Annotated in this window: 102 protein-coding genes and 2 riboswitches (2 of these 104 cut by a window edge); of the genes, 55 read left to right on the forward strand and 47 right to left on the reverse strand. The window is 69.5% G+C overall.

Translation table 11 applies throughout. The features are described from left to right. The 7 genes from BKA10_RS07920 to BKA10_RS07950 all read right to left on the reverse strand — a co-directional run. Window positions 1-574 carry the 5' portion of a glycosyltransferase gene (locus tag BKA10_RS07920; protein WP_183499393.1) on the reverse strand. Its footprint begins 512 nt before the window's first position, so the window shows 574 of its 1,086 coding nt (coding positions 1-574); the start codon lies at window positions 572-574; its stop codon lies off the left edge, out of view. A 128-nt stretch (window positions 575-702) separates the two neighbouring features. Further along, window positions 703-1,689, reverse strand: a complete 987-nt coding sequence (locus BKA10_RS07925; RefSeq protein WP_183499394.1) for a Gfo/Idh/MocA family protein — start codon at window positions 1,687-1,689, stop codon at window positions 703-705. After that, window positions 1,689-2,786 carry a DegT/DnrJ/EryC1/StrS family aminotransferase gene (locus tag BKA10_RS07930; protein WP_248198876.1) on the reverse strand — a complete coding sequence of 366 codons (1,098 nt, stop codon included), beginning with the start codon at window positions 2,784-2,786 and terminating at the stop codon, window positions 1,689-1,691. Before BKA10_RS07930 ends, BKA10_RS07925 begins: the two co-directional genes overlap by 1 nt. Window positions 2,787-2,858: 72 nt before the next feature. Continuing rightward, a complete protein-coding gene (locus tag BKA10_RS07935; RefSeq protein ID WP_183499396.1) occupies window positions 2,859-4,052 on the reverse strand; it encodes a glycosyltransferase in 1,194 nt (397 codons plus the stop codon). Further along, window positions 4,049-4,450: a DUF2304 family protein gene (locus BKA10_RS07940; protein ID WP_183499397.1), complete on the reverse strand. Its 402-nt coding sequence runs from the start codon at window positions 4,448-4,450 to the stop codon at window positions 4,049-4,051. The genes BKA10_RS07935 and BKA10_RS07940 overlap by 4 nt, the downstream gene beginning before the upstream one ends. Next, on the reverse strand, window positions 4,447-5,181 hold the full coding sequence (locus BKA10_RS07945; protein ID WP_248198874.1) for a glycosyltransferase: 735 nt from the start codon (window positions 5,179-5,181) through the stop codon (window positions 4,447-4,449). The genes BKA10_RS07940 and BKA10_RS07945 overlap by 4 nt, the downstream gene beginning before the upstream one ends. 23 nt (window positions 5,182-5,204) lie before the next feature. Beyond that, window positions 5,205-7,151, reverse strand: coding sequence for a DUF6541 family protein (locus tag BKA10_RS07950; protein ID WP_183499399.1), 1,947 nt, complete (start codon window positions 7,149-7,151; stop codon window positions 5,205-5,207). A gap of 114 nt (window positions 7,152-7,265) precedes the next feature. Between BKA10_RS07950 and BKA10_RS07955 the strand changes: the two genes are divergently transcribed. After that, window positions 7,266-8,096 carry an NAD-dependent epimerase/dehydratase family protein gene (locus BKA10_RS07955; protein WP_183499400.1) on the forward strand — a complete coding sequence of 277 codons (831 nt, stop codon included), beginning with the start codon at window positions 7,266-7,268 and terminating at the stop codon, window positions 8,094-8,096. A gap of 1 nt (window position 8,097) precedes the next feature. Continuing rightward, complete coding sequence (locus BKA10_RS07960; protein ID WP_183499401.1) at window positions 8,098-8,796, forward strand: IspD/TarI family cytidylyltransferase; 699 nt, start codon at window positions 8,098-8,100, stop codon at window positions 8,794-8,796. A 6-nt stretch (window positions 8,797-8,802) separates the two neighbouring features. Here the strand turns inward: BKA10_RS07960 and BKA10_RS07965 are convergent, their stop codons facing one another. The 9 genes from BKA10_RS07965 to BKA10_RS08005 form a co-directional block, all read right to left on the reverse strand. Further along, window positions 8,803-9,540 (reverse strand): ABC transporter ATP-binding protein, encoded by a 738-nt coding sequence (locus BKA10_RS07965; RefSeq protein ID WP_183499402.1) that lies wholly within the window; start codon window positions 9,538-9,540, stop codon window positions 8,803-8,805. Further along, entirely contained in the window at window positions 9,540-10,415 is an 876-nt protein-coding gene (locus tag BKA10_RS07970; protein WP_248198872.1) for an ABC transporter permease, read from the reverse strand. Before BKA10_RS07970 ends, BKA10_RS07965 begins: the two co-directional genes overlap by 1 nt. A 94-nt stretch (window positions 10,416-10,509) precedes the next feature. After that, window positions 10,510-13,017, reverse strand: a complete 2,508-nt coding sequence (locus BKA10_RS07975; RefSeq protein WP_183499404.1) for a cell wall-binding repeat-containing protein — start codon at window positions 13,015-13,017, stop codon at window positions 10,510-10,512. Between the two features lie 101 nt (window positions 13,018-13,118). Further along, window positions 13,119-14,243 carry a glycosyltransferase gene (locus tag BKA10_RS07980; protein WP_183499405.1) on the reverse strand — a complete coding sequence of 375 codons (1,125 nt, stop codon included), beginning with the start codon at window positions 14,241-14,243 and terminating at the stop codon, window positions 13,119-13,121. Between the two features lie 19 nt (window positions 14,244-14,262). Beyond that, window positions 14,263-15,717, reverse strand: a complete 1,455-nt coding sequence (locus tag BKA10_RS07985; RefSeq protein WP_183499406.1) for an LCP family protein — start codon at window positions 15,715-15,717, stop codon at window positions 14,263-14,265. Further along, the gene (purE, locus tag BKA10_RS07990; RefSeq protein ID WP_183501111.1) at window positions 15,714-16,181 is read right to left on the reverse strand and encodes a 5-(carboxyamino)imidazole ribonucleotide mutase; all 468 of its coding nucleotides are present in this window, start codon (window positions 16,179-16,181) and stop codon (window positions 15,714-15,716) included. The genes BKA10_RS07985 and purE overlap by 4 nt, the downstream gene beginning before the upstream one ends. A 121-nt stretch (window positions 16,182-16,302) precedes the next feature. Beyond that, window positions 16,303-17,427 (reverse strand): 5-(carboxyamino)imidazole ribonucleotide synthase, encoded by a 1,125-nt coding sequence (locus tag BKA10_RS07995; RefSeq protein WP_183499407.1) that lies wholly within the window; start codon window positions 17,425-17,427, stop codon window positions 16,303-16,305. Between the two features lie 85 nt (window positions 17,428-17,512). Continuing rightward, window positions 17,513-18,067, reverse strand: a complete 555-nt coding sequence (locus BKA10_RS08000) for a PH domain-containing protein (RefSeq protein WP_183499408.1) — start codon at window positions 18,065-18,067, stop codon at window positions 17,513-17,515. 57 nt (window positions 18,068-18,124) lie between these two features. Then, complete coding sequence (locus BKA10_RS08005; RefSeq protein ID WP_183499409.1) at window positions 18,125-18,907, reverse strand: biotin--[acetyl-CoA-carboxylase] ligase; 783 nt, start codon at window positions 18,905-18,907, stop codon at window positions 18,125-18,127. Window positions 18,908-19,077: 170 nt separating this feature from the next. Here BKA10_RS08005 and BKA10_RS08010 point away from each other — a divergent pair, with 170 nt between their 5' ends. Together BKA10_RS08010 and BKA10_RS08015 are read left to right on the forward strand one after the other, a co-directional pair. After that, the gene (locus BKA10_RS08010; RefSeq protein WP_183501112.1) at window positions 19,078-20,649 is read left to right on the forward strand and encodes an acyl-CoA carboxylase subunit beta; all 1,572 of its coding nucleotides are present in this window, start codon (window positions 19,078-19,080) and stop codon (window positions 20,647-20,649) included. Continuing rightward, entirely contained in the window at window positions 20,646-20,879 is a 234-nt protein-coding gene (locus BKA10_RS08015) for an acyl-CoA carboxylase subunit epsilon (protein ID WP_183499410.1), read from the forward strand. Before BKA10_RS08010 ends, BKA10_RS08015 begins: the two co-directional genes overlap by 4 nt. Before the next feature lie 261 nt (window positions 20,880-21,140). Here BKA10_RS08015 and BKA10_RS08020 read toward each other — a convergent pair whose 3' ends face one another. The 4 genes from BKA10_RS08020 to BKA10_RS08035 are packed head-to-tail and all read right to left on the reverse strand — an operon-like array spanning window position 21,141 to window position 25,558. After that, window positions 21,141-22,217 (reverse strand): hypothetical protein, encoded by a 1,077-nt coding sequence (locus BKA10_RS08020; RefSeq protein WP_183499411.1) that lies wholly within the window; start codon window positions 22,215-22,217, stop codon window positions 21,141-21,143. Then, window positions 22,214-23,455, reverse strand: coding sequence for an ATP-binding protein (locus BKA10_RS08025; RefSeq protein ID WP_183499412.1), 1,242 nt, complete (start codon window positions 23,453-23,455; stop codon window positions 22,214-22,216). The genes BKA10_RS08020 and BKA10_RS08025 overlap by 4 nt, the downstream gene beginning before the upstream one ends. A gap of 11 nt (window positions 23,456-23,466) precedes the next feature. Then, complete coding sequence (locus BKA10_RS08030; RefSeq protein WP_183499413.1) at window positions 23,467-24,135, reverse strand: response regulator transcription factor; 669 nt, start codon at window positions 24,133-24,135, stop codon at window positions 23,467-23,469. A gap of 25 nt (window positions 24,136-24,160) precedes the next feature. Next, on the reverse strand, window positions 24,161-25,558 hold the full coding sequence (locus tag BKA10_RS08035) for a class I SAM-dependent RNA methyltransferase (RefSeq protein WP_183499414.1): 1,398 nt from the start codon (window positions 25,556-25,558) through the stop codon (window positions 24,161-24,163). 264 nt (window positions 25,559-25,822) lie between these two features. Between BKA10_RS08035 and BKA10_RS08040 the strand changes: the two genes are divergently transcribed. The 3 genes from BKA10_RS08040 (at window position 25,823) to BKA10_RS08050 (ending at window position 28,858) form a co-directional block, all read left to right on the forward strand. After that, window positions 25,823-26,479, forward strand: coding sequence for a Maf family protein (locus tag BKA10_RS08040; protein ID WP_183499415.1), 657 nt, complete (start codon window positions 25,823-25,825; stop codon window positions 26,477-26,479). A 78-nt stretch (window positions 26,480-26,557) separates the two neighbouring features. Next, entirely contained in the window at window positions 26,558-28,324 is a 1,767-nt protein-coding gene (locus tag BKA10_RS08045; protein WP_183499416.1) for an acetyl/propionyl/methylcrotonyl-CoA carboxylase subunit alpha, read from the forward strand. A 69-nt stretch (window positions 28,325-28,393) separates the two neighbouring features. Next, window positions 28,394-28,858, forward strand: a complete 465-nt coding sequence (locus tag BKA10_RS08050) for a hypothetical protein (RefSeq protein ID WP_183499417.1) — start codon at window positions 28,394-28,396, stop codon at window positions 28,856-28,858. 11 nt (window positions 28,859-28,869) lie between these two features. Here the strand turns inward: BKA10_RS08050 and BKA10_RS08055 are convergent, their stop codons facing one another. Then, entirely contained in the window at window positions 28,870-30,810 is a 1,941-nt protein-coding gene (locus BKA10_RS08055; protein WP_183499418.1) for an FG-GAP-like repeat-containing protein, read from the reverse strand. Between BKA10_RS08055 and BKA10_RS08060 the strand changes: the two genes are divergently transcribed. Continuing rightward, window positions 30,782-31,123 (forward strand): hypothetical protein, encoded by a 342-nt coding sequence (locus BKA10_RS08060; protein ID WP_183499419.1) that lies wholly within the window; start codon window positions 30,782-30,784, stop codon window positions 31,121-31,123. The two genes, BKA10_RS08055 and BKA10_RS08060, sit on opposite strands and share 29 nt — an antisense overlap. A gap of 104 nt (window positions 31,124-31,227) precedes the next feature. Here BKA10_RS08060 and BKA10_RS08065 read toward each other — a convergent pair whose 3' ends face one another. Further along, window positions 31,228-32,679, reverse strand: a complete 1,452-nt coding sequence (locus BKA10_RS08065; RefSeq protein WP_372491410.1) for an NAD(P)H-quinone dehydrogenase — start codon at window positions 32,677-32,679, stop codon at window positions 31,228-31,230. Window positions 32,680-32,742: 63 nt separating this feature from the next. On the opposite strand from BKA10_RS08065, the gene BKA10_RS08070 reads away from it, so the two are divergent. The 4 genes from BKA10_RS08070 (at window position 32,743) to BKA10_RS08085 (ending at window position 37,524) form a co-directional block, all read left to right on the forward strand. Continuing rightward, window positions 32,743-33,573, forward strand: a complete 831-nt coding sequence (locus BKA10_RS08070) for a purine-nucleoside phosphorylase (RefSeq protein ID WP_183499421.1) — start codon at window positions 32,743-32,745, stop codon at window positions 33,571-33,573. Continuing rightward, the gene (locus tag BKA10_RS08075; protein ID WP_183499422.1) at window positions 33,570-35,357 is read left to right on the forward strand and encodes a phospho-sugar mutase; all 1,788 of its coding nucleotides are present in this window, start codon (window positions 33,570-33,572) and stop codon (window positions 35,355-35,357) included. Before BKA10_RS08070 ends, BKA10_RS08075 begins: the two co-directional genes overlap by 4 nt. A 131-nt stretch (window positions 35,358-35,488) precedes the next feature. Next, window positions 35,489-36,061: a GNAT family N-acetyltransferase gene (locus BKA10_RS08080; RefSeq protein ID WP_183499423.1), complete on the forward strand. Its 573-nt coding sequence runs from the start codon at window positions 35,489-35,491 to the stop codon at window positions 36,059-36,061. 92 nt (window positions 36,062-36,153) lie between these two features. Next, the gene (locus BKA10_RS08085) at window positions 36,154-37,524 is read left to right on the forward strand and encodes an MFS transporter (RefSeq protein ID WP_183499424.1); all 1,371 of its coding nucleotides are present in this window, start codon (window positions 36,154-36,156) and stop codon (window positions 37,522-37,524) included. Window positions 37,525-37,644: 120 nt separating this feature from the next. Here the strand turns inward: BKA10_RS08085 and BKA10_RS08090 are convergent, their stop codons facing one another. After that, window positions 37,645-39,534 (reverse strand): BglG family transcription antiterminator, encoded by a 1,890-nt coding sequence (locus BKA10_RS08090; RefSeq protein WP_183501113.1) that lies wholly within the window; start codon window positions 39,532-39,534, stop codon window positions 37,645-37,647. Window positions 39,535-39,681: 147 nt separating this feature from the next. Here BKA10_RS08090 and BKA10_RS08095 point away from each other — a divergent pair, with 147 nt between their 5' ends. The 11 genes from BKA10_RS08095 (at window position 39,682) to BKA10_RS08145 (ending at window position 50,953) form a co-directional block, all read left to right on the forward strand. Next, the gene (locus BKA10_RS08095; RefSeq protein ID WP_183499425.1) at window positions 39,682-39,999 is read left to right on the forward strand and encodes a PTS sugar transporter subunit IIB; all 318 of its coding nucleotides are present in this window, start codon (window positions 39,682-39,684) and stop codon (window positions 39,997-39,999) included. Between the two features lie 34 nt (window positions 40,000-40,033). Then, a complete protein-coding gene (locus tag BKA10_RS08100) occupies window positions 40,034-40,306 on the forward strand; it encodes an HPr family phosphocarrier protein (protein ID WP_183499426.1) in 273 nt (90 codons plus the stop codon). A 25-nt stretch (window positions 40,307-40,331) separates the two neighbouring features. After that, window positions 40,332-41,996, forward strand: coding sequence for a phosphoenolpyruvate--protein phosphotransferase (ptsP, locus tag BKA10_RS08105; protein WP_183499427.1), 1,665 nt, complete (start codon window positions 40,332-40,334; stop codon window positions 41,994-41,996). 29 nt (window positions 41,997-42,025) lie between these two features. Further along, window positions 42,026-43,585 carry a PTS mannitol transporter subunit IIBC gene (locus BKA10_RS08110; RefSeq protein WP_183499428.1) on the forward strand — a complete coding sequence of 520 codons (1,560 nt, stop codon included), beginning with the start codon at window positions 42,026-42,028 and terminating at the stop codon, window positions 43,583-43,585. A gap of 103 nt (window positions 43,586-43,688) precedes the next feature. Beyond that, complete coding sequence (locus BKA10_RS08115; RefSeq protein WP_183499429.1) at window positions 43,689-44,129, forward strand: PTS mannitol transporter subunit IIA; 441 nt, start codon at window positions 43,689-43,691, stop codon at window positions 44,127-44,129. Next, entirely contained in the window at window positions 44,126-45,277 is a 1,152-nt protein-coding gene (locus tag BKA10_RS08120) for a mannitol-1-phosphate 5-dehydrogenase (RefSeq protein WP_183499430.1), read from the forward strand. Before BKA10_RS08115 ends, BKA10_RS08120 begins: the two co-directional genes overlap by 4 nt. A gap of 98 nt (window positions 45,278-45,375) precedes the next feature. Then, window positions 45,376-46,140 (forward strand): alpha/beta hydrolase, encoded by a 765-nt coding sequence (locus BKA10_RS08125; RefSeq protein ID WP_248198867.1) that lies wholly within the window; start codon window positions 45,376-45,378, stop codon window positions 46,138-46,140. A gap of 155 nt (window positions 46,141-46,295) precedes the next feature. Then, window positions 46,296-47,636: a flavin-containing monooxygenase gene (locus tag BKA10_RS08130; RefSeq protein WP_183499432.1), complete on the forward strand. Its 1,341-nt coding sequence runs from the start codon at window positions 46,296-46,298 to the stop codon at window positions 47,634-47,636. Between the two features lie 75 nt (window positions 47,637-47,711). After that, the gene (locus BKA10_RS08135; protein ID WP_183499433.1) at window positions 47,712-48,860 is read left to right on the forward strand and encodes a bile acid:sodium symporter family protein; all 1,149 of its coding nucleotides are present in this window, start codon (window positions 47,712-47,714) and stop codon (window positions 48,858-48,860) included. Continuing rightward, window positions 48,860-49,816: an SDR family oxidoreductase gene (locus tag BKA10_RS08140; protein ID WP_183499434.1), complete on the forward strand. Its 957-nt coding sequence runs from the start codon at window positions 48,860-48,862 to the stop codon at window positions 49,814-49,816. Before BKA10_RS08135 ends, BKA10_RS08140 begins: the two co-directional genes overlap by 1 nt. Before the next feature lie 234 nt (window positions 49,817-50,050). Further along, the gene (locus BKA10_RS08145) at window positions 50,051-50,953 is read left to right on the forward strand and encodes an endonuclease domain-containing protein (protein WP_241739896.1); all 903 of its coding nucleotides are present in this window, start codon (window positions 50,051-50,053) and stop codon (window positions 50,951-50,953) included. Window positions 50,954-51,007: 54 nt separating this feature from the next. On the opposite strand, the gene BKA10_RS08150 is transcribed toward BKA10_RS08145, so the two are convergent. The 8 genes from BKA10_RS08150 to BKA10_RS08185 all read right to left on the reverse strand — a co-directional run bounded on the left by BKA10_RS08150 (window position 51,008) and on the right by BKA10_RS08185 (window position 60,534). Further along, complete coding sequence (locus BKA10_RS08150; RefSeq protein WP_183499435.1) at window positions 51,008-52,123, reverse strand: adenosine deaminase; 1,116 nt, start codon at window positions 52,121-52,123, stop codon at window positions 51,008-51,010. A 27-nt stretch (window positions 52,124-52,150) separates the two neighbouring features. Beyond that, window positions 52,151-53,446: a thymidine phosphorylase gene (locus BKA10_RS08155; protein ID WP_183499436.1), complete on the reverse strand. Its 1,296-nt coding sequence runs from the start codon at window positions 53,444-53,446 to the stop codon at window positions 52,151-52,153. Then, window positions 53,443-53,841: a cytidine deaminase gene (locus BKA10_RS08160; RefSeq protein WP_183499437.1), complete on the reverse strand. Its 399-nt coding sequence runs from the start codon at window positions 53,839-53,841 to the stop codon at window positions 53,443-53,445. The genes BKA10_RS08155 and BKA10_RS08160 overlap by 4 nt, the downstream gene beginning before the upstream one ends. Before the next feature lie 2 nt (window positions 53,842-53,843). Continuing rightward, window positions 53,844-55,127, reverse strand: coding sequence for an ABC transporter permease (locus tag BKA10_RS08165; RefSeq protein WP_183499438.1), 1,284 nt, complete (start codon window positions 55,125-55,127; stop codon window positions 53,844-53,846). Beyond that, window positions 55,124-56,467: an ABC transporter permease gene (locus BKA10_RS08170; RefSeq protein WP_183499439.1), complete on the reverse strand. Its 1,344-nt coding sequence runs from the start codon at window positions 56,465-56,467 to the stop codon at window positions 55,124-55,126. The genes BKA10_RS08165 and BKA10_RS08170 overlap by 4 nt, the downstream gene beginning before the upstream one ends. Then, the gene (locus tag BKA10_RS08175) at window positions 56,464-57,978 is read right to left on the reverse strand and encodes an ABC transporter ATP-binding protein (protein WP_183499440.1); all 1,515 of its coding nucleotides are present in this window, start codon (window positions 57,976-57,978) and stop codon (window positions 56,464-56,466) included. The genes BKA10_RS08170 and BKA10_RS08175 overlap by 4 nt, the downstream gene beginning before the upstream one ends. 90 nt (window positions 57,979-58,068) lie before the next feature. Then, window positions 58,069-59,208, reverse strand: a complete 1,140-nt coding sequence (locus tag BKA10_RS08180; RefSeq protein ID WP_183499441.1) for a BMP family lipoprotein — start codon at window positions 59,206-59,208, stop codon at window positions 58,069-58,071. Between the two features lie 210 nt (window positions 59,209-59,418). After that, window positions 59,419-60,534, reverse strand: coding sequence for a mannose-1-phosphate guanylyltransferase (locus tag BKA10_RS08185; protein ID WP_183499442.1), 1,116 nt, complete (start codon window positions 60,532-60,534; stop codon window positions 59,419-59,421). A 196-nt stretch (window positions 60,535-60,730) separates the two neighbouring features. Here BKA10_RS08185 and sdhC point away from each other — a divergent pair, with 196 nt between their 5' ends. From sdhC to BKA10_RS08230, 9 genes are read left to right on the forward strand one after another with little or no spacing between them, the layout of a single operon-like run. Beyond that, the gene (gene sdhC, locus BKA10_RS08190) at window positions 60,731-61,165 is read left to right on the forward strand and encodes a succinate dehydrogenase, cytochrome b556 subunit (protein ID WP_248198865.1); all 435 of its coding nucleotides are present in this window, start codon (window positions 60,731-60,733) and stop codon (window positions 61,163-61,165) included. Next, window positions 61,165-61,611, forward strand: coding sequence for a succinate dehydrogenase hydrophobic membrane anchor subunit (locus BKA10_RS08195; protein ID WP_183499444.1), 447 nt, complete (start codon window positions 61,165-61,167; stop codon window positions 61,609-61,611). Before sdhC ends, BKA10_RS08195 begins: the two co-directional genes overlap by 1 nt. A 46-nt stretch (window positions 61,612-61,657) precedes the next feature. Further along, the gene (gene sdhA, locus BKA10_RS08200; RefSeq protein WP_183499445.1) at window positions 61,658-63,484 is read left to right on the forward strand and encodes a succinate dehydrogenase flavoprotein subunit; all 1,827 of its coding nucleotides are present in this window, start codon (window positions 61,658-61,660) and stop codon (window positions 63,482-63,484) included. Further along, a complete protein-coding gene (locus tag BKA10_RS08205) occupies window positions 63,484-64,239 on the forward strand; it encodes a succinate dehydrogenase iron-sulfur subunit (protein WP_183499446.1) in 756 nt (251 codons plus the stop codon). The genes sdhA and BKA10_RS08205 overlap by 1 nt, the downstream gene beginning before the upstream one ends. Window positions 64,240-64,289: 50 nt before the next feature. Continuing rightward, window positions 64,290-65,537 carry a YhjD/YihY/BrkB family envelope integrity protein gene (locus BKA10_RS08210; protein WP_183499447.1) on the forward strand — a complete coding sequence of 416 codons (1,248 nt, stop codon included), beginning with the start codon at window positions 64,290-64,292 and terminating at the stop codon, window positions 65,535-65,537. 33 nt (window positions 65,538-65,570) lie between these two features. Then, window positions 65,571-66,413: an exodeoxyribonuclease III gene (locus tag BKA10_RS08215; protein WP_183499448.1), complete on the forward strand. Its 843-nt coding sequence runs from the start codon at window positions 65,571-65,573 to the stop codon at window positions 66,411-66,413. A gap of 51 nt (window positions 66,414-66,464) precedes the next feature. Further along, the gene (gene trpS, locus BKA10_RS08220) at window positions 66,465-67,469 is read left to right on the forward strand and encodes a tryptophan--tRNA ligase (RefSeq protein ID WP_183499449.1); all 1,005 of its coding nucleotides are present in this window, start codon (window positions 66,465-66,467) and stop codon (window positions 67,467-67,469) included. Between the two features lie 31 nt (window positions 67,470-67,500). Continuing rightward, on the forward strand, window positions 67,501-68,064 hold the full coding sequence (locus BKA10_RS08225; protein WP_183499450.1) for a GNAT family N-acetyltransferase: 564 nt from the start codon (window positions 67,501-67,503) through the stop codon (window positions 68,062-68,064). 33 nt (window positions 68,065-68,097) lie between these two features. Continuing rightward, entirely contained in the window at window positions 68,098-68,976 is an 879-nt protein-coding gene (locus tag BKA10_RS08230) for an Fpg/Nei family DNA glycosylase (RefSeq protein WP_183499451.1), read from the forward strand. A gap of 9 nt (window positions 68,977-68,985) precedes the next feature. On the opposite strand, the gene glpK is transcribed toward BKA10_RS08230, so the two are convergent. Both glpK and BKA10_RS08240 read right to left on the reverse strand, forming a co-directional pair. Further along, complete coding sequence (gene glpK / locus BKA10_RS08235; protein WP_183499452.1) at window positions 68,986-70,521, reverse strand: glycerol kinase GlpK; 1,536 nt, start codon at window positions 70,519-70,521, stop codon at window positions 68,986-68,988. 46 nt (window positions 70,522-70,567) lie between these two features. Then, the gene (locus BKA10_RS08240) at window positions 70,568-72,316 is read right to left on the reverse strand and encodes a glycerol-3-phosphate dehydrogenase/oxidase (RefSeq protein WP_183499453.1); all 1,749 of its coding nucleotides are present in this window, start codon (window positions 72,314-72,316) and stop codon (window positions 70,568-70,570) included. A gap of 123 nt (window positions 72,317-72,439) precedes the next feature. Then, window positions 72,440-72,582: riboswitch (FMN riboswitch) on the forward strand. 71 nt (window positions 72,583-72,653) lie between these two features. On the opposite strand from BKA10_RS08240, the gene ribD reads away from it, so the two are divergent. From ribD to BKA10_RS08265, 5 genes are all read left to right on the forward strand, one after another. Beyond that, on the forward strand, window positions 72,654-73,733 hold the full coding sequence (gene ribD / locus BKA10_RS08245) for a bifunctional diaminohydroxyphosphoribosylaminopyrimidine deaminase/5-amino-6-(5-phosphoribosylamino)uracil reductase RibD (protein ID WP_183499454.1): 1,080 nt from the start codon (window positions 72,654-72,656) through the stop codon (window positions 73,731-73,733). Next, window positions 73,733-74,374 carry a riboflavin synthase gene (locus BKA10_RS08250; protein ID WP_183499455.1) on the forward strand — a complete coding sequence of 214 codons (642 nt, stop codon included), beginning with the start codon at window positions 73,733-73,735 and terminating at the stop codon, window positions 74,372-74,374. The genes ribD and BKA10_RS08250 overlap by 1 nt, the downstream gene beginning before the upstream one ends. After that, the gene (ribA, locus tag BKA10_RS08255; RefSeq protein ID WP_183499456.1) at window positions 74,371-75,651 is read left to right on the forward strand and encodes a GTP cyclohydrolase II; all 1,281 of its coding nucleotides are present in this window, start codon (window positions 74,371-74,373) and stop codon (window positions 75,649-75,651) included. The genes BKA10_RS08250 and ribA overlap by 4 nt, the downstream gene beginning before the upstream one ends. Next, window positions 75,648-76,136: a 6,7-dimethyl-8-ribityllumazine synthase gene (gene ribH / locus BKA10_RS08260; RefSeq protein ID WP_183499457.1), complete on the forward strand. Its 489-nt coding sequence runs from the start codon at window positions 75,648-75,650 to the stop codon at window positions 76,134-76,136. The genes ribA and ribH overlap by 4 nt, the downstream gene beginning before the upstream one ends. 145 nt (window positions 76,137-76,281) lie before the next feature. Beyond that, on the forward strand, window positions 76,282-76,632 hold the full coding sequence (locus tag BKA10_RS08265) for a Fe-S protein (protein ID WP_183499458.1): 351 nt from the start codon (window positions 76,282-76,284) through the stop codon (window positions 76,630-76,632). A gap of 41 nt (window positions 76,633-76,673) precedes the next feature. Here the strand turns inward: BKA10_RS08265 and BKA10_RS08270 are convergent, their stop codons facing one another. The 3 genes from BKA10_RS08270 to BKA10_RS08280 are packed head-to-tail and all read right to left on the reverse strand — an operon-like array spanning window position 76,674 to window position 79,299. Continuing rightward, window positions 76,674-77,504: an ABC transporter permease gene (locus BKA10_RS08270; protein ID WP_248198862.1), complete on the reverse strand. Its 831-nt coding sequence runs from the start codon at window positions 77,502-77,504 to the stop codon at window positions 76,674-76,676. Then, on the reverse strand, window positions 77,501-78,361 hold the full coding sequence (locus BKA10_RS08275) for an ABC transporter permease (protein WP_183499459.1): 861 nt from the start codon (window positions 78,359-78,361) through the stop codon (window positions 77,501-77,503). The genes BKA10_RS08270 and BKA10_RS08275 overlap by 4 nt, the downstream gene beginning before the upstream one ends. Continuing rightward, window positions 78,358-79,299, reverse strand: a complete 942-nt coding sequence (locus BKA10_RS08280; protein ID WP_183499460.1) for an ATP-binding cassette domain-containing protein — start codon at window positions 79,297-79,299, stop codon at window positions 78,358-78,360. Before BKA10_RS08280 ends, BKA10_RS08275 begins: the two co-directional genes overlap by 4 nt. A gap of 95 nt (window positions 79,300-79,394) precedes the next feature. Between BKA10_RS08280 and BKA10_RS08285 the strand changes: the two genes are divergently transcribed. Further along, the gene (locus BKA10_RS08285; protein ID WP_241739928.1) at window positions 79,395-79,586 is read left to right on the forward strand and encodes an AsnC family protein; all 192 of its coding nucleotides are present in this window, start codon (window positions 79,395-79,397) and stop codon (window positions 79,584-79,586) included. Between the two features lie 74 nt (window positions 79,587-79,660). After that, entirely contained in the window at window positions 79,661-81,562 is a 1,902-nt protein-coding gene (locus tag BKA10_RS08290) for an ABC transporter ATP-binding protein (protein ID WP_183499462.1), read from the forward strand. Between the two features lie 326 nt (window positions 81,563-81,888). Here BKA10_RS08290 and BKA10_RS08295 read toward each other — a convergent pair whose 3' ends face one another. Beyond that, window positions 81,889-83,784 carry a phosphoenolpyruvate carboxykinase (GTP) gene (locus BKA10_RS08295; protein ID WP_183501116.1) on the reverse strand — a complete coding sequence of 632 codons (1,896 nt, stop codon included), beginning with the start codon at window positions 83,782-83,784 and terminating at the stop codon, window positions 81,889-81,891. Window positions 83,785-83,909: 125 nt separating this feature from the next. Between BKA10_RS08295 and BKA10_RS08300 the strand changes: the two genes are divergently transcribed. Continuing rightward, window positions 83,910-85,352, forward strand: a complete 1,443-nt coding sequence (locus BKA10_RS08300; RefSeq protein WP_183499463.1) for an XRE family transcriptional regulator — start codon at window positions 83,910-83,912, stop codon at window positions 85,350-85,352. Window positions 85,353-85,590: 238 nt separating this feature from the next. Here BKA10_RS08300 and BKA10_RS08305 read toward each other — a convergent pair whose 3' ends face one another. Further along, window positions 85,591-86,658, reverse strand: a complete 1,068-nt coding sequence (locus BKA10_RS08305) for a winged helix DNA-binding domain-containing protein (RefSeq protein ID WP_183499464.1) — start codon at window positions 86,656-86,658, stop codon at window positions 85,591-85,593. 347 nt (window positions 86,659-87,005) lie between these two features. Beyond that, window positions 87,006-88,478, reverse strand: a complete 1,473-nt coding sequence (locus BKA10_RS08310; protein ID WP_183499465.1) for an NAD-dependent succinate-semialdehyde dehydrogenase — start codon at window positions 88,476-88,478, stop codon at window positions 87,006-87,008. A gap of 275 nt (window positions 88,479-88,753) precedes the next feature. Here BKA10_RS08310 and BKA10_RS08315 point away from each other — a divergent pair, with 275 nt between their 5' ends. Further along, entirely contained in the window at window positions 88,754-90,421 is a 1,668-nt protein-coding gene (locus tag BKA10_RS08315) for a thiamine pyrophosphate-binding protein (RefSeq protein ID WP_183499466.1), read from the forward strand. A gap of 59 nt (window positions 90,422-90,480) precedes the next feature. Here the strand turns inward: BKA10_RS08315 and BKA10_RS08320 are convergent, their stop codons facing one another. The 5 genes from BKA10_RS08320 to BKA10_RS08340 all read right to left on the reverse strand — a co-directional run bounded on the left by BKA10_RS08320 (window position 90,481) and on the right by BKA10_RS08340 (window position 95,542). Next, the gene (locus BKA10_RS08320) at window positions 90,481-91,104 is read right to left on the reverse strand and encodes a response regulator transcription factor (RefSeq protein ID WP_308221551.1); all 624 of its coding nucleotides are present in this window, start codon (window positions 91,102-91,104) and stop codon (window positions 90,481-90,483) included. Then, window positions 91,101-92,282, reverse strand: coding sequence for a sensor histidine kinase (locus BKA10_RS08325; RefSeq protein ID WP_241739895.1), 1,182 nt, complete (start codon window positions 92,280-92,282; stop codon window positions 91,101-91,103). The genes BKA10_RS08320 and BKA10_RS08325 overlap by 4 nt, the downstream gene beginning before the upstream one ends. Window positions 92,283-92,292: 10 nt before the next feature. Then, on the reverse strand, window positions 92,293-93,060 hold the full coding sequence (locus tag BKA10_RS08330) for an ABC transporter permease (RefSeq protein ID WP_241739894.1): 768 nt from the start codon (window positions 93,058-93,060) through the stop codon (window positions 92,293-92,295). Window position 93,061: 1 nt separating this feature from the next. Beyond that, a complete protein-coding gene (locus tag BKA10_RS08335; RefSeq protein ID WP_183499467.1) occupies window positions 93,062-94,012 on the reverse strand; it encodes an ABC transporter ATP-binding protein in 951 nt (316 codons plus the stop codon). Window positions 94,013-94,156: 144 nt separating this feature from the next. Then, window positions 94,157-95,542: an MFS transporter gene (locus BKA10_RS08340; protein ID WP_183499468.1), complete on the reverse strand. Its 1,386-nt coding sequence runs from the start codon at window positions 95,540-95,542 to the stop codon at window positions 94,157-94,159. Between the two features lie 139 nt (window positions 95,543-95,681). On the opposite strand from BKA10_RS08340, the gene BKA10_RS08345 reads away from it, so the two are divergent. The 6 genes from BKA10_RS08345 to BKA10_RS08370 all read left to right on the forward strand — a co-directional run bounded on the left by BKA10_RS08345 (window position 95,682) and on the right by BKA10_RS08370 (window position 102,289). Continuing rightward, entirely contained in the window at window positions 95,682-97,196 is a 1,515-nt protein-coding gene (locus BKA10_RS08345) for a fumarylacetoacetate hydrolase family protein (RefSeq protein ID WP_183499469.1), read from the forward strand. After that, entirely contained in the window at window positions 97,193-97,867 is a 675-nt protein-coding gene (locus BKA10_RS08350) for a GntR family transcriptional regulator (protein WP_183499470.1), read from the forward strand. Before BKA10_RS08345 ends, BKA10_RS08350 begins: the two co-directional genes overlap by 4 nt. Window positions 97,868-97,879: 12 nt before the next feature. Beyond that, window positions 97,880-99,403, forward strand: coding sequence for a 5-carboxymethyl-2-hydroxymuconate semialdehyde dehydrogenase (hpaE, locus tag BKA10_RS08355; RefSeq protein ID WP_183499471.1), 1,524 nt, complete (start codon window positions 97,880-97,882; stop codon window positions 99,401-99,403). Window position 99,404: 1 nt separating this feature from the next. Beyond that, window positions 99,405-100,571, forward strand: coding sequence for a 3,4-dihydroxyphenylacetate 2,3-dioxygenase (gene hpaD, locus BKA10_RS08360; RefSeq protein ID WP_183499472.1), 1,167 nt, complete (start codon window positions 99,405-99,407; stop codon window positions 100,569-100,571). 150 nt (window positions 100,572-100,721) lie between these two features. Continuing rightward, entirely contained in the window at window positions 100,722-101,507 is a 786-nt protein-coding gene (locus BKA10_RS08365) for a 2-keto-4-pentenoate hydratase (RefSeq protein ID WP_183499473.1), read from the forward strand. Further along, complete coding sequence (locus tag BKA10_RS08370; protein WP_183499474.1) at window positions 101,492-102,289, forward strand: HpcH/HpaI aldolase family protein; 798 nt, start codon at window positions 101,492-101,494, stop codon at window positions 102,287-102,289. The genes BKA10_RS08365 and BKA10_RS08370 overlap by 16 nt, the downstream gene beginning before the upstream one ends. A 43-nt stretch (window positions 102,290-102,332) precedes the next feature. On the opposite strand, the gene BKA10_RS08375 is transcribed toward BKA10_RS08370, so the two are convergent. Next, on the reverse strand, window positions 102,333-103,790 hold the full coding sequence (locus tag BKA10_RS08375) for an MFS transporter (RefSeq protein WP_183499475.1): 1,458 nt from the start codon (window positions 103,788-103,790) through the stop codon (window positions 102,333-102,335). Between the two features lie 194 nt (window positions 103,791-103,984). Here BKA10_RS08375 and BKA10_RS08380 point away from each other — a divergent pair, with 194 nt between their 5' ends. From BKA10_RS08380 to BKA10_RS08395, 4 genes are all read left to right on the forward strand, one after another. Beyond that, a complete protein-coding gene (locus tag BKA10_RS08380) occupies window positions 103,985-104,524 on the forward strand; it encodes a hypothetical protein (protein WP_183499476.1) in 540 nt (179 codons plus the stop codon). A gap of 168 nt (window positions 104,525-104,692) precedes the next feature. Continuing rightward, window positions 104,693-105,517 (forward strand): ABC transporter substrate-binding protein, encoded by an 825-nt coding sequence (locus BKA10_RS08385; protein WP_183499477.1) that lies wholly within the window; start codon window positions 104,693-104,695, stop codon window positions 105,515-105,517. A 42-nt stretch (window positions 105,518-105,559) separates the two neighbouring features. Next, window positions 105,560-106,405: an ABC transporter permease subunit gene (locus BKA10_RS08390; protein ID WP_183499478.1), complete on the forward strand. Its 846-nt coding sequence runs from the start codon at window positions 105,560-105,562 to the stop codon at window positions 106,403-106,405. After that, window positions 106,402-107,154, forward strand: coding sequence for an amino acid ABC transporter ATP-binding protein (locus BKA10_RS08395; RefSeq protein WP_308221550.1), 753 nt, complete (start codon window positions 106,402-106,404; stop codon window positions 107,152-107,154). The genes BKA10_RS08390 and BKA10_RS08395 overlap by 4 nt, the downstream gene beginning before the upstream one ends. Before the next feature lie 98 nt (window positions 107,155-107,252). Here the strand turns inward: BKA10_RS08395 and BKA10_RS08400 are convergent, their stop codons facing one another. After that, window positions 107,253-108,134: a bifunctional methylenetetrahydrofolate dehydrogenase/methenyltetrahydrofolate cyclohydrolase gene (locus tag BKA10_RS08400; RefSeq protein ID WP_183499479.1), complete on the reverse strand. Its 882-nt coding sequence runs from the start codon at window positions 108,132-108,134 to the stop codon at window positions 107,253-107,255. Window positions 108,135-108,365: 231 nt separating this feature from the next. Then, on the reverse strand, window positions 108,366-109,640 hold the full coding sequence (glyA, locus tag BKA10_RS08405) for a serine hydroxymethyltransferase (RefSeq protein ID WP_183499480.1): 1,275 nt from the start codon (window positions 109,638-109,640) through the stop codon (window positions 108,366-108,368). Between the two features lie 66 nt (window positions 109,641-109,706). Further along, a riboswitch (ZMP/ZTP riboswitch) is annotated at window positions 109,707-109,789 on the reverse strand. A 171-nt stretch (window positions 109,790-109,960) separates the two neighbouring features. On the opposite strand from glyA, the gene BKA10_RS08410 reads away from it, so the two are divergent. From BKA10_RS08410 to BKA10_RS08425, 4 genes are all read left to right on the forward strand, one after another. Continuing rightward, on the forward strand, window positions 109,961-111,520 hold the full coding sequence (locus BKA10_RS08410; RefSeq protein ID WP_183501121.1) for a beta-N-acetylhexosaminidase: 1,560 nt from the start codon (window positions 109,961-109,963) through the stop codon (window positions 111,518-111,520). After that, on the forward strand, window positions 111,517-112,662 hold the full coding sequence (gene nagA, locus BKA10_RS08415; RefSeq protein WP_183499481.1) for an N-acetylglucosamine-6-phosphate deacetylase: 1,146 nt from the start codon (window positions 111,517-111,519) through the stop codon (window positions 112,660-112,662). Before BKA10_RS08410 ends, nagA begins: the two co-directional genes overlap by 4 nt. A gap of 364 nt (window positions 112,663-113,026) precedes the next feature. Continuing rightward, window positions 113,027-115,132, forward strand: a complete 2,106-nt coding sequence (locus BKA10_RS08420; protein ID WP_183499482.1) for a sigma-70 family RNA polymerase sigma factor — start codon at window positions 113,027-113,029, stop codon at window positions 115,130-115,132. Between the two features lie 30 nt (window positions 115,133-115,162). Beyond that, window positions 115,163-115,343: the 5' end (the start) of a YrdB family protein gene (locus BKA10_RS08425; RefSeq protein ID WP_183499483.1), read on the forward strand. 212 nt of this gene lie beyond the right edge of the window; the window shows 181 of its 393 coding nt (coding positions 1-181); its start codon is at window positions 115,163-115,165; its stop codon lies off the right edge, out of view.

Consider the following 115,343-nt stretch of genomic DNA (forward strand, 5'->3'; position numbering starts at 1 on the left):
ACGCTTCCCATCGCTTCAGGTCTACGACCACCGGCAGCCAGGATGCCTGAGGCACCTCATCCAGGAGGTCGGGCGTCGACACGAACACCGGGGCATCCACATCTGCCATGAGCGCGCGTCCGCGCTGTGCGATTTCTTCGAGGCGATCAGTGTCGGCGTATCCGCTGCCGCGGAACGGCGAGTCCGGCTCACGCGCCGCGTGCGCGCTGGGGAGGCGGATGTCGCTGCCGTGCCATAGCAACGCCACGGCCACGCGGTGTCGCTGAAGTCTGCGCAGTTGGTCGGCTAGGGGCTCGTCCGTTCCGAAAAGCTGCCGCCCGGACTCGACGATGACGTGCGTGAACCGAGCCGCAACGGCACGTCGCTGGGCGCGTTGCCACGGACGATTCGTGCGGAAGAACACCGTCGGTACCTCGGAGTCGGCGAGGAACCCGAACGTGTCGTTCGGGTCGCGGTACATGAACGCCGCCGCAGCGGTTCCTTCGACGCGCTCGGAGGCGCGGGCCCAGGCGTAACCCTGCCCCGCAGAGTTCACCGGAGCGATGAACAGTCGTCGCTGTGCTCCGCGGAGCACCCCAGGCTCACCTGTTGTTCCGGCGGCCCGGGCCTCCCGGAGATCGCGTCGCAGCCGCCACGCCCAGGCCACCGGTGGCACTCTGCCGACACGGGCACGCAGAGAGGTGACGAGCCGAGGCATGCGGATCAGAGACTTACCGACCCGCCGGTGCCCGCGGATGCGAGCGCGGCTTCGATGACGGCGAGGGTGCGTTGGCCTTGCGCCATGGTGACGACGTCGCTGGGTTTGCCGAGGACGGCGTCGCGGAAGGCTTCGTGTTCGACGCGGAGGGGTTCACGTTTCGCGAACGCGTAGCGGGTGACATCGCCTTCGGAGACCCCGCGGAACGAGGACACCGATTCCCATTCCAGGGGGATGGTGCCGTTGGCGTGGAAAGTGAGGTCGCCGGTGGCGGTGTCGGCGACGAACGCGCCCTTCTCGCCGGTGACGATGGTGACGCGTTCTTTCATCGGGCTGAGCCAGTTCACGAGGTGATTCACGATGACCCCGGAGGCCAGCCGGCCGCTGATGGTGATCATGTCTTCGTATTCCCGTCCCGATTTGAACGTGGTCTGCGCGAACACGGTCTCGTACTCGGACTGCGCCACCCACGCCGTCAGGTCCACGTCATGGGACGCAAGGTCCTTCGCGACGCCCACATCGGCGATCCGCGACGGGAACGGGCCCTGCCGGCGGGTCTGGATCTGATACACCGCTCCCAACTCGCCCTCTTCCAGACGGCGGCGCAACTCCTGCAAGGCCGGGTTGAACCGTTCGATGTGCCCGACCGCGCCCACCAGGCCCGCCGCAGCGAAAGCGTCGACCATCCGCTGACCGGCCTCCAACGTGTCGGCGATGGGCTTTTCGACCAGGGTGTGCACCCCCGCGGCGGCGAGTTTCAGCGCGGCATCCTCGTGGAACCGGGTGGGCACCGCCACCACGGCCATATCGATCCCGGCCGCGATCAGTGCCTCGATATCGGGCAGCACGTTCAGTCCGCCCGCGACCCCGTGCGGGTCGCCGCCCGGGTCGGCGATGGCGACCAGGTCGACACCGTCCAGTTCCCGCAGCACCCGCGCGTGATGGCGGCCCATCATCCCGACACCGAGCAACCCGGCGCGCAGTACGGCCATCAGGCGCCCGCCCCGGCGACCGCGTTCACCGCGGCCACAATGCGGTCGAGATCGCCCTGCGACAGCGACGGGTGCACGGGGAGGGACACCACCTCACCGGCAGCGCGTTCCGTCTCGGGCAGCTCCAGCCCCGGCGCATACGGCGCCAGCGACGGCAACCGGTGGTTCGGGATCGGGTAGTACACTCCAGAACCGACCTGATGCTCCTCCCGCAACGCCGTCACGAACCCGTCCCGATCCTCCGGCACCCGGACCGTGTACTGGTGATACACATGCACCGCACCCTCACGGACCGGCGGAACGACCACACCGCGCAGGCTAGCGTCCAGGAACGCAGCGTTCTCCTGCCGCGCGCGTGTCCACCCATCCACCTTCGTCAACTGCACCCGGCCGATCGATGCGTGAATATCGGTCATCCGCGCGTTGAACCCGACCACCTCGTTCTCGTACTGCCGCTCCATTCCCTGATTACGCAGCAGCCGGGCGTTGCGGGCGATGGTGTCATCGGCGGCGGTGATCATCCCGCCCTCACCACTGGTCATGTTCTTCGTCGGGTACAGCGAGAACATCCCGAACGAGCCGAACGTGCCCACCGGGCGGCCGTCCAGCGACGCCCCATGCGCCTGCGCCGCATCCTCGAACAGCATGAGCCCATGCTTCTGCGCGATCGCCTCCAGCTCTCGCATCAACGCCGGGTGACCGTACAGATGCACCGGCATGATGCCCTTCGTCCGCGCGGTGATCGCCGCTTCCACCGAGGCCGGATCCAGAGTGAACGTGTCCGCCTCGATATCGGCGAACACCGGGCTGGCGCCGGTCAACGCGACCGAGTTGCCCGTCGCGGCGAACGTGAACGACGGCACGATGACCTCGTCCCCGGCGCCGACACCTGACGCCAGCAAACCCAGATGCAGTCCCGCCGTCCCCGAGTTGACCGCAACCGTCGGCCGACCCTGCACGAAATGCGCCCCGAACTCCCGCTCGAACGCTGCCACCTCCGGGCCCTGCGCGACCATGCCGCTGCGCAACACCCGATCGACTGCCTCACGCTCCTCATCACCGATGATCGGCTTGGCGGGGGGAATGAACTCGCTCACGCAATCTCCTTCTGGAGGGTCCGTCGGTCTCGATGCTGCTTCCGGCGACATACGGAGCCGTGTGTCTTCATTCTATCGATGCGGCCTGGAGTGCCTTGGGGTGCGTACGGCCATGAGTACGGCTTTCGCGGCCCGCTCCCCCACTGCAGAAAGGGAGACGTGCTCGCGCGCCCACGCCGCGCGGTCGGCGCGGTGCGCGGCGGTCGTGCCGGCGGCATCCTGTGCCAGCATCTGTCGCATTGCTCCGGCGACGGCATCGGGCGTGAACGCAACGGCCGCTCCGAGTCCTGCATCGCGGACGATCGCCCCACCGACCTCTGCGCCGGCGAAGATCACGGGCGTGCCGCAGGCCGCCGCCGCGTATGTCTTCGTCGGGCGGGCGAAGTCGTAGCCGATGCCGGGCGCGATGGAGACCAGTGACGCCAGCGCCCCCCGGATCCAGGCGGCGGATGCGCTCGGCTCCACCACGCCGCCGAACCGAACGCGACCGGGCACGAGCTCATCGGCGACGCGACGGAGGTCACGTTCGACGGCGCCCTGTCCGAAGAATCGCAGACCGACATCGGGGAACTCACCGGCGAGCTGCGCGAAGGCCCGGATGAAGACCTCGGGCTGCTGCCACTCCGACATCGTGCCGGTGTACACGAAGTAGCGCGCATCGGGCGCGGCGGGCGCGACCTCTGGGGTGAACACGTCAGCGTCGATGCCGTTGCCGACCGTGCTGATCCGCACAGGGTCGGCTCCGAGTGCGACGAGCCGTCGGGTGACCTCGTCCGACACCGAGATGACGCCCGCGGCAGACCGCAGCGCCCGACGTTCCATCCAGCGCATGAGCGAGACGATGACACGGTGCGCGCCCATGCTGATCACGCCGTCGGTCCAGACATCCGCCGCGTAGTAGACGAAGGGGCGGCGGCGTATCCAGGCGACCGCCGCGACGACGAGACCGGTCGTGGGCGGCGACTCGGCCACTGCGACGTCGAACCGGCGGAACAGCATCCGCAGCGCAAGGGGAGCGTCGAAGCTCAGGTACTGGATGTAGCCGCGGACATTGCCGCCGCGGTCGCGGAGCACCGGCCACCGTGACACGCGCACCCCGGTCGGGTCGGGCGTCTTGGGCGCCTGCGGCGGGGGCGTGGTCGTCACGACCGTGACTTCGGCCCCGCCACGCGCAAGGGCGCGGGCGAGGGCACCGAGGCGGAAGGCACCCGCGCTCACCTCGGGCACGAACAGTCGCGAGGCGATCAGGATTCTCGGGGCTCTCACCGGTCCGCGGCACCGTCCGTGTCATCGGACGCCACATCATCGGCGCCCGCGGAGGCCTCCAGCCGCCGGAGCCGTTCGTCCGTGAACGCGCTCTGCTCGGCGAGGGCGCGCAGCTTCTCCTCGATGCGGGTGAGCTCGGCGCCGTACTGCAGGCTGACCAGGAACAGCAGCCCGATCGCGACGAAGAAAGCGAGGTTGGTGGGCACGGCGATGCCAAGCAATCGCGCAGCCCAGGTGAGTGTCTGCGGGAAGATCGCCACGACCAGCGCGATGATTCCGCCGACGAGCCACCAGATCGCATGACGTTCCCGCAATGTCGCGCGCCGCATCAGCTCGATGATGGCGATGAGGGCGAGCACTGCGGCGACAATGCCGAAGACGTATGTGGCCGTGGTCACGACACCGTTCCTTCCTCGATGCGCACGCGCGGCCGCATCAGCGCCAGCAGGAACGCGATGCCCGCCCGCAGCAGGTACACCGAGGCGCGCACGGGGTGGTGGGAGGGCAGGCCGGCCTGTCGCTCTCGCATCGCGATCGCCACGGGTTCGATGCGCAGACCCGCTCGCGCGGCGATGACGAGAGCCTCGACGGTGTCGCCGAGATACTCGGCGGGATACGTGTGTGCGAACAGGGCCACGCCGCGTGCACCGGTCGCTTTGAAGCCGCTGGTGACGTCGGGCAGGCTCCGGTGGGCGACCAGGCTCACCGCGCGCGCGAGGAAGCGCATCGCCCAGCGGCGTGGTCCCCGCGCGTCGTACTCGCCCGCTCCGGCGAAGCGAGAGCCGACCACGATGTCGGCGTCGTCGAGCCGGGCGAGCAGCGTCGGGATGTCGTGCGGGTCGTGCTGGCCGTCGGCGTCGACCTGGACGACGACCGTGTACCCGTTGTCGCGCGCGAAGCGGAAGCCGGCGCGCATGGCGCCGCCCACGCCGAGGTTGAACGGCAGCTCGAGCACGGTAGCTCCGGCATCCCTTGCGATCCGAGCCGTGGCATCCACCGACCCGTCGTCGACAACAAGGCAGAGCGCGTCGGGCATGGCCGCATGGACTTCACGCACGACGTCCCCCACAGACGCCTCTTCATTGAACGCCGGCACGACGACGAGGAGGGAGGGGATAGAGCCGGGCACGTCAGCCGATCCTAGTCGGGGTGTCATCGGCTGCACGCCGAGACCCGCCAGAGCGATGCGGCTCCCTCGGAGTCCACCCGTTCGAAGCCGGGCTGCCCGTCGAAAGCGGTGAAGCCGGGCATCTCGACGCGACCGGTGCCCGCGTCGCCTGGGCCGAAGTCCACGACGTAGGCCACACCCAGCTCCTCGACGGCGGCGCACACCTCGGGATCGGATGCCGCGTCGCGCAGTCCCTCGGCGAGCACGGCGTAGGTGGCGCTGCGGGGCACCTGCCACTTCGCGGGGAAGACATCGACCCCACTGAGCGCGAAGCCGAAGGCGGCCCCTGTGCCCGGATTGCCGATCACCCGAGCGCCGGACTCCACCGAGTCGGGAAGCCGTTCGATCAGCGCCCGCTCGTCGCGCGTGAGCCATGTCTCATCGTCGATCGTGAACCGCGACTGTGTCTCGGTCACGCCGTTCGCGACGTGGTAGCGCTGCGTGACCGGCTCGGCGGCCACTCCCCCGGCAAGTACGACAAGAATCAGCCCGATCGACACCCATCCTGCCGCGCGCCTCACGACCGCTGCCGCGCGGAAGATGCGCACCGCCGCGTCGACCAGGGCGACCACGCCGATCGCCGCGAGAGGCACAGTCAGGGCAGGAAGCAACGCGGCCAGCCGGTAGGTGTCGCCGTACCAGGGGCCGACCAGCGGCAGCCTGATGGCCGCGGTGTCGACAGCGGCCGCAACGCCGTAGAGCAGTGCGAACGCGAGCCAGGCGACGGAGAGCCACGACGTCCGTCGGCGGAGGAGCGCCGCGACACCGCCGACGACAGCCAGCACCGAGACCACCCACATCGCCGGCGTACCGGCATACCCAGACGAGACGAGATCGAGTGCCGCGCCGGCGGGTGTGCGCACGCTGCCCCAGTAGTCGGCCGTGACCATCCGCGACATCTGCACCCACAGCAGTGTCAGCAGGGCGAATCCGCTGACAAGGGCCGCGAGACCGGCCCAGCGGCCCCTTGACGGCAATGCGCCCCACCCCACCCACAGTCTTCCCGCCGCATACAGACCGACCAGCAGCCCCCACGCCAGGATGACCGACGTCTGTGCCATCGCCAGGGCGAGCAGCACCATTCCGATCCCGACGATCAGACCGGCACCGCGACCGAGGAGCGACAGACGCTCGTCGGGGCGCGGCAGGAGTTCGACGACGACGGCGACGGCCGCGGGCAGCAGAGCGACGGCGAGCAGATAGGAGTACAGGATGCCGTATTGGATGAGCAGCAGAGGGAAGGCGATGAGGGCGGGGCTCAGTGCCGCGGCGGCCGCTGCGGCCAGGCGCCGACCGGTCGCCGCCTGGGTCATCCACGCGACGCCCAGCGGCCACACGACCGCCGCGACCATCACCGTGAGCACGTTCGTCGTCTGGGGGATGCCGGCGCCGGAGAACGTTGCGATGAGGGAGGCCATCGCGTGCCACGCGCCCGGATAGAACGCGCCCGGGGCCTCGGGATCGACGAGCCCGCCGAGTCCGAACGGCGTGGCGGCCCCGTGCTCGAGGATCGCCCGTACCGCACCGAGGTGGAACGGCGCGTCATTGGACTGCGACACGTTCTCGGGCGCACCGATGTACGCGATCACGCGCACGGCACCGAGAATCACGCCACCGGCGAGACCCAGCAGCAGTGGGCCACGTCGCCCGTGCAGCTGAGGGGTGGACGCCGGCACCCGCAGCGCGCGCGCGGCGAACACGCACACCGCCGTGAGCAGCGCCACTCCGATCGCGGCAGTCAGGCCATTCCATGTGAGGCCGATCAGCGGATAGACGATCGCGAGCAGAACGACCATCGCCGTCGAGGCGACCGGGGCGAACGCCCACTGCCCGAGCCGGCGCAACCCGATTGCACGGGCCGCGATCATGCCGGGGACGAACAGGATCGCTGCGGCGACCAGGAACGTCCACCACTGAATTACCCAGGCCATCGCGATTCTCCGGTCGGCGCGGCACGGCGCCGCAGATCCTCATCGATTCTAGGAGTGGCCCATCCGGCATCCCGGAGGAATCTCTCAGGATGACGTCTAGAATTTGAACATCACGTGACGCCGGATCGAACGAACGGGGCTGCTCTGCGCACCGCACTCATCGGATACACGGGCTTCGTCGGCTCCAACCTGCTCGACGCTCACCCTTTCGACGACCTCTACAACTCGAGTAACATCGGCGACCTCGCCGGCCGCGAATACGATCTCGTCGTCTCGGCGGGCAATCGTGCCGACTCGCACCGCATCAATACGCACGGTGCCGAGGACCTCGCCGAGATCGACCAGCTCGTCGACACGATCAGCTCAGCACGAATCGGCAAGCTCGTGCTCATCTCGACCGTATGCGTCTACCCGTGGGGCGGCGCACCCGACGAGAGCACGCCTCTCTCGGCGGACGGGCTGACGCCGTACGGCGCCAACCGCCTGCACCAGGAGCAGCGACTCACTGGCGCCTTCGACACGCTCATCGTCCGGCTCCCGCAGTTGTACGGCGCACGGTTGCGCAAAGGAGTGGTGTACGACCTCGCGAACGACTACCGCGTGGAGTTCATCGACCCCGCCATGGCATTCCAGCACTACGACGTGCGGCGACTGTGGGGCGACATCGAGACGGCTCTGACGGCGGGCCTGCCTGCCTTCAACGTGGCGACACCTCCGATCACGAACGCCGAACTCGCGCGCGAGGTGTTCGATCGCGAGATCAGCGGGCAGACGCCGCCGTCCGCGCCGTCCCCATTCGCGCGGATGTACACGCGGAACATGACGACCGCACACACCGATGTGTTCGGCGGAGGCGGCGGATACCTGCACAGCACCCAGGATGAATTCGACGGACTGCGACGGTTCGTCGACGAGATCCGCAGCGACCAGGACGGACAGGCCTGACATGCACCAGGGGCACCGTATCTCCGCCATCGTCAATTGCGCCGGCAAGGGAACTCGATTCGGCAGCAACAAGCTGCTCGTCGAGCTCGGCGGATGCACGATCCTCGAGAAGACAGTGCGCGCGATGTGCGCCCCCGTCGTCGACGAGGTCATCGTGACGGTCAGCGAAGACAACGAGGAGCTGTACCGTCGTATCCTCATCGATGAAGGCGGTCTGCCCGTGACGCTCGTAGTCGGCGGAGCAGAGCGCCACATCTCCGCGCACCGCGGACTGTCCGCCACATCGGGCGACATCGTGGTCGTCCACGACGGCGTTCGACCGTTCGTGACCGAGGATCTGATCGTCGCGACGATCGATGCCGCCATCGAGCACGGCGCTGCGATGCTGGGAACCCCGAGCACCGTGCAGGTGAAGCTCGTCAGCGACGACGGGTTCATCGAGGGGTCGCTCGATCGCGCGCACTCCTGGCTGGGACAGACGCCGCAGGCCTTCCGCCGGGAGCACCTCGTGCAGGCCTACGAACGGGCACTCGCCGATGGCTACGCCCGCATCAGCGACGATGCAGATCTGGTCGCCGAGTATTGCGGCGTCCCGTCTCGAATCCTGCTCGGCGATGATCACAACATCAAGATCACGACGCCGCAGGATCTCGGAACTGCGCGGATGATCGAAGAGGGTCGGGCCGATTCGGAGGAGTGACTCCGGTCAGCCTTCGAGGGCCTCGACGGCCCCCTCGATCGGCCCGTCGAAGACGACGACGCCCTTCTTGATGATGATGCCGCGGGTGCACAGTTCAAGGACCTGAGCCTTGCTGTGACTGACGACCATCATCGTCACCCCTCGCTCGGCAAGTTCTTTGAGCTTGACCGCGCACTTCGCGCGGAACGGCGCGTCACCCACGGAGAGGACCTCGTCGACGAGGAGCACATCGAGCTCGACATGGATGGCGACGCTGAATGCGAGGCGCATGAACATGCCGGACGAGTAATGCTTGACGTCCTGGTCGATGAAATCGCCGATTCCGCTGAACTCGAGGATCTCATCGAACCGTTCTCTGGTCTCGCGCTCGCTCATCCCGAGGATGGCGGCGTTCAAGAACACATTCTCGCGACCAGTGAGATCGGGGTGGAAGCCGGCGCCTACTTCGATCAGACCGGCGACACGGCCGCGGGTGAACACCCGTCCCTCGTCCGGCTCGAGCACACCGGACACGAGCTTGAGGGTAGTCGACTTTCCCGAGCCGTTGAGCCCCATGATGGCCACCGATTCACCGGCGCCGATCGTGAAGTTGACGTCATTGAGCGCCTGGAACTGGGTGGCGCGGACCGGCCTGCGTCGGATGAAGTTGATGAAGGCTTCTCGCATCGACCTTGACGCCCGCTTGTTGAACCATTTCGAGACATGCTCAACGATGATGCGAGGCTGAGTGGAGACGTCGACCATCACAGGTCCTGCGCAAACGTGCGCTCGGCGCGACGGAAGACGTATTGTCCCACGACGTTGACCACGACGATGATGCCGCACGCCGCTGCAATGTACCAGCCCATCGCGGGCGGCCATCCCAGCCAATCGGAGGGGTCGACGGCGGGCTGCCAGAACGCATGGTGGAAGAGCTCGACGGCGATGGTCACCGGGTTGCACATGTACAGGTGGAAGATCCACGGTATATCGCGGGTGATGTCAGCCACCATGACCCATGTGTACAGGATCGGCGATGCCCATGTGGCCACGGTGCGAACGATCTCCACCATGTTGGAGGCGTCACGGAATCGCACGTTGAACGCCGAGAAGAACAGTCCGAGCCCCAGGATGAACGCGAGGATCAGGGCCAGTCCGCCCAGTGCCAGCCCGACGGAGAGTAAGGAGGGCACCCAGCCGAAGAGGAACACGCAGACCACGAGAAGGATCGCCAGCTGCGGGAGGAAGTGGATGAAGGAGCCGGTGATGGCGGCGATCGGGAACAATTCTCGCGGCAGATAGATCTTCCGGACCAGAGCCTTGTTCTCGACGATCGATCGCGTAGCCGCACCGAATGCCTCATTGAACAGGTTGACCACGACGATTCCGCTGAACAGGTAGAGCGGGAACGCCTCGACGTTGCGATGCATCCCCAGCACCTGTCCGACGACGAGGAAATACACGAGGAACTGCACGGTGGGTCGGACGTACGACCAGAACCATCCGAGCACCGAGTTGCGGTATCGGACCGAGGTGCTCTTGCCGATCAGCAGGCGCAGCAGGTAGCCATAGCGGAAGACGTCGAGGAGTCCCCGCCCGCGCCCAGGCGTGTCGAAGGCGCTGTAGTCAATAGTTGTCACTGGTGTCCTTGGTGGCCGCCGGGTCCCTACCCTCGGCCAGCCAACGGCCATCCTAACCGAACCGAGCAGTGAGTCGCTGGTGCGACTCTGGCACTCAGCACCGCTGCAGCCGAGCCACCTGCGGACCGAGTACGCCCGTCCCGCCGACCAGCGTGACGGATGTGGATTTCGCCTTGAGCAGGAAGTCGGCGAGCTGCGGCGAGGCGCACGTGCTCGAAGACACGATCAGCGGTGACCCCGAGCCGGCCGCAAGCACCGATCCGGCCAGCGCATCCGGGAAGTCGGTGCCGGTAGCGACGACCACCGACTTCACGCCACCCGAGAACGCCGCGCTGTTGAGCGACGCGTTCGTCGCGTACCGGTCCAGGCCTCCGTAGCGGGTCACGCTGAGTTTGCGTCCGCTGAGCTGGCTCGCGATGCCCTTGGACACCGCTCCCTCGCCGCCCACGATGACCGCCTTGGTCGCCTTCAGCGATCCGAGCAGTGAGAGCGTCGCTGTGTCGAGTGTCGACGATGTGCCCTGCACCAGCACCACAGGCGAACCGTTCGCGCCCGCAACCGCCGCCGCGCCGAGGGCGTCGGCGTATTGGAAGCCGGTGGCAAGGTACACCGTCGTGGCCGTCCCATATGCGGCCGCGACCTTCCGGGCCGTCTCGTAGCGGTCGGCGCCGGCGAGGCGCTCGACAGCGAGCGACGAGCCGAGCAGCGACTTCAGGCGGTCTGCCATCTTCGAATCGAGAACACCTGTGCCCCCGACGAGCACCACCTTTGCGGGCGCGAGCCGCTTCAGCTCGGCTGAGGTGGATGCCGGCAGCTGACTCAGCTGCGCCAGCAGCAGCGAGGCGTCTTTGGTCGCGGCCAGCGGTGCCACGGCCAGAGCGTCGGCGAAGTCAGCACCGGTTGCGAGGTACACCGTCTTCGCTCCGGTCGGGTACGCAGCCTTCGACACCTGAACAGCGGTCTCGTAGCGATCCGCCCCTGCCACACGTGTGCTCGTGTAACCCGTCGCGGTAACGGCTGCCGATGTCTTCGCCACCGACCCTTGACCGGTGATCTTGGCCGTGGCGGTGAGTGTCACTTTCCTGCCGGCGTCGTCATTGGTCACCCGATATGTCGCGGAGGTCGCGCCCTTGATGGCCTGTCCGTCACGTTTCCACTGGTAGGCGAAAGACGAAGGCTTGGGCCACCAGGTGCCGGTCTTAGCGGTCAGGATCTGACCGGCGACCGCCGTGCCCGACACGGTCGGCTCGGGGGTGAGTACAGCATCAGACAGATAGTCACTGTGCGCCCAGAAGGATGAGCCGTTGATCATCAGGCGCCACCACTCCCCGTACGTCCCGGTCCGCTCGTAGACCGAGCCCTGCGTGATCTGAGTCTTGCCCGTCTCACAAGCAGTGGACGGCGCCTTGCGCGCGTTCAGTGTGCCCGTCGTCACGGCTGCGTAGCCGGTGGATGCCGCGATGGCTGCCGAGGTCGGGACGGCGCACGCGTTGCCCGAACCGGCCGGCGTGCCGGTGACCGCCACATCAAGATACTCCGAGGCCACCCACAGCTGCTTGCCGCCGGAGCTGATGCGGGTCCACATGCCGTATGTGCCGGTCGTGGTGACCGTGGCGCCCTTGCTGAGCGAGGTCATCCCGGTCGTGCACTTCTCGGTCGGCGCGGTGCGCACGTTCAGCGAGGCGGCTGTGACCTTCGCCGTGCCCGAGCGGGCGGCGATGTCGTTTGCCGCGGGGACGGTGCACGCAGCGATCTGTGCGGGCGCACCGGTCGAACTGCTGGCATCCGGAGCGAACCAGCTCACATAGAAGTTGTAGAAGTTGCGGTTGCCGTAGGTCGAGCACTTGTCACCTGTGCCCGAACCGGCAGCAAGCGCCGCGATGTTCGGACGGTACGGCGTGTAGATATACAAGTTCGCGGTCGCCTGGTTCTGGATGTAGACCTTCGACGTGCCGCACGACGAGGACGGGTGCCACTTGATCGTGTTGACCTGGCCGGGCTTGTAGTTGAACGAGTTCGGGTTCAGGACGTAGACCTGCTGCTGTCGCGCACCCAGGTACACCTGATTCACGAATCCGGCGGCAGCTTCGCTGCAAGGTGCCGTGTCAGGGCAGCTCTGCCCCATCGCGGCACGGTAATTCCACGCCGACGGTGCCGTCGAGGTGACGAGGCCCTGCTCCTTCTGGAGCATCACGAGGATCACCTTCTGGCTGATCCCGCAGGCTTTGCCCACGTCGGCGATGATCTGGGCCGCCGTCGTATTCGAACGGGCCGCCACAGCTTTGCAGTACCTGTCCGCCGCCTTGGCCGGCAGATTCCCTTTGAAGCTCTTCAGGCACGTCGGGTTACCGGACGTCGCCTTGCACGTGGCCACCTTGCCGTTGAGAAAAGTCTGAATCTGTGCCGCGGTCATCGCGTCGCCGTCGAAGAATTCGGCGTCGCTGATGATGAATCCGCCCTCGAGGATCGACCCCGGAAGGTCTGCGGCCTGCGCCGGTGCAGGGCTGAGAAGCGACATCATCCCCGCGATCAGCGCGATCGCGACGGCGGCGACGACCGCCTTCAGAGACGTCGCTCGGCGGCGATCGAGGGTGTGAAGCATGTGACCATTGTTACTGAAGTCAACAGTCAATACCACCTGAAAGTCGGACCCCGACGCAAAGACACGCCGATTCCAGCGAGCTCGCAGAGGCGCCGCGCATCTCAGAGATCAGCGTGCAGCTGCCAGACCCTCTCGGCGGCACCGGCCCACGAGAACGCCCGGCCCCGGTCTCCGGAAAGCACAGCGAGACGCTCGACGGCCGCGGAGGATCCGAGCGCCTCCCCCATCGCCTCTGTCAATGCGTCGGGGTCGCGAGGATCGGCGAGCAGCCCGCCGTCCACCAGGACTTCACGATGCACGTCGCTGCCCGCGGCCACGACGGGAACGCCCGCACGCAGCGCCTCGAGCAGTCGCCAGGGGAAGTACGTCCGCGTCGACGGCGCCATGAACACGAGCGTTCCCCCCAGGACCGCGCCCAGATCCCACGCGTCGAGCGCGCCGCGCACGTGCAACCGGCTCTCAGAGATCCCGGCCTCCCCCGCCAGCGCCACGATCGCCGGCTCGCCCCCCTCGGGGGCGTCGACCACGACGACAGGCAGGTCGGAGCCCTGAGCGGCTATCGCCACGAAGGCGTCGGAGAGGCCGGTGGATGCCGCGACAGAGCCACTCAGCAGGATGCACCCCTCGGGGAGCCCGAGCTCTCGTCGACGGCCCACTTCGTCGGACGGGACGCGGAAGTCCTCGGGCGGGGCACCCGAGATGACCCGGATCCGGTCACCGAGGTGTGCGAGCGCCGCGATGCGCTCCGCGGCGGCATGGGTGGGCACGACCACCGCATCGGCGTGCTTGGCCGCCCGTTTCAGCATCGCCCGGTGCCAGGCCACTGTGGTCCGTGACAGCTCGTCCGGGTTCTCCCACGGATCCAGATCCCACACGGTGACCACAGTCTGATCGTGGTCGTGAACCCGGTCGTGCTTCATCAGCGGGGCCATCAGTGTCGGCGCGTGGATGAGTCCACCGGCGGCGCCCGAGGCGGCACCGAGCTGCCATGCAGCGGCCAGCTCACGCCGCGGCAGGCGGAGCTTCGTGATGTCGACGAGCCCCGGCACCTCTGCCTCGAGCAGCCCGGCGACATCGGGCCCGGCTGCCGGCACGATCGCCTCCACCGCGCAGCCCGAAGGCGCCGTGGACACGAGCGCCCGCCCGAGTTCGCGCGATGCGGCCGCCAGATCTGCGTCGACGGCGGCCACGACCTGGTCGAGCACGACGCGCAGAGTCACCGTCATGGCATGAGCCTAACCACGCTCAGCCCGCGGGGGTGGGCGTCGGCGTCGGCGGGTGCAGCGCGGCATCCACCATCTCGTGAATGGCGGCGAAATCGGCGTTGTCGGGGTCGATGTCGTTCTCAAGCGTGAGCTCGATCGTGGTGACCTCGTGCTCCTTGGCCTTGAGCGCGAGCTCGGCGAGGTACGAGATCATCGTGTCGGGAATGTCGGTGTTCACGACGTCGGCCCCGGCCTGGGCGATGTCCTGGAAGTTGGCGAGCACGTTGCCCGGCGTGAACTGCGCGAGGATCGCGGTCTGCAGCTCACGCTGCCGCTTCATGCGGTCCCAGTCGCTGGTCGTGTAGCGGGAGCGGGCGTACCACTGAGCGGTGTCGCCGTCCATCTGCTGCGTTCCCGCTTCGATCCAGCCGGTGATGCCCGACAGGCTGCCGTCCTCGTTCTCGTGCAGCGCACCGGTGGGCAGTCGCTCGTCGACAGTGATCTTCACGCCGCCGAGCGCGTCGATGAGGGCGGCGAATCCGTCCATGTCGATGAAGACGAAGTAGGGGATCTCGATGCCGAGCACGCCCTCGGCGGCGTCGCGCGTCGCCTCGATGCCCGGCGTGGAGCCGATGCTCGCAGCATCCGGATACAGCGCCTCACCGTCGCGGCAGAGGCCCACCTCGGTGTTGAGCTGGTTGATCTTGTTGTCCCAACCGCAGGTGGGGTGTGCGAGGCCCTGGTGACCCTCGGGGTACAGCTCCTGCATCGGGCCCTCGGAGAAGGGCACGTCGCGCATGTCGCGCGGGATGCCGGTGATCGTGATCTCACCCGATTCGGCGTTGACCGAGACGACCGAGATGCTGTCGAACAGCATGTGGTCGCGCCCCTTGGCGCTGTCGGCGCCCAGCAGCAGGAAGTTGTAGTAGCCGTCGGACGGCGGCACGGAAGGACCGGCGCCGAACACGGCGCTGATGGTCTCACGCGTGGTCGCGACATACTGCGAAGCGGCGACGGCGGTGCCGGCCGGGATGACCGTCAGCACCACGGCGAGCGCGGCCACGCCGATGCGAGCGGCAGGACGGGCCTTGACCAGACGGGTCAGCCGGATGGTGTCGATGCCGAGCACGACCCACAGCAGGGCATACGCCAGCAGAACGATCTGGGCAGCCACGAGGACGAACCAGTTGGTCGCGAGCGTGACCAGCACAGAGCGCCACAGCAGGCCGGTGACCACCGCGACGATCAGCAAGACCCACATGACGATCGTCGCGCCCAGGCCGAAGCGCCCGAGCTTGCGGTTGCCGGCGAGGATCTGCGCCGACCCCGGCAGGAGGAAGTTGCCGGCGACGAGCCACCACGCGCGGCGCGACATGATCGCCGGGTCGCTCGTGTCAGGGTGGCGCAGCGGCTTCGCGGTGAGGATGCCGGGGCGCGACGTGCTCGCTGCGGGGTGGGCGTCGCGCGTGATGCGCGGCGGGCTGGCGACGCTCACAGGGAGTCCTTGAGCCGACGGTTCTTCTCCTCGACCTGCGCCTCGAGCGTGCGGGCATAAGCCTCGATCGCGTCGCCGTAGCGGGCGTCGGCCGCTCCGAGGATCCGGGCGGCAAGCAGCCCGGCGTTCTTGGCGCCGTTGATCGATACCGTCGCCACGGGAACGCCGGCGGGCATCTGGACGATGCTGAGCAGCGAGTCGAGGCCATCGAGGGTGGCGAGCTGCACCGGAACGCCGATCACCGGCAGCGCAGTGACCGACGCGAGCATACCCGGGAGGTGGGCCGCTCCCCCCGCACCGGCGATGATGACCTGCAGTCCGCGGGCCCGTGCTTCGCGACCGTAGCGCAGCAGTTTGTCGGGTGTGCGATGGGCCGAGACGACCTCGACCTCATGCGGAATGTCGAGGTCGGTGAGCGCCTGAGACGCGTCGCTCATGACGCGCCAGTCGGAGTCGGACCCCATGACGACGCCCACCAGCGGGGTCTCGGACGAGTGCAGCGGGGGGTTCACTCGACCAGGCTAGGACGCCGACCTGCAAACTCCCCGCAACCACACGGCACGGATGAGCGTTCGACCGCCGCGATCAGGAGAAGTGGGCGGCGGCGGCGCGGGCCTCGTAGGCCACCGCGTCGAGGTCGTCACCCACCGCGTTCACGTGGCCCACCTTGCGGCCCGGGCGCGGAGACTTGCCGTAGGTGTGCACTTTGACCGCGGGGTGGTCGGCGAGCGCCGCGGGCAGACGGTCCTCGAGCGTGCCTTCGGCCGGTCCACCGAGGATGTTCACCATCACCGACCACGGCTGCCGGGCGTCGACGTCGCCCAACGGCAGATCGAGCACGGCGCGCAGATGCTGCTCGAACTGGCTCGTCACGGCTCCGTCCTGACTCCAGTGCCCGCTGTTGTGCGGGCGCATCGCCAGCTCGTTGACCAGCAGCCGCTCATCCAGCGTCTCGAACAGCTCGACGGCGAGCATCCCAGTGACTCCGAGCCCCTCGGCAATCCCGGTGCCGATCTGCGCGGCCACGGCGGTCAGCCGATCCGAGCGGTGCGGGGCCGGCGCGAGCACTTCGGCGCACACCCCGTCGCGCTGCACCGTCTCCACGACCGGGTACGCCACGAGCCCCCCGGAGGGACGCCGCGCCACCTGCTGTGCGAGCTCGCGCGAGAACGCCACGAGCTCCTCCACCAGCAGCTGCCCTCCCACGGGCAGATCACCGAGCCAGTCGGCCGCCGCTGCGGCATCCGACACCACCCGCACACCCTTGCCGTCGTAGCCGCCGCGCGGCGTCTTCACGACGGCGCGCCCACCGTGCGCGTCGAGGAACGACTGCAGACCGGCCTCATCCGAGAACGCGGCCCAGTCCGGCTGCGGTATGCCGAGCTCGTCCAGCCGGGCGCGCATGAGCAGCTTGTCCTGTGCGTACAGCAGCGCATCCGGTCCCGGGTGCACGGAGACACCGGCATCCACCAGCGCCCGCAGCACGTCCTGCGGGACGTGCTCATGGTCGAAGGTGACCACGTCGACGTCCTTCGCGAACGCGGCGACGGTGTCGAGGTCGCGGTAGTCACCCACCGCGGTGGCCGCCAGCTGCGCCGACATGCCGTCCTGCTCGGCGAGCACACTCACCTGCACGCCGAGCTCGACGGCCGGCGCGATCATCATCCGCGCAAGCTGCCCGCCGCCGACGATTCCGACCCGCAGTGACATGGTGCTCCCTTTCGTCCTCACCATCTTCCCGCACCGCGCGTCGACCTGCGCACGGTGGCTCATGCGATGGATGCCGGGAGGAACCTCAGCGGTCGTCGTCGACGATCGGGATGCTGTGCGAGTCGCGATGCGCGAGGATCTGGCTGACCTCGACCTGGTCGGCGAGCACTTCGTGCACGAGCCGCACCGATGGGATGTTCACCATGCGCAACGGCGCATCCACCCCGTTCGACAGGGTCAGCGTGCCGGCGCCGAACATCCGCTGCAGCGGCCCGCGCCGCTCGGCGATCGTGTACCCCCGTGCGTGCAGGATCTCTTTGCGGCGGCGCCCGATGAGCCCGCTCTGCTCCACGACCCGACGCGTCGTGATCGTATAGGTGTGGGCGAGCCAGCGCAGGAAGGGGATCACCACCAGCAGCAGGATCAGCACACCGGCCGCGGCCCACAGCATCCACTCCTCGAACGGCTCGGGAACATGACCGGTGAACAAGCCCACCGCCCCCGCGACCGCGACCAGGACGAGCGCCGACCAGGTCAGCCGGCGCGCGTGGGTGTGCAGCCGTGCGACGCGCAGCTCGGGGGTCGCGGCACCCGGAGCCGGCGCGAACGGCCTGCCGTGGTACGCGGTGGGCTGGGTCACAGTCCCATTGTGGCCGGGGTCCTCGGCGTCGGGGGCGGCGGCGCGCCGGGTCAGGGCTCAGCGCACGTGCACGACGTCGCCGGCGGCGACGAGCGTCTCCACGCCCCGTGTCGACACGACCAGGCGCCCGTCGGGGTCGAGGCGCTCTGCACGCCCCTCCAGCACGACGCCGTCGGGCAGATTCACGCGCACGTCGGAGCCGATCGTGGCGCACAGTCCCTCGATCCGGGCGTGCAGCGCCGCCGAGTCGCCGTCGGCGACGGCGAGGGCGGCGATGTCGTCGCGCAGGGCCGTCAGGTAGTCGGCGAGCAGCCGGTCTTCGTCGGCGGTGCGGCCGATCGCCGCGAAGGACGTCGCCGTGGGCACCGGAAGCTCCTCCGCGGTCATCGTCGTGTTGACGCCGACACCCACGACGACCGCCTGCGGGTCGCTGGGCATCACCTCGGCGAGGATGCCCGAAATCTTGAGCCCATCCGCCAGCACGTCGTTGGGCCACTTCAGCTGCACGTCGACGCCGGGCAGTTGCGCGGCCACGGCCCTGGTCATGGCCGCGCCGGCGACCAGCGGAATCCATCCGCGCGCCACGGTCGGGATCGCGCCGACCCGCAACAGCACCGAGACGGCCACCGCACTGCCCGGCGGGGTGTTCCAGCTGCGATCGAGCCTGCCGCGCCCCGCGCGCTGATCGCGGGTGACCAGCACCGACAGGTGGGGGTGACCGTCGGGGTCCTGGGCCGCGTCGCGCAGCAGCTTGGCATTGGTCGAGTCGACCGTCTCGATCACGTGCAGGCGCGGCGTGACCGCCGCCGCGCGTGGATATCCAGGAGCGGGGAGCGTCATGCACGCCACCCTACGCGTGTGATCGAGGCCCCGGCATCCCCCACCGCGGCACCTTTCCCGACCATTCGCGCAGTGAATCGCACAGTGGATGCCGGATTGCATTGTGCCTGTCCGCCAACTCATCCGCGCGGCTGCTCGCTAGGGTGGAACGCGTGACCGATCAGCCCGACATGTCCACGACCGCCGGCAAGATCGCCGACCTCCGCGCACGCTATGACGAAGCGGTCGTCGAGGCCGAGGCGGTCTCCCGCGAGAAGCAGCACGCGAAGGGCAAGCTGACCGCCCGCGAGCGCATCGAGATCCTCGTCGATCCCGGCTCGTTCGTCGAGCTCGACGAGTACGTCCGCCACCGCACCACCGCGTTCGGCATGGACCGCTCCCGTCCCTACGGCGATTCCGTCGTCACCGGTGTGGCGACCATCCACGGCCGCACCGTCGCCGTGTACGCGCAGGACTTCACCACGTTCGGCGGATCGCTGGGCGAGGTCGCCGGCGACAAGATCATCAAGGTCATGGAGTTCGCGCTGCGCGGCGGCATGCCGATCGTCGGCATCCTCGACTCGGGTGGCGCGCGCATCCAGGAGGGTGTCGTCGCGCTGGGCAAGTACGGCGAGATCTTCCGGCTGAACACCCAGGCGTCCGGGGTGATCCCGCAGATCTCGATCATCATGGGTCCAGCCGCCGGCGGCGCCGTGTACTCCCCCGCCCTCACCGACTTCGTGATCATGGTCGACAAGACCAGCCAGATGTTCGTCACCGGCCCCGATGTCATCAAGACGGTCACCGGCGAGGACGTCGGCATGGAGGAGCTCGGCGGCGCGTACACGCACAACACCCGCTCGGGCGTCGCTCACTACCTCGCCGAAGACGAGGACGACGCGCTCGATTACGTGCGCACGCTGCTCGGCTACTTGCCTGACAACAACCTGTCCGAGCTGCCCGGCTATGAGAACGAGTTCGAGTGGGAGACCACCGACAGCGACCGCATGCTGAACACGATCATCCCCGACTCGGCCAACCAGCCCTACGACATCCACCAGGTCATCTCGCACATCGTCGACGCGGGCGACTTCCTCGAGGTGCAGCCGCTGTTCGCCCCGAACATCGTCATCGGCTTCGGCCGCATCGAAGGCCGCAGCGTCGGCATCATCGCGAACCAGCCGTCGCAGATGGCCGGCACGCTCAACATCGAAGCCGGCGAGAAGGCGAGCCGCTTCGTCCGGTTCTGCGATGCCTTCTCGATCCCGATCGTCACGCTCGTCGACGTGCCCGGCTACCTCCCCGGCACCGACCAGGAATGGACCGGCGTGATCCGCCGCGGCGCAAAGCTGCTCTACGCCTACGCCGAGGCGACCGTGCCACTGGTCACCGTCATCCTGCGCAAGGCGTACGGCGGCGCCTACATCGTCATGGGATCCAAGCAGCTCGGCGCCGACATCAACCTCGCCTGGCCGACCGCCGAGATCGCGGTCATGGGCGGTCAGGGCGCGGTCAACATCCTCTACCGCGGCGAGATCAAGCGTGCCGAAGAAGCAGGCGAAGACGTCGCCGCCGTGCGGACGAAGCTCGCGAACGAATACACCTACAACGTCGCGTCGCCGTTCCTGGCGGCCGAACGCGGTGAGCTCGACGGCATCATCGAACCCGCCCAGACCCGTGTCTCGATCGCGAAGTCGCTGCGGGCGCTGCGGGGCAAGCGGGCCAGTCTGCCGGCGAAGAAGCACGGTAACATCCCGCTATGAGCCGGGACGACGCCCCAGCCGCGCCCTCCGAGGCGGGGCTGTCACTGCAGGTGCGCCGGGGAGACCCGACGCCCGAAGAGCTCGCCGCGGTCATGGCCGTGGTCACGGAGGCATACCAGGTCGAGGCGTCGACGGCGCTCGCAGACGACGAACCGGAGATATCGGCTTGGCAGGTCTCGGCCCGTGCCTTGCGCGAGCCGCTGCGCCGCGAACTCGGATGGCGTGGATGAGAGCTTTCTCATAGGATTCTCACGTTTGTCCCCCAAAGTACCTACAGACAGGGCCGCGCGGGGTACATCACAATTGAACTGCTGGAACGCTTCTGCGTTCGGCTGACTGTTCTCGCAGTCAGCCCGCGAGTCGGTTTTCGGGTAACCGCTCGCATGGCGAGGGGCGGGCGGCTTCGCCGCCCCTCGCCTTCCTCTTCTTTCGGACCGGTTTCGGCGACGGATGCCAGGCGACGTCCCCCACGACGATGGATGCCGGAGCGTTCAGCTCTCGGATGCGTCGTCGTCCCTGGCATCCGGTCGCCGGATCTCACGCCACAGATCGACCTGATCGTCAGCGCCCGGATCGTTCTTCGGTCGTGACCGGCCGACGACGGTGACCGCTATCTGCGGATGCGACGAGGTGCGGACGTAGATGCGCTCACTCGAGGCCTCCGCCAGCGCCTCGGCCAGTTCGGCACGCACTGCCGCCATGCCTTCGTCGTCGACGCCTTCCAGTCCGCCCTCGTCGAGCACCGTGACGGCCGCGCCGCGACGGCGCGCAGCCTCCAGCCGGGTGCTCACCGTGTCGTCCAGCAGGCGTCGGCCGCGGATGTCGTCGCGCAGCCGGCCTTCCGCCAGCCGCGCGCGCTCGCGTTCGTCATCGTCGAGGTCGCCGTCGCTCTCGACCGTCCGCACCAGCACCGGGCCGGCAACCGCCAGCGCCCGCTGCACCTGGGTGCGGCGCTCGCTGCGCCGCCCGTCCTGCGACGCCAGCCACTCCCCGGCCGCGCGCTGCAGTTCGGTGAGGTCTGCGGTGTCACGGGCGGCTCGTTCGACCAGCCGGCTGATGATCTGCGCAACGCCCACCCAGACGACCAGTCCGACCACCCCGAGCGCGAGCGCATCGCGCGGGCCGATCCACACCACCGCCTCGACCGCGGTGATGGTCGCGCCGATCCACGCCGTCCACGTGCGACGGCGCACCATGACGATCGTCATCAGGGCGCTGATGCCGCCCAGACTCCATGTCGCATACGCCTCGAGCCGCGCATCCGGTCCCGCGGCGAACCACGTCGCTGCCGGCACGATGGCCGCGTTGGCAACGGCCAGCACTGCCGCCCACCCCGGCAGCACCGAGCGACGCCCCAACTCGGCGGTGATCGCCGGAGACTCCTCCGTCTGCCGGGGGCCGACATTCCAGAAGATGCAGAGCCAGGTCGTCACCAGGAACAGCGCGAGCGTCGCGATCATGATCAGCGGGTAGTCGGGAGACACCGTCCACAGCAGACCGCCGACGGCAAGGTACGCGGTGAAGGCGACCGCGAGCCCTGACAGCATCGACCGCACGGAGATGTTCATCGCGGGTGCTCCCAGATGATCGTGACGGTCGTGCCGTCGGCGTCGCTGACGATCGCCGTGCGGCCGGCCACGGCCGCGACCCGCGCCACGATCGACGCGCGGATGCCGAGCCGGTCGACCGGCACCGCATCGCGGTCGAAGCCGTCGCCCGCGTCCGACACGGTGACCTCCAACCCCGCGTCATCGGCTTCAAGCCGGACGGCGAGTCCCACCCCTCCCGCGTGCTGCACGGCGTTCGCGATCGCCTGGGTGGCAGCCAGCGCCAGTGCCCGTGCCACTCGGCCCGGCACCGGCGGCGCCGTCTCGTCGACGTCGCAGTCGACGTCGAGGGCGACCCCGAACTCGGCGGCGGCCGTCGCGATCGCACGGGCGACCGACACGGGCGGGACCGGTTCATCGGGACCCTCCTCTGCATCGCGATCTGCGTTCGCCAGGCGGGTCAGCGCCTCGCGCGCCATCGATACCGCCAGCGCGCGCTCGCGCGGCGTCGAGGCCCGTTCCGCGGCGATCAGGGCCGCCAGCACGCTGTCGTGCATGAGCGCGGCCACGGCCACGCGCTCCTTCTCGGCGGCATCGGCGGCGGCGGCGGTCGCGTACGAGGCGACGGCGGTGGCCCGGGTCCGGTCGATGCCGACCGCGACCGATCGCAGCATCCATCCCAGCGTCAGCACGACACCCGCGAAGATCAGCGCGAACACGACGTCGAGGACGACGACGATCACGATCTGCGGGGGCGGGAACTCCAGCTGCCACAGTCGCACCACGCCGTAGAGCAGCGGCATGAGCAATGCGCACACCACCTGCAGCGGCATCCGGAACGCGATGACCGCCGCCGTCGTGGCGACGTTGATGAGGTACCAGATCCACGGTTCGGCATCCACGTCCGCCGGCAGCCCTGCGGTGGCAGCAGGCCACGCCAGCAGCACCAGCACGAACGCGCCGGCGAACACCGCGCTGGTCACCCGGGCGAACACCCCCACGAGGCACGCCACGATCATGATCGCGAGCGGAATGAACGCGATCAGGCACAGCACCAGGTGCCAGCCGGGGTGCTCCTGCACAGAGGACAGCGCGTTGATGAACGACTGCGTGCCCAAGATTGCGCTGGCGAACGCGACCGCGATCATCGCAATCCGCTCGACGCGCCGCTGGGTGAAGTTCTCCGCGCCGCCTGTCAGGTCGCCCAGGGCGCGGCGGACGGCGGGATCGCCGGGCAGGCCGACCGTGTCAGTGGCCACCGGGCCTCACCTCAGTCGCCGCCGGGGCCGTCGGCGGTGCCCTCGACGACGAGCCCGTCTTCCATCGCGCGGCGCAGCAGATCGACCTTGGTGGGCGCCGGACGCCCCACGTCGACGTACTTCACGCGGACGCGCGTGATGTTCTCCTTGGCCGTCGAGTAGGCGATGCCGAGCCGCTCCGCCACAGCCTTCAGCGGCAGCCCGGCCGCATACAGCCGCAGCACGTCGCGCTCACGTGCGGACAGTTGTGCATCGGCGAACGCGCGGTCGCCGTCGACGGCGCTGGCCCACTCCACGTTGTCGAGCGGCTCGCCCCGCGCCACGGTGCGGATAGCGTCGATGACCTCCTCGATGCGCGACGATTTGCTGATGACCCCGGCCGCGCCGGCCGACAGAGCCTCGCGCACGGCTGCGGGACGGTCGGCCACGCTGTGGATGATCACCGGCGACCCGTCGCGGACGAGCCGCGTGACGTTCTCGGTCACCGTCGTCCCATCGCCGAGGGTGAGATCGAGCACCACGACGTCGGCGGGCGGCGAGGCCGAGAACACACGCCAGTCGAGGTAGGCGCGCACGGTGCTGCCGGAGAACACGACCTGCTTGGTCGTCGTGCGGGCGCACGCGGCCTCCAGCCCGAGCCGCACGGACTCGTGGTCGTCGATCAGCGCCACCCTCGTCATGGCGATCAGCCTAGCGAGGCGGGCCTCAGCGTGAGAGCACGGTGACGGCTTCGACGTGGTGCGAGTGCGGGAACAGATCGACCGCGCGCACATTCTGCGCCGTGAACCCGTGGGTCCGGAAGATCGCGAGGTCGCGCGACAGTGCCACCGGGTCACATGCGACGTAGACCACTCGCGCCGGGTTCAGTTCGACGAGTCGCTCGACGACCTCGCGACCCGCCCCGGCGCGCGGCGGGTCGAGCACGACGACGCCGTTCTCGAGTCGTGCCCGTTGCGAGGGGGATGCCGTGGCGGCCAGCTGTGCCAGCCAGCGATCGACCCGGCCGGTCTCGGCACGGGCGCCCACCCAGTCGGCGAGGTTGGCGCCGGCGTGGTCGGTGGCGCGGGGGTCGGATTCGACGGTGGTGATCTTCGTGGCGGGTCCCCCGATGAATGCCACGGCGGCGGCGAGCAGGCCGACTCCGCCGTACAGGTCGAGATGCCAGGCGTCCGGGTCGACGGACTCGACCCCGTCGGTGACGAGGTCGGTGAGTGTCGTGGCGGCGAGGCGGTGCACCTGCCAGAAGCCGCCGGCACCCACGCGGAACTCCCGCCCGCCCACGACCTCAGTGAGCACTTCAGCCGCGGCCGGGTCGATCGCACGGGCACCGCCGCGGCGTGGGCCGCGCGCAGCGCCGCCGCGCGAGGATCGACCGCGCTCGGTGCCGTTGCGCGGCGAGCCCGCGCGCCGGTCTGCAGCGTGCTCGGGTGCCGAACGAAGGTGCCCGGCGCCGCGAGAATCCGGTCGGGCGACGATCCGCACGCGGCCGTCGGCCGGCTGGATGAAGTCGAGACCGCCCCCGTCGGCGCTGCGTGATTGCAGAGCCGCTGCGGCGATCGCCCCGGTGGCCAGCGGCAGATCGTCGACCTCGATGACCCGGTGACTGCGGGCGGCGTACGGGCCGATGCGGCCGGCGTCGTCGACGTGCAGGCTGACCCGGGTGCGCCAGCCGGTGCCGTCGGCAGTCTCGGTAGCGAGTTCGGCGCCGTCGGCGTCGCGCGCGGGATGGGCGCCCTCGATCGTGACGGGCAGGTCGAGGCCGCCGATGCGCTGCAGCGCGTCGCGCACCACGTGCAGCTTCAGCTCACGCTGATGATCGAGCGCGATGTGGCCGAAGTCGGCGCCGCCGGGCCGGTCTTCCGGCGCAGTGTCGATGTCGGCCTGCCGCCACACGTGCGGGCGGCGATGCGGCGACGCGGCGAGCACTTCGAGGGCCTCACCCCGCCAGAAGGACGACTTGCGGGTGTCGGTCAGTCGCGCGCGGACCCGCTCGCCCGGAATCGCGTCCGGCACGAACACGACCCGCCCCTCGTGGCGTGCGACGAAGACGCCGCCGTGCGCGACGTCGGTGACGTCCAGGTCTACGAGGTCTCCGGCATCCATTCTTCGACTCTTCCACACCCGTCCCCGCGCCGAGACGGCCACCCCCACGTCGAGACGGCCATCCTCACGCCCCACGTCGAGACGGCCATCCCCACGCCGAGACGGCCGGCCACCTCGGAGAACAAGTGGCCACCTCGGCGAACAAATGGCCACCTCGGCGAACAAGTGGCCACCTCGGCGAACAAGTGGCCACCTCGGCGCGCGGGCCTCATTGCCAGGCGCCACCTCGGCGAGGCGGCGGCCGGTGCCGGGTAGCGTGGGGGCATGCGCGTGTGCCTGGCATCCACTTCTCCCGCCCGCCTCATGCTGCTGCGCCAGGCCGGCATCGAGCCGCTCACGCGGGCACCGCAGGTCGACGAGGACGCCGTGATCGCCGCCATCGAGGCGCACGAGGGTCGCACGCTCAGCCCGCAGGAGCACGTCCTGCTGCTCGCGCGCCGCAAAGCGGCCGACGTGGCCGCGACCCTCTCCGCCGAAGAGCCGGACTTCGACGGGATCGTGATCGGCGGCGACTCGATGTTCGAGCTCGACGGAGAGATCCTCGGCAAGCCGTATGAGCCCGATGTGGCAACCGCACGGTGGCGCGCGATGCGCGGGAAGACGGGCCTCCTGCACTCGGGGCACAGCGTGTTCCGGCTCGCGCCCGGTGCCGAGCCGAACGAGGCCCACGCCGTCGCCGAGGCCTCGGTGACCTTCGCCGCGGACGTGACGGACGTCGAGATCGACGCGTACGTCGCCTCGGGTGAACCGCTGCAGGTGGCGGGCGCGTTCACAGTCGACAGCCTCGGCGGGGCGTTCATCGAGCGCGTCGAGGGCGACCCGTCCACGGTCGTGGGAATGTCGCTGTCGACGCTGCGGCGCCTGGCCGGCGAACTCGGAGTGGGGTGGACCGATCTCTGGACGCGCCCGCAGGGGTCGTAGACTCCCCCACACGATTTCGCGATGATCTTGTGCGAGTGATCCAAAGGGCAGACCGGTCTGCTCGGTAGGCTCGAACCCATGCCTCATATCGCCAAGGTGCTCATCGCGAACCGCGGCGAGATCGCCGTACGTGTCATCCGCGCCGCCCGGGACTCCGGCAAGGCCTCGGTCGCCGTCTACGCCGATCAGGACCGCGACGCTCTGCACACGACGCTCGCCGATGAGGCGTACGCACTCGAGGGCGCCACGAGCGCCGAGACGTACCTGTCGATCGAGAAGATCCTGTCGGTGGCTCGTCGGTCGGGGGCGGATGCCGTGCACCCCGGCTACGGATTCCTCGCAGAGAACGCCGACTTCGCCCGCGCCGTGATCGCGGCCGGGCTGACCTGGATCGGCCCGTCGCCCGAGGCGATCGAGTCGCTCGGCGACAAGGTCACCGCCCGCCACGTCGCCGAGAAGGTCGGCGCACCGCTCGCTCCGGGCACGCCGGGACCGGTCGAGGGCGCCGACGAGGTCATCGCCTTCGCGCAGGAGCACGGGCTGCCCATCGCCATCAAGGCCGCGTACGGCGGCGGCGGGCGCGGGCTCAAGGTCGCGCGCGAGCTGTCCGAGGTGGCCGAGCAGTTCGAGTCAGCCACCCGCGAGGCGATCACCGCTTTCGGTCGCGGCGAGTGCTTCGTCGAGAAGTACCTCGACAAGCCGCGGCACGTCGAGACGCAGTGCCTGGCCGACGCCGCCGGCAACGTCGTGGTGGTCTCCACCCGCGACTGCTCGCTGCAGCGTCGCCACCAGAAGCTCGTCGAAGAGGCACCCGCGCCGTTCTTGACCGACGAGCAGAACCGCGTCCTCTACGAGTCGTCCAAGGCGATCCTGCGCGATGTCGGCTACGTCGGGGCCGGCACGTGCGAGTTCCTGATCGGAGCCGACGGCACCATCTCGTTCCTCGAGGTGAACACCCGGCTGCAGGTCGAGCACCCGGTGTCCGAAGAGGTCACGGGCCTCGACCTCGTCCGCGAACAGTTCCGGCTCGCCGAGGGCGGCACGCTCGACTACGACGACCCGACGCCGTCCGGCCACTCGATCGAGTTCCGGATCAACGGCGAAGACCCGGGCCGGGGCTTCCTGCCGCAGCCCGGACGCATTCATGTGTTCAAGACGTTCGGGGGCCCCGGGATCCGTCTCGACTCCGGTGTCACCGCCGGCGACAGCGTCTCGGGCGCGTTCGACTCGCTGCTGGGCAAGATCATCGTCACCGGCCGCGACCGCGCCGAGGCGCTCGAGCGCGCCCGCCGCGCCCTCGACGAGTTCGAGGTCTCGGGCATGCCCACTGTGCTCCCCTTCCACCGGAAGGTCGTCCGCGATCCCGCCTTCACCGCCGACGACGGCTCGTTCGGCGTCTACACGCGCTGGATCGAGACCGAGTTCGTCAACGACATCCCGCCGTGGGACGGCGAGCTCGAGTCGCCCGAGCCCGCCGAGCCCCGCCACACGGTCGTCGTGGAGGTGTCGGGCAAACGCCTCGAGGTGAGCCTGCCCGACCGCATCGTGCAGACGCCGGCGAAGGTCGGGCGGCCCGCGGCCGTGCCGCCGTCGCGCCGGTCGCACTCGCAGACCGGCATGGCCGGGGCGTCGGGCGATGCCGTCAGCGCGCCGATGCAGGCCACGATCGTCAAGGTCGCGGTCGAAGACGGCCAGCATGTCGTCAAGGGCGACCTGGTCGTCGTGCTCGAGGCCATGAAGATGGAGCAGCCGATCCAGGCGCACAAGGACGGTGTGATCGGCACGATCAACGCCAGCCCGGGCACCACGGTCTCGGCCGGGCACCAGCTGCTGACCATCTCCTGACGGACTGATCCGCTGCGGACTTCACCCGATCCCGCGAGTCTCGACGCTCGGACGCGTACCGTAAGGAGCATGAAAGGCCACCTCGTCGCGTTCGCCGCATCCGTGCCGCTGCTGCTGCTGTTGTCGGGATGCGCCGCGCAGCCTTCGGTCGATCTCGATGGCGCGCGTGAGTGGGTGGAGACCGTGCAGGCCGAGGAGTCCGACGGCCCCGGAGCTGCCGGCACCGCGTCGATGCTGATCGACAGCGAGCCCGCCGACGACGAGGGCATCCGGCTCGACTTCGCCGCGCCGACCCAACTGGTCCGCGCCGATGCGCGATGCTTCGGTGGTGGAACGGCCGACGTCACGGTGACGGTGTTCTCTGCCGATGGAACCGAGTCCGACACGTTCGACGGCGAGATCCCGTGCGATGAAGCCGCCCACAGCATCGATATCGACTTCGATCCGGCGTCCGCAGCCCTCATCCAGGCTCAGGGCAGCACGCAGACCTATCTGCACGTCACAGTGATCCAGGAGATGGTCGTCGAACGCTGACGCGGGCAGGGTCAGAACGCGATCGCGCGGGGGTGGCTCGCGACCCGCCAGCCACCCGATGATCCGTCCCAGCCGAACGGCTTGGCCCAGTGAGCGGCGGCGCCGAAGCGCGAGCCGGTGCTGAGGGCGACATGCACGCCATCGCGGGCGAAGCCGACGATGTCGGCGCGGCCGTCTCGGTTCACGTCGACGACGCTGCGGGGCATCCACCCCAGCGTCCACTCCGTGGCGCCGAAGTCCATCGTCCACCGTGCGATGCCGGCGAAGGACGTGCCCCTGTTGAGGGCGACGTATGCACCCGTGGACGCGAAGCCTACGATGTCGGGGCGGCCGTCGCCGTTGACATCGGCGAGGGTGCGGGGATGGCGATCACCGCGCCACGATCCAGCGGACGAACTCGAACCGAACGAGCTCGACCACAGGCTCGACCCGCGGAAGGATGTGCCGGTGTTGAGAGAGACGTACGCCCCCCGACCTCCGAAGCCGATGATGTCCGGGCGGCCGTCGTCATTCACATCGCTCACATACCGGGGGTGCGTGCCGACTTTCCATCCCTGGCTGGTGCCGAAGTCCGCGACCCACAGTGCCGGCGCCGCGAATCCGCTGCCGGTGTTTCGCGCGACATACACGCCCTTTGCGCCGAACCCGACCACGTCGGCGCGGCCGTCGCCCGTGACGTCGATGACTGTCCGCGGGTATCGCGATTCGGTCCACCCGCCCGCGGTGGCCGCTGACCCCATGATTCGTCCCCACACGGTGGGCGCCGCGAAGGAGGACCCGGTGTTGCGGGCGACGAAGATACCGACCCCTCCGAACCCGACGACATCGGGCAGCCCGTCCCCCGTGACGTCGGCCAGTACACGCTGGTGCACGCCCACACGCCATCCCTTGTCCGTGCCGAAGTCTGCGACCCAGCGGCGCGCGGGCCCGAAGGAGCTTCCGGTGCCCACCGACACGTACACCCCCGCCGCCCCGAATCCGACGATGTCGGATCGTCCGTCTCCGGTCACATCGATGACGACCCGCGGATACTGCGCGCGGTTCCACCCTTTCGACGTGCCGAAATCGGCAACGGCAAGCCGATGCGTCGCGAGGGTGGTTCCGCTGTTGAGAGCGGTGTAGGCGCCGGGCCCGCCGAACGCGACGAGGTCGGGCCGTCCGTCGGCGTTCAGATCGGTGTCCCACTTCGTGGCCTCGGAGTAATCGTCGATGCCGTTGCCGTTCGTGTCGGGCAGCGACGCGGAGGACGTCGGCCCCACCCGCGAGGAAGCGGTGAGGCAGCACGTCACGCCGCGCGAAGTCAGCACCGTCGTGCCGGACAGATTGCGCCACACTCCGTTGTATGCGCCGCTCGAGTCGCGCAGCGTGTAGTTGTCGAATTGGATGCCGCTGACGGCGACGTAGTGGCGCTTGCCGCTGGGCACGTCGACGGCAGCGTTGAGGATCGACAGGTGCACGTGTGGGCTGGCGCCCGGTGTGCCACCGCAGGGAAGGGTCTGGCCGGCTCGCCCGAGGACGGCACCGGCTTCCACCCACTTTCCGACGAGACTCGAATTGGCGCCCGACAGGTGGTAGTACTCCGACATCCACCCGCCGCCGTGGTCGATGCCGAGGAACCATCCGTTGCTGCAGGTGACGCGATACACCGTGCCCGCCGCGACCGCGCGCACGTTCTTGTCCTTCGCGCTCAGCGGCGCGAAATCGATGGCGCCGCGATGGATGCCGTCGCTGTCGGAGTGCGAGCCGCTGGCGCCCCAGCGCTGACCGGGAGCGAACGGAAACCGGAACACCGGCTGCGGCCCGTACTGCGGCACCGTCAACCGCATCGGCGCCATCGGCAGCGACGACCCCGGCGGGAGCTCACGGGTGAGCGGTCCGGTGGGCCCGTCGTTCTCGTGGTCGTCTTCCGGCTCGGCCGTCGGAGTGGGGCTGGGCGCCGGGGTCGGGCTCACCTCCGGAGTCGGCTTCGACGGGGAGGTCGGCAGCGGCGTCGCAGACGGGCTGGGCACCGCGGAGGGCGAGGGTGACGGCGTGGGGCTGGGAGTCGCCGTGTCGGTCGGCTCGGGTGACGGTTCGGCGCTGGGCGCCGGCGTCGCGGACGGGGTCGCCGCTGCACTCTCCTCGAGTCTGGGCGTATCCGCGATGGCCAGTTCGACCGGCAGCAGTGCGCTCATCACTGCCACGACCGTCCAGCTGCCGATGATTCTTCGTGTCGCTGCCCGCATCCGCCCTCTCCGGGTCTCCCCAGACTCACTCCCAGACTAGGCGCCCCGTGCGATGCGCGCGCGGGGTTGACGTGGCGCGCCCAGAGACGATAGGCGGAGTGGGCTCAGCCGCCCGGATGCCGGGGCCCCGGCATCCCTCTCCACTCAGGCGACGGTGTTCTCGGCCCGGTTCACGAGGTGCATGGCACGGGTCGCGTCGGTGATCGACCCCGACAGCGACGGATACACGGCGAACACGCGCGAGACCTGGTCGACCGTCATGCGCCGCTCGACGGCGATCGCGATCGGGTAGATCAGCTCGGACGCGCGCGGCGCGACGATGACGCCGCCGAGCACCGTGCCCGAACCCTGGTGCGCGATGATCTTCACGAACCCGTCCTTGACACCCATCATCTTGGCGCGCGCATTGGCCGCCAGCGGCAGCTTGTACACGTAGCCGCGCGTCGGGTCGGACTCGAGGTCCTTCTCCTGCACTCCCACGGTGGCGATCTCGGGGGCCGTGAAGATGTTCGCGGTGATGCGCCGCTGCTCCAACGGGATCACGACGTCGCCGAGCGCGTGGAATATCGCAGTGCGGCCCTGCATCGAGGCGACGGATGCCAGGGGCACGAACGTCGTGCAGTCTCCGGCCGCGTAGATGTTGGGCACCGACGTGCGTGCGACCCGGTTGACCTGGATGTGCCCCGAATCGGTGAGCTGGATGCCGGCTTCTGCCAGTCCGATGCCGGCAGTGTTCGGGATGGAGCCGACCGCCATGAGGCAGTGGCTGCCCTCGACCGTGCGACCGTCCGACAGCGTCACCCGCACACCGTCGCCGTCGCGCTCGACCGAGTCGGCACGGGACTTCGACAGGACGGTCATCCCGCCGCGCTTGAACACCTTCTCGAGCACGGTCGCGGCATCCTTGTCCTCGCCGGGGAGCACCCGGTCGCGGCTCGAGATCAGCGTGACCTTCGCACCGAGGTTCATGTACGCAGAGGCGAACTCGGCGCCGGTCACACCAGAGCCGACGACGATGAGGTGCTCGGGGAGCGCCTTCATGTCGTACAGCTGGGTCCAGGTGAGGATCCGCTCGCCGTCGGGCTGGGCGGCGGGCAGCTCGCGAGGCGAGGCGCCCACCGACACCACGAGCGTGTCGGCCTCGACCCGGTCGAAGTCGGTGCCGCCGTCGCCGGTGGACACGACCACCGCGTGCGGGCCGTCGAGGCGGCCGTGGCCCGGGATGATCCGCACGCCTGCTTCGATCAGCTGCACGCGCATGTCGTCGGACTGCTGGCGCGCGAGCGCGAGCAGCCGGCGGTTGACGGCGGCCAGGTTGATGGCGATCTCGGGCTTCAGCGGGCGCCCCGAATCCGACTTCGCGAACAGCTGCACGCCCAGATCGGACGCCTCCGATATCGCGACGGCGGCGTCGGCGGTCGCGATCAGACTCTTCGACGGCACGACGTCGGTGATCACCGCCGAACCGCCCACGCCGGCGCGTTCGACCAGGGTCACCTCGGCTCCGAGCTGCGCCGCGGCCAGCGCCGCCTCGTATCCGCCGGGGCCGCCGCCGAGGACGGCAACGGATTGGGTGCGCTCGAAGCTCAAAGACATGGCATCCATTCTTCCAGCCTCAGACCTGGGCCACGACGCCCCTCCCCTTCTAGAGTGGGTGCCATGTCCGACACGATCCACCCCCTCGACGATCCCGCTGCCGACCCGTTCGAGGTCGCCGCTCAGGCTGCCGCCGACATCGCACGGCTCACGGGCGTCGAGCGGCACGACATCGCCCTCACGCTCGGCAGCGGCTGGGGCAAGGCGGCCGAGCTCATCGGCGAGACGACCGCGAACATCCCCGCCACCGACGTCACCGGTTTCAGCGCGCCCGCGCTGGCCGGGCACGTCGGCTCGCTCCGCAGCATCCTCACTGCGAAGGGGCGCCGCGTGCTCGTCATCGGCGCACGGACCCATTTCTACGAGGGCCACGGCCCGCGCCGCGTCGTGCACAGCGTGCGCACTGCCGCAGCGACCGGCGCGAAGATCATGATGCTCACCAACGGCGCCGGCGGCATCAAGCACACCTGGAAGCCCGGGCAGCCCGTCCTCATCAGCGACCACATCAACCTCACCGGCGCGTCGCCGCTCGAGGGCGCGACGTTCGTCGACCTGACCGACCTGTACTCACTGCGCCTGCGCGACCTCGCACACCGCGTCGACCCCTCACTCGACGAGGGCGTCTACTGCCAGTTCCGCGGGCCGCAGTACGAGACGCCCGCCGAAGTGCGCATGGCCAAGACCATCGGCGGCCACATCGTCGGCATGTCGACCGCGCTCGAGGCGATCGCCGCACGCCAAGCCGGCATGGAGATCCTCGGCTTCTCGCTCATCACGAACATGGCCGCCGGCATCCAGACCACTCCCCTCAGCCACCGCGAGGTCATCGAAGCCGGTCAGCAGGCGGAGCCCGTGATCTCCGACCTGCTGGCGCGCGTGATCGGCCAGCTGTGAACTCTGTCACGGCCGCGCGCGCGTGGCTGAAACAGGACCCCGACCCCGTCACGCGGGCCGAGCTCGAAGAGGTGCTGGCGCGGGTGGATGCCGGTGACGCCGCCGCCGCTGCCGACCTCGACGACCGGTTCTCTTCACGTCTGGCCTTCGGCACGGCCGGGCTGCGCGGGCGCCTGGGTGCCGGCAGCAACCGGATGAACCGGGTCCTGATCGGCCAGGCTGCCGCGGGACTCGCGGCGTACGTGCGGTCTCATTCGACCGACGCGACGCCGACGGTCGTGATCGGGTACGACGGGCGCCGCAACTCCGACGTGTTCGCGCGCGACAGCGCCGAGATCTTCGCGGGTGCGGGACTGCGCGCCGTGCTGCTGCCGAGGCTCCTGCCGACGCCGGTGCTGGCGTTCGCCGTCCGGCACCTGGGTGCGGCCGCGGGCGTCATGGTCACGGCATCCCACAACCCTCCCGACGACAACGGGTACAAGGTGTATCTGGGCGGCCCGGACGGCGGGTCGCAGATCGTGTCACCGGCCGACGCCGAGATCGCGGCGCAGATCCAGCGGGTGGCGGATGCCGGTGACCTCGCCGCCGTCCCCCGCTCGGACGCGTTCGAGCTCGCGGGCGAAGAAATCGTCGATGCGTACGTCGCGGCGACCGCGCTCGTCGCCCCCGCACCTGCGGGAGCCGCCGGGCTGACGTGGGTGTACACCGCCATGCACGGGGTGGGGCACGAGACGCTCGCACAGATCCTCGAGGTGGCGGGGTACCCGCTTCCGGTGGTGGTGTCAGAGCAGATCGAGCCCGACGGGACGTTCCCGACGGTCGCGTTCCCGAACCCCGAAGAGCCCGGGGCCATGGACCTGGCGTTCGCCACCGCACAGGCGGCGGGCGCCGAGGTGATCCTCGCGAACGACCCCGACGCCGACCGGCTCGCGGTCGCGGTGCCCGATGCGTCCGCCCCGGGCGGGTGGCGCCAGCTGACCGGCAACCAGGTCGGGCTGCTGCTGGGCTGGCGCGCCGCGCGGCGGGCCGCGGGCAAGACCGGGGCGGCGGGCGCGGGCGAAGCGCCGGTGGGCAAGACCGGCGCGGCGGGCGCGGGCGAAGCGCCGGTGGGCGGGGGCGCCACGGCCGCGGGGCTGCAGGGCGCGATCACTCCGGACTCGGCGGCGGCGGCCTCGCTCGCCTGCTCCCTCGTGTCGTCGCCCGGGCTGCAGGTCGTGGCCGAGCACTACGGGCTGGACTTCCACTCGACGCTGACCGGGTTCAAGTGGATCTCGCGCGCTCCCGGCCTGGTGTTCGGGTTCGAGGAGGCGCTCGGCTACCTCGTCAACCCCGAGACCGTGCGCGACAAGGACGGCATCTCGGCCGCGATCGCGATCCTCGGGATGATCGCCGAGGCCCGCGAACAGGGTCGCACGCTCGGCGACCTGGTCACCCAGTTCCAGGAGACCTTCGGGTTCTTCGACAGCGGCCAGGTGTCGCTGCGGGTCGAGGACGTGTCGATCATCGGGCGCCTCATGGCGACGCTGCGGGCCGCGCCACCGGCATCCATCGGCGATGTCGCCGTGGAACGCGTCGAGGATCTGCTGACCGTCGCGGACGGCGAGCCCTCGGGCGACATCCTGCGGCTGTGGCTGGCAGACGGGTCTCGCGTACTGGTGCGCCCGAGCGGTACCGAGCCGAAGCTCAAGGTGTACCTCGACGTGCGCGGAACCTCGGCCGCCGACGCCGCCGCACGCCTCGCCTCTCTCGAGGCCGGCGCCCGCACCCTGCTCGCCGGCGCCTGACCCGCGCCCCTCCCGCCGAGCCGCATAGTGCCGTGCGAGCCGCCACGATCTGACCGTCCGACACCATGCGGCTCGGACAGAAGTAGCCGGCTCGCTGCGCTGCCCGTCACGCGCGCCAGTAGTCTCGGAACGTGCTGCTGACCGACACCATCGTCCTCGAGAACTCCCACGTGCGGTTGGAGCCGCTCGACCCCTCACACGCCGACGACCTCACCGAGGCCGCCCAGGGCCTGGAGTACGCCTGGTACACATCGGTACCGGCATCCGTCCCCGACGCGATCGCCGAGCGCCTGAGCAAGAGGGATGCCGGAACGATGAACCCGTTCGCCGTGATACAGGAGGGGCGCGCAGTGGGCATGACGAGCTTCTGCAACATCGACCAGCCCAATCGTCACGTCGAGATCGGCTACACCTGGCTCGCCGCGCGCGTACAGCGCACCGCGGTCAACACCGCCGCCAAGCTGCTGCTGCTGGGGCACGCGTTCGAGGCGTGTGACGCGATCGCCGTCGAGTTCTGCACCCATTGGCACAACCGGCAGTCCCGGGCCGCGATCGAGCGCCTCGGCGCCAAGCAGGACGGGGTGCTCCGCAACCACCGGATCGGCCCGGACGGCACACTGCGCGACACCGTCGTGTACTCGATCCTGCCGCACGAGTGGCCCGCCGTCCGCCTCGGACTGCAGTCGCGACTCGCACGTCGGTAGCCCCTGCTACACTCCGTAACGCGATATATCTCGACCCGCCGGTGGCGATCTCCACCGAGGATCGGCCATCACACCCGCCACGAAAGCACCTCATGAGTTCCACGCCGTCCACCGCCGACGCTCCCGCCGAACATCGCTGGGTGGGTCGCGTCGCGCTGTTCCTCAGCGGCCAGACGGTGAGCCTGCTCGGCTCGGCCCTGGTGCAGTACGCCGTGTTCTGGTACCTCACGATCGAGTACAAATCGGGCTGGATCATGGCTCTCGCGGCCGTGTTCGGCTTCCTGCCGCAGGCGATCGTCTCGGTGTTCGGCGGCGTGTGGGCCGACCGCCACAATCGCAAATACCTGATCATCCTGGCGGATGCCGCGATCGCGGCCTCCACGCTCGCGCTCGCGCTCATCATGATGAGCGGATACGCCGAGGTGTGGCTGCTGTTCGCGGTCATGGCGATCCGTTCGGCGGGCGCCGGCATCCAGATGCCCGCGGTCGCAGCGCTCATCCCGCAGCTGGTGCCGACGTCGCAGCTGCTGCGGATCAACGGCATCAACGGGACCATCCAGTCGGCTATGGCGTTGCTCGCGCCCGCCGCCGGCGGCGCGATCTTCGCATGGTCCACCGCGTACTATCAGGGGTCGGCGGCCGCGCTGATCCCGATCTTCTTCATCGACATCGTCACGGCGGTCATCGGCATCGGTCTGATGTCGCTGATCGCCGTCGGTGCGGTGCGCACCGCGGGGCAGGAGACTCCGGGATACTTCGCCGACCTCGTCGACGGCGTGAAGTACATCGGCTCGCACAAGTTCGTGAAGTGGCTGATGCTGCTGTTCGCGATCATCTTCGTGCTGACGGTCGCACCCTCGAACCTCACCCCGCTCATGGCGGTGCGGTCCTTCGACGCCGGCGAGACCCAGAACGTCGTCAACCTGGCGGTGCTCGAGGTCATGTTCAGCGTCGGCATGATGCTCGGCGGGGCGCTCATCGCGACCCTGTTCGCGAAGCGCAGCCGGATCGGGCTCATCATCGTCTCGTCACTTCTGTTCGGAGTCCTCTCCGTCGGCCTGGGACTCTCCCCGAACATCTGGGTGTTCTTCGGGTTCATGTTCCTCGTCGGTCTCGCAGTGCCGTTCTTCTCGACGCCGTCGATGACACTGCTGCAAGAAAGCGTCGAGCCCGAGCGGCAGGGGCGCGTGTTCGGCTTCGTCGGCATCGTGATGGCCCTGGCGATGCCGCTCGGAATGGTCGTGTTCGGGCCGCTCGCCGACATCATGCCGATCGAGGTGCTCCTCGTGGGCGCGGGCGTCGCCACTTTCATCGTCGTCGGGCTCGCCGTCTGGCTTCCTTCGGGTCGACGCGCGATCGCCGCCGCCCGCGAGATCCAGGCCCGCTCGGCGCAGACCGCGGCCGAGCACCCCGGCGAACCCGCCGCCGACGCGGCGGCCGAGCACCCCGGCAGTCACGCCTGATCCGCGAGCCGTCCAGTCTCGTGCGAGCCGTCAACGTATGGCCGCATGAACGTAGGCGGCTCGCACGAAGGTAGGCGGCTCGCGGCGGGTGGCAGACGGGAGACGGGAGACGGCGCGGCGCTAGCCGTCCACGACGGCGACGAGCTCGTCCAGGAACGCCGCGAAGGTGGTGCCGCGACGCACGATCCGCTGGACGCTCTCGCGCTCGCTGAAAACCTCGACGAGCTGTTCGAACACCGTCTGGAACGCCGCGCGGTCGGACTCGCTGAACGCCACCATCGCGACGACCTGGACGCGGCCGTCGCCCCACGGCAGCGACGGGTCGGCGATGCCGATCGCGATCGCGGTGCGGGTGGCGGTCATGCCGAGCGCGTGCGGCACGGCGAGCGCGTCGGTGAAGGCGGTCGATGACAGCTTCTCGCGCTCGAGCGTGCGCTCGACGTAGTCGTCGTCGATCACCCCCTGGCCCACCAGTTTCGCACCGAGCTCGCGGATCACGGACTCTTCGGATCCCGCGACCGGGTGCACGAATGCGTCCGGCGAGAAGTAGCGCTCGAGCTCGGCACGCAGCCGGGCGAGGCGCCGCGCGCGGCGCACCCGGGCGGCCGCCGCCTGCACGCGTTCGACATCGGCTTCCGTCAAGAACGGCTGGATCCACACGACCCGGTCGTCTCCGCCCGGCGCGTCGATCGTGGTGAGCACCAGGTCGGTGCCGAACGACGCCCAGTCCGGGTCGACCCGCGTCTCGACCTCGACGACGTGGATCGCTTGGCCGAGCGACCGGTCCACGCTCGACCGCAGCAGCTCGTGGAGTTCGTAGTAGCCGGGGCAGACGATGGTCGCCGTCAGCAGCTCACCGGCGCGCCGGCTGCGTTCGAGCCGCCCGCCGACATGCATCGCGATGTACGCGATCTCGTCGTCGAGCAGCGGAATGCCCAGCAGTCCGCGCAGCCCGTCGGCGATGAACACCGCGACCTCGAAGATCATCGGGTACGTCGTCTTCAGCGACCGGGTCAGCGGGTTGCGCGACCACGCCTGCTCCCGCGCCCGCTCCCGCAGGTTCTGCACGTGCAGGGCCAGCCGCAGCACGAAGTCCTCGTGGTCGATGTCGACGAGGAACTCCGCCGCTGCCCGCGCCACGACATCCCGCACCGCGTCGGCCACCTCCGGGGCGACGCGGTCGCGGATCACGGAGGCCGGCTGCGCCGCTCCCGGCGCGATCACGCGGGTCTGCACGAGCGCGGCCAGATGGCGCCGGTCGCCGTCGCCGAGGCGCACCCCCAGATGCTGGGTGCTGAGGCGGTCGAGCAGTGCGCTGATGGATGCCAGTGCCTCCGACTCCCCCGCCCCGGCGGTCTCCAGCGCATGACCGCGGGCGACTCGATCGGCCGTGATGGCGATGTGTACCATGACATCGCCGAGACCGAACTCGTTGACGAAGTAGCCGAGTTCGCCCAGGCCCGCGACCAGCTCGGTCTTGAACGGGCCGAAGGCCGCGGCGCCGAGCGACTCCTCCCCGAGCGCCCGTCGCAGTGCCTCGAGGTCGAACGCGGCGTCCTCGGTCTCATCGTGTGCGAGCCGGCTCAGCAGCCGCCGCTGCGCCATCTCGGTGCCGTGCAGTCGCGCCCGCGACGCGGTGCGCTCCAGCACCAGCTCGGTGCCGCCCAACAGTGCCCGCACTCGCCCCAGGTCTGCCTCGAGGGTCGCGGGACTCACGTGGAACTGCTCGGCCGTCTCGAACACGTCGATCCCGTCCGGCGCGGCGAGCATCGTGCGCACGATCCGGTGCAGCCGGTCGCGTGGCGTGGCGGGCTCGCTGACCCGCAGCGCCGCGTGCACGTCGGGTCCGGCCCGATACCCGTGCGGACCGGACTCGACCACGACGGCGCCCGGGACCCGCGCGTTGAGGGCCGTCACGTAGCTGCGGATGCTGCGCGGCGTCACACCGATCGTGTCGGCGAGCGCCGCGGCGGTGACCCATTCCCCATCGCGCATGAGTCCATCGCGCATCAGCAGAGTGGCGACCCGGTCCTGTCTGGCTCTGCTCACCTGACACAGTCAACCACGGTGGCAGGGCAGGGTTTCCGCCCCCGCGGAAACACACGTGGTTGTCCGTTCCCAGGATTTTCACAAGAATGAGCCACAGGAGGGCTGTCGATGAAGATCCTCGTGGTTTGTGGCGCGGGAGCGTCGAGCACGTTCGTCGCGCAGCGGTTGCGGCATGCGGCACAAGCGCGGGGTCGGGACATCAGCGCGATCGCAGGAACCGAGCAGTCGCTGCCGATCGATCTCGACGACGCCGACATCGTGCTGGTCGGGCCGCACCTGCACACGTCCCTCGAGCGCATCCGACGTCAGGCTTCCGTACGCGGGGCACGCGTGATCCTGCTGCCACCCGAGGCGTTCACCGACCTGGACGGCACCCGGACCCTCGACCTCGTCGACGCCGCGCTCAACGAAGACGGTGCACGATGATCACCGGCATCCACCCCCTCGAGAGGACACCCCGATGACACAGGCCACCCGCACGATCCGGGTCGGATCGAAGAACGGACTCCACGCGCGCCCCGCGAAGCTGTTCGCCCAGGCGGTGAAGGATGCCGGGATTCCGGTCACGGTCTCGAAAGGCTCCGGGGCTCCGGTCAACGCCGCGAGCATCCTCGGCGTCATCGCGCTCGGCGTGGAGTACGGCGACTATCTGACCCTCACGGCCGAGGGCGACAGTGCCGAGAGCGTGCTGGACACCCTGGCCGAACTGCTGACCACCGATCACGACGAATGAACGTGAAGAACAAGGAGAACAGGACATGAGCGAACTGCGCGGAGTCGGAATCGGGCTCGGAGTGGCGCAGGGACCGGTAGCCCGCATGGCCGAGCCGCTGCCGGCGCCGGAGGACGTGGCCAGCGCCCTGTCTCAGGATGAGGAGCTCGCGCGGGTGCGCGAAGCGGTCGCCGGGGTGGCGCGAGAGCTCGAAGAGCGCGGGTCGAAGGCCGGCGGCGCCGCCCAGGAGGTGCTGGAGGCGCAGGCGATGATGGCCGAGGACCCCACGCTCGACCAGGAGGTCGCGACCCGGGTCGCCGCCGGCAAGACCGGCGAGTTCGCCGTGCACGACGCCTTCGCCACGTTCCGCGACATGCTCGCGGCGATGGGGGGCTATCTCGGCGAGCGCGCCGCCGACCTCGACGACGTCGCCCAGCGGGTCATCGCGCGACTGCGCGGCCTGCCCGCCCCGGGCGTCCCCGACCCCGGCCACCCGTTCGTGCTCGTCGCGAAGGATCTGGCCCCGGCCGACACCGCCCTGCTCGATCTCGACAAGGTGCTCGCCCTGGTGACCAGCGAGGGCGGGCCCACCTCGCACACCGCCATCCTCGCGCGGGAGAAGTCCATCGTCGCGGTGGTCGGCGTTGCCGAGGCGCCGGGTCTCGCCGACGGCGAGTCGGTGATCGTCGATGCCGCCAAGGGCGTCGTGACCACTCAGCCCACCGCTGATGAGCTCACTCAGGCGCAGAACCGTGCCGAAGCACGCCGCAACGCGGCATCCGCCCCCATCACCCCCGGAGCGCTCGCGGACGGCACCGCCATCCCGCTGCTGGCCAACCTCGGCAAGCCCGGTGGCGCGGCCGAGGCGGTCGAGCTCGGTGCCGAGGGCGTGGGCCTGTTCCGCACCGAGTTCCTGTTCCTGTCGGCGTCGCAGGCGCCCACGGTCGACGAGCAGACCAAGGCGTACACCGAACTGCTGCAGACGTTCCCGGGCAAGAAGGTGGTGGTGCGGGCGCTGGATGCCGGTGCCGACAAGCCGCTCGCCTTCCTCAACGACGCGCACGAAGAGAACCCGGCACTGGGCCTGCGGGGCCTGCGCGCGCTACGCGCCAGCGAAGACATCCTGCGCGAGCAGCTCACCGCGCTGGCGAACGCCGACAAGGCGACCGACGCCGACCTGTGGGTCATGGCGCCGATGGTCTCCACAGTGGAAGAGACCGAGTACTTCGTGACTCTTGCACGTGACTACGGCATCAAGACCGCCGGCGTCATGGTCGAGGTGCCGTCGTCGGCGATCATGGCCGACAAGGTGCTCGCGATCGCGGACTTCGCCTCGATCGGCACGAACGACCTGACGCAGTACACACTCGCCGCCGACCGCCTGCTCGGCTCGGTCGCCTCGTTCCAGGACCCCTGGCATCCGGCAGTCCTCAGCCTCGTCAAGGCCACCGCCGACGGCGGCGCGGCCAACGGCAAGCCGGTCGGCATCTGCGGCGAAGCCGCCGCCGACCCGCTGCTGGCCGTCGTGCTGGTCGGTCTCGGCGCCGCCACCCTGTCGATGGCGCCCACGGCTCTCGCCGACGTGCGCGCCAGCCTGCTGCAGTACACCCGCGACGATGCCGAGCGCATCGCCGCAGCCGCCCTCGCCGCGAGCGACGCGGCATCCGCCCGAACTGCGGCGCAAGCCGCGGCCGAAACGCCCGCGGACTGACCCGCGGCCCACCCGAAGGAGATACCGCCATGACAACGGCGTCAACGCCCGCCACGGGCACCAACAAGGCGCGAGTCGGAGTACAGCGCTTCGGCACGTACCTGTCCGGCATGATCATGCCGAACATCCCCGCGCTCATCGCCTGGGGCATCTTCACGGCGTTCTTCATCGACGTGGGCTGGACCCCCAACGCCGATCTCGCGACGATCGTCGGGCCGTTCATCCACTACCTGCTGCCGCTGATCATCGCGTACACCGGCGGCACGATCGTCTACGGCGTCCGCGGCGGCGTGGTGGCCTCGATCGCCACGATGGGCGCCATCGCCGGGTCGGACCTGCTCGTGGCGAACTTCAACGCGGCCCTGGCGGCCGGCGAGAAGGAACTCGGCCAGGTGCACATGTTCATCGGCGCGATGATCATGGCCCCGATCGCGGCGTACACGATGAAGTGGCTCGACAGCCTGTGGGAGGGCAAGATCAAGGCGGGCTTCGAGATGCTCGTCAACATGTTCTCGTCGGGCATCTGGGGGTTCGTGATGGCCGTCGTCGGGTTCTACCCGATCGCCTGGCTGGTCAACGGCCTCATGCAGGCCCTCGGCAACGCGGTCAACTGGCTCGTCGAGGCGAACCTGCTGCCATTGACGAGCATCCTCATCGAGCCGGCGAAGGTCTTCTTCCTCAACAACGCCATCAACCACGGCGTGCTCACCCCGCTCGGCATCCAGCAGGCGACCGAGGAAGGATCGTCGATCCTGTTCCTCCTGGAGGCCAACCCGGGTCCCGGTGTCGGACTGCTGCTCGCGTTCACGTTCTTCGGCCTCGGCGCGGCGCGGGCATCGGCTCCCGGCGCTGCGGTCATCCAGTTCTTCGGCGGCATCCATGAGGTGTACTTCCCGTACGCGCTCATGAAGCCGGTCCTGATCGTGGCGCTCATCGCGGGCGGTATGACGGGTGTCACGACCAACATGCTGCTGGGCGGTGCACTCCGAGCCCCGGCGGCCCCGGGAAGTATCATCGCCGTGCTGGCGCAGACGGCGAACGGCGCCTACTTCGCCGTCATCCTGTCGGTGGTCCTCTCGGCCGCAGTGACGTTCATCGTCTCCGCGGTCATCCTGCGGGCCTCGCGTAAGCGCGACCTCGCGGCGATGGCGGCATCGGACGACGCGTTCGGTGCGGCGATCACGCAGACCGAGGCGGCCAAGGGCAAGTCGTCCGACGCGCTGAGCGGCCTGCGCGGCGGCGCCGCAACGGCTGCCGGCGCCGGCATCGAGCCGGCCACCATGGCGGTCAAGGACATCAAGAACATCGTGTTCGCCTGCGACGCCGGCATGGGCTCGTCCGCGATGGGTGCCAGCGTGCTGCGCAACAAGATCAAGAAGGCCGGCATCGAGGGGGTCACCGTCACCAACAAGGCGATCGCGAACCTCGACGCCTCGGCCGACCTGGTCATCACGCAGAACCAGCTGACCGACCGCGCCCGCGGCACCGCACCCGACGCGGTGCACGTCTCGGTCGACAACTTCATGAACTCGCCGAAGTACGACGAGGTCGTGGAGCTGGTGGTGGATCAGCAGAAGGGCGACGCGTAGCCTCGGAAGACCGCCGCGGGGTCGGGCAGCGCGATGCACCCGGCCCCGTGGCCCCGCCGAATGGCATCCATTCATCTCGAAAGTCTCTGAAAGGAACAGCGAAATGGCACGTGAGGTTCTGAACGTCGGACAGGTGCGGATCCACTCGGGCTCGGTCAGTCGCGACGACGCCATGCGCGAGGCCGCCGACATCCTCGAGTCGGCCGGCGCAGTGACGAGCGCCTACTTCGACGCGATGCAGCAGCGCGAGCAGACGGTGTCCACCTACATGGGCAACGAGCTCGCGATCCCGCACGGGACGAACGAGACGAAGCAGGCCATCCTCGACTCGGCGCTGTCGCTGGTGCGATACGACGGCGGCGTGGACTGGGACGGCAACGCCGTGACCTTCGTCGTCGGCATCGCCGGCAAGGGCGACGAGCACCTCGAGATCCTGTCGCAGATCGCGCTGATCTTCTCGGACGAGGACGAGGTCGAAAAGCTGAAGCGGGCACAGACGCCTGAAGAGCTGTACGGGCTGCTGGCGTCGGTGAACGAAGGATGAAGGCCGTCCACTTCGGCGCCGGAAACATCGGGCGCGGATTCGTCGGCCTGCTGCTGCACGAGGGCGGGTACGACCTCGTCTTCTCGGACGTGGCGGGGCCGCTCGTCGACGCCATCAACGCCGTCGACGAGTACACGGTGCACGAGGTCGGCGAAGGCGGCACCGACAAGGTCGTGACCGGGTTCCGTGCCCTCAACAGCGCCGAGCACCCGCAGGAGGTGGCCGACGAGGTGGCCACGGCGAACGTGGTGACCACGGCGGTCGGGCCGACAGTGCTCAGGTTCATCGCCCCGCACATCGTCGCCGGGCTCGCGCTGCGCGATCCGTCGGCGCCGCCGTTGCAGGTCATGGCGTGCGAGAACGCGATCGGCGCCACCGACCAGCTGCGCGACGAGATCAGGGCGCAGGCAGGCGAGGCGTGGGACGCGCTGGCCGGACGTGCGGTCTTCGCCAACACCGCGGTCGACCGGATCGTGCCGGCCCAGCCCGAAGGCGGCGGGGTCGACGTGACGGTCGAACCGTTCTTCGAGTGGGCGATCGAGCGGCCGCCGTTCGGCGACACTCCCCCGAACATCCCGGGCGCGCACTTCGTCGACGACCTGACGCCGTACATCGAGCGCAAACTGTTCACCGTGAACACGGGCCACGCGACCACGGCGTACTTCGGTGCGCAGGCCGGGGTGGAGAAGATCTCCGACGCGCTGGCCGACCCGGCGATCGCCGAGAAGGTCGCCGCGGCGCTCGAAGAGACCTCGGCACTGCTGGTCGCCAAGCACGGCCTCGACCCCGAAGAGCTGGCAGAGTACCGAGCGACGATCCTGCAGCGCTTCGCGAACCCGGCGCTGCCGGATACGGTCGGCCGGGTGGGGCGGCAGCCGCTGCGCAAGCTCTCCCGCCACGAGCGCTTCATCGGCCCGGCCGCCGAGGCCGCCGAGCGGGGACTTTCGGTCGATGCCCTGGTCGCCGCGATGGGCGCCGCCCTGGCGTTCGACGACCCGGCCGACGAGCAGTCGGTCGAACTGCAGCAGCGCCTGCGGTCGTCGGATGCCGCAGAGCTCACCGCCGCGGTCACCGGGCTCGAGCCCGCGCATCCGCTGTTCCCCCGCGTGCTCGCCGAGGTGCAGGCTCGCCAGTCCGCCCTGCGTTGAGCGCGTATCGGGCGCGTTGAGCGCGTATCGGGCGCGCCGAGCGCATATGGCGTGGGTTGAGCGCGTAGATGCGAGATCAGGTGCGCGATGATGGAGCGGTGACCGCGACCTCGATTCCCCCGCGCCGCCGTCGACGCATCCTCTGGTGGGTGCTGGGCACCATCGGCGGCCTGCTCGTGGCCGCCGTCGTCGGCATCGTGATCTGGAGCCAGGTCGGCGTCTATGCCGCCGAACCGGAGCCATTGGCAGCCGTCCGCGCGGACCCCGGCATCCGGATCACGGACGACAGCGCCGGCATCATCATGGTGCCGACCGAGACCGCGTCCACGGGCGAAGGGGTCGTGTTCATCCCGGGTGGCAAGGTCGACCCCTGGGCCTACGCGAGCACCCTGTCGGGGCTGGTGGCCGACGACGGCATGACGGTCGTCATCACGAAACCATGGCTCAACCTCGCCTTCTTCGATCTGCGACCGCTGACCTCGTTCACCGATCTCGCCCCCGACGTCGGCACCTGGCTCGTCGGCGGTCACTCGCTTGGTGGCGTACGTGCCTGCATGATGGCGACGGATGCCGACGGCCTGGCCCTGTTCGCCTCGTACTGCTCGACCGATCTCTCCGACTCGGGGTTGCCGGTGTTGAGCCTGTCGGGCAGCGAAGACGGGCTGTCGACGCCTGAGAAGATTGCGGATGCCAGTGATCTGCTGCCGGCGGAGGCCATCTTCACCGAGATCCCCGGCGCCAGTCATGCGTCATTCGGCGCCTATGGCCCGCAGGCCGGCGACGGAACGCCGACGATCTCGCTCGAGGACATGACCGTGCAGATCACCGAGAACGTCGGGGAGTTCGCCGCTGGCGGTCGTTGAGCGAGCGGAGCGAGACGAAACGCGAACACATCCGTTTCGTCTCGTCGCGGAGCTCCTCGCTCAACGAGGAGAGCAGGTCGAAATTCCGGATTCGGTTAATCGCGGCTAACATCGTTCCGTTCGAACCCATTCGATACGAGGGAGTGTCTGGGGACATGCGGGAGCAACGGGTGGCCATCATCGGCGCCGGTCCGTCGGGGCTGTCGGCCGCCCGTGCGCTGCAGCGGGCCGGCATCGCGTTCGACGGCTACGAGGCCTCGGCCGGCGTCGGCGGGCTCTGGGACATCGACAACCCCCGCTCGACGATGTACGAATCGGCGCACCTGATCTCTTCCCGCACGACGACCCAGTTCGCCGAGTTCCCGATGGGGACGGATGCCGATTATCCGAGCCACAAGGTCCTGATCCGGTACTTCCGCGACTTCGCCGACCACTTCGGCCTCACCGGCCGTTTCCGCTTCGACACCAAGGTCACCGCGGTGACCCGCGACGGCGAAGGCGGCTGGACTGTCACCGCCACCGGGCCAGACGGCGAGACCACCGAGCACTACGCGAGCGTCATCCTCGCCAACGGCACGCTCGCCGAGCCGAACGTCCCGACCTTCCGCGGCGAGTTCACCGGCGAGCTGCTGCACTCGAGCGCCTACAAGCGAGCGACCCAACTCACCGGAAAGCGCATCCTCATCATCGGGGCCGGCAACTCGGGCTGCGACATCGCGGTCGACGCGGTGCACCACGCGGCATCCGTCGACATGAGCGTGCGCCGCGGCTACTACTTCGTGCCCCGGTACCTGTTCGGCCGGCCCGCCGACACCCTCAATCAGGGCCGCCCGCTGCCGGCGAAGATCAAGCAGTTCGTCGACAAGCGCGTGCTGCAGGCGTTCACCGGCGACCCCGTGAAGTTCGGCTTCCCCAAGCCCGACTACAAGATCTACGAGTCGCACCCGATCGTCAACACGCTGATCCTGAACCACCTGGGCCAAGGCGACCTGCGCGTCCGCCCCGACATCGACCGTTTCGACGGTGACACCGTCCACTTCCGTGACGGCACGAACGGCCGGTACGACACGGTCCTGCTCGCCACCGGCTACACGCTCGACTACCCGTTCGCCTCCCGCGACGACCTGAACTGGACCGGCTTCAGCCCGGACTTGTTCCTCAACGTCTTCCCGCCGTCCTTCAACGGCCTGTACGTCATGGGCATGATCGAGGCATCGGGCATCGGCTGGCAGGGCCGCTACGAACAGGCCGAGCTCATCGCCGCCTACCTCACCGCTCCCGCCGACCGGCAGGCCGAGTTCCGCCGTCGCGTCGGCACCGAACCGTGGCCCGATCTCACCGGCGGCTACCACTACCTCGGACTCGAGCGGATGTCGTACTACGTGAACAAAGACGCCTACCGCCGTGAACTCCACCGCGCGACCGAGTGGTTGACGGATGCCGGCACCTCGAGCCCCGGCATCCACTCGGCGACCGCTACACGCGCCGCGCGATAACGCGAAACCTTCGCACCACCCGCGCCGCCCGAGAGCCCACCGCACCCGCACCCGACCCGCGACAGAAGGCATCCCATGAATCCGGACGACGTCGTCCTGAACTTCACCCCCGGCACGCTCATGATCCTCAACGTCGTGCTCGGACTCATCATGCTCGGCATCGCCCTGGACACCACCCCCGAGGACTTCAAGGTCGTCGCGCGCAAGCCCAAGCCGTTCGTCATCGCGATCCTCGCGCAGCTCGTCGTGCTGCCCGCGGTCACCTTCGGCCTCACCCTGATCCTGCCGATCCCGCCGTCGATGGCACTGGGGATGATCCTCGTGGCGTGCTGCCCGCCGGGAAACATCTCGCAGGTGCTCACCCATCGCTCCGGCGGCAACGTCGCGCTGTCGGTGTCGATGACCGCCGTCGGCAACCTCATCTACATCTTCACGCTGCCCCTGAGCCTCGCGTTCTGGGGGTCGCTGCACCCCACGGCCCGCACCCTGCTGGAGACCGTCGAGCTGAATCCGTGGCAGATGCTGCTGGAGATCTTCCTGATCATCGGCCTGCCGTTCCTGGCCGGCCTGGCACTGCGGGCGAAGTTCCCCGCGTTCGCCGCGAAAGTGCAGCCGTTCGTCAAGTGGTTCTCACTCATCGCGCTGCTCGGCTTCATCGTCGGCGCACTGGTGGGCAACTGGACGTACTTCGTCGCATTCCTCGGCATCATCATCGTCGTCGTCACGATCCACGACGCCGTCGCCCTCGCGATCGGCTACGGGACCGCGGTGGCCGGCGGGCTCGGTACCCGCGAGCGCAAAGCCGTCACGTTCGAGGTCGGTATCCGCAACGCCGGCCTCGGACTGGGCATCGTCTTCGCCTTCTTCGGAGGCCTCGGCGGCATGGCCATCGTCGCCGGCTGGTGGGGTATCTGGGACATCGTCGCCGGCCTCATCCTCGCGACCCTGTGGGGCCGTCACACGAAGAAGCGCACGGGCTCGGCCACCGGCGACGCGTCCCGACACGCACGGGCGGTGGGTGCGGGCGCAACGGGGACGGATGCCGGCGCGCCGGCGTCCGGAGCGTCCGCGGCTGCCGGCGCGCCGGCATCCGGAGACTCCGCGGCCACTGGCGCACCGGCATCCGGAGACTCCGCGGCTGCTGGCGCGCCGGCATCCGGAGACTCCGCGGCCACCCGTGACTCCGCGCCACCCGCGGCCGACGACCTCGGCGGTGAGGCCTGATGAGCGTCCGCGTCCTGGTCACCGGCGGCAGCGGCTTCCTCGGCTCGCACGTCGCGGCCGCGTTGGTGGCCGATCCGGGCGTCGAGCTCGTGATCGCCGGCGATGTCCGGCCGCCGCAGCATTCGGTCGAGGGGGTGGTCTACGAGGATGTCGACGTGACCCGGCCGATCGGGCTGGCCGCGCTGCTCGAGCGGCACGGCATCGACGTCGTCGTGCACCTGGCCGCGATCGTCAGCCCGGGACGCGACCATGACCTGGAGTTCCGGGTCGACGTCGACGGCACCCGGCATGTGCTCGACGCCTGCGTCGAAGCGGGGGTCCGGCGGATCGTGGTGTCGTCATCGGGCGCCGCCTACGGCTATCACCCCGACAACCCACAGTGGCTGCGCGAGGACGACCCGGTGCGCGGCAACGACGAGTTCCCGTACGCCAAGCACAAGCGTCTCGTCGAGCAGATGCTCGGCGCCTTCCGGATGACGAACCCGGAGCTCGAGCAGGTCGTGTTCCGCATCGGCACGATCCTCGGCCCGACGGTGCAGAACCAGATCACGCGACTGTGGGACGGCCGCGCGCTGCTGGCGGTGCGCGGCTCGGAGTCGCCGTTCGTGTTCATCTGGGTCTATGACGTCGCGGCGGCGATGGTGCGTGCGGCGACCGACGGCCCGCCCGGCATCTACAACGTCGCCGGGGACGGCGCACTGACGGTGCGCGAGATCGCACGACGGCTCGGCAAGCCGGTGCTCACGGTGCCGGCGCCGGTGCTCGGTGCGGCCCTGCGGGTCGGGCGGGCGCTGCGACTGACCGTTCACGGCCCCGAGCAGGTCGGGTTCCTGCGCTACCGCCCGGTGCTCGCCAACGATGCACTGCGCGGCGACTTCGGCTTCACCCCCTCGAAGACCTCGGCCGAGGCCTTCGAGGCGTACCTCCAGACCCACCCGGACGTCGCCGGCCGCTGAGAGCTTCGCGGAGCGGCCCGCCCGCGGGGTCGTCGCACCCCGCCCGTGCTAACTCCTCTGATCTAGCGCCTTCCGCCCTCGAACGGCCCGAAAACAGCCGCGAAACCCCAGATCGAAGGAGTTACGCGACGGCCGCACCGCAACGTCTCCTCCACATTCGGCCGCCGTGCCGATCCCTCCTCCGATCCGTGCCACAGTCACCTGTCGCGCCGGCTGACGCGGTGGGGTGTCCGTATGTCCGAGAACACCACCCCGTGGCACCGAGCCCGTCATGTCCTGCCCACCACCTTCCTCAGCACCCTTGCCCTCATCGAACAGGGGTTGACACCGCATGGGATACGCCGCGCAGTCACCCAGGGACGCCTCGTCCGGTTGCGCCGCGGCCGGTACGTCACACCCGACACCCACCCCCGTCTGGTCGATGCCGGACTCATCGGCGGCCGGCTGGACTGTGTGTCGCTGCTGGCTGCCATGGGCGTCTTTGTGCGGGAACACGGCGACCGGCTGCACGTCCAGTTCGACATGGGGGCGAGCCGGCTCCCTCCGCGCAGTGCGGTAACGGCACACTGGCGTCGATCGGGCGCCGCGCGCGACCACCTCGCCGCCGACCTCATCGAGGCACTCGCACAGGCGTGCCGATGCCAGGGGCCACGCGAAGCAATCGCGACGCTGGACAGCGCGTGGCACCACGGGTTGGTCGACGAATCCCAGATCGCCGAGGTGTTCGCCCGGCTCCCCCGCCGGTACCGACGGCTGCGCGGCCTGCTCGACCCACGGGCCGAATCCGGGCCGGAGACGCTGATGCGGCTGATGCTGCGCGCACTGGGTTGCCATGTGGAGGTTCAGGTGGACATCCACGGGGTGGGACGGGTCGACTTCGTCGTCGACGGCTGGCTCATCGTGGAGTGCGACAGCCGCCAGTTCCACAGCGACTGGATCGCGCAGAAGCGCGACCGCCGACGTGACCTCGCCGCTGCAGCCCTCGGCTACACCACCGTGCGTCCGATCGCCGAGGACATCCTGGGGACGCCGGACACCGTGCTCGCGTCACTGAAGGCCGCCCTGGCCCACCCCGCGTCGCGCCGGGGTTCTCGGAACTCCTTCGATTCGGGCCATCGGCGCGCTCAGACCCGCTGATCGGGCCGCCCTTGTGCCAGGTCGAAGGAGTTGCGTCGACGATACGCCGAACCGTCAGTCCGGGAAGCCGTCCGCGATGAGGGCGATGAGCTCCTCGCGCTCCTCCACCGACAGGAACGCCGCGGCGGCGGCGTTGAGCTGGAACGCCTGCAGGTCGTCGAGGGTGTAGTCGAACGCGTCGGCCAGCAGCTTCAGCTCGCGAGTGAGCGAGGTGCGGCTCATCGTGCGGTTGTCGACGTTGACCGTCACCGCGAAGCCCAGCTGGTAGAGCAGGTCGAACGGGTGGTCCTCGAGCTGCGTGCCCCACTTCGCGATCGCGCCGGTCTGCAGGTTCGACGACGGCGACAGCTCGAGCGGGATCTCACGGTCGCGCACCCAGCGCGCCAGGTCGCCGAACTGCACCAGCACCTCCTCACCCTCCTCCGAGACCACGTCGAGATCCTCGGCGATGCGCACGCCGTGCCCGAGGCGCAGCGCGCGCCCGTCGATGAGCGCAGAGCGGATCGAATCGAGCCCGGCGGCCTCGCCGGCGTGCACGGTGACGGGGAAGAACTCGGATGCCAGATAGTCGAACGCCTCCCGATGGTTCGCCGCGGGGAATCCGTCCTCGGGGCCGGCGATGTCGAAGCCGGAGGCGCCGGCACCCCGGAACGCGACGGCGAGCTTGGCGATCTCGAGTGACCGGTCGGTGTGCCGCATCGCCGTGATCAGCTGGCCGACCCGGATGTCACGGTCGGTGGCATCCACGGCATCCTCCCCCGCTTCGATGCCCTCCTGCACGGCCTCGACGGCCTCCTCCAGCGACAGCCCGCCCGCAAGGTGCTGCTCGGGCGCCCAGCGCACCTCGCCGTAGATGACGCCGTCGGCGGCCAGATCCTCGACGAACTCCTGCGCGACGCGGCGCAGCCCCTCGCGGGTCTGCATGACGGCGGTGGTGAGGTCGAACGTCTTCAGGTATTCGACGAGCGACCCCGAGTCGCTCTGGTCCTCGAACCAGTCCGCGAGCGCACCGGCGTCGGTGGCCGGCACCTCGAGTCCGATCTCGTCGGCCAGCTCGATGATCGTCTGCGGGCGGACGGCGCCGTCGAGGTGATCGTGCAGCGAGACCTTCGGCAGGCTGCGGATCGACACGCCCTCCAGCTGGGGGTTGCTGTGCTGGTCGATGGCCATGGTGGTGCTCCTTGCGTGGGTGCGGGGTCAGGCGGTGATGCGTTCGAGGACGAGCGGTGCCGGTGCAGCGGCCACCGCGTCGGCGTCCAGCTCCCAGGCGCCGTCGAGGGCGTCGAGGGCTCGGGTGAACCGCTGGTCATCATCGGCCAGCAAGGTGAACATGGGCTGACCGGCGCGCACGGTGTCGCCGGGCTTGACGTGCAGATCGATGCCGGCGGCGTGGACCACCGGGTCCTGCGCCCGGGCGCGCCCCGCGCCTAGGCGCCACGCGGCGACGCCGAACGGCAGCGCCTCCAGTCGGGTGACGACGCCATCGGTCTCCGCGGTGACGGTGTGCGTCTCACGGGCGGTGGGCAGTGCGGCATCCGGATCCCCGTCCTGCGCCCGGATCATCGCGCGCCAGGAATCCATCGCCCGGCCGTCTCGCAGGGCCGTCTCGACGTCGGCGTCGGGCTGCCCGGCGAGCGCCAGCATCTCGCGGGCCAGCGCCACGGTCAGTTCGACCACGTCGGCGGGGCCGCCACCGGCGAGCACCTCGACCGACTCGCGGACCTCGTTCGCATTGCCGATCGCGAGGCCGAGCGGGGTGTTCATGTCGGTCAGCAGCGCGGTGGTGGCCACACCCGAGTCGGTGCCCAGGGCGACCATCGTGCGCGCGAGCTCGCGCGCCCGGTCGACGTCCTTCATGAACGCGCCCGAGCCGAACTTGACGTCGAGGACGAGCGCGTCGGTGCCCTCGGCGATCTTCTTCGACATGATGCTCGACGCGATCAGCGGGATGGCTTCGACCGTGCCGGTGACGTCGCGCAGGGCATAGAGCCGCTTGTCGGCGGGGGCGAGGCCGGTGCCCGCCGCGCAGATGACGGCGCCGACGTCGCGCAGCTGCGCGGTCATCTCGTCGTTCGACAGCGCGGCACGCCACCCCGGAATCGACTCAAGCTTGTCGAGCGTGCCGCCGGTGTGCCCGAGGCCGCGACCCGACAGCTGCGGCACCGCCACGCCGAACGAGGCGACCAGCGGTGCGAGCGGCAGGGTGATCTTGTCGCCCACGCCTCCGGTGGAGTGCTTGTCGACCGTGCGCTTGCCGAGGCCCGCGAAGCTCATCCGCTCGCCGGAGGCGATCATCGCATCGGTCATGACGCGGATCTCGTCGCGCGTCATCCCGTTCAGCAGCGTCGCCATCGCGAATGCCGCCATCTGCGCGTCGGCGACGTACTCGCGGGTATAGGCGTCGATGAGCCAGCGCAGCGCATCCTCGGGGACGGCTCCCCCGTCACGCTTGATGCGGATGACGTCGACCGCGTCGAACGGCTCGACGCTCACCGTGCGACCTCGAGATCGCGAGGGCCGAACGCGTCGGGCAGGACCTCGTCGATCGAGCGGATGCCGGAGACCGTCTCGAGCAGCATTCCGGGCAATGCGGCTTCGTACAGCAACTGCCGGCAGCGCCCGCAGGGCATGATCGTCTCACCCTGCCCGTTGACGCAGACGAACGCGACGAGCCGGCCGCCGCCGGACATGTGCAGGTCGCCGACGAGCGCGCACTCGGCGCAGAGGCCGACGCCGTACGACGCGTTCTCGACGTTGCAGCCTGACACGATCCGCCCGTCGCCGACCAGCGCCGCGGCGCCGACCTTGTAGTTCGAGTACGGCGCGTAGGCGCGGTGCATGGCTTCGGTCGCGACCGTGCGCAGCCGGTCCCAGTCGATGTCGGTCATCGTCATCCCTTGATATATGGCTTGCCCGACGCGGCGGGCCCTCTGATCTGCCCGGCGAAGCCGGCCACGGCGAGGATCGTCACGACGTAGGGCAGCATCAGCATGAACTCACTGGGGATCGGCGTCTTCAGCACCGTGAGCAGGTTCTGCAGGTTGGTCGCGAAGCCGAACAGCAGACCCGCAAGTGCCGCGCGGATCGGGTCCCAGCGTCCGAAGATGACTGCGGCCAGCGCGATGAAGCCGAGGCCCGCGGTCATCTCCTTGCCGAACTGCGGCACCGACACGAGCGTGAAGTAGGCACCGCCGATGCCGGCGATCGCGCCAGCCAGAGAGACGTTCCAGAACCGCGACGTGTTGACCCGGATGCCGACGGTGTCGGCCGCCTGCGGGTGCTCGCCCACCGCCCGGAGCCGAAGCCCCCACCGGGTGCGGTACAGCGCCCAGGCGACCACCGCGACCGTCACGTACATGAGGTAGACGATGAACGTCTGGTTGAACAGCACGGGCCCGATGATCGGGATTTCCCCGAGCAGCGGGATCTCGATGCGCGTGAATCGCACCGGGTTGTTCAACTCAGCCTCGTTCGGTGCGAGGAGGGCACCGTAGAGGAAGCCGGTGAGGCCGGTGACCAGCACGTTCAGCACGACGCCTACGATCACCTGGTCGACGAGGTACTTGATCGAGAACGCCGCGAGGACGAATGCGACGAGGACCCCGCCCACCATCGCACCGAACAGACCGACGAACGGGTTCCGGGTGATGCTCGACAGCAGCGCAGCCGCGAACGCGCCGAGCAGCAGCTGTCCCTCGATGGCGACGTTGATGACGCCGACGCGTTCGCCGATGACGCCGCCCAGGGCGCCGAACACGAGCGGCACCGACAATGACACCGCGCCGAACAGCAGGCCGGTAACGGGGACCAACCCGCCGGCGGCCGCCCAGGTCAGGAACGCGAATACCCCCAGCACCGCGAACACGATGGTGAGCCAGAGCCCGGAGCGGCGGTACGACCAGGCGTCCCACGCCGACCACAAGGTGAGCAGCACCAGCAGCGCGACTACGGTCCAGCAGGTCGCCGCCGCAGGCACTGAGACGTCGGGCAGGGCGATGGACGAGCCACGGTCACCCAGGCGGAAAGTGCTCACCCCGTCGCGCGGGGCGAACAGGAACAGCGCCGCCAGCAACAGCGTGACCGCCGCCAGCGTGATCGGTACTTTCATACTGCGCTGCCGGACGGTCGTCAGCTGGATGGCTTCGCCCGCTGCGGCTGGTGCGATCGCGCTCATGCGGACACCGCCTTCTCTTCGGTCTGCTCGGATCGCTTCTTCGCGTTCTTCGCGCGGGCCTTGGCCGCCTTCTCCGCGTCGGTCTTCGGCAGGAAGAAGATCGTGCGCAGCAGCGGTGGCGCCGCGATGAACAGGACGATGAGCGACTGCACCACCAGGACGATGTCGACCGGAATGCCCTGCGCCTGCATCGAGAACGAGCCCGCCTTGAGCGCGCCGAACAGGATGCCCGCCGCGAATATGCCCCAGGCGCGACTGCGTCCCAGCAGGGCGACGGTGATGGCGTTGAACCCGATGCCGGCGTCGATCAGCCCGTCGAATCCGCTCACCACCGAGCCCTGGATCTGGTTCATGGCCGCGAGGCCCGCGAGGCCGCCGGCGAACAGCATCGCGTAGATGTACATGCGCTGCACCGAGATGCCCGCCGCCTGCGCGGCGTGCGGATTCTCACCGACTGCCCGCAACCGGAATCCGAGGCTCGACCGCTCCACGAGCCACCACACGAACACCGTCGCGGCGATCACGACCACGAAGCCCCAGTCCAGCAGGGGGAAAGCGGGTCCCAGCAGGTCGGGGAACTGCGCGTTGCCAGGTGTCGGCGACGAGATCGGCTGGTCGCCGGCGGGTCGTTGCAGCAGCCGGGTGTCGCGCACCATCCAGGTCACCAGATAGAACGCGATGTAGTTGAGCATGATCGTGAGGATCACCTCGTGGGCGCCGGTGCGCGCCTTCAGCAGCCCGACGATCCCACCCCAGATCGCGCCGCCCGCGATGCCGGCCGCCAGGGTCAGCGGCAGTTGCAGGAACATCGGCAGATCGAGGTTGAAGGTCAGCAGCGCGGCCGTGGCGGCACCGATCAGCATCTGCCCGCGGCCGCCGATGTTGAACAGGCCGGCCCGGAACGCCAGGCCGACGCCGAGCGCGGCAGCAATGAGCGGCGCGGCGTAGCCGAGACTGTTGGTCAGCGGCCTGATCTGAGCGGCGAAGTCCGCCCCGCGCGGGTTGAACACTGCGCCCCGGAACAGCGCCTCGTAGCCGCCGTACACCGCTCCCCAGATCGCGACGAAGGTGTCGCCGGGTCGGGCGAAGAAGTAAACGGATGCTTCGCGGACGTCGTCATCGGTGATGGCGATCAGGATGCCGCCGACCACCATCGCCAGGAAGATCGCGAGGATCGTGGTGACGGCGCTGCCGCGCAGCAGCTCCTTGATGAACACGTTCTGCCGGGGCGGGGGCGGCACGTCGTCGGGTGTTCCGGTGAGCGGTCCGGACACGTGCGGAAGCTGCTCGGGCGGAAGGGGGCTGCGCGCGTCGTCGGCGCCGGGGGTCGGGCCGCTCATGCTGTCACCTCCGGCTGCGGCTCGCCGGCCATCATCAGGCCGAGGCGGTCGCGGGGCGTGTCGGCGGGCACGATGCCGACTATCGACCCGCGGTACATGACGGCGATGCGGTCGGCGATGGCCGTCACCTCATCCAGTTCGGTGGACACGACGATCACGGGCACCCCAGCATCCCTGGTCTCGATGATGCGTTTATGGATGAACTCGATCGATCCGACGTCCACGCCACGGGTGGGCTGTGCGGCGACCAGAAGCCGCAGCTCACGGCTCATCTCCCGCGCGATGACGACCTTCTGCTGGTTGCCGCCCGACAGCGTGCCGGCCGCAGCCTGCGGACCCTGCGTCCGGATGTCGTACTCGGCGATCCGCTCTCGGGCGAACGCGTCGAGCACGCGGCGGCGGATGGTGCCACCGCGGACGAACGCGGCATCGGAGGAACGATCGAGGATGAGGTTCTCGGCCACCGAGAACGCGCCGACCAGGCCGTCTTCGTTGCGATCCTCGGGCACGAACCCGACACCGGAGTCGAGGATGCCGCGCACGCTCTTGCCCACGAGCTCTTCGCCGTCGAGACGGATGGACCCGTCGACGCGGTCGGCGAGTCCGACGATCGCTTCGACCAGCTCGGTCTGGCCGTTTCCCTGGACGCCCGCGACGGCGAGCACCTCCCCCGGGCGCACGTCGAAGCTCACGTCATCGACGACGATGCTGCCGCCGGGAGTCAGCACGCGTAGCCCCTCGACGTGCAGGCCGCCATCGCCGATGGTGGGCGCGTTCTTCTGCACCGTCAACTCGACTGCACGGCCGACCATCAGCGAGGCGAGCTCCGCATTCGTCGCGGTCGGCGAGGCCTCGCCCACCACAGTGCCGAGACGGATGACGGTGATCCGATCGGCAACCTCGCGAACTTCACGAAGCTTGTGGGTGATGAAGACGATCGAAGTGCCGTCGTCCCGGAGCTGGCGCATGATGCCCATCAGCTCATCTGTCTCTTGCGGGGTGAGCACCGCGGTCGGCTCGTCGAACACGAGGACCTTCGCATCGCGCGCCAGCGCCTTGATGATCTCGACCCGTTGCTGCACGCCGACCGGCAGGTCGCCGACGACGGCATCTGGGTCGATGTGGAAGCCGAAGCGCTCTGCGACCTCGCGGACGAGCTCGCGCGCCTTGGCGAGATTCAACGCACCGAGGGCGTTGGTGCTCTCGTGACCGAGCATCACGTTCTCAGCGACGGTGAACACCGGGATCAGCATGAAGTGCTGGTGGACCATTCCGATGCCGGCGACCATGGCATCGCCCGGACCTCGGAAGTGCTGGACGACATCGTCGAGCAGGATGTCGCCTTCATCGGCCTGGTAGAGACCGTAGAGGACGTTCATGAGGGTGGACTTGCCTGCGCCGTTCTCACCGAGGAGCGCGTGGATCTCCCCCGGCTGGACCACCAGGTCGATGTGGTCATTGGCGACGAGGCTGCCGAATCGCTTGGTGATCCCGCGGAGCTCGAGCTTCATGGTTGAACCCTATCCAGTCCGTGTTCTGGCAGAAAGGACGGCGGCCGGCGGGACGCTGGGCATCCGGCCGACCGCCGTCGAATCACTCGATTACGGCGAGCTGGGCGAGGTGACCTCGAGGTCACCGGCGATGATCGCGTCGCGCAGCGCCGCGATCTCGTCGGTCAGCCCCGCGGGCAGCTGCGACTCGAACGCGCCGAAGCCGGACAGGCCGACGCCTTCGTTCTCGAGTGTGCCGACGTACGGGGTCACGTCGAAGTCACCGCTGGCTGCTTCGAGCGTGGCCTCGTAGACGGCCGAGTCGATGCGCTTCAGGATCGATACGAGCACCTGGTCGGCCACCGACGGGTCGGCCACGGCCAGGTCGGAGTCGACGCCCAGGATCACCGCATCCGAGCCGCCGTCGGCAATGGCCGCTGACGCACTCTGGTAGATCGGGCCGCCGACCGGCAGCAGCACGTCGGCACCCTGATCGAGCACGCCCTGCATCGCCTGCTTGGCGGTGTCGTTGGCCTCGAAGCCGCCGGTGAAGGAGCCGTTCTGCGCGGCGACGTCCCAGCCGAGAGTGGCGACAGCCGCGCCCTTGTCCTCGTTGTACTTGGCGACGCCGTCGATGAAGCCATCCATGAAGATGGTGACCGGCGGGATCGGGATGCCGCCGACGGTGCCGACCTTGTTGACACCGGACTGGGCAGACCATGCCGCCGCGGCGTAACCGCCGAGGTACGCGGCCTGGACCGTGTCGAACATCAGCGGCTTGATGTTGGGTGCGTCAGTGACCTGGTCGCCAATGTCGTTGCCGTCATCGTCCTTCGCGCCGGTGTTGTCGGCCCAGTCGTCGATGATCGCATAGTCGATCTCGGGGTTGGCCAGCGCAGAGGTGATGGTGTCTGCGGAGAGCTTGAAGCCCACTGACACGATGAACGTGCAGCCTTCCGAGACAGCCGTCTCGAGGTTGCCGGCGTAGTCGTTGGCCGACGTCGACTCCATCTCGAGCGGCGTGACGTCGAGTTCCTCGGCGGCGCGGTCCATGCCTTCCTTGGCCGACTGGTTGAACGACTTGTCGTTCCAACCTCCCTCGTCTGAGATGAGGCAGGGCAAGAAGTCGTCGACAGCCTCGGGAGCGCCGGACGTGTCGCCTTCGGGTGCGGTGCCGCAGCCGGCGAGGGCCAGGAGAAGGGCTGCGGCGCCGGTGACGCCGAGAACCTTCTTGGGGATCGAGATGGTCAAAGCAGCCTCCACGTGAATGGGCCCGCGGATCTCGCGGGACAGACATTGCTGGGCCCGCGCGGAACTCGCGGGGACACTAGAAGTTACCTTTTGTTTCGCATGGCTTGCATGCTGCGAAACGTTTTCCACCGGAAAGGTTACAAAGCCGCAATGTATCCGCCCGTCGGCAGGCATCCTGCGTGCTGAGGGGGTGGATGCCGCGGCGCCGCGTCAGAGGACGTCGCCGCGCCCGGTGAGCTTGAGCGCGTCGACGACACCCTTGACGCGCTGGGCGTGCTCGCTCGTGGTCACCAGCAGCGCATCGGGGGTGTCGACCACGACGATGTCTTTGACGCCGATCAGGCTGATGACGCGTTGCGTATGGCTGACGACGATGCCGCTGGCGGCGTCGGAGAGGATGCGCGCGTTCTCGCCCAGGATGGCCAGGTCGTTCTTGCGGCCGTGCGAGTTGAGCTTGGCGAGGCTCGCGAAGTCGCCCACGTCGTCCCAGTCGAAGTGACCGGGGACGACGGCGAGCCTGCCCTTCTCGGCGGCCGGCTCGGCGACGACGTAGTCGATGGCGATCTTCGGGAGCTTGGGCCATACCCGGTCGACGACGGGCCCGCGGCGATCGCGGTCGTCCCAGGCTTCGGCGAGCTCGATGAGCCCGGCGTGCAGTTCGGGGTTGTTCGCCTCGATCTCGGCGAGCAGCACATCGGCGCGCGAGATGAACATGCCGGCGTTCCACAGGTAGTCGCGCGATTCGAGGTACTGCTTGGCGGTGTCGAGGTCGGGCTTCTCGACGAAGCGCTCGACGAGGGCGCCCTCCGGCGCCCCGTCGATGCTGAGCATGGCGGACTTCTTGATGTACCCGAACCCGACCGACGGCTCGGTCGGGGTGATGCCGATCGTGCAGATCAAGCCCTCGCGGGCGATGGTCACGGCCTGCTGGACGGCCCAGTGGAAGACGGGAAGCACGCGGATGACATGGTCGGCGGCGAACGACCCGATGATCACGTCGGGTTCGCGGCGGTGCAGGATGGCGGCGGCCAGCCCGATGGCGGCGGCCGAATCGCGCGGCTCCGACTCGAGGAACACGTTGCGGTCCGGAACCCCGGGCAGCTGCTCCTCCACGGCCGCGCGGTGGGCACGTCCTGTCACCACGGCGATGCGGTCGGGCCCGGTGAGCGGCTCGAGCCGATCCCAGGTGTCGCGCAGCAGCGAGTGGCCCGAACCGGTCAGGTCGTGAAGGAACTTGGGGGCGTCGGCGCGCGACAGCGGCCAGAGCCGGCTGCCCACGCCGCCGGCGGGGATCACGGCGTACAAGTCCTCGATGCGGTCGACCATGCTCCCGAGGGTACCCGGGCGGCCACCACGGCCCGGAATATCTTGATGTCGAGATACTTAGGGTGTCCTTCCTCGCCCCTGCCCCGCGGACGGTCATAGGATGGCGGTGCGCCCGTATGCGACGACGGGGCCCTCCTCCGGGAGTCGAAAGGCCCACGCCGTGCGAGGCGCCCGTTCACACCAAGGGAGGACGACCGTGTCTGCAGCAGCACGCGTCACACCATCGGTATCCGAGACCACCTCACGCACACCGCGCGGCACTCTGTACCGCGGCCGTGAGGGCATGTGGTCGTGGGTCCTGCACCGCATCACCGGCGTCGCGATCTACTTCTTCCTGCTCGTCCACGTGCTCGACACGGCGCTCATCCGCGTGTCGCCCGAGGCGTACGACGCAGTCATCGGCACCTACAAGAACCCGATCATGGGGCTGGGCGAAGTCGCCCTCGTCGCCGCGATCGTGTACCACGCGTTCAACGGCCTGCGCATCATCGCCGTCGACCTGTGGCCGTGGGCCACCCGTCATCAGCGGCAGTTGTGGTGGGGCGTTCTCGCCGTCTGGGCCGTGACCGTGGCCGGGTTCTCGGCCCGTCATATCCCGAATGTGTTCTCGCAGATCGGAGGGACGCACTGATGACTGCCGACACGCTCGCCGCCCCCCGCTCCCCGCAGGTGCGCGCCAAGGGCGCCAACCTCGAGAAGTGGGGCTGGATCTACATGCGCGCCTCCGGCGTGGTGCTGGTCGTCCTGATCTTCGGGCACCTGTTCGTGAACCTCATGCTGGGCGAAGGCATCCACGCCCTCGACTGGGGATTCGTCGCCGGGAAGCTCGCCAACCCGTTCTGGCAGTGGTGGGACATCCTCATGCTGTGGCTCGCGCTGATCCACGGCGCCAACGGCATGCGCACGATCGTGAACGACTACGTGACCGGTGAGAAGGTCCGCAAGGTCCTCGTCTGGGCGATCTTCGTGTCGTCCGCTCTGCTCATCATCCTGGGCACACTGGTGGTCTTCGCGTTCGACCCGTGCAACGGCGTGACCACCGACAGTGCGTTCTGGGACGCCTGCCAGGCTCTGTGAGCCGGCAGGACGACACAGGCAAGAAGAAGACAAGAGGCATTCTGACGTGAGCACCCAGACCGCAGACAGCGTCGTCAAGGACGGCATCCATTACCACCAGTTCGACGTCGTGATCGTCGGTGCGGGCGGCGCCGGCATGCGCGCCGCCATCGAAGCCGGCCCCGGCGCGAAGACCGCGGTGATCACGAAGCTGTACCCGACGCGCTCGCACACCGGTGCCGCGCAGGGCGGCATGGCCGCGGCCCTGGCCAACGTCGAAGAGGACTCGTGGGAGTGGCACACGTTCGACACCGTCAAGGGCGGCGACTACCTCGTCGATCAGGATGCGGCCGAGATCCTCGCCAAGGAGGCCATCGACGCGGTCATCGACCTCGAGAACATGGGGCTGCCGTTCAACCGCACCCCCGAGGGCAAGATCGACCAGCGGCGCTTCGGCGGACACACCGCCGACCACGGCAAGACCCCGGTCCGCCGCGCCTGCTACGCCGCCGACCGCACCGGCCACATGATCCTGCAGACGCTGTTCCAGAACTGCGTAAAGCTCGGCATCAACTTCTTCAACGAGTTCTATGCGCTCGACCTGATCACGGTGAAAGACGACGACGGCGCCACGCAGATCGCGGGCGTCGTCGCGTACGAGCTGGCCACGGGCGAACTGCACGTCTTCCATTCCAAGGCCGTCATCTTCGCGACCGGCGGGTTCGGCAAGATCTACAAGACGACCTCGAACGCGCACACCCTCACCGGTGACGGCGTCGGCATCATCTGGCGCAAGGGCCTGCCGCTCGAGGACATCGAGTTCTTCCAGTTCCACCCGACCGGCCTCGCCGGGCTCGGCATCCTCCTCACCGAGGGTGCCCGCGGTGAGGGCGCGATCCTGCGCAACGCCTCGGGCGAGCGGTTCATGGAGCGCTACGCCCCCACCATCAAGGACCTCGCTCCGCGCGACATCGTCGCCCGCTGCATGGTCAAGGAGGTCCTCGAGGGCCGCGGCGCCGGACCCAACAAGGACTACGTCTACCTCGACTGCACCCACCTGGGCGCCGAGGTGCTCGAGACGAAGCTGCCCGACATCACCGAGTTCGCGCGCACCTACCTGGGCGTCGACCCGGTCGTCGAGCCCGTGCCGGTCATGCCCACCGCGCACTATGCGATGGGCGGCATCCCGACCAACAACAACGGCGAGGTGCTCGCCAACAACGACACCGTCGTGCCCGGCCTGTACGCCGCCGGCGAGTGCGCCTGCGTGTCGGTGCACGGCGCCAACCGCCTCGGCACCAACTCGCTGCTCGACATCAACGTGTTCGGCAAGCGCAGCGGCCGCAATGCGGTCGAGTACGTCAAGACGGCCGAGTTCGTTCCCCTGCCCGAAGACCCCGCCCGCGAGACGCGCGAGATGCTCGAGCGTCTGCGCAACAACCCGGGCACCGAACGCATCGCCGTGCTGCGCAAGACGCTGCAGGAGCAGATGGACGCGAACGCGCAGGTGTTCCGCACCGAGGAGACCCTGACCAACGTCATGGGCACCATCCACGACCTGCGCCAGCGGTACATGAACATCCACGTCGACGACAAGGGCAAGCGGTTCAACACCGACCTGCTCGAGGCCGTCGAGCTCGGGTTCCTGCTCGACCTCGCCGAGATCGTCGCGTACGCCGCCCGCAACCGCAAGGAGAGCCGCGGCGGCCACATGCGCGAGGACTACCCCGACCGCGACGACGCGGCCTACATGCAGCACACGATGGCCTACCTCACCGGCGACCCGCACTCGCCGGACCCGGAGGACCACATCAAGCTGGACTGGAAACCGGTCGTGTTCACCAAGAACGCGGAAGGCGAGTTCAACTACCCGCCGATGGAGAGGAAGTACTGATGACCCTCGTCGCAGAAGAGGCCGTCGTCGACAGCGACACCGGCATCCAGTCATATCTCGTCACCTTCATCATCCGCCGCTTCGACCCGGAGCAGGACGCCGAGCCCCGCTGGGTCGACTACGACGTCGAGATGTACCCCACCGACCGCGTCCTGGACGCGCTGCACAAGATCAAGTGGGAGGTCGACGGCTCGCTGTCGTTCCGCCGGTCGTGTGCGCACGGGATCTGCGGATCGGATGCCATGCGCATCAACGGCCGCAACCGTCTGGCGTGCAAGACGCTGATCAAGGACCTCGACATCTCCAAGCCGATCTACGTCGAGGCGATCAAGGGGCTGCCGCTCGAGAAGGACCTCATCGTCGACATGGAGCCGTTCTTCGCGTCGTACCGCGAAGTGCAGCCGTTCCTCATCGCAGGCTCCGCACCCGAACCGGGCAAGGAGCGCGTCCAGTCGATCACCGACCGTGCGATCTTCGACGACACCACCAAGTGCATCCTGTGCGCAGCGTGCACCTCGTCGTGCCCCGTGTTCTGGACCGACGGCCAGTACTTCGGTCCGGCGGCGATCGTGAACGCGCACCGGTTCATCTTCGACTCGCGCGACGACGCCGGAGACATGCGCCTCGACATCCTCAACGACAAGGAGGGCGTGTGGCGCTGCCGCACGACCTTCAACTGCACCGAGGCGTGCCCCCGCGGCATCGAGGTGACCAAGGCGATCGCCGAGGTCAAGCAAGCCGTCATGCGCCGTTGACCGGCGATCCGCTGCCCGCACCCGTGGCCCGCCGTCGCTAGTCTGGCACCGTGACTCAGAAGGAGCGGCGCGCGACGCACAGCGATGCGCAGGGTGCCGCTGCTGCTGCCGCCCGCGAGGAGGAATCGCTCCGCGAACGATGGGAGCTGACCCAGAGCGCGCTGCGGGAGCGGCTCGACGAGCCGATCGCCCGGGCGACGGCGATCACCAAACGCACGCTGGCATGGTTTCCCGTGCGCGTGTGGCGCCACTTCCTGCAGCACAACGGGTTCCTGCTCGCCGCCGGGGTGAGCTACCAGGCCCTGTTCGCCGTGTTCGCCGCCATCTACGTCGCCTTCGCGATCGCGGGTCTGTGGCTGGGCGGCAGCGAAGAAGCCATCAACGCGCTCATCGCCGCCATCAACAGCTATATCCCGAACCTGATCCTCCCCGAGGGTGAAGGCGGGCTGTTCACGACCGAGCAGGTCGCCGCGATCGCCACGCAGAGCGCCGGAGTCCTCGCGATCACCGGTGCGATCGCGATCATCGTGGCCGCCTGGACGGCCATCGGATTCGTGACCTTCGCCCGGCGCGCGGTTCGCGACATCTTCGGGCTGCGGCCGGATCTGCGCAACTACATCGTCCTGAAGGCACGCGATCTGGTCGCGGCGCTCGTCTTCGGCGTGGCACTCATTGCGGGCTCTGCGATGAGCGCCGCCGGAACATGGGCTCTCGAGCTCGTCTTCGGGCTCTTCGGCTGGGACACGCGGTCGGGGTGGTTCGGATTCGGCGTTCGCATCGCGTCCGTCGTCGTGTCGTTCGCGCTGTACACGTTCGCGCTCGGCGCCCTGGTGCGGTATCTCACCGGCACCTCGCTGCGATGGCGCTCGATCTGGGGCGGGGCGATGCTGGGCGGGGCGGCGCTGACGCTCCTGCAACTCGCCGCCGGCATCCTGCTGTTCTACACGCCGTCCAATCCGCTGCTGGCCACGTTCGCCGTGTTCATCGGGTTGCTGCTGTGGTTCCGGGTGGTCGGCATCATCATCCTCGTTGCGGCCGCGTGGATCGCCGTGGGCGCCAAGGACGGCGACCTGCCGCTGGTCGAGCTCACCAAGGCGGAGCGCGTCGCCGCCGAGCACCAGGCGCTGCTGCTGGCCGCGAAGGTGCGGCTGCGCACGGCACACGAGGCGCGCGAGACGGCGCCGTGGTATCGGGTGTGGGTGGCCGATCGCGCCGTCCGCGAGGCGGTCGAGGAGCTGCACGCGGTGGAGGCGGTCGCTCCCCCGCCCCAGGTCAAGAGGGAGACACTGCTCGAATGAGCCGTGTCGGCGGTCGCCGTTAGGCTGGCGGGCGTGTCTCGTCGCCTCCGCATCGCCTCCGTCAATGTCAACGGCATCCGTGCCGCCGCCCGCAAGGGCATGCACCCGTGGCTCGAGCAGGCGGATGTCGACATCCTCACACTGCAGGAGGTGCGTGCCGACGCCGACACCCTCGCGGCGGCACTACCGGGCTGGCACGTCGTCGGCGACGAAGCCCTCGCCAAGGGACGAGCGGGTGTCGCGATCGCGACGCGTGAGCCGCTCGATGTGTGGCGCATCGAGCTCGGCGACGACTCTTTCGACTCGCGGGGCCGCTGGATCGAGGCGGACGTCGACGTCGACGGCGAGCTGGTGACCGTCGTCAGCGCGTACGTGTACACCGGTGAGGACGGCACCGAGAAGCAGGTCGCCAAGTACGCGTTCCTCGATGCGATGGAGAGGCGGATGCCGGAGCTCGGCGATGGCCTGGCCGTCATCACGGGCGACCTCAACGTCGGCCACCGCGAGCTCGACATCCGCAACTGGAAAGGCAATGTCAAGAGGGCCGGGTTCCTGCCGCGCGAGCGCGCCTACTTCGACCGGTTCACCGCTCCGTCCGGTGCCGAGGTCGCCTGCGTGGACGGCTCGACCGGCACGGGGCTGGGCTGGGTGGACGTCGGCCGGCAGTTCCACGGCGAGGTCGACGGCCCGTACTCGTGGTGGTCCAGCCGGGGCAAGGCATTCGACACCGACACCGGTTGGCGGATCGACTACCACCTGGCCTCGCCGACGCTGGCCGAGCGGGTCACCGACTACCGCATCGTGCGGGCACCCTCGTGGGACACACGCTGGAGCGACCACGCTCCGGTGATCGCGGACTACACGCTCGGCTCGTAGCGCGACGCCCCGGCATCCACTCCCCTCCGGCAGCCCCCGTAGGATTGACCGGTGACCAAACCGCGCCTCTACTCCGGAATGCAGCCCTCGGCCGACTCGCTTCAGATCGGCAACTACATCGGGGCGCTCATGCAGTGGCGCGATCTGCAGACGGCCTACGAGGCGTACTTCTCGGTCGTCGACCTGCACGCGCTGACGCAGCCGAACGACCCGGCCGAACTGCGGGCGAAGACCCGGCGCACGGCCGCGCAGTACATCGCGGCGGGCATCGAGCCGTCGAAGTCGACACTGTACGTGCAGTCGCATGTGCGCGCGCACGCCGAACTCGCCTGGATCCTGTCGACGATCACCGGCTACGGCGAGGCCGGCCGCATGACCCAGTTCAAGGACAAGTCGCAGCGTCACGGCGCCGATGCGACGAGTGTCGGGCTGTTCACCTACCCGGTGCTGATGGCCGCCGACATCCTGCTGTACCAGACCGACATCGTCCCGGTCGGCGACGACCAGAAACAGCACGTCGAGCTCACCCGCGACCTCGCCGAGCGGTTCAACTCGCGCTACGGGAAGACCTTCACGGTGCCGATGCCCGTGATCCAGAAGGACACTGCGCGCATCTACGATCTGCAGAACCCGGCCGCGAAGATGTCGAAGTCGGCCGAGTCGGATGCCGGAGTGCTGTGGCTGCTGGATGACCCGGCCGTCTCAGCGAAGAAGGTCATGCGCGCCGTGACCGACTCGGAAGGCTCGGTGCGCTACGACCGCGAAGCCAAGCCCGGCGTCTCGAACCTCCTGGTGATCTACGCGGCCCTGACGGGTCGGCAGATCCCGGCGATCGAAGACGAGTACGCGGGCCGCGGCTACGGCGACTTCAAGAAGGGCCTGGCCGAGGTGGTCGTGGATGAGTTCGGCCCGGTGCGCGAGCGCGCACTCGATCTGCTGTCGGATCCGGCCGAACTCGACCGCGTGCTGGCCGCGAACGCGGCGCGCGCCGACCAGGTCGCCGACAAGACCCTGGCCGACGTGTACGACAAGGTGGGCCTGCTCCGCCGCGTGTGAGGCTCACGCGGACCGCCCCTAGGATCTAGGGATGCAACCGGTCACGCTGCACACCGAACGGCTCGAGCTCTCGGTGCCGACCGCCGACGATGTCGATGAGATCTACACGGCATGCCAGGATCCGCGCATCCAGCAGTACACCACCGTGCCGGTGCCGTACGAGCGCACGCACGCCGAGGGATTCATCGACCTGGCCGCCGGATGGTGGGACGCCGGTTCGGAGACGACGTGGGCGATCCGCCACCATGGCCGCCTCGTCGGAATGATCGGTGTTCACCACCTCGGCAAGGGCGACGGCGAGATCGGGTACTGGATGGCGCCCGATGCCCGCGGCGCGGGCATCCTCACCGAGGCGGCACGCGCGGTGATCGACTGGGCATTCGCCGCCGACGGGCTCGGGCTCGCTCGGCTCGAATGGCGCGCCGTGGCCGGCAACACCGCGTCGGCACGATCGGCCCGCGCGCTCGGATTTCGCTATGAGGGTCTGCTGCGCCGCTCCCTTGTCAGCCACCGCGGGCATGAGGACGGATGGGTCGCGGGCCTGCTGCCCGAAGACGACCGCATACCGCAGCCCTGGCCGGTCCTCCCCGACTGACCGCACGTCGTCCGACCGTGGCAGGATGCCGGTATGCCTGAGATGCCGGAAGTGCAGGGTCTCGTCGACTTCCTCGCCGAGCGCACCAACGGCCTGACCGTGACGAAGGTCGCTGTCGCGAACATCGCGGCGCTGAAGACCTACGACCCGCCGATCGACGCGCTCACGGGTCGCCGGGTGAGCGCCGCGGCGCGTCACGGGAAGTTCATCGACCTCGAGACGACGTCAGAGGGGGATGCCGGAGCCATCCACCTCGTCTTCCACTTGGCCAAGGCCGGCTGGCTGCGCTGGTACGACCAGCTGGCCTCGACGGTCATTCGACCGGGCAAGACCCCGATCGCACTGCGTGTCGGGTTCAACGACGGATCCGGCTTCGACCTGACCGAAGCCGGCACGAAGAAGTCGCTCGCGTACTACGCGGTGCGCGCGCCTCAGGACGTACCCGGCATCGCCCGGCTCGGGCCCGATCCGCTCGGCCCGGACTTCGCGCGCGACACTCTCGCCGCGCTGCTGGCCGGTCGGCGCACTCAGATCAAGGGGGTGCTGCGCGACCAGTCGATCATCGCCGGAATCGGCAACGCGTACTCCGATGAGATCCTGCACGCCGCACGCATGTCGCCCTACGCTCTGGCCGCCACCCTCGACGAGGCCGAGGTCGACCGCCTCTACGACGCGATGCGCGCGACGATCACCGAGGCGATCACCGAAGCGACCGGCAAACCTCCCGCGGACCTCAAGGACGCGAAGCGGCGCGGCATGGCGGTCCACGGCCGGCGCGGCGAGAAGTGCCCCGTCTGCGGCGACGAGGTGCGCAGCGTGTTCTTCGCCGACAACTCGCTCGAGTACTGCCCGACGTGCCAGACCGGCGGAAAGATCCTCGCCGACCGCCGCCTGTCCCGCCTCCTGAAGTAGGAGCAGACCTCAGTCGACGGTCCCCGCCAGAATCCGGGCGTCGTCGTCGACCCAGTCGAGCGACTTGGACACGGCCTTCTGCCACATCCGGTAGCGGCGATCGACTTCGTCCTGCGGCATCCGCGGCTCGAACGTGCGGTCCACCTGCCAGTGCGCGCGCAGCGCGTCGAAGTCGGGCCACACTCCGACAGCGAGTCCCGCGGCATACGCGGCGCCGAGCGCGGTCGTCTCCACCACGCGAGGCCGCACGACCGGGATCCCGAGGATGTCGGCCTGGAACTGCATGAGGGCGTCGTTGCGGGTCATCCCGCCGTCGACCCGCAGCTCCTCCAGGGGCCGCCCGGTGTCGGCCACGACCGCCTCGATGACATCGCGGGTCTGGAACGCGGTCGACTCGAGCGCGGCCCGCGCGATGTGCCCCTTGTTGACGTACCGCGTCAGTCCGACCAGCGCGCCGCGTGCATCCGGCCGCCAGTACGGGGCGAACAGCCCCGAGAACGCGGGCACGAAGTAGGCGCCGCCGTTGTCGTCGACCGTGGCGGCGAGCGCCTCGATGTCCTGCGAGCGCTGGATGATGCCGAGGTTGTCGCGCAGCCACTGCACGAGCGACCCGGTGACCGCGATCGATCCCTCCAGCGCGAAGCGGGCCGGTTCGTCGCCCACCCGGTACGCGACCGTCGTGATCAGCCCGGCGTCCGATCGCACGATCTCGGTGCCCGTGCCCACCAGCAGGAAGTTGCCGGTGCCGTAGGTGTTCTTCGACTCCCCCGCCTCGAACGCGGCCTGGCCGAACGTCGCGGCCTGCTGGTCGCCGATCATTCCGGCGATCGGCACCCCGCGCAGCACACCCGGCAGCTGCACTTCGCCGACCACTGCGGACGACGAGCGGATCTCGGGCAGCATCGAGCGCGGCACGCGCCACCGCTGCAGCATCTCGTCCGACCAGTCGAGGGTCTTCAGATCGAGCAGCTGCGTGCGGCTCGCGTTGGTGACATCGGTAACGTGGATGCCGCCGTCGCGACCCCCGGTGAGGTTCCAGACCACCCAGGTGTCGGGCGTGCCGAACATCAGGTCACCGGCCTCGGCGGACTCGCGCGCGCCGTCGACGTGGTCGAGGATCCAGGCGAGCTTCGACGCCGAGAAGTACGCCGCCAGCGGCAGTCCGGTGATGTCGGCGTACGCGTCGACGCCGTGTTCGGCGATCAGCTCGTCGATCCGCGGCTGCGTGCGGGTGTCCTGCCAGACGAGCGCGTTGTGGATGGGCCGGCCGGTGCGACGGTCCCAGACGATCGCGGTCTCACGCTGGTTGGTGACCCCGACGGCGGCGATGTCGGCGGCGGTGAGACGCGCCTGCTTCTGCGCGTCGGCGAGCACCCACTGGGTGTTGGTCCAGATCTCGACCGGGTCGTGCTCGACCCGTCCGGCGCGGGGGAAGATCTGCTCGTGCTCGCGCTGCGCAGTGGCGACGATGGCCCCCGCCGCGTCGAAGACGATGGCCCGCGTCGAAGTCGTTCCCTGGTCGATCGCGATCACATGGTCGGCCACGTCGTCTCCTCCTCGAGCATCGACTCCGGGTGGGGATGCCGTGGTTTCACGCTATCGCGTCGGCACCGGCGGCTCTGGTTGTCTGCGCCCATCCGGCCGGGTCGGCCGCATGCACCGCCGCGAGCGCCCGCTCGACCTCGGCGGCCTGCGACGCGGCGTCCCACCCGCACACTTCGGCGACAGCAGTCGCGGCTTCGGCGGCGGCGTCGGCCGAGGCGCCGCCGGTGAAGGCGATGCCGGTGCGCCGCAGCAGCAGGTCTTCGAGGTGCACGACCTGCTCGGTGCGGGCCAGATGCCGCAGCTCTGCGCTGCTGTACTCCGGTGCGTGCGACAGCGCCGCGTCGGACGGGTCGGCGAGGATCGCGGCGATCACATCCGCGGCGGTCGTGCCGTAGCGGTCGAGCAGTTGCGTCGCCCGCGCGTAGCCGACGCTCGACGCATACGGCAGCAGCCACTGCCGCCGTGCGCGTTCGGTGGTCGGGTACCCCGCACCTCCGCCGATCGGCACGCCCTTCGTGCTGCGCCGGCGCGGCACGGCCAGCAGCTCGAGCACCCGGTCGGTGACGTGCGCAGCTGAGGCCCGGAACGTGGTCCACTTGCCCCCCACGAGGCTGAGCACGGTCGCGCGGGACGCCCCCGGCATCCGCTTCGCCTCGATGCGATAGTCCCGCGACACGAACCCGGGCGCGAGTTCGCCGTGCCCGGGCAACGGCCGGACGCCCGAGAACCGGTAGACGATCTGCGAGCGCTCGACCCGGATCGAGGGCAGCACCTGCAGGATCAGGTCGAGGAAGTAGTCGACCTCCTCCTCGGTGCACACGATCGGATCGCGCATGTCGTGTTCGAGATCGGTGGTGCCCACCAGCACCCGGCCCTTGAGCGGGTAGATCAGCACGATGCGCCCGTCGGAGTGCTCGAAGAACAGCTCGCGGCCGCCGGTGGCCTGCAGCAGCTCATCGTGATCGAGAACGATGTGCGATCCCTTGGTGCCGCCCATGTACTGCGTCGGGTCGCCGAGCGCGTCGTTGGTGAGGTCGGCCCAGGGCCCCGAAGCGTTGACGATGACGGATGCCGTGAACGCGAACTCCTCGCCCGACTCGAGGTCGCGCAGCACGACCCTGCCATCGTCGGCCGCGACCGCCTCGACGTAGTTCGCCGCACGGGCACGCTCTGCGCCGGCGTGCCGCCCGTCGCGCAGGACGTCGATCGCGAGTCGCTCGGGATCGTGCAGCGAGGCGTCCCAGTACGTCGCGGTGTACCGGATGGAGGGGTTCAGCTGCGGCAGCTTCGCGAGCGAGCGGCGACGACCGTCGAACTCGTGGCGCGGCACGGTGCCCTTGCCGAGCAGGCCCCCGCCGCGCGAGAACGAGTCGTAGATGACCAGACCGATCTTGATCAGCACGGCCCCGCGCTCGCGCGGCTTGCCGGCGCCGTGGCGCAGGAAGCGCAGCGGCGCGGAGAGGATGCCCGAGAACGTCGAGAAGATCGGGATCGTCGTCTGCAGCGGGCGCACGTAGTGCGGTGCGGTCTTCAGCAGCGCGTTGCGCTCGGTGACCGCCTCGTGCACGAGGCGGAACTCGCCGTTCTCGAGATACCGGATGCCGCCGTGGATCATGTGGCTGGATGCCGCGGACGCGCCCGAGACGAAGTCTCCGCGCTCGACGAGCGCGACGTCGACTCCCTGCATCGCGAGATCGCGGAATGTCGCGAGCCCGTTGATGCCCCCGCCGATGACGAGCACGTCGGCGTACGGGCGCTCGCGCAGCTCCGCCGCTGGCCTGATCGGTCTGTCCATCGATCGCACCTCCCCGCCCTCAAGGCTACGTGGTCCCGGTGGTCATACGCGGAAGGCGAAGGTGACGTCGCGTGGCGGGAATGCGGCGCACATCGACGCGTTGAGTACACTCGAGAGCAAAGCAACGTGCTCCGGGGTCGGTGAGAATCCGAACCGGCGGTGACAGTCCGCGAACTCCTCGATCACTCGGGGGGTCGATCCGGTGGAATTCCGGGACCGACGGTGATGCGACGTGAGTCGCGAGTCCGGATGGGAGGAAGCACGAGCGACGCCTGGTTGTGTCAGGCGGCGCCCGCGGTGTCATCCGCGCCCCCGGAGTCAGACCGAAGGACCAGGGATGAGCGCGACGGACGCCGAGCAGGCCGCGATGCGCCGCGCTCTCGCGCTCGCGCAGAAAGGGCCACGGGGAGTCAACCCGCAGGTCGGCGCCGTCATCCTCGACGCCTCCGGTGCCGTGCTGTCCGAAGGGTGGCACCGTGGCGCCGGCACCGCGCACGCCGAGGTCGACGCGCTCTCGAAGCTGACACCCGGCGCCGCGCGCGGCGCGACCGCCGTCGTCACCCTCGAGCCGTGCAACCACACCGGCCGCACCGGGCCGTGCGCCGAGGCGCTCATCGCCGCCGGCGTCGGTCGCGTGGTCTACGCCGTCGACGATCCGGGACGCGCATCGTCCGGCGGTGCCGATCGCCTCCGCGCCGCCGGCGTCGAGGTCGCCGCAGGGACGCTCGCACGTGAGGGCGCGGCGCTGCTGGACTCCTGGCTCACCGTGCAGCGACTCGGGCGGCCGCACGTGACCGTGAAGTGGGCGCAGTCCCTCGATGGCCGCGCGGCCGCGGCCGACGGCACCAGTCAGTGGATCACAGGCCCCGACGCCCGCGCCGACGTCCACCGTCGCCGCAGCGAAGCCGATGCCATCGTCGTCGGCACCGGCACGCTCCTGGCCGATGACCCCGCCCTGACCGCGCGCCGGCCGGACGGCTCACTCTACGAGCGCCAGCCGGTCCCGGTCGTGCTCGGCGCGCGCGCGATCCCCGACGCCGCCGCCATCCGCAGCCACCCGCACCCCGTGCTGCACCGCGACGGCGGCAACCTGTTCGCGGAGCACGCCGGCACCGCCGAGTCCGACTCGGTGCTGGCCGAGCTGCGCGCACGCGGCGTTCAGCGCGTGTTCGTCGAGGGCGGTCCGACGATCGCGAGCGCGTTCCTCCGCGCGGGCCTGGCCGACGAGATCCTCGCCTACATCGCTCCCACGCTGATCGGCGCCGGCATGGACGGCACCGACCGGCCCGCGCTGGGCGGCCTCGGCGTCGCCACGATCGCCGACCAGCACCACTTGACCGTGGCATCCATCGACAGACTCGGCGAGGACCTGCTGATCGTCGCCCACCCGGCATCCACCTCGAAGGAGACCGTCTGATGTTCACCGGAATCATCGAAGAGCAGGGCGAGGTCACCGCCGTCGCACCCGCCGGCGACGGCCTGCGGCTCACCGTGCGCGCGCCCCTCGCGGTGTCGGATGCCGGACACGGCGACTCCATCGCGATCAGCGGAGTCTGCCTCACCGTCGTCGACCAGACACCCGAGGGCTTCACCGCCGACGTCATGAAGCAGACCCTGGACATGACGACGCTCGGTCGCGTGGGAGCGGGTACCCGCGTCAACGTCGAACGGGCCATGGCCGCGCACGGCCGCCTCGGCGGGCACATCGTGCAGGGCCACGTCGACGGCACCGGAGAGGTGCTCGAGGTGCGTCCGGGAGCGCAGTGGCGCGTCATCCGGGTGGGGATGCCGGCATCCCTCGCCCCGCTCATCGTCGACAAGGGGTCCGTCGCGCTCGAGGGAGTCTCGCTCACCGTCAGTGCCACCTCGGCCGCCGACGCGCGGACGCACTGGTTCGAGGTGTCGCTGATCCCCGAAACGCTCGAGGTCACCACCCTCGGTGTGCTCGCCGCCGGCGACCGCGTCAACCTCGAGACCGACATCCTCGCGCGCCACGTGCAACGCATGCTCGCCTTCACCACCCCGACAGACCCGACGAACGAAGGAGGCTCCCGATGAGCCTTTCCCCCATCCCCGAGGCCCTCGACGCGCTGCGCGCCGGCAAGCCGGTCATCGTCGCCGACGACGAAGACCGCGAGAACGAGGGCGACATCATCCTCTCGGCGGCCCTCGCCACCCCCGAGTGGCTCGCCTGGACGATCCGCTGGTCGAGCGGGTTCCTGTGCGCGCCGATGCCGGCCGATTGGGCCGACCGCCTCGACCTGCCCCCGATGGTCGCGGTCAACGAAGACAGCCGCGGCACCGCGTACACCGTCAGCGTCGATGCCGCCGACCGCGTGTCGACCGGGATCAGCGCGGCCGACCGCGCGCACACGCTGAACGTGCTGGCGAACCCCGAGTCGACGCCGGCGTCGGTCATCCGTCCCGGCCACATCCTGCCGCTGCGCGCCGTGGACGGCGGCGTGCGCGAGCGCGCGGGGCACACCGAAGCGGCCGTCGACCTCATGAAGCTCGCCGGTCTGCCGCCGGTCGGCGCGATCGGCGAGGTCGTGGCCGAGGACGGCAGCATGATGCGCCTGCCCGGCCTGATCGAGATGGGTCAGCGCGAGGGAATCCCGGTCATCACGATCGAGCAGCTCATCGCCCACCTGAACGACCTGCCGTCCGACCCGGGCACCGAGGCGCACATCGACAAGTCCTCGAAGCGCCGCGTGAGCCTGCGCGCCGAAGCGCAGGTGCCGACCGCGCACGGGACGTTCCGGTTCCTCGCGTACAAGGATCGCGTCACCGGCACCGACCACATCGCGGTCGTCGCCGGCGACCTCACCGAGGCGGCACCGCTGGTGCGCGTGCACTCCGAGTGCCTCACCGGCGAGGCGTTCGGCTCGCTCAAATGCGAATGCGGCCCTCAGCTCGACGCCGCGCTCGAGGCCGTCGCGACCCGCGGTGGTCTCGTCATCTACATGCGCGGCCACGAGGGGCGCGGCATCGGCCTCATCAACAAGCTGCGTGCCTACAGCCTGCAGGAGCAGGGTCTCGACACCGTCGACGCCAACCTCGCCCTGGGCCTGCCCGCCGACGCCCGCGACTACGCCGCGGCAGCCGGCATCATGGCCGACCTCGGCATCGAGAAGCTGCGCCTGCTCACCAACAACGCCGACAAAGTCGGCCAGCTGCGCGATCTCGGCCTCGACATCGTCGAGCAGGTGCCGCTGCTGGTCGGCGTCGGTGCGAACAACCACCAGTACCTGAGCACGAAGCGCGACCGGATGGGGCACCTCATCGACACCGCCGCGCTCGACGCCGCCCTGGCCCGAAGCGAGGAGAACGCATGAGCGGACACGGAGCACCCGAGACCCAGATGGTCGACGCGACCGGGCTGGACCTTGTCGTGGTCGCCGGCCAGTGGCACGACGTCATCACCGACGGGCTGATCGCCGGCGCGAGCCGCACGCTGGACGCCTCCGGCGCGAGCTGGCGGCTCGTGCGCGTGCCGGGCTCGTTCGAGCTGCCCGTCACCTGCAAGGCGGCGCTGGATGCCGGGGCCGACGCCGTCGTCGCACTGGGCGTCATCATCCGCGGCGGCACCCCGCACTTCGAGTACGTCTCGGCGGCGGCCACCGACGGTCTGACCCAGGTCGCGCTGGCCACCGGCAAGCCGGTCGGATTCGGCGTGCTGACCCTCGACGACGAGCAGCAGGGACTCGACCGGGCGGGCCTGCTCGGCTCGAAGGAGGACAAGGGCGCCGAGGCTGCGGATGCCGCACTGCGCACGGCGCTGCTGCTGCGCGAGCTTCGCGATGTGACGCCCGGGGCCTGACCCACCGATCCGCACCTACTGGTGGCAGCTGATCCTCGGCACGTTCATCGTGCTGGCGACGTACGTGCTGTTCTCCCTGATGGCGAACTTCCCGCTCTCGTACGGCACACCCAACCTTCAGTCCAACATAAGGTACGGTGAGGGCATGGAAACCCTGCGCCACGTCGTCCTTCTGGTCCACCTCGTCGGCTTCGCCATGCTGTTCGGCGGCTGGGTCGTCGAATTGATCGGCAAGCGCGGCATCAACCGCGTCATGCACTGGGGCCTGGCCGTCGCGGCCGTCGCCGGCCTGGCCCTCGCCGCCCCGTGGGGCATCGACTACGACATGAACTACGCGAAGATCGGCACGAAGCTGGTCATCCTGATCGTGATCGGCGCGCTGCTGGGCATCGGCACCGGTCGCGCCCGCAAGTCGGGCTCGGTGCCGCCGGTCATCTTCTGGCTCATCGGCCTGCTCACCCTCGCGAACGCGGCGATCGCCGTCCTCTGGCGCTGACGAACCCTCACCCGCAGCGGCTGCGTGCTCGATACGGGACGTCAGTCCAGGAAGAGAGCCCGCAGCCGCTTCGTCGTGAAGACGAGCCCGATGGCGATCATCACGACGTAGTAGAGGACGTGCCAGAGCATGTCGGAACTGAGGATCCCCGTGGTGAGGCCGCGGATCAGCTCCACACCGTGCCACAGCGGGAACGCCATGACGATCGCCTGCACCGCCTCGGGGTACACGGTGATCGGGTAGAAGGTGGCGGAGAACAGGAACATCGGCAGCAGCACGAAGTTGATCCAGTCCATGTGCTGGAACGTCTTCATGTAGCTGGTCACCGCCATGCCGAGGCTGGCGAACCCGAAGGCGATCAACAGGACCGCCGGGATCGCCAGGATCGCGGTGGGCGCGAGGTTGAGCCCGAGGATCTGCATGATGATCATGAAGCCGGTCGCGTAGAGCAGGCCGCGCAGCAGCGCGTAGAGGATCTCACCCAGGGCGACATCGAGCGGGCCGAGCGAGGTCGAGAGCATGCCTTCGTAGAGCTTGCCGTAGTTGAGCTTGAAGAAGACGTTCCAGGTGGAGTCGTAGATCGCGCCGTTCATCGCCGACACCGCCAGCAGCGCCGGGGCGATGAACGCGGCGTAGGGCACCTCGACGCCCTGCGAGGTCTGGACGTCGCCGACGAGCGCCCCGAGCCCGATCCCCATGGATGCCAGGTAGAAGACCGGCTCGAAGAATCCCGACAGCACGACGATCCAGCTCGACGAGCGCGCGGCGATGAGGCCGCGCTGCACGACGGCGCCGGGGTTGCCCGCCCAGAGCGCGCGCACCCCGCCGCGCCGCGCGGCATCGGTGCCCGCGTCACTGTGCACGACGGTCACTTCGCGAGCCTCTCGACGAACACGCGCCGGCCCCACACGTAGCCGGCCACGCACAGCACCACCAGGTAGCCGATGTGCACGGCGATCATCCCCGGCGCGACCGGGGCACCGTACGTGGCGACGCGGCCGAGTTCGGCGCCGTGCCAGAGCGGCGAGATCCATCCGATCCACTGCAGCCATGCCGGCAGGGTGTCAAGCGGGTAGAACGTGCCCGAGAACAGGAACATCGGCATGAAGACGAACCGCTGCACGAGCGCGAACTGGCCCCTGTCGTCTTCGATCGACCCGGCGTATGCCATCAGCGGAATGCCGAACGCGAGCCCGGCTGCGACGCCGGCGAAGATCGACAGCCAGCCGGTCTCGGGGTGCGGGACGGCGCCGAAGATCCAGATGAACACGTAGTACGCGGCGACCGCGACCACCATGCGCGCGGCCGCCCCGGCGATCACGCCGTTCGCGATCTGCGGGCTCGACAGCGCCGATGCGTTGAACCCGTAGAAGTACCGGCGCCACTTGAATCCGGCCATGACCGGGTAGGTCATCTCCTCCGACGCGACCGAGATGGCCGCGGTCACCAGCAGCGCCGGCGCAACGAACACCAGGTATGAGACCTGCACGCCACGGTCGTCGATGGGCGCGTCGATGAGCATCGCCAGACCGATGCCCAAGCCGAGCAGATAGATGATCGGCTGCCCGAGCGCGCCGACGATGATCGTCCAGCCGTAGGCGCGCATCGCGCGGACCCAGTGCTCGGTGACGTACCAGCTGCCGAACCGGCGCGGCTTGCGGCCCCATTCGAGGGCCTCGGCGCGCAGCTCGTCGATCGACGGGTGCGCGGTGAGGGCGTCGGCGCTCATTCGATCAGCGTCCTTCCCGTCAGCCGCAGGAACACATCCTCGAGGCTCGACCGGCGCACGAGACTGGTGATCGGCTCCAGACCCGCCGCCGTGACCCGCTCGAGCGCCTCCTCGCCGTCGTGCGTGTAGACCAGCACACGGTCGGGCAGCACCTCGACGCGGTCGCCGATGCCCTGCAGCTGCCCGGCCACCTGCTGGTTGCGGTCGGAGCCGAACCGCACCTCGAGCACCTCGCGGCTCGAGTGCTCGCGGATGAGGGATGCCGGAGTGCCCTCGGCCATGATCTTGCCCTTGTCCACGACGATGAGCCGGTCGCACAGCTGCTCGGCCTCGTCCATGTAGTGGGTGGTCAGCACGAGCGTCGTGCCGCGCTCCTTGAGGCGGAACAGCCGGTCCCACAGCACGTGGCGCGCCTGCGGGTCGAGGCCCGTGGTCGGCTCGTCGAGCAGCAGGATGCGCGGATCGTTGATGAGACCGCGCGCGATCGTGAGGCGGCGCTTCATGCCGCCCGACAGCTGATCGACCTTGCTCTTGGCCTTGTCCTCGAGTGCTGCGAACGCCAGCAGCTCATCGGCCTTCTGGTGGCAGACCTTGCCGGGCAGGCCGAAGTAGCGACCGTAGATGTAGAGGTTCTCGCGCGCGTTGAGCTCGCCGTCGAGGTTGTCCTGCTGCGGCACGACGCCCAGCCGCGACCGGATCTCGGGCCCGTACTGGTCGGGGTCGAGCCCCAGGATCTGCAGGTCGCCGCTCGTGCGGGTCGACACCGCGCCGATCATCTTCATGGTCGTGGACTTGCCTGCGCCGTTGGGGCCGAGCAGCCCGAACGACTCCCCCGGCGCGACCTCGAACGAGAGTCCGTCGACAGCGAGGAAGTCGGGCTTGCCCTTCACCTTGTACGCCTTGACGAGGTTCTGGGCGGAGATCACGGGTTCTGGCACCGGACTACCCTAACGCCACCCACCGAACGTCAACACGGGTTGACGGGTGTCGTGGACGTCAACTACGGTTGACCCCCATGAGCGACGTGCACACGATGACCGGCGCCGCTGAAGCCGAGCCGCCGCTGCGGCTGATCCAGGAGATCACCCGGCAGCGCCGCGAACTCGAGCGCGCCGAGGAGGCCGCCGTGCGCCGCGCCCGCGTCGCCGGGTACTCCTGGCAGGCGATCGCGATGTCGCTGGGCGTGAGCAAGCAGGCGGTCCACAAGAAATACGGGCGAAGATAGATCCCGGAGGCGCCTGCGCCCGGCATCCACTCTCCCGGCATCCATCCCCACCCCCGACTCTCGAGGACGCACACATGTCTACCGACACCGGCCGCCGCCGCGGCCTCCGCCGTCGCCGCACCGACGATGGCCCGCGCGCGTCGCTGCGACAGCTGCTGCCGTTCCTGTTCGAGCACACCGGGGTGCTCGTCGTCGTCACGGTGCTCAGCATCCTCGGCGCCCTGGCCACGCTCGGTCAGCCACTCGTCGTCGGCCAGCTGATCGAACGCGTGCAGTCCGCGACCCCGCTCGGCTGGCTCGTCTGGGCCCTGGTCGTCCTCGTCGTGCTGTCCTCTGTCATCAGCGGCTATCAGCACTACCTGCTGCAGCGCACCGGTACGGCGATCGTGTTCTCGAGCCGCCGGCGTCTGATCGCGCGTCTGCTGCATCTGCCGGTGCAGGAGTATGACGCGCGGCGCACCGGCGATCTCGTCTCGCGGGTGGGCACCGACACGACGCTGCTCTATGCCGTCCTCACCCAGGGACTCGCCGATTCGCTGGGAAACGTCCTGCTGTTCGTCGGCGCGATCATCGCGATGCTCGTCATCGACCCGGTCCTGCTGCTGCTGATCCTCATCGTGATCGGTGTGTCCGTCGCCGTCGTGGGCGCGCTCAGCGGGCGCATCCGCTCAGCGACCGAGGTGCAGCAGGAGCAGGTGGGCCATCTCGCCTCCGGGGTCGAGCGCGCCATCGGCTCGGTCCGCACGATCCGTGCGGCCGGTGCCGCGGAACGCGAGCGCGCCTCGATCGAGGGCACCGCCGGGGCCGCCTACGAGGCCGGAGTGAAGGTCGCGAAGGCCTCCGCGCTCGTCGTCCCGGTCGCCGGCGTCGCGATGCAGCTCTCCCTGCTGGTGGTGCTGGGTGTGGGCGGCTTCCGCGTGGCATCCGGAGCGATCACGATCGCCGAGCTCGTGACGTTCGTGATGTTCCTGTTCTTCCTCATCGCGCCGCTCGGCTCGTTCTTCGGCGCGATCACCTCGGTGAACCAGGCGCTGGGCGCCCTCGGGCGCATTCAGGAGGTCCTCGACCTGCCGACCGAGACGCAGGCCGACGCCGAGATCGCGGCATCCATCGCCTCGCGCGCGGCGATCGCCGCCGACGTTCCGGCCGCTGCCGGGTCGGCGGCGATCGAGTTCCGCGACGTGCACTTCTCGTATCCGGATGCCGTGGTCGCGGCGCGCCGCACCGCGGAGACCGAGGCGCTCAAGACGCTCACCGAGGTGCACGCCGACGCCATCGATGTCGAGGATGCCGAGGGCGGCGTGCTGCGTGGCGTGTCGTTCCGGGTGCCGCGCGGTGCGCGCGTCGCGCTGGTCGGGCCCTCGGGAGCCGGCAAGTCGACCACGCTCGCCCTGATCGAGCGGTTCTACGACCCGGCATCCGGTGCCGTGCTGCTCGACGGCGAGGACGTCCGCACGCTCGACCGCGGTGTGCTGCGCGCGCAGCTCGGCTACGTCGAGCAGGATGCGCCGACCCTGGCCGGCACGATCGCCGACAACCTGCGGCTGGCGTCGCCGCTTGCGTCGGATGAGGACTGCGAGCGCGTGCTGCGCGCCGTGAACCTCGGCGATGTGCTCGAACGCAGCCCCCTGGGCCTGCAGGCACCGGTCGGCGAGGCGGGTGTCATGCTCTCGGGCGGCGAGCGCCAGCGGCTCGCGATCGCGCGGGCGCTGCTGGCGGCTCCCCCGATCCTGCTGCTCGACGAGTCGACCTCGTCGCTCGACGGACTCAACGAGCAGCGCATGCGCGACGCGATCGACGCCGTGGCGACCGGCCGCACGCTCATCGTGATCGCTCACCGCCTGTCGACGGTCGTCGACAGCGACCTCATCGTGGTGCTCGACCACGGCGAGGTCGTGGGGCAGGGCACGCACGCCGAGCTCGTGGCATCGGTGCCGCTGTACCGCGACCTGGCGGCCCGGCAGCTCTTGGTGTGAAACGGACCCCACCGCCGAGACGCCCACTCTTTCTCTCTCGCGCCGAGATGGCCAGTCTCGCTGCGAGATGGCCAGTCTCGCTGCGAGATGGCCAGTCTCGCTGCGAGATGGCCAGTCTCGCTGCGAGATGGCCAGTCTCGCTGCGAGATGGCCAGTCTCGCTGCGAGATGGCCGGCCACCTCGGCGCGCGGGAGGCCACCTCGGCGCGCGGGAGGCCACCTCGGCGCGCGGGAAGCCACCTCGGCGCGCGGGAAGCCACCTCGGCGCGCGGGAGGCTGCAGCGGGAACGGTCAGGCCGGCCAGGCGGGGGCGTGGAAGGCCCGGACTCAGGCGGTCTGTGCGCGCTTGAGGCGGTAGCGCAGTGCGGCGAGCTCCGCGTGCAGCGCCGGCGGCACCTTGCCCTCGAAGGTCTGGTAGAACTCCTCGGTCAGGTCGGCCTCCTGCAGCCACAGCCCGGGCTCGATGGCGAACAGCTCGTCGAGGTCCTCCTGCGGGACGTCGATGCCGTCGAGGTTGAGGTCGCTCGTCTGCGGCAGGCGGCCGATCGGACTCTCGACCGCGCCGACGGTGCCGTCGATGCGGCGGATGATCCAGTCGATGACGCGTGAGTTGTCGCCGAAGCCAGGCCACAGGAAGCGGCCGTCTGAGCCCTTGCGGAACCAGTTGACCTGGAAGATCCGCGGGGCACGGTCGAAGCGCAGCGCCTGCCCGACCTTGAGCCAGTGCCCGAAGTAATCGGCCATGTTGTAGCCGCAGAACGGCAGCATCGCGAACGGGTCGCGGCGCAACTCGCCGACGGTGCCTTCGGCGGCGGCGGTGCGCTCGGACGAGATGTTCGAGCCCATGAACACGCCGTGGGTCCAGTCGGTTGCCTCGACCACGAGCGGGACGTTGGTGGCGCGGCGGCCGCCGAACAGGATCGCGTCGAGGGGCACGCCCTCGGCGGCGTCCCAGTCGCTCGCGATCTGCGGGCACTGGGCCGCGCTGACGGTGAAGCGCGAGTTGGGGTGGGCGGCGGGCTTGCCTGCGGCCGGGGTCCAGGGCTTGCCCTCCCAGTCGGTGAGCTCGGCGGGGGTCTCGTCGGTCAGCCCCTCCCACCAGACGTCGCCGTCGGGGCGGAGCGCGACGTTCGTGAAGATCGTGTTGCCCCAGAGTGTCTCGACGGCGGTGACGTTGGTCGACTCGCCGGTGCCGGGCGCGACGCCGAAGAAGCCGGCTTCGGGGTTGATCGCCCACAGGCGTCCGTCCTCGCCGGGCCGCAGCCACGCGATATCGTCGCCGATGGTCTCGACGCGCCAGCCGGGGATCGTGGGGCGCAGCATCGCGAGGTTCGTCTTGCCGCAGGCCGACGGGAACGCGGCGGCGACGTGGTAGGCCTTGCCGGCCGGGTCGATGACGCGGATGAGCAGCATGTGCTCGGCGAGCCAGCCCTCGTCGCGGCCGATGACCGATGCGATGCGCAGCGCGAAGCACTTCTTCGCCAGGATCGCGTTGCCGCCGTAGCCCGAGCCGTACGACCAGACCTCGAGCGTGTCGGGGAAGTGGACGATGTACTTCTCGTCGTTGCACGGCCACTCGACATCGTGCTGGCCAGGCTCGAGCGGCGCGCCGACCGAGTGCACGGTCTTGACCCACGGCTTGCCCTCGGCGATCTGCTCGAGCACGGCGGTCCCGACGCGGGTCATGATGCCGATGGATGCCACGGCGTAGGCGCTATCGGTGACCTGGACGCCGATGTGCGACAGCGGGCCGCCGACGGCGCCCATCGAGAAGGGGACGACGTACATCGTGCGGCCGCGCATCGAGCCGTCGAACAGCGGTGTGATGGTGGCGCGGATGTCGTCGGGTGCCGCCCAGTTGTTGGTGGGACCGGCATCTTCTTCACGCTCGGAGGCGATGAACGTGCGACCCTCGGTGCGGGCGACGTCGCTGGGGTGGGAGCGGGCGAGGTACGAACCGGGGCGCCACTCGGGGTTGAGCTTGATCAGCTTGCCCTCGTCCACCATCTCGCGCAGGAGCGCCTCGTTCTCGGCGCGCGAGCCGTCGACCCAGTGCACCCGGGCGGGCTTCGTGAGCGCGGCGATCTCGTCGACCCATGCCTCCAGGTCTGCCATGCCCGCGCCGGACAGCTCCGGTCGCTCCCCATACGCGGTGGCCCGGCGCGGCGCGGCGGTGGGCTGGGCGATGGGCGCGGTCCGGGTGAAGATGTCGGCGATGGCCATGTCGGCTCCTTCGAAGTCATGGTCGAGGTCGAGGTCTCGTTCCTGTTCCACTCTGCGCCTCATGCGCGCGGTCTTTCACTGGGCATCCACGTCAAGAATCTTGTTTCTTTCAGTATGCTCAAGGAATGGCTCCCTCGTCCCTGGAACTGTCCACGCTCGGCCATCGGATCCGTCATCACCGCACTGCGCACGGGTACACCCTCGATGAGCTCGGTGGGATCGTGGGCGTCGCGGGCAGCCAGCTGAGCCTGATCGAGAACGGCAAGCGCGAGCCGAAGCTGTCGCTGCTGCAGGCCATCGCGCACGCCACCGGGACCGATGTCACCGACCTGCTGTCGGCCGAGCCGCCGAACCGCCGCGCCGCCCTCGAACTCGAACTCGAGCGGGCGCAGGCGAGCCCGGTGTTCCGGCGGATGGGCGTCGAGCCGGTGCGGGTGACCAAGACGATGAGCGACGAGACGATCGAGTCGATCCTGGGGCTGCACCGCGAGCTGCTGCGCCGCGAGCGCGAGGCCATCGCGACGCCCGAAGAGGCGCGCCGCGCCAATACCGAACTGCGACTGCGGATGCGGGAGCGCGGCAACTACCTCGGCGACATCGAGAAGCTCGCCGAGAAGCAGCTCAAGGCGGCCGGGCACGTGTCAGGGGCGCTCACGCACCGGACGGTGAGCATCATGGCCTCCCAGCTCGGCTTCGAGCTGCTGTACGTCAACGACCTGCCGCATTCGGCGCGCTCGGTCACCGATCTCGAGAACGGCCGGATCTACCTGCCCCCGGCATCCATCCCCGGCGGACACGGACTGCGATCGATGGCGCTGCAGGCGATGGCGCACCGGCTGCTCGGCCACACTCCGCCCACCGACTACGCCGACTTCCTGCAACAACGGCTCGAGATCAACTACTACGCCGCGTGCTGCCTCATGCCCGAAACCGCGTCGGTCGCCTTTCTCACGCAGGCCAAGAAGGATCGCAACCTCGCCGTCGAGGACTTCCGCGACGCGTTCGGGGTCACCCATGAAGCTGCCGGCATGCGGATGACGAACCTGCTGACCGAGCATTTCGGCATCAAGCTGCACTTCCTGCGCGTGGACGGCACGGGCGCGATCAGCCGCGTGTACGAGAACGACGAGCTGCCGCTGCCGATGGACGTCACCGGCGCCGTCGAAGGCCAGGTCGTGTGCCGCAGCTTCGCGGCACGGTCGGCGTTCGGACAGCAGAACCGCACCACCGAGCACTACCAGTACACCGACACCCCGGCGGGGACCTTCTGGTGCTCGAGCCAGACCGGGTCGACCGCCGAGGGCGAGTTCTCGATCACCGTCGGGGTGCCTTTCGACGACGCCCGCTGGTGGCGGGGCCGCGAGACGCAGAAGCGCGCCGCCTCGACCTGCCCGGACGAGTCGTGCTGCCGGCGCCCCGACAGCGCGCTGACCAGCCGGTGGGAGGGCAAGGCGTGGCCGAGCGCGCGCGTGCACATGCAGATGTTCACGCCGCTCCCCCGCGGAGCCTTCCCGGGGGTCGACGACGGTGAGGTCTACACGTTCCTGGAGCGGCACGCGGCCCGCTGACCGCGGCCACGTGACCGTCGCGCTCTCCGGCTGCCGGCGAGGCGTGATCGATCAGTGGCGCTGCAGCTCACTGAATCGCAGCGGTGCCGCCTCGCAAGGTCGCGACGATCAGCAGCGACCACTTGTCGCCGACGCGGTTGAGCACGTCGCGGACGGCTCGCCCCTCGGCGTCTCCGCTTGCGCGCTGGCAGGATCTCTCGTAGGGCGTCAGCGGCTCGCTGCTCGGGGCACCGCGCCGTCAGCCGGTGATGAAGCGGGCGAAGCGCGCGAGCGCGTCGGCGACCGCGGGTGCCGGGGCGGCGCCGGGTGTGAACAGTTCGGGCACCGGGTCGAGGTGATGCCTGCCCACGGCGACGGAGTGCGTCCACGCACCGATGACCTCGCCGTCGGCGAGCAGCACCGGCCGCACGAGACCCTGCAGGCTGGGCCCGACCGTCGGGGTGAACTCGGGTGGGCAGGGCACCGAGCGGTCGGCATACGAGAGGTAGTACTCCTCGAACGGCGGCAGAGCCAGAACCTCGGGTAACGCCGAGCGACGCGGCCGCGGACCGGCGGCGGTATACAGTCCCTGCTCGACCTCGACGACGCGGTCTCCCGCAGCATCCACCGCCGCACGCGCCATGCCCAGCGGCACGCCTGCCCACCAGCGGAAATCGGCGACGCCGGCCGGGCCATGCGAAGCGATGTAGTGCACGAACATCTCGGCGAGCGGGTCGGCCGGGGCCGTGGCATCTGAGATCCACTCCTCGGCCAGCACGACGTACTGGTCGCGGCTGGGTGCACCGTCGCGCGGCACGACCGGGCCGAGGCACGTCACCTGGCGCAGGCACATCATCACCAGGATGTGGTTGCCGCGCATCCCCGCCGTGTCGATACCGGCGGCCTGCAGCACCTCGGCGAACTCGCGCCGGGTGAGCCGGTTGCCGCCGGACAGTGCGGCGCGCACGGCGCGCTCTGCCGTCGTCAGGGTGGATGCCGTGATCGCGGCATTGCGCAGCGGCGCGGCGTACTGCTTCTCCTGCCGCGCCCCGGTGACGGCCAGCAGCCATCCGAGGTCTGCCGGTCGCAGGATGTGCAGGGTGCCGCGCTGCGTCCACGACCGGATCAGCCGGCCACGCTCGAACTCGGCATCCACCCCACTCAGCCGCAGCTCGCCGCGCGTCCGGGCCGCCAGCGCCCAGCGCCCGCCCCAGAACTCCTGCGCCTGCGTCGCGGTCATGTGGGCGGCCGCGTCGACGACGCTCGCGGCCGGCGCGGTCAGGCGATGTGAGCGCAGGCGCTCGCTGCGCAGCCGCGAGATGTCCATGGGGCCATCATGCCCGGTGGCCCCGACGACCGCGGGACACACGCCACCCCGAGCCCGCGCGCCGCCCGGGCTTCATCCGGCCCGAAGTGTCGCCACCCCACGCCATACCGACACGAAGCGACGGATGAACCCCGAGCCCGCGCGACACCCCGGCCTTCATCCGGCCCGAAGTGTCGCCTCGCCGCGCTATGACGACGCGAAGCGACGGATGAACCCCGCCGCGGGCGCGAAGCGACGGATGAACCCCGCCGCGGGCGCGAAGCGACGGATGAACCCCGCCGCGGGCGCGAAGCGACGGATGAACGCCGCCGCCGGAGCGAAGCGACGGATGAACGCCCGCCTCCGGCTTACCCGAAGGGGTTGGGCGTCAGGGTGTACTTGGTCTGCAGGTATTCGTGGATGCCCTCGGCGCCGCCCTCGCGACCGAGGCCCGACATCTTCCAGCCGCCGAAGGGAGCGGCGGCGTTGGAGACGACGCCCATGTTCAAGCCCATCATCCCGGTCTCGAGCCGCTCGATCATCCGCTGCCCGCGGGCGAGGCTCTCGGTGAACACGTACGAGACGAGGCCGTACTCGGTGTCATTCGCGATGCGCACCGCGTCGTCTTCATCGTCGAACGGGATGATCGCGAGCACCGGGCCGAAGATCTCCTCGCGCAGGATGTCCGAGCCGGGCTGCACGTCACTGACGACGGTGGGCTCGAAGAACGACCCGTCGCCGTCGATCGCCTTCCCGCCCGTGCGCAGCGTCGCCCCGCGCCCCACAGCGTCCTGGACCAGGTCGTTCGCCTTCGCGACGGCACGGTCATCGATGAGCGGACCGATGACGACACCGTCCTCGGTGCCGCGGCCGATCTTCATCCCCTGCACCCGCTCGGTCACCCGGGCGGCGAACTCGTCCGCGACCGACCGGTGCACGATGAACCGGTTCGCGGCGGTGCAGGCCTGCCCGACGTTGCGGAACTTCGCGGCGATCGCCCCGTCGACGGCCTTGTCGAGGTCGGCGTCGTCGAACACGACGAACGGGGCGTTGCCGCCCAGCTCCATGGAGGTGCGCAGCACACCCTCGGCGGCCTGCTCCATGAGCGCCTGCCCCACCGGGGTCGACCCGGTGAACGACAGCTTCCGCAGCCGCGGGTCGCGGATGATCGGCTCGGACACCGCGTTCGACGTCGACGTGGTGATCACGTTGACCACACCGGCCGGCAGCCCGGCATCCTCCAGCAGCTTCACGAACAACAGCGTGGTCAGCGGCGTGAGCGCGGCCGGCTTGATCACGACCGTGCAGCCTGCCGCCAGCGCGGGGGCGATCTTGCGGGTCGCCATGGCCAGCGGGAAGTTCCATGGGGTGATCAGGAAGCACGGCCCCACCGGGTGCTGCGACACGATCATCCGGCCGGTGCCCTCGGGGTTCTGCCCGTACCGGCCCTGAATGCGGGGGGCCTCCTCGCTGAACCACCGCACGAACTCACCCCCGTACGCGACTTCGCCGCGCGCCTCGGCGAGTGGCTTGCCCATCTCGATCGTCATCAGCAGCGCGAAGTCCTCCTTGCGCTCCTGGAGCAGATCGAATGCGCGGCGCAGCAGCTCGGCACGCTCGCGCAGCGGCGTGGCCGCCCAGGCCGGGAACGCGGCATCCGCGGCATCCAGCGCGGCCATGCCATCGGCCGGCGAGGCCGACGCGATCTCCTTGATGAGCGCCCCGGTCGCCGGGTCGTGGACCTGCAGCGTCGTGCCACTCTCGGCTGGCCGCCATTGGCCGCCGATGAACAGCCCGTCCGGGACGGACGCCAGCAGCTCGGTCTCACGGTTCTCGCTCATATCGACTCCCTCGTCACGTGTGGATGCCGGTGCCGCACCCCTCCTGAATCGTATACGATCACGCGTGGGGGCGGGTCACTGCTACGGATGCCAGTATGACGGCCGCGCCCGGCCGGCACGGTCGGCAACCGGCACCCATCACTCGTATACTCGGATCGTCCGGCGGCGATGCGAGCCGCCGGTGCTCGAAAAATGGGCACGCAGCCGCCCCGGCAGGGGTCAGGGCGCGCGAGACACACACGGCATCTTTCCGTTCGTCTCGAAGGAGCATTCCCATGCCCACCGTCTCCGCCCACGTCGCCCAGACCCTCGCACGTCATATCGACCATGTCTTCGGCGTGATGGGCAACGGCAACGCCCACTTCCTCGATGCGCTGGAGCGCTCGACCGCCGTCACCTACACCGCGGTGCGCCACGAGGCTGCCGGTGTCGTGGCCGCCGATGCCTACCATCGTGCGGGCGGAGGCCTCGCCGCCGCCACCGCGACCTACGGCGCCGGGTTCACCAATACGCTGACCGCGCTGGCCGAGTCAGTGCAGGCGCACGTCCCGCTGATCCTCGTCGTCGGCGACGAGCCGACCTCCGGCCCGCGGCCGTGGGACGTCGACCAGATCGCCCTGGCCTCGGCGGTCGGTGCCCGCACCTACACGGTGGGACGGGCCGATGCGGCGGCGACGACGATCATCGCGATCGAGCACGCTCTGTCGTACCGGGTGCCGACGGTGCTCGCGATTCCGTATGACGTGGCGAAGGTGGATGCCGGTGAGGTGCCGCCCGTGCCCGCCCCACAGCTGCCGTCACCACTTGCCCCCGCCGGCCCGTTCGCCCGGCAGACGATCCGCGACCTGGCGGGGGCACTGGCGCACGCCTCACGTCCCTTCCTGCTCGCCGGTCGCGGGGCGTGGACCTCAGGCGCCGGAGACGTGCTCGGCGAGCTCGCCGAGTTGACCGGCGCGGTCACCGCGTCGACGGCGCTCGGCCGAGGGACCTTCCCCGCGAGCGCGTTCGACCTCGGGGTGACGGGAGGCTTCGGCGCGGAGGGCGCGATGGAGCTCGTGCGCACCGCCGACATCGCCGTCGTGTTCGGCGCTTCGCTCAACCAGTTCACGATGCGGTTCGGCGACCTGTTCGCCCCGGGCACGCGCGTGTTCCAGATCGACACCGCACCGGCGGCCACCCATCCGCATGTGAGCGGATTCATCCGGGGAGACGTTCGGCTCGTCGCCGGCATGATCGCCGACGAGCTGCGCATCCTCGGCCCGGAGCCGAGCGGCTGGCGCGAGTCCGTCGACGTTCCCGCGCTTCGCGCGTATGACCGCGGCGAACGCGTCGCCGCCGACGGTCGGCTCGATCCGCGCTCGGTCGCCGAGCGCATCGGCACGGTGCTCGAGAGCACCGGCGAGCTCCGTGACCGGGTCGTCGTCACCGACGGCGGTCACTTCATCGGCTGGGCGAACATGTACTGGCCGGTCGCCTCGCCCGACCGGATGATGATGGTCGGCACCGCGTACCAGGCGATCGGACTCGGGTTCGGATCGGTGCCCGGCGCGGCTCGGGCGAAACCGGCATCCACCATCGTCCTGTCCAGCGGCGACGGCGGTGGCCTCATGGCCCTCGCCGACCTCGAATCGGCAGTGCGCGTCGCCGGTGGACGCGGCCTCGCCGTCGTCTGGAACGACGCCGCCTATGGCGCCGAGGTCAACCTCTACGGGCTGCAGGGCCTGGCCACCGAGCCGATGCTGATCCCGGAGGTCGACTTCGCCGGGTTCGCGCGCGCCGTCGGCGCGGAGGGCGTCGTGGTGCGCACGCTCGACGACCTGGCCGCCCTCGACGAATGGGCCGCGACGCCGGCCGGCGAACGGCCCTTCCTGCTGCTGGACTGCCGCGTCTCGACCTCGGTGATCGCGCCGTACCAGCAGGAGATCATCCGCGTGAACTCCTGATCAGGCCGATGTCGCCGGGGCTGCCCACGCTCGGTCACGACCACGTCACCGGCCGCCGTTCAGATCCAGCCCTTGTCCTGCGCGATCCGCACCGCCTGAGCCCGGCCCGTCGCCCCCACCTTGCCGATCGCCGCCGACAGGTTGTTGCGCACGGTCCCGGCCGAGAGGTACACCTCTGCGGCGATCGCGGCCGCGCTGCGCCCGTCGGCGGCGAGCCGTAGGATCTGCCGTTCCCGGTCGGTGAGCGGATTCGCGCCCTCGAACAGACTCGCCTCGGCAAGCACCGGATCGACCACGCGCAGCCCCGCGTGCACACGCCGCACGGCGTCGGCGAGCTGCTCGGCCGGGGCGTCCTTGACGACGAATCCGCTGGCTCCGGCCTCCAGCGCGGCCCGCAGGTATCCGGGCCGCGCGAATGTGGTGACGATGAGCACCCGGGTGTCCGGACTCGCCGCGCGCACGGCGCGGGTCGCCTCGATGCCGTCGGTGCCGGGCATCTGGATGTCCATGAGGCAGACATCTGGAGCGGATTCCGCGACCACGCGCACCGCTTCGTCTCCGTCGCCGGCCGTCGCGACAACCTGCATGTCGGACTCGAGATCGAGCAGCGCCGACAGTGCGCCGCGCAGCATCGCCTGATCGTCGACGATCACCAGCCGGATGGGCTGCACTGCCCCGCTCACCACGTCACCTCCACCCGCGTGCCGCCTTCGGCCTCGGCGGTGACGGTCAGCGTCGCGCCGGCGGTACTCGCCCGCTCGCGCATTCCGCGCACGCCGTTGCCTTCGGCCCCGCCGAACCCGACGCCGTCATCGATCACCGTGAACCTGCCGGGAGCGATGCGCACGGTGACAGCGCCGGCCGAGGCGTGTCGAAGGATGTTCGTCGTCGCCTCGCGGAGGATCCATCCCGCTGTGAGCGACTGAGCCGGCGACAGCGCCCCGACCTCGCCGTCGACCCGCAAAGCGATGCCGGCCCCCTGCAGCACCCCTCGGCAGCTCACCAGCTGATCGGCAAGGGTGGCGCTGCGGACCCCCGCGACCGTCTCGCGCACGCCTGCGATCGCCTCGGCGGTGAGCGCCTCGATGTCGGCCAGTTCCGCCTTCGCCTTCTCGGGATCGCTGTCGATGAGGCGGCGGGCGAGCTGACTCTTCAGGCGCACCACGGTCAAGGTGTGTCCGATCAGGTCGTGCACGTCGCGCGCCACCGCTTCGCGCCCCTCGCTCGTGGCCAGTTCCAGACCCAGCCGTTCCGCCTGGGCGGAGCGGATGATGAGCGTCGTGGACACCGTGTTGACCACGCCCAGCAGGGCGACGATGGCGAGGATGGAAATATAGTCGAGGCCGCCAGGGGTCAGAAGCACGACCGCCGCGGTGACCCCGACGCCGCCCACGAGTATCAGCCAGTGCGCCGCACGCGTGAGTCCGTATGAGGCGAACGACATGATGAACGGCACGAAGCTCAACGCGTTCCCGCCCACGGCGGGGATCGTCACGAGGGCACACACGATGAGCAGGGCGAGCACCATCCACTGCACCGGCTTCGGCGAGCTCGTCAGTCCGCCTCCGGAGAACGTCATGCCGTTGACGAAACCCGCCACGTAGATCACGACGAATGCGGCCAGCCCGATCCACCCGGCGACGATCCACCCCGGGTCGGCCTCCGAGCGCAGCAGCGCCAAGAGCGGGTAGATGAGGAACACCATCCAGATGGCCGCCATGACCCAGCCGTACCGCTCCCACGCCGAGCGCGTGCCGCGACGGCCGCTGCCGCTCCCGGCCATCGCCCACGCCGCAGGTGCGGCGCCGGCGGCCGAAGCGATCGCGCCGTCGCCCGCACCCGATGTCGCGTCGTCGGTCATGGCCTCGACCCTATCGGCGGGCACGCGACCGCTTCACGCCGACGCCGACCAGCACCACGAACACCGCCAGCCAGACGGCGACGTTCAGCACGAGGGCCCACAGCGGGTCGGTCTGCCCGGTCGTGAGCGTCCCTTCGGTGAGCGGCCAGCGGGCCAGCGCGACGTAGCCGTACAGCGGCGTGAAGCGGGCGATGTCGAGCATGACGCCGTCGAGCGGCATGAACACGTTGCCGAAGAAGGCGAAGAAGGTCATCGAGATGGATGCCAGTGCCGCAGCCGTGTCGGAGTTGAAGAACAGCCCGACCCCGAGCCCGTACAGGCCGTAGATGAGACCGACTCCGAGCATGATCCCGCCGCAGGCGAACCAGCGCCACGCATCGGTGGCCTCGGCCCCGGTCAGCATTCCGGCGACGAACACCGCCACCATGGCGAGCGCCGCGAACGAGACGGCGGTGATCAGCTTGGTCGCGGCGTACCCGGCGGTACTCAGCGGCGTCATCGCGAGCTGCCGACCCCAGCCCTGCCCTGCCTCGGTGGCGGCCAGCGACGTGATCGAGCTCATCGCCACGGCTGTGCCGTAGGCGGCCATCGAGACCATGATGTAGAACGCGACGTTGCCGTTTCCGGCGGGCAGCGAGCCGTAGCCCATGCTCGCCCCGAACAGCAGGTACATCGCCACAGGCATGCCGAGGGTGAACGCGAGGGTGTATGGGTTGCGGATCTGGCGCAGGGCCTCGATCCGCAGCATGGTGGGCGAGATCATCAGTGAGTTCGACATGTCAGTCCTCCGTGAGAGTCGTGAAGGCGGTTTCGAGGGTGGGTGCGACGATCTCCAGATCGCGTGCGCCGGCGCGCAGCAGGGCGGCTGCCACTGCATCCGAGTCGACGGCGCGCAGGCTGAGTCGCCCGGCATCCACTCGCAGGTCGGTGACGCCGTCGGTCGCCGTCAGCTGCCCGACGAGATCGGCCGTGGCCGAGGCGGGCAGAGTGGCGGAGACCCCGCGGGCGCCCAGGCCGGCACGCAGCTCGGCCGTCGGGGCGTCGGCGACGATCCGGCCGTGGTGCATGACCACCGTGCGGCGGGCGAACTGCTCGGCCTCTTCGAGGTAGTGGGTGGCGAACACGATCGTGCGCCCGGCATCCGCGTCGGCGCGCATCACGTCCCAGAAGCGCCGCCGGGCGGTGACGTCCATGCCGGCGGTCGGCTCGTCGAGCACGAGGATGTCGGGGTCGGCGACCAGCGCGAGCGCGAACTTGACGCGCTGCTGCTCGCCGCCCGAGCACTTCGCGATGCGGCGACGGGCGAGGTGGTCGAGCTGGGTGCGCTCGAGCACCGACGGCACCCGCGACAGGGCGTCGCGGCCGTGCAGCGAGGCGATGACCTCGACGGTCTCACGGACGGTGAGGTCCGAGAGCAGCCCGCCGGTCTGCAGCACCGCCGCGATCGAGCCGGATGCTGCGGCCTTAACCGCCGGCCCGCCGAGTACCGTCACGGTGCCCGAACTGGGCGAGGCGAGCCCGAGCAGCATGTCGAGCGTCGTGGTCTTGCCGGCGCCGTTCGGGCCGAGGAGGGCAACCATTTCGCCGCGGTCGATGCGCAGGTCGACGCCGTCGACGGCTTTCACTGTGCGATCGCCCGCACCGAAGTGCCGGCGCAGGTCGGTGAGTTCGATCACGGCATCGGTCGTGACGCGGGACTCGGGTGCGAGGGTGTCAGGTGCGGTGTGCATGCCTCCAGCCTGGCTGTCACCGGCCGCCGAGTCCGGAGGGCTGCGTCACGCACTTGGCATGACACGTGTCACGCGGACATCGCCTGGAGCTCCCACAGGGGTGATGGATGCCGGGGCTGCGGACCCCGGCATCCATCGCCGTGATCAGGCCTTGGACATGCCGTAGATCGGGCTGACCTGCTGCTCGGCCTCGTGGTCGGGTCCCAGCGGAATGCCGCTGCGGTCGCGGAGCATCAGCGTCGCGAGCAGGCCGATCACCGTCATGCCGGCGAGGTACCAGGTGACCGAGATGGTGGTGCCGGTCGCCTGCACCAGCGCGGTCGCGATGGTCGGGGCGAACGCGCCGCCCACGATCGCGCCGATCGCGTACGAGATCGAGACGCCCGAGAAGCGGATGGATGCCGGGAACAGCTCCGTGTACAGCGCCGCCTGCGGGCCGTAGGTGAATCCGAGCCCGATCGTGAGGATCGCCAGACCCGCGAACAGCAGCCAGATGTCGCCGGTGTTCACGAGCGGGAACAGCAGGAACACGCCGGCGAGCTGCAGGACCCAGCCGATGAGGTAGGTGGTGCGACGCCCGATGCGGTCGGAGACCCAGCCGGCGGCGAGCGTCGACAGCAGCCACGTGACGGCCGAGCCGGTCACCGCCCACAGCACCGGTCCGCGCTCGAGTGCCAGCGGTCCGTCGGGGTTCGTCGAGTACCCCTGGATGTACCCGCCGGTGGTCATGTACCCCACCGCGTTGTTGCCCGCGAAGACGAGTGCGGCGATGATCACGAGCGGAGTGTGCTTCGCGAACAGCTGCACGATCGGCATCCGCGCCTTCTCCTTGCGCTCGGCGAGCTCGGTGAACACGGGGCTCTCCTCGACCTTGCGGCGCACGTAGTAGCCGACGAGGATCAGCACGACGCTCAACAGGAACGGGATGCGCCAGCCCCACTGCAAGAAGGCATCGCCGGGCGCGATGATCGTCATCAGGGCCATGACGCCCGACGCGAGCAGCAGGCCCAGCGGCACGCCGATCTGCGGCGAGGCGCCGAAGATGCCGCGGCGCTTCTTGGGTGCGTGTTCGACGGCCATCAGCACCGCGCCGCCCCACTCACCGCCGGCCGAGATACCCTGCAGGATGCGCAGCAGCACGAGCAGGATCGGCGCCGCGATGCCGATCGCCTCGTAGGTCGGCAGCACGCCGATCAGCGCGGTGGCCGCGCCCATCAGGATCAGCGTCCACATGAGCACGACCTTGCGCCCGAACTTGTCGCCGAAGTGGCCGGCGAGGAAGGCGCCGAGCGGGCGGAACAGGAAGCTCACGCCGACCGTGGCGAATCCGATGATGGCGCTGTTGGCGCCCAGCGGGGCGAAGAACAGCTGACCGAACACGAGGCCGACGGCCGTCGCGTAGATGAAGAAGTCGTACCACTCGACGGTGGTGCCGACGACCGTGGCGAAGACGACGCGGCGCCTGTCCACGGTGCTGGCGATCGTTCCGGTGGGGGTGAACCCCTCGGGGGTGGGCTGCGTTGCGCTCATTCTGAAGACTCCCATGTCGTGCGACTCCGCTGTCTGGATTGTTCCGGCACACGTCCTGAGGGGATCGCTTGCCGGATGGGACCCGATCATATACGATTTGAGATACGACACAAGAGTGGATGCCAGGGCGAGGGAGCTCATGACCGAGAACATCACGCAGACGGATGCCGCGGATCGGCGCTTCTCGGGACTCCCGGGACGCCCCGGCAAGATCATCGCCGTCCACCTGAGCTATCGGTCCCGCGCCGACCAGCGCGGGAGGACACCGGCCGCTCCGTCGTACTTCTTCAAGGCCTCCAGTTCCGTGGCCGCCTCCGGCGGAACCGTCGAGCGCCCGGCCGGCACCGAGCTGCTCGCCTTCGAAGGCGAGATCGCGCTCGTGATCGGCACCGCCGCCCGCCACGTCCCCCTTGCCGACGCATGGGACCACGTCGGTTGGGTCACGGCGTCGAACGATCTCGGGCTCTACGACCTGCGCCAGGGCGACAAGGGCTCCAACGTCCGCTCGAAGGGCGGCGACGGCTTCACCCCGATCGGCCCGCACCTGATCGACGCGCGGGCTGTCGACCCCGCGGCGCTGCGAGTGCGCACGTGGGTCAACGGCACGCGTGCCCAGGACGACGACACCTCCGGGCTCATCTTTCCGCTCGCGCAGTTCGTCGCCGACCTGTCGCAGCACTTCACGCTCGAACCCGGCGATGTCATCCTCACCGGCACCCCGGCCGGATCATCGGTCATCGTGCCGGGCGACGTCGTCGAGGTCGAGGTCGACTCCCCTGCCACCGGCGCCACCTCGGGCCGGCTGGTCACGACTGTCGTGCAGGGCGAGGGCCCGGCGTTCGACGACACGGTCGGCTCGCTGCCGGCCGTCGACGACACGCAGCGCGAAGAGGCGTGGGGCTCACGCGAGGCGGCCGGGCTTCCGGCTTCGACGACCGAGGCGCCGGCGGCGCCGGCATCCATCCTCTCGCCCGACCTTCGGGCGAAGCTCGCCGAGGCTCCCGTCGCGGGCCTGTCGGCCCAGCTGCGCAAGCGCGGCCTGAACAACGTGACGATCGACGGCGTCCGCTCGAATCATCCCGACCGCAAGATCGTCGGCACCGCGAAGACCCTGCGCTTCGTCCCGAATCGGGAAGACCTGTTCACCAGCCACGGCGGCGGCTACAACGCGCAGAAGCGCGCATTCGATGCGGTCGGCGAGGGCGAGATCATCGTGATCGAGGCCCGCAGCGAGACCGGCTCGGGCACGCTCGGCGACATCCTCGCCATCCGCGCCCACGCGAACCGCGCCGCCGGCATCGTCACTGACGGCGGCGTCCGCGACGCCGATGCGGTGGCGGCCGTGGGCATCCCGGTGTACTCGTCCGGCGCGCACCCGGCCGTCCTCGGCCGCAAGCACGTGCCGTGGGATGCCGATGTCACCATCGCCTGCGGCGGCACCACGGTGCAGCCGGGCGATGTCATCGTCGGCGACGCCGACGGGGTCATCGTCATCCCTCCGGCCCTTGTCGAGGAGGTCGTCGACGCGGCCCTCGCGCAGGAAGAGGAGGACGGCTGGATCGCCGAGCGCGTCGCCGAGGGCCATCCGGTCGACGGGCTGTTCCCGATGAACACGCAGTGGCGTGCCCGGTATGAGGCGGAGAAGACCCGATGAGCACCGTGGAGACGGCAGGCAGCAAGTCGCAGCACGCCTACACCTGGATCCGCGATCGCATCCAGGGGCACGCATACAGCCCGGGGTACCGGCTCGTGCTCGGCTCGATCGCCGACGAGCTCGGCATGAGCGTCGTGCCGGTGCGCGAAGCCATCCGCCGGCTCGAGGCGGAGGGACTGGTCACCTTCGAGCGCAACGTCGGCGCCCGGGTCTCGGTCGTGGACGAAGACCAGTACGTCTTCACGATGCAGACGCTGAGTCTCGTCGAGGGCTACGCCACGTCACTCGCGGCCCCGGTGCTGACGGCGGCCGACCTCGATCACGCCGCCCAGATCAACGACCGCATGGACCGCATGATCGAGCATTTCGACGCGCACGCGTTCACGCAGCTCAACCAGCAGTTCCACCAGGTGCTCTACGCGCCGTGCCCGAACCCGCACATCCTCGAGCTCGTCGACCGGTCCTGGTCGCGGCTGTCTGGCCTGCGCGACACCTCGTTCGCCCAGATCCCCGACCGGCCGCGCCATTCGGTCCAGGAGCACGCCCAGATCCTCGAACTCATCCGTACGCGCGCCGATCCCACCGAGATCGAACTGGCCACCCGTACCCACCGCCTGCGCACCCTGGACGCGTTCCTGGCCGCGCGGCACCCCGACGCTTCTCACCACTGACGGAGGAAGAACATGACCGGCACCACCCCCGCACTCGACCGGCGCCACGTCCCGGCCGACCTGCCCACCCGCATCCAGCACTACATCGACGGCGCCTTCGTCGACTCGGTCGACGGCGACACCTTCGACGTCCTCGAACCCGTCTCGAACGAGGTGTACGTGCAGGCCGCCGCCGGCAAGAAGGCCGACATCGACCTCGCCGTCGCCGCCGCGACCCGTGCCTTCACCGAGGGCCCGTGGCCCAAGATGCTGCCGCGCGAGCGCTCGCGCGTGCTGCACAAGATCGCCGACATCGTCGAGTCGCGCGACAAGCGGCTCGCCGAACTGGAGAGCTTCGACTCGGGCCTGCCCATCAGCCAGGCGCTCGGCCAGGCCCGCCGCGCCGCCGAGAACTTCCGCTTCTTCGCCGACCTGATCGTCGCGCAGGCCGACGACACCTTCAAGGTGCCCGGCCGCCAGATCAACTACGTCAACCGCAAGCCGATCGGCGTCGCGGGACTCATCACCCCCTGGAACACGCCGTTCATGCTCGAGTCGTGGAAGCTCGGACCCGCCCTGGCCACCGGCAACACCGTCGTGCTCAAGCCCGCCGAGTTCACTCCGCTGTCGGCCTCGCTGTGGGCGGGCATCTTCGAAGAGGCGGGCCTGCCGGCGGGCGTGTTCAACCTCGTCAACGGCCTGGGTGAGGATGCCGGGGACGCCCTCGTCAAGCACCCCGATGTGCCCCTGATCTCGTTCACCGGCGAGAGCTCGACGGGGCAGCTGATCTTCGGCAACGCGGCCCCGTATCTGAAGGGCCTCTCGATGGAACTCGGCGGCAAATCGCCCGCCGTCGTGTTCGCCGACGCCGATCTGGATGCCGCGATCGACGCCACCATCTTCGGTGTGTTCTCGCTGAACGGCGAGCGCTGCACCGCCGGCAGCCGCATTCTCGTGCAGCGGGACGTCTACGACGAGTTCGTCCAGAAGTATGCCGCTCAGGCGAAGCGCGTGAAGGTCGGCTACCCGCACGACCCGGCCACCGAGGTCGGTGCGCTCGTGCACCCCGAGCACTACGACAAGGTCATGAGCTACGTAGAGATCGGCAAGACCGAAGGTCGCCTCGTTGCCGGCGGCGGGCAGCCCTCAGGCTTCGAGTTCGGCAACTTCGTCGCTCCGACCGTCTTCGCCGATGTGGCGCCCGAGGCCCGCATCTTCCAGGAGGAGATCTTCGGCCCGGTGGTGGCCATCACGCCCTTCAACACCGACGAAGAGGCCCTCGCCCTGGCCAACAACACGAAATACGGCCTGGCCGCGTACATCTGGACCAACGACCTCAAGCGGGCGCACAACTTCTCGCAAGCCGTCGAGGCCGGCATGGTCTGGCTCAACTCGAACAACGTGCGGGACCTGCGCACTCCGTTCGGCGGGGTGAAGGCCTCGGGCCTCGGCCACGAGGGCGGCTATCGCTCGATCGACTTCTACACCGACCAGCAGGCCGTGCACATCACGCTCGGCGCGGTCCACAACCCCACCTTCGGCAAGCAAGGACGCTGACATGACCAACCGTGAAGAAATGACCAAGACCTCGTCGGGCTTCTTCGTCTCGCAGGAGGCGCCGATCCACTCCGACAACGCCGTGGCGACGCCCGCCGCGCCCGCGCCCGACATCTTGCGTTGCGCGTACATGGAACTCGTCGTCACCGACCTGCAGCGCTCGCGCGCGTTCTACGTCGACGTGCTGGGACTGACCGTGACCGAAGAGGACGACACCACCGTCTACCTGCGCTCGCTCGAGGAGTTCATCCACCACAACCTCGTGCTGCGCCAGGGACCGGTCGCCGCCGTGGCCGCGTTCTCGTACCGCGTCCGCAGTCCCGAAGACCTCGACAGAGCCGAGGCCTTCTATGCCGAGCTCGGCTGCGACGTGCGCCGCAACCGGGACGGCTTCACGAAGGGCATCGGCGACTCCGTGCGCGTGGTCGACCCCCTCGGCTTCCCGTACGAGTTCTTCTACGAGACCGAGCACGTCGAGCGGCTGGCATGGCGCTACGACCTGTACACCCCGGGAGCCCTGGTGCGCCTCGACCACTTCAACCAGGTCACCCCGGACGTACCCCGCGCCGTCCGCCACTACCAGGACCTCGGGTTCCGGGTGACCGAAGACATCCAGGACGAAGACGGCACCGTCTACGCCGCCTGGATGCGCCGCAAGCCCACCGTGCACGACACCGCCACGACCGGCGGCGACGGGCCTCGCATGCACCACGTGGCCTTCGCGACGCACGAGAAGCACAACATCCTCGCGATCTGCGACAAGCTCGGCGCCCTCCGCCAGTCTGACCGGATCGAGCGCGGCCCCGGTCGCCACGGCGTGAGCAACGCGTTCTATCTGTACCTGCGCGACCCCGATGGCCACCGCGTCGAGATCTACACGCAGGACTATTACACCGGCGACCCCGACAACCCCGTCGTCACCTGGGACGTCCACGACAACCAGCGCCGCGATTGGTGGGGCACCCCGGTCGTGCCGTCCTGGTACACCGACGCCTCGCTCGTGCTCGACCTCGACGGCAACCCGCAGCCGGTCGTGGCCCGTACCGACACTTCTGAGATGGCCGTCACGATCGGCGCCGACGGATTCTCGTACACCCGACCCGAGGAGGGCGAAGAGTCGATGCCGGAGTGGAAGCAGGGCGAGTACAAGCTCGGGCACCAGCTGTAGATCTTGGTCGGGGCGGGCTCCGGGTTCGCCCGTTCGGGACAAGAGCGGGGACCCCTGCACCCCGATTGTCCGAACGGGCGAACCCTCCGCCCTCACGTAGAGGTGGGGCTCCGTTGCACGATCGCAGAAGAGACGAAGAGAGGTTCGGACATGCTGGATGCTGAGACCATCGGGCGAATCGCGGAGGAGCTCGCGGAGGCGGGCCGGACGCACGGGGTGATCCCACGGATCACGGCGCGGTATCCGGATGCCACGATCGAGGACTCCTACGCGATTCAAGGAATCTGGCGCGACAAGATGCTGGCTTCGGGGCGACGTCTGGTCGGCCGCAAGATCGGCCTCACCTCGAAGGCGATGCAGCAGGCGACCGGCATCAGCGAGCCCGACTACGGGGTCATGTTCGACGACACCGTGTACCCGTCGGGCGCCGAGATCCCCGTCGACCACTTCTCGAACGTGCGCATCGAGGTCGAGCTCGCGTTCGTCCTCAAGACGCCGCTGGAGGGCCCGGACTGCACGCTCGAGGACGCCCTCGCGGCGACCGACTATGTCATCCCCGCGCTCGAGGTGCTCAACTCCCACATCGAGCTCGAGGGACGCACGATCGTCGACACGATCAGCGACAATGCCGCCTACGGTGCCATGGTGCTGGGCGAGGTCCGCAAGCGCCCCGACGAGATCGACCTGCGCTGGGTGCCGGGTCTGCTGTTCAAGAACGGCGAGATCGAGGAGACCGGCGTCGCCGCGGGCGTGCTGAACCACCCGGCCACCGGCGTCGCCTGGCTCGCGAACAAGTTCCACCAGCACGGTGCGCGGCTCGAGGCCGGCGAGATCATCCTGGCGGGGTCGTTCACGCGGCCCATGTGGGTGCACCGCGGCGACGAGGTACTGTGCGACTACGGACCGATGGGAACGATCACATGCCGCTTCGTCTGACCTTCCGCGACGACCTCGCCGCGGCATCCCGCCCCCTCGCCGGCATCTGGGCGTGCTCCGGGTCGCCGCTGGTGGCCGAGATCATGGCCGGTGCCGGCATGGACTGGATGCTCATCGACATGGAGCACTCCCCCAACTCTCTCGAGTCGGTCCTCGCGCAGCTGCAGGCCGTGGCCGCCCACCCGGTCGCGCCCGTCGTGCGGGTGCCGATCGGTGACGTCGTCACGATCAAGCAGGTGCTCGACCTCGGCGCGCAGAACATCCTCGTGCCGATGATCTCGTCCGCCGACGAGGCGCGCGAGGTCGTCGAGGCGGTCCGCTACCCCCCGCGCGGCAGGCGCGGGGTCGGGTCTGCCCTCGCCCGGTCGGCGCGCTGGAACCGCGTCGACGACTACCTGCAGGACACGGACCGGTACGTGTCGCTGTTCGTGCAGGTGGAGACGATGGCGGGGGTGGATGCCGCGGGCGAGATCGCCGCGGTCGACGGAGTCGACGGGGTGTTCGTCGGCCCGTCCGACCTCGCCGCATCGATGGGCCTCATCGGCCAGCAGACCCACCCCGAGGTGACCGCAGCGGTGCTGCGCGCCTTCGACGACATCGGGGTCACCGGCACGCCGTTCGGCGTCAACGCGTTCGACCCCGCCGTCGCACAGTCGTATGCGGATGCCGGCGCCTCGTTCCTGCTGGTCGGCGCCGACGTCGCGCTGCTCGCGCGCGGATCGGAAGCACTCGCGGCCCGCTGGATCCCGGCATCCGATCAGGCGAAGCGCGCGTCGTACTGACGGGATGCCGGGGACGCACGCCCCCGGCATCCCGACCCCCGGTTCAGGTGTACGCGAGGTCGGCGACCTCATCCTCGGCGAGCGCCTCGGCGGCCTCGTCCGAGACGGCCGGCGCCGCACCGGCGCGCGGGCCACGGACCAGCACGAAGGCGATCACGGCGGCGGCGACCATGCCGATGGCCGCTGCCACGAAGATCGCGCCGTAGGCCGCAGTCATCACCGCGGGCGAGGGGTGACCTTCCACGCCGCCGATACCCGCGACGTACACTGCCGTGAACACCGACAGTCCGATCGATCCGCCGATCTGCATCGCAGAGTTCGCCGTCGCTGAGGCGGCACCCGCGTCATGCGGCGCGACGCCGGCCAGCGCCAGGTTCTGCAAGGGCACGAAGACGAACGACATGCCCGCACCCATGACGATCAGTGCGGGCAGGACCTCGACCGCGTACGCGCCGGTCGGGGTGATGCGCGAGAGGTAGAGCAGCGCCGCGGCCACGACGAGCGGGCCGGCGATCAGCAGGGGTCGCCCGCCGAACCGGGACAACAGCGCTGTCGACACCGGAGCGAGGAGCATGGTCGCCAGCGGAATCGGGAGGCTCGCCAGCCCCGCCCACAGCGCCGGCATGCCCAGCACGATCTGCAGGTGGAACGTCAGGTACAGCGTCGCACCGATCATGACGCTGCCGGCGACGGCCTGGATCAGAAACGCCCCGCCGCGCACGCGGTCGGTGATCACGCGCAACGGCAGCAGGGGCTGCGTCACCCGCGATTCGATCCACACGAACGCCGCCAGCAGGATGACCCCGGCGGCCAGGAAGCCGATCGTCCATGGGCTGCCCCAGCCGAACTCGGCGAGACTGAAGCCGTAGACCAGTGCGCCCAGGCCCAGAGTCACCGTGACCGCGCCCGGCCAGTCGTACCTGTTCTCGCCGCCCGCCTTGCTCTCGGTGAGGAACAGGAGCGCGCCGATCACGCCGATGATGACGAAGAAGATGTTGACCAGCAGGCACCAGCGCCAGTCGAAGAACTCGGTGAGCACTCCGCCGAGCACGAGGCCCACCGCCGCACCGGCACCGGCCACCGTTCCGAACACGGCGAAGGCGACGTTGCGGTCGCGGCCCGACGGAAATGAGACGGTGAGCAGCGCCAGGGCCGCCGGCGCGAGCAGGGCCGCGAACACACCCTGCAGGCCGCGGGCGATGATGAGATCGGTGCCGGTCGCGGCGATTCCACCGTAGACGGATGCCGCGCCGAAGCCGACCATTCCGACGAGGTAGGTCCGCTTGCGCCCCCAATAGTCGGCGATCCGTCCGCCCAGCAGCAGCAGCGCGCCGAAGGTGAGGGCGTAGGCCGTGACGACCCACTGGCGCTGGCCATCCGTGAGGCCGAGTTCGACCTGCGCCTGGGGCAGGGCCACATTGACGATGGTGCCGTCGAGGACGACGACCAGCTGAGTGAGAGCGAGGACGCCCAGCGCCCACCAGCGCTTGTTCGCGGACATGACTGTAGACATAGAAAAGACCTCCGGTGTCTGGTGAAGGATGCCGGAGGTTTCGAGCCTCGGACCGACGGAGCGAGCCGTCGACCACCTCGGACAGGAGCCGAGCGAACGTCAATCATACCGCGCGCATGCGGGCGAAACGGCATCCGGGCGCGTCTGTGGCGACCGCGAACCGCGCATGACACCCTGGAAGCATGAAGTCCTGGATCGTGCGCTTCGGCTCGCTGTACGTGTTCAACATCGTGGTGCTGCTGCTCATCGGCGTGCTGCCCAGCGTGCGCGTGGGGTGGGCCGTACTGTGGGCCGCGCTCGTGCTCGCCCTCGCGACGATCTGGCTCAAGCCCCTCATCACGAAGCTGTTCACCGGCTCGGCCGCGAAGTCGGCCGGTGATCGCACGAAGGCCGGTGAGAAGGTTGTGCAGTACGGCATCGTGTTCGTCGTCGAACTCATCATCTGGATCCTCGTCGTGCTCCTGTCCGGCGTGAACGTGTCGGGCTTCTTCTGGGGGTGGGCGCTGCCGCCCGTCTTCCTGCTGATCGCCTGGATCATCTACGACCAGATCGACGACAAGGTCGAGACGCGAGCCGGCGCGCTGTACGACAGGGCCACCGGCGGGCGCGCCGCCAGTGTGGATGCCGCGGCCCCCGCGTCACCGGCCGCGCAGACCGGCCGCGAGGAGCTCAAGGACGGTCTCACCCCCGAGCAGCGCAAGATGCTCGACGATCTCGGCTGACCCGCGAGCACACGCCGGTCAGATGACGGGCGCGTAACAAAGCGTCGCCGCGCGCGCCGGGTGGCACCTCGGCGCGGGATGATGGATGCCACGGCATCCGCTCGTCGGCTGCCCCGGCATCCACTCACCCCACTCGGAGCCGGCCACCCCGCACCCGGAGGATTTCCCATGTCGCGTTCTGTGCGCACTGTTCTGGCCGTCTCGGTCGCAGCCGCCGCCCTCATCATCACCGGGTGCGCGTCCGGCACCGACGACGCCGACAAGGGCTACGTCACGCCCGGCAAGCTCACGATCGGCACCGGCGAACCGGCCTACTACCCCTACGTGATCGACAACGAGCCCGAATCGGGCGAGGGGTTCGAGGCCGCCGTGGCGTACGCGGTCGCCGAAGAGCTCGGCTTCGCCGCTGAAGACGTGGTCTGGGTGCGCACCACCTTCGAGTCCGCCATCGCCCCGGGGCCGAAGGACTTCGACTTCAACATCCAGCAGTACACGATCACCGACGAACGCAAGCAGGCCGTCGACTTCTCGTCGCCGTACTACGCGGCCAGCCAGGCGGTCGTCTCCATCGAAGGCGGCGCGGCCGACGGCGTCGACTCGATCGAAGGACTGAAGGACCTGACCCTCGGCGCGATGGCGGGGTCGACCAGCGCCACCACGATCGAAGAGGCCGTGCAGCCGAACGTCGAGCCGCGCCTGTACAACTCGAACGAAGACGCCAAGGCGGCGCTCGAGGCGAACCAGATCGATGGACTCGTGCTCGACCTGCCCACCGCGTACTACGCGACCGGCGTGTACATCGAGAACTCGTTCATCGTCGGTGAGCTGCCCGCCGCGGGCGTTCCCGACGAGTGGGGCCTGCTCCTGGGCAAGGACTCGCCGCTGACCGAGCGCGTGACCGCTGCGCTGGACACCCTGCGCGACAACGGCACGCTCGAGGAGATCACCGACGAGTGGCTCGGCTCGGGCCAGGGCGTCACGCTGCTGCAGTGATGCGGGTGCGGTGACCGGCATCCCCTCGACTAGCGTCATTCCGTGACCACTCATCAGCCCAGCGCGCTCGAGCTCGATCGGCGCGCGTACCGGCAAGGCCGCTCACGGCAGTCGGTCCTCGTCGCGATCGGGTCGACGCTCGCGTTCGCCGTGATCGTGTGGGTCACGATCATCAACACGCCGGGCTGGGCATCGGTGCAGCAGATGTTCTTCGACCCGGAGGTCGCGCTGCAGGCGCTGCCGCGCGTGTGGGACGGGTTCCTGCTCAACCTGCAGGTGCTCGGCCTGTCGGTGATCACCGTCGCCCTGTTCGCGCTGCTGCTGGCGACCCTGCGCACACTGCCCGGGCCGGTCTTCTTCCCGCTGCGGGTGCTGGCGGCCGCCTACACCGACCTGTTCCGCGGCCTGCCGTTCATCATCGTCCTGTACGTGTTCGGGTTCGGCATCCCGGCCCTGACGAATACCCGCATCCCGCTGTGGGTGCTGGGCGTCGTGTGCGTCACGCTCACGTACTCGGCGTATGTCGCCGAGGTCATCCGCGCAGGCATCGATGCCGTGCACCCCTCGCAGCGTCTCGCGGCGCGGGCACTGGGGCTGAACTACGGGCAGAGTCTGCGCCGGGTCGTCCTGCCCCAGGCGGTGCGCAAGGTGACGCCGCCGCTGATGAACGACTTCGTCGCGATGCAGAAGGACGTCGGGCTGATCTCGATCCTCGGCGCCGTCGACGCCGTGCGGGCGGCGCAGATCGAGACCAACCTCATCTACAACTTCACCCCGTATGTGGTGGCCGGGGTGCTGTTCGTGCTGCTGGCGATTCCCACGATCCGGCTCACGGATTGGTACACCGCGCGTGTGCGCGAGCGCGAGCAGGCGGGGGCGATCCTGTGACCCGTATCGCCTCCTCGACCGCGCTCCTGCGCGCCACCGGAGTGTGGAAGTCGTTCGGCGACCGCGAGGTGCTGCGCGGCGTCGATCTGTCGCTCGCAACCCACGAGGTGGTGGCCCTGATCGGTGCGAGCGGATCGGGCAAGTCGACGCTGCTGCGCTGCCTCGGACTGCTCGAGCCGATCGACGACGGTCAGATCTTCCTGGGCGATGCCGACATCTCTGATCCGCGAGTGGATGCCAACAGCGTGCGCGCCCGGTTCGGCGCCGTGTTCCAGAGCTTCAACCTGTTCCCGCACCTGTCGGTGCTCGACAACGTGACGCTCGCTTCGCGCGTCGTACGGCGGATGCCGCGGCGTGCGGCCGAGGAACGGGCGCTCGCGCTGCTCGACCGCGTCGGCCTGGCCGACAAGGCCAAAGACCATCCCGACCGGCTGTCGGGCGGACAGCAGCAGCGCGTCGCGATCGCGCGGGCGATCGCCACCGACCCCGAAGTGCTGCTGCTCGACGAGATCACCTCGGCGCTGGATCCGCTGCTGGTGGGTGAGGTGCTGGAGCTCGTGCGTCAGCTGGCCTCGGACGGGGCCACGATCCTGATGGCCACGCACGAGATGGCATTCGCCCGCGACGTCGCCCACCGGGTCGTGTTCCTGGATGAGGGCCGGGTGCTGGAGGAAGGCACGCCTGCCGAGGTACTCGCCGCCCCGCGCGAGGCGCGCACGCGCGAGTTCCTGGCGCGCTTCACCGCCTGAGCGGTGCGCCGTTCGGCGGCGTCGCTCGGGGCCGCTGGTCGCCTGACCCGAAGCGCGGGTGTTCCGCTCACGCACCCGCAATTCGCGTCAGGGCAACATCAACGTGCGGCGCGCTCCGCGGCCTCGACCACGTTCGTCAGCAGCAGCGCGACCGTCATGGGGCCCACTCCCCCGGGGTTCGGCGAGAGGTACCCGGCGACGCCGGCGACATCGGGGTGGATGTCGCCGAACACCGCAGACTTCCCGGTATCCGGGTCGGTCTCACGCGTCACGCCGACGTCGAGCACGGCGGCGCCGGGCTTCACGTCCTCGGCGCGCACCAGGTGCTTGACGCCCGCGGCGCCCACGATCACGTCGGCTTCGCGCAGATACCGCGGCAGGTCGACGGTGCCCGTGTGAGTGAGCGTGACGGTGGCGTTGAGCTCACGGCGGGTCAGCAGCAGCCCGATCGAGCGGCCGATCGTGACACCGCGGCCGACCACGACGACATGCTTGCCCTTCAGGTCGTAGTCGTTGCGCAGCAGCAGTTCGATGACCCCGCGCGGCGTGCACGGCAGCGGCGTGTCGATCGGCCCGTTGACGTTCAGCACCAGGCGCCCCAGGTTGGTGGGGTGCAGGCCATCGGCATCCTTGGCCGGGTCGATCCGCTCGAGGATCGCGTCGGTGTCGAGGTGCTTGGGCAGCGGCAGCTGCACGATGTAGCCGTGGCACGCCGGGTCGGCGTTGAGCTCGTCGATCAGCGCCTCGACCTGGTCCTGTGTGGCGTCGGCGGGAAGCTCGCGCTGGATGGAGTTCATCCCGAGCTCTTCCGACTGCCGGTGCTTCATCCCGACATAGAGCTGGGATGCCGGATCGGCGCCGACCAGCACGGTCGCGATTCCGGGGACGACGCCGTCCGCCTTCAGCGCGGCGATGCGTTCGCGCAGTTCGTCCTTGATGGCGGCCGAGGTCGCCTTGCCGTCGAGTCGGATCGCAGTCACGTGAGGAGTCCTTTCGGGTGGGAGAACCGGAGCTGACTTGAGAACCATGCCACAAGCGGGCCGCTCGCGCGGTCTCCGGTTCCTTCTATCGGAAGTCGATCGGCCTCGCCCCGTCGGTGAGAGAACAACCGGCCGCCGAGAGAACGGGGTTCACCCGTTCTCTCGGCGCCGCACTGTTCTCTCGCGGCTGGGGGTGGATGCCGGGGGGTGGGGGGGGTGGATGCCGGGGGGCTATTGCTGCAGGTCGGGGTACAGGGGGAACGCGGCCGTCAGGGCCGCGACGCGGGCGCGCAGGGCCTCGACGTCGGCATCGCCCTTCAGCGCGAGGGCGATGATGTCGGCGACCTCGGTGAACTCCGCGTCGCCGAAGCCGCGGGTAGCCAGCGCGGGCGTGCCGATGCGCAGACCCGACGTGACCATCGGCGGCCGCGGGTCGTTGGGCACCGCGTTGCGGTTGACCGTGATGTGGATCTCGTGCAGCAGGTCTTCGGCCTGCTTGCCGTCGATCGCCGCATTACGCAGGTCGACGAGAACGAGGTGCACGTCGGTGCCGCCCGAGCGGATCGAGATGCCGGCATCCATCACGTCCTGCTGCGACAGTCGCTCCGCCAGCAGAGCCGCACCGCGCAGGGTGCGCTCCTGGCGCTCCTTGAACGCCGGCGTCGCGGCGAGCTTGAACGCCGTCGCCTTCGCGGCGATCACGTGCATGAGCGGTCCGCCCTGCTGACCGGGGAACACCGCGGTGTTGATCTTCTTGGCGATGTCGGGATCGTTGCTGAGGATGAAGCCCGAACGGGGCCCGCCGATCGTCTTGTGCACCGTCGATGAGACGACGTGCGCGTGCGGGACCGGGTTGGGGTGCAGACCCGCGGCGACGAGCCCGGCGAAGTGGGCCATGTCGACCCACAGCAGCGCGCCGACCTCATCGGCGATGGCACGGAAGGCGGCGAAGTCGAGCTGGCGCGGGTATGCCGACCAGCCCGCGATGATGACCTTGGGCTTGTGCTCCTGCGCGAGTCGTCGGACCTCGGCCATGTCGATGACGCTGGTCTCGGGGTCGACGCCGTAGGCGACGATGTTGTAGAGGCGGCCCGAGAAGTTGATCTTCATGCCGTGCGTGAGGTGGCCGCCCTGGTCGAGCGAGAGGCCGAGCAGCGTGTCGCCGGGGCGGGCGATCGCGTGCAGGACGGCGGCGTTGGCCGAGGCACCGGAGTGCGGCTGGACGTTCGCGAACTCGGCACCGAACAGCGCCTTCGCGCGCTCGATCGCGAGCTCCTCGGCGACGTCGACCTCTTCGCAGCCGCCGTAGTAGCGGCGCCCGGGGTAGCCCTCGGCATACTTGTTGGTGAGCACCGAGCCCTGCGACTGCAGGACCGAGACGGGGACGAAGTTCTCCGAGGCGATCATCTCGAGGTATCCGCGCTGGCGGTCGAGCTCACGCTCGAGCACCTGTGCGATCTCGGGGTCGACCTCGGACAGCGGGGCATTGAAGACGGAATCGGTCATGACGATCTCCTACGGCTGGACGTGATGCGGGTGTCGAAGGACCGCCGCGGGCGCGACGGTTTATCGTGACCCGGCCCAGGCGTGCGGTCGAATGCCATACGGTCGCTCCCCGGTGGTTGCCCACCTCAACGCCAGTCGCGACGATCCGAGCATAACGGATGCGGCGCTGATAAGCTGGCGCACAACTATTTGTAAGGACTCCTTACATGGCTGGTCGACGCCGACCCACGGCCGCCCCGCTGCGGGCGCTCGCACTGGTCGTCGCGCTGACGGCCGCGACCTTGGCGGGATGCGTTCCAGCCGACCAGAATGGAGCCACCGTGTCTGCACCCGCCGTCGTCCCCGCCCCCACCGCGCTGTCCGCGGTCGACGGGCCCCCGTTCCGGCTCACCGATGAGGTCATCGTGTCCGGAGAAGCGGATGCCGTCGCCGCGCTGCAGCAGCTCGTGACCACGCGTACGGGGGCAGAGCTTCGTCGGTTCGGCGGCGAGTCCGGTTCCGCCCCAGGGCGACGCAGCGACCGAGAAGCGGCGGCGCCATCGATCCGGCTGACGCTGACCGCCGGCGGCCCCGCCGAGTCGTACCGGCTCACCGTCACCGAGGACGTGGTCGCAATCAACGGTGCCGACGCGGCCGGCCTGTTCTACGGCGTGCAGACCCTCGGACAGCTGATCGCGCGTGACGGCGAGCGTTGGGTCGTCCCGGTGACCGAGATCGACGACGTCCCGCGGTTCGCGTACCGCGGTGTCATGCTCGACGTGGCCCGCCACTTCCACGGCGTTGACACGGTCAAGGCCTACATCGACCGCGCGGCGAGCCTCAAGTTCAACCATCTGCACCTGCACCTGACCGACGACCAGGGGTGGCGCCTCGAGATCGCCTCGCGCCGGCTGCTGACGGAGCTCTCGTCGGACTCGGCGGTGGGCGGCGACCCGGGGGGATTCTTCACGCAGGCCGACTACCGTGACATCGTCGCCTACGCGGCGAGCCGGCACATGACCGTCGTCCCCGAGATCGACATGCCCGGCCACACGCACGCCGTGTCGCTGGCCTACCCCGAGCTGTCGGAAGAGCCCGTGATCAGCGAGCACATCCGTGAGATCGCGCGCGACTACGGTGGCGAGCTGCCGGTGAACGGCGTCGACTACGACGGCATGGCGGTGGGGTTCTCGTCGCTGAAGATCAACGACGAGGCCACCTACGAGTTCCTGGCGGACGTGCTCGGCGAGGTCGCCGCACTCAACCCCGGCCCGTATCTGCATGTGGGCGGCGACGAGGCGCTGGGCACCGCGCCCGAGGATTTCGCCGTGTTCATGGCGCGTGCCACCGAGATCGTCGCAGGTCTCGGCAAGACGCCGATCACGTGGCATGAGGCCGGCGCCGCGACCGGCCTGGCCCCGACGACCGTCGGCCAGTACTGGGGGTTCGTCACTCCGACCGACGGCATGGACGAGAAGACCCGCACCTTCGTCCGCAACGGCGCGCGGGTGATCATGTCGCCCGCCGATGCGATCTACCTCGACATGAAGTTCGACGCAGACTCGTCACTCGGCCTCACCTGGGCGCGCGGCGTCACCTCGGCGCAGCGCGCGTACGAGTGGGACCCGGCCGAGGTGATCGACGGGGTCGGCGAGGCCGACATCCTCGGCGTGGAGGCACCTCTGTGGACCGAGACGGTCCGCACCCTCGACGACATCGACGCGCTGGCCTTCCCGCGCATCGCGGCCGCCGCAGAGGCGGCCTGGTCGCCGGCGCTCGGCTCGACCGAGCAGCGCAGCTGGGAGTCGTTCCGCCACCGTGTCGGCGCACTCGGACCACTGTGGTCCAGCATGGGTATCGGGTACACCCCGCTGGCGGGCATCGAATGGAGCACCGGATGACGACCATCCTGCACGGCGGCCGCCTCGTCGATGGCGGTCTCGTGACCGACGACGCCTGGGCCGGGTTCGCCGATGGGCTCGTGGCGGCGACCGGCACCGGCGACGCCTGGCGTGCCGACGCGGCCTACGCGGGTGCCGACGCCGTCGACCTGGCGGGTGCCTATCTGACCCCGGGGTTCATCGACCTGCACGGGCACGGCGGCGGCGGCGTGGCCTTCGACGACGGCCCCGATGCGATCGCGACGGCTCGCGCCGTGCACCTCGCACACGGCACCACCCGCGCGGTGCTGTCGCTGGTGACCGCGTCGATCGATGACCTCGCGCGCCGCGTGGGCGTCATCGCCGACCTCACCGAGGCAGATCCCACCATTCTCGGCTCGCATCTGGAAGGGCCGTTCCTGGATGCCGGTCACAAGGGCGCACACACCGAGAGCCTGCTGCGCGCCCCCGAACCGGAGGCCGTCGAGCGACTGCTCACCGCCGGCCGCGGCACGATCCGTCAGGTGACGCTGGCCCCCGAGCTGCCCGGCGGGCTCGATGCGTTGGGCCGCTTCGTCGATGCCGGTGTCGCAGTCGCCGTCGGACACACGGCCGCGACTCACGCCCAATCGCAGGCGGCGTTCGACGCCGGTGCGACCCTGCTCACGCATGCCTTCAACGCGATGCCCGGCATCCACCACCGCGCCCCCGGTCCGATCGTCGCCGCGATGCGCGATGAGCGTGTGACCCTCGAGCTGATCGCCGACGGCATCCACGTGCACCCGGATGTCATCGCGCTCGCCTTCGCGGGCGCGCCCGGACGGATCGCGCTCATCACCGATGCGATGGCCGCCGCGGGCGTCGGCGACGGCCGCTACGTACTGGGCGGTCTGGCCGTGACCGTCGCCGACGGCACCGCCCGGCTCGACAGCGACGGCGCGATCGCGGGCTCGACCCTCACGCAGGATGCGGCGCTGCGCACGGCGGTCGCCGCTTGCATCGCGCTGCCTGACGCCGTCGCCGCGCTGAGCTCTGTGCCGGCCCGCGCACTGGGGCTGGGCGACCGGTACGGGTCACTGCGGCCGGGCGCCGCCGCCGACGCCGTCGTGTTCGATGCCGGCCTCACGGTCATCGACGTGTGGATCGACGGCAGCCGCATCTGATGTGGCGGCGGGGCGACCGTCCCCCCGAACGATCGCCCCGCGCTGTCCCCATAACGGGATGCCGCGTCTCCCCAGGCGCAGCGTCCCGATCCCGATGGCTCGGATGACGAGATCCGGCCCCAGTTGCCATCGCGCGCCGACGGTTCCCTCCGTGCGCCGACGTATCGGATCCACCCATACAGATGCGGTCCCCGCCGTTCTATGACGCGACTCCGGCAAGAAGTCCCACGAACCGGTGCACGTCGCTCCCGTCGCGGCGGATTCAGAGAGAATAGGACGACCCGCGTCATGATCGCGCGCTCTGCGCGTCTCACAGAAGGGCGCGCGATCGCGCCGCGCGAACCCGACGGCAAAAGGAGCCGAAATGACCACGGACGACGACGCGGCCGAGATCGCCGATGTCGATCTCGTGCTTCGGGTGCGATCGGGTGATCGAGACGCCTTCGCAGAGCTGTGGCGACGGCACTATCGCTCGGGCATATCGGTGGCGCGCGCGGTCACCTCTTCGCTCGACCCGGATGATCTCGTGCAAGAGGCCTACACTCGCATCTTCCATGCGATCCAGAAGGGTGGCGGGCCGACAGGAGCCTTTCGCGCCTACCTGTTCACGAGCATCCGCAACACCGCAGCAGGATGGGGGCGCGCGCGTCGCGAAACGGCGATCGACATCCTCGATGGAGTTGCCGATCCCGCCGCCGAGGCGCACGCCACCGACGACGCCCTCGACCGAAGTCTGACCCATCAGGCCTTCCGCACTCTGCCCACGCGGTGGCAGGAGGTGCTCTGGTACACCGAGATCGAGCAGATGAAGCCGGCCGAGATCGCGCCGTTACTCGGCATGAAGGCCACGGCGGTGGCGCAACTCGCGTTCCGCGCCAGGGAGGGGCTGCGCGCGGCGTGGATCCAGGCACACCTGCGCTCGGTCGCCGATGGATCGCCGTGCCAATGGACGATCGAGCGCCTCGGCGTGCACGCCCGCGGCACCCTCGGCAAGCGCGACACGGCAAAGGTCGACACCCATATCGCCGAATGCGCCAGGTGCGCCATCATCGCCTCCGAGGCCGAAGCGGTCTCGCACCGACTCCCGATCGTGATCCTTCCGCTCACGATCGGCGCAGGTGCTGCGACCGCCTATCTGGCAAGCCTGCAGCACGGAGCGCTCTCGGCCGTCGCGATGGCCGCCGACGCGTCTCCCGTCATCCCGGACGCGATCGTGCTGACGGATGCGGCGGCGGCCACGGCCGGCCCCGGCATCGTGGGTGGCGGTGCGGGTGCGGCCTCCGCCGGATCGCTGACCATCTCCTTCGCGGGCGTCCTGGCGGCTGCCGTCGTGATCGGCGGCACCCTGGCCGTCGTGGTGCCGCTCGTCTCCCAGGCCACGCCGACGTCGATCGTCGGCGGCTCGACACTGATCCCGGAGGCCGCGTCGGCCTCGCCTGCACCTGCACCCGCGCCCGCGCCCAGCGGCCTCACAGCTCCGGCTACGTCGGTCCCGCTCCCCGGCGGCCTCGCCCCGGCGCGGGCTCCGGCCACGGTCGCGCCCGAGGCGCCCGCACCGCGCCCGGTCGCGCCGACGCCGACGCCGACGCCTGGCCCGATACCGACCCCCGCTCCGAGTCTCGAACCCACGCCGCACCCGGCACCCACGCGGGAGCCGTCCCTCGAGCCGACGCCGGCATCTGGCCCGACACCGACGCCCGGGCCTGATCCGACAGCGACGCCCGCGCCCGGGCCGACACCCGACCCGACTGCCTCACCACAACCGACACCCACGCCTACGGCCGAGCCCACGCCTACGCCTACGCCCGAGCTCACGCCCACGCCCAACCCGACACCCACGCCCGAGCCTGATCCGACGCCCGAGCCCACGCCCGCGCCCACGCCCGAGCCCACGCCCGAGCCCACGCCCGAGCCGACGCCGACGCCCACGCCCAACCCGACACCCACGCCCTCGCCTGATCCGACGCCCGCGCCCGAGCCCACGCCTACGCCTACGCCTACGCCCGAGCCGACGCCCACGCCCGAGCCGACGCCCGAGCCGACGCCCACGCCTGATCCGACGCCCGCGCCCGAGCCCACGCCTACGCCTACGCCCGAGCCGACGCCCACGCCCGAGCCGACGCCCGAGCCGACGCCCGAGCCGACGCCCGAGCCCGAGCCCGAGCCCGAGCCGACGCTGACCCTCCCGGAGGGTCAGCCGACGCTCGGCGGTTCGGTTACCTGGATCGACGACGATTTCCGGACCCACGTCGAGGTGGCCGTCGACGGCACGCCCGGCGCGACGGTGCAACTGTGGCTGAGCGGTGACAGCCGCCGCTATGAAGCAACGCTGAACGACGCCGGCGGCGCCACCCTCGTCTTCCGGCCGACATTGTCCCAGCTCGTGCGGGACGTCGACGTGTTGCTGGCCTACGTCTCGGGAGACGAGCGGGGGCCGGCGACGACCGTCCGCCTCAGCGACCTGCTCTGACACCTGGCCGGTGCGCGTAAACTGGACCCCATGGCCGAACTCCCTCACGTGCGCCCCGAGAAGCCGGCCGAGCCCGCCGCCGGGACCCGACCTGCGCTCACCGCGATCGACGTTCTCGCCTTCCTGTGCGAGCTGTTCGCGTTCGGGACTCTTGCATTCTGGGGCTTCACCGCCTGGCCGTTCCCGTGGAACATCGTCGCCGGCATCGCCG

It is taken from the genome of Microbacterium invictum (assembly GCF_014197265.1).
Classification (GTDB): Bacteria; Actinomycetota; Actinomycetes; order Actinomycetales; family Microbacteriaceae; genus Microbacterium; species Microbacterium invictum.

Bases quoted from the DNA above. Each gene is read 5' to 3' on its own strand.
- BKA10_RS07950 (WP_183499399.1), bottom strand. From the start codon at position 7,151: ATGGCCTGGGTAATTCAGTGGTGGACGTTCCTGGTCGCCGCAGCGATC.
- BKA10_RS08345 (WP_183499469.1), top strand. From the start codon at position 95,682: ATGACCGAGAACATCACGCAGACGGATGCCGCGGATCGGCGCTTCTCG.
- BKA10_RS08370 (WP_183499474.1), top strand. From the start codon at position 101,492: ATGCCGCTTCGTCTGACCTTCCGCGACGACCTCGCCGCGGCATCCCGC.
- BKA10_RS08195 (WP_183499444.1), top strand. From the start codon at position 61,165: ATGACTGCCGACACGCTCGCCGCCCCCCGCTCCCCGCAGGTGCGCGCC.
- BKA10_RS08335 (WP_183499467.1), bottom strand. From the start codon at position 94,012: ATGCACACCGCACCTGACACCCTCGCACCCGAGTCCCGCGTCACGACC.
- BKA10_RS08045 (WP_183499416.1), top strand. From the start codon at position 26,558: ATGCCTCATATCGCCAAGGTGCTCATCGCGAACCGCGGCGAGATCGCC.
- BKA10_RS08330 (WP_241739894.1), bottom strand. From the start codon at position 93,060: ATGTCGAACTCACTGATGATCTCGCCCACCATGCTGCGGATCGAGGCC.
- BKA10_RS08170 (WP_183499439.1), bottom strand. From the start codon at position 56,467: ATGAGCGGCCCGACCCCCGGCGCCGACGACGCGCGCAGCCCCCTTCCG.
- BKA10_RS08340 (WP_183499468.1), bottom strand. From the start codon at position 95,542: ATGAGCGCAACGCAGCCCACCCCCGAGGGGTTCACCCCCACCGGAACG.
- BKA10_RS08065 (WP_372491410.1), bottom strand. From the start codon at position 32,679: ATGTCTTTGAGCTTCGAGCGCACCCAATCCGTTGCCGTCCTCGGCGGC.
- BKA10_RS08385 (WP_183499477.1), top strand. From the start codon at position 104,693: ATGTCGCGTTCTGTGCGCACTGTTCTGGCCGTCTCGGTCGCAGCCGCC.
- BKA10_RS08285 (WP_241739928.1), top strand. From the start codon at position 79,395: ATGACCGGCGCCGCTGAAGCCGAGCCGCCGCTGCGGCTGATCCAGGAG.
- BKA10_RS08315 (WP_183499466.1), top strand. From the start codon at position 88,754: ATGCCCACCGTCTCCGCCCACGTCGCCCAGACCCTCGCACGTCATATC.
- BKA10_RS08095 (WP_183499425.1), top strand. From the start codon at position 39,682: ATGAAGATCCTCGTGGTTTGTGGCGCGGGAGCGTCGAGCACGTTCGTC.
- BKA10_RS07965 (WP_183499402.1), bottom strand. From the start codon at position 9,540: ATGGTCGACGTCTCCACTCAGCCTCGCATCATCGTTGAGCATGTCTCG.
- BKA10_RS08090 (WP_183501113.1), bottom strand. From the start codon at position 39,534: ATGCGCGATGGACTCATGCGCGATGGGGAATGGGTCACCGCCGCGGCG.
- BKA10_RS08010 (WP_183501112.1), top strand. From the start codon at position 19,078: ATGTCCACGACCGCCGGCAAGATCGCCGACCTCCGCGCACGCTATGAC.
- BKA10_RS08040 (WP_183499415.1), top strand. From the start codon at position 25,823: ATGCGCGTGTGCCTGGCATCCACTTCTCCCGCCCGCCTCATGCTGCTG.
- BKA10_RS08120 (WP_183499430.1), top strand. From the start codon at position 44,126: ATGAAGGCCGTCCACTTCGGCGCCGGAAACATCGGGCGCGGATTCGTC.
- BKA10_RS08050 (WP_183499417.1), top strand. From the start codon at position 28,394: ATGAAAGGCCACCTCGTCGCGTTCGCCGCATCCGTGCCGCTGCTGCTG.
- BKA10_RS08145 (WP_241739896.1), top strand. From the start codon at position 50,051: ATGTCCGAGAACACCACCCCGTGGCACCGAGCCCGTCATGTCCTGCCC.
- BKA10_RS08185 (WP_183499442.1), bottom strand. From the start codon at position 60,534: ATGGTCGACCGCATCGAGGACTTGTACGCCGTGATCCCCGCCGGCGGC.
- BKA10_RS08015 (WP_183499410.1), top strand. From the start codon at position 20,646: ATGAGCCGGGACGACGCCCCAGCCGCGCCCTCCGAGGCGGGGCTGTCA.
- nagA (WP_183499481.1), top strand. From the start codon at position 111,517: ATGACGACCATCCTGCACGGCGGCCGCCTCGTCGATGGCGGTCTCGTG.
- BKA10_RS08300 (WP_183499463.1), top strand. From the start codon at position 83,910: ATGGCTCCCTCGTCCCTGGAACTGTCCACGCTCGGCCATCGGATCCGT.
- BKA10_RS08380 (WP_183499476.1), top strand. From the start codon at position 103,985: ATGAAGTCCTGGATCGTGCGCTTCGGCTCGCTGTACGTGTTCAACATC.
- BKA10_RS08100 (WP_183499426.1), top strand. From the start codon at position 40,034: ATGACACAGGCCACCCGCACGATCCGGGTCGGATCGAAGAACGGACTC.
- ribA (WP_183499456.1), top strand. From the start codon at position 74,371: ATGAGCCTTTCCCCCATCCCCGAGGCCCTCGACGCGCTGCGCGCCGGC.
- BKA10_RS08085 (WP_183499424.1), top strand. From the start codon at position 36,154: ATGAGTTCCACGCCGTCCACCGCCGACGCTCCCGCCGAACATCGCTGG.
- BKA10_RS08290 (WP_183499462.1), top strand. From the start codon at position 79,661: ATGTCTACCGACACCGGCCGCCGCCGCGGCCTCCGCCGTCGCCGCACC.
- BKA10_RS07960 (WP_183499401.1), top strand. From the start codon at position 8,098: ATGCACCAGGGGCACCGTATCTCCGCCATCGTCAATTGCGCCGGCAAG.
- BKA10_RS08005 (WP_183499409.1), bottom strand. From the start codon at position 18,907: ATGACGCTCCCCGCTCCTGGATATCCACGCGCGGCGGCGGTCACGCCG.
- BKA10_RS08070 (WP_183499421.1), top strand. From the start codon at position 32,743: ATGTCCGACACGATCCACCCCCTCGACGATCCCGCTGCCGACCCGTTC.
- BKA10_RS08305 (WP_183499464.1), bottom strand. From the start codon at position 86,658: ATGGACATCTCGCGGCTGCGCAGCGAGCGCCTGCGCTCACATCGCCTG.
- BKA10_RS08295 (WP_183501116.1), bottom strand. From the start codon at position 83,784: ATGGCCATCGCCGACATCTTCACCCGGACCGCGCCCATCGCCCAGCCC.
- BKA10_RS08030 (WP_183499413.1), bottom strand. From the start codon at position 24,135: ATGACGAGGGTGGCGCTGATCGACGACCACGAGTCCGTGCGGCTCGGG.
- BKA10_RS08350 (WP_183499470.1), top strand. From the start codon at position 97,193: ATGAGCACCGTGGAGACGGCAGGCAGCAAGTCGCAGCACGCCTACACC.
- BKA10_RS08160 (WP_183499437.1), bottom strand. From the start codon at position 53,841: ATGACCGACATCGACTGGGACCGGCTGCGCACGGTCGCGACCGAAGCC.
- BKA10_RS08205 (WP_183499446.1), top strand. From the start codon at position 63,484: ATGACCCTCGTCGCAGAAGAGGCCGTCGTCGACAGCGACACCGGCATC.
- BKA10_RS08240 (WP_183499453.1), bottom strand. From the start codon at position 72,316: ATGGACAGACCGATCAGGCCAGCGGCGGAGCTGCGCGAGCGCCCGTAC.
- BKA10_RS08140 (WP_183499434.1), top strand. From the start codon at position 48,860: ATGAGCGTCCGCGTCCTGGTCACCGGCGGCAGCGGCTTCCTCGGCTCG.
- BKA10_RS08110 (WP_183499428.1), top strand. From the start codon at position 42,026: ATGACAACGGCGTCAACGCCCGCCACGGGCACCAACAAGGCGCGAGTC.
- hpaE (WP_183499471.1), top strand. From the start codon at position 97,880: ATGACCGGCACCACCCCCGCACTCGACCGGCGCCACGTCCCGGCCGAC.
- BKA10_RS08165 (WP_183499438.1), bottom strand. From the start codon at position 55,127: ATGAGCGCGATCGCACCAGCCGCAGCGGGCGAAGCCATCCAGCTGACG.
- BKA10_RS08420 (WP_183499482.1), top strand. From the start codon at position 113,027: ATGACCACGGACGACGACGCGGCCGAGATCGCCGATGTCGATCTCGTG.
- BKA10_RS08175 (WP_183499440.1), bottom strand. From the start codon at position 57,978: ATGAAGCTCGAGCTCCGCGGGATCACCAAGCGATTCGGCAGCCTCGTC.
- ribH (WP_183499457.1), top strand. From the start codon at position 75,648: ATGAGCGGACACGGAGCACCCGAGACCCAGATGGTCGACGCGACCGGG.
- BKA10_RS07980 (WP_183499405.1), bottom strand. From the start codon at position 14,243: ATGACGGTGACTCTGCGCGTCGTGCTCGACCAGGTCGTGGCCGCCGTC.
- ptsP (WP_183499427.1), top strand. From the start codon at position 40,332: ATGAGCGAACTGCGCGGAGTCGGAATCGGGCTCGGAGTGGCGCAGGGA.
- BKA10_RS08150 (WP_183499435.1), bottom strand. From the start codon at position 52,123: ATGGCCATCGACCAGCACAGCAACCCCCAGCTGGAGGGCGTGTCGATC.
- purE (WP_183501111.1), bottom strand. From the start codon at position 16,181: ATGGGGTCCGACTCCGACTGGCGCGTCATGAGCGACGCGTCTCAGGCG.
- BKA10_RS08265 (WP_183499458.1), top strand. From the start codon at position 76,282: ATGGAAACCCTGCGCCACGTCGTCCTTCTGGTCCACCTCGTCGGCTTC.
- BKA10_RS08375 (WP_183499475.1), bottom strand. From the start codon at position 103,790: ATGTCCGCGAACAAGCGCTGGTGGGCGCTGGGCGTCCTCGCTCTCACT.
- BKA10_RS08250 (WP_183499455.1), top strand. From the start codon at position 73,733: ATGTTCACCGGAATCATCGAAGAGCAGGGCGAGGTCACCGCCGTCGCA.
- BKA10_RS08135 (WP_183499433.1), top strand. From the start codon at position 47,712: ATGAATCCGGACGACGTCGTCCTGAACTTCACCCCCGGCACGCTCATG.
- BKA10_RS08365 (WP_183499473.1), top strand. From the start codon at position 100,722: ATGCTGGATGCTGAGACCATCGGGCGAATCGCGGAGGAGCTCGCGGAG.
- ribD (WP_183499454.1), top strand. From the start codon at position 72,654: ATGAGCGCGACGGACGCCGAGCAGGCCGCGATGCGCCGCGCTCTCGCG.
- BKA10_RS07925 (WP_183499394.1), bottom strand. From the start codon at position 1,689: ATGGCCGTACTGCGCGCCGGGTTGCTCGGTGTCGGGATGATGGGCCGC.
- BKA10_RS07975 (WP_183499404.1), bottom strand. From the start codon at position 13,017: ATGCTTCACACCCTCGATCGCCGCCGAGCGACGTCTCTGAAGGCGGTC.
- BKA10_RS08115 (WP_183499429.1), top strand. From the start codon at position 43,689: ATGGCACGTGAGGTTCTGAACGTCGGACAGGTGCGGATCCACTCGGGC.
- BKA10_RS07995 (WP_183499407.1), bottom strand. From the start codon at position 17,427: ATGTCACTGCGGGTCGGAATCGTCGGCGGCGGGCAGCTTGCGCGGATG.
- BKA10_RS08035 (WP_183499414.1), bottom strand. From the start codon at position 25,558: ATGGATGCCGGAGACCTCGTAGACCTGGACGTCACCGACGTCGCGCAC.
- BKA10_RS08275 (WP_183499459.1), bottom strand. From the start codon at position 78,361: ATGAGCGCCGACGCCCTCACCGCGCACCCGTCGATCGACGAGCTGCGC.
- BKA10_RS08225 (WP_183499450.1), top strand. From the start codon at position 67,501: ATGCAACCGGTCACGCTGCACACCGAACGGCTCGAGCTCTCGGTGCCG.
- BKA10_RS08130 (WP_183499432.1), top strand. From the start codon at position 46,296: ATGCGGGAGCAACGGGTGGCCATCATCGGCGCCGGTCCGTCGGGGCTG.
- glyA (WP_183499480.1), bottom strand. From the start codon at position 109,640: ATGACCGATTCCGTCTTCAATGCCCCGCTGTCCGAGGTCGACCCCGAG.
- BKA10_RS08310 (WP_183499465.1), bottom strand. From the start codon at position 88,478: ATGAGCGAGAACCGTGAGACCGAGCTGCTGGCGTCCGTCCCGGACGGG.
- BKA10_RS08325 (WP_241739895.1), bottom strand. From the start codon at position 92,282: ATGACCGACGACGCGACATCGGGTGCGGGCGACGGCGCGATCGCTTCG.
- hpaD (WP_183499472.1), top strand. From the start codon at position 99,405: ATGACCAACCGTGAAGAAATGACCAAGACCTCGTCGGGCTTCTTCGTC.
- BKA10_RS08020 (WP_183499411.1), bottom strand. From the start codon at position 22,217: ATGAACATCTCCGTGCGGTCGATGCTGTCAGGGCTCGCGGTCGCCTTC.
- BKA10_RS08230 (WP_183499451.1), top strand. From the start codon at position 68,098: ATGCCTGAGATGCCGGAAGTGCAGGGTCTCGTCGACTTCCTCGCCGAG.